The 104,146-nt window shown below is 66.1% G+C and carries 136 protein-coding genes (2 of these 136 running past the window's edge); 63 read left to right on the top strand and 73 right to left on the bottom strand.

The window, feature by feature from the left end:
- From IDT60_RS21590 to IDT60_RS21615, 6 genes are all read left to right on the top strand, one after another.
- Positions 1-980 carry the 3' portion of a TM0106 family RecB-like putative nuclease gene (locus IDT60_RS21590; RefSeq protein WP_191082562.1) on the top strand. Its footprint begins 565 nt before the window's first position, so the window shows 980 of its 1,545 coding nt (coding positions 566-1,545); the start codon falls outside the window, past its left edge; it ends in the stop codon at positions 978-980.
- A gap of 100 nt (positions 981-1,080) precedes the next feature.
- The gene (locus IDT60_RS21595; protein ID WP_223884027.1) at positions 1,081-1,908 is read left to right on the top strand and encodes a TM2 domain-containing protein; all 828 of its coding nucleotides are present in this window, start codon (positions 1,081-1,083) and stop codon (positions 1,906-1,908) included.
- Between the two features lie 31 nt (positions 1,909-1,939).
- Complete coding sequence (locus IDT60_RS21600; protein ID WP_191082049.1) at positions 1,940-2,212, top strand: hypothetical protein; 273 nt, start codon at positions 1,940-1,942, stop codon at positions 2,210-2,212.
- Positions 2,209-2,535, top strand: a complete 327-nt coding sequence (locus tag IDT60_RS21605) for a hypothetical protein (protein WP_191082050.1) — start codon at positions 2,209-2,211, stop codon at positions 2,533-2,535. Before IDT60_RS21600 ends, IDT60_RS21605 begins: the two co-directional genes overlap by 4 nt.
- Complete coding sequence (locus tag IDT60_RS21610) at positions 2,532-2,741, top strand: hypothetical protein (RefSeq protein ID WP_191082051.1); 210 nt, start codon at positions 2,532-2,534, stop codon at positions 2,739-2,741. The genes IDT60_RS21605 and IDT60_RS21610 overlap by 4 nt, the downstream gene beginning before the upstream one ends.
- Positions 2,742-3,006: 265 nt before the next feature.
- Entirely contained in the window at positions 3,007-3,822 is an 816-nt protein-coding gene (locus tag IDT60_RS21615) for a hypothetical protein (RefSeq protein WP_191082052.1), read from the top strand.
- Positions 3,823-3,833: 11 nt separating this feature from the next.
- Here the strand turns inward: IDT60_RS21615 and IDT60_RS21620 are convergent, their stop codons facing one another.
- From IDT60_RS21620 to IDT60_RS21630, 3 genes are read right to left on the bottom strand one after another with little or no spacing between them, the layout of a single operon-like run.
- Complete coding sequence (locus IDT60_RS21620) at positions 3,834-4,220, bottom strand: hypothetical protein (RefSeq protein WP_191082053.1); 387 nt, start codon at positions 4,218-4,220, stop codon at positions 3,834-3,836.
- A complete protein-coding gene (locus IDT60_RS21625; protein WP_191082054.1) occupies positions 4,217-4,510 on the bottom strand; it encodes a hypothetical protein in 294 nt (97 codons plus the stop codon). Before IDT60_RS21625 ends, IDT60_RS21620 begins: the two co-directional genes overlap by 4 nt.
- Positions 4,507-4,701 carry a hypothetical protein gene (locus IDT60_RS21630; protein WP_191082055.1) on the bottom strand — a complete coding sequence of 65 codons (195 nt, stop codon included), beginning with the start codon at positions 4,699-4,701 and terminating at the stop codon, positions 4,507-4,509. Before IDT60_RS21630 ends, IDT60_RS21625 begins: the two co-directional genes overlap by 4 nt.
- 165 nt (positions 4,702-4,866) lie before the next feature.
- On the opposite strand from IDT60_RS21630, the gene IDT60_RS21635 reads away from it, so the two are divergent.
- The 11 genes from IDT60_RS21635 to IDT60_RS21685 all read left to right on the top strand — a co-directional run bounded on the left by IDT60_RS21635 (position 4,867) and on the right by IDT60_RS21685 (position 13,915).
- The gene (locus IDT60_RS21635) at positions 4,867-5,493 is read left to right on the top strand and encodes a hypothetical protein (protein WP_191082056.1); all 627 of its coding nucleotides are present in this window, start codon (positions 4,867-4,869) and stop codon (positions 5,491-5,493) included.
- A gap of 72 nt (positions 5,494-5,565) precedes the next feature.
- Positions 5,566-6,294, top strand: coding sequence for a PspA/IM30 family protein (locus IDT60_RS21640; RefSeq protein WP_191082057.1), 729 nt, complete (start codon positions 5,566-5,568; stop codon positions 6,292-6,294).
- Between the two features lie 81 nt (positions 6,295-6,375).
- Entirely contained in the window at positions 6,376-7,269 is an 894-nt protein-coding gene (locus tag IDT60_RS21645) for a hypothetical protein (RefSeq protein WP_191082058.1), read from the top strand.
- 11 nt (positions 7,270-7,280) lie between these two features.
- Entirely contained in the window at positions 7,281-8,723 is a 1,443-nt protein-coding gene (locus IDT60_RS21650; protein ID WP_191082059.1) for a hypothetical protein, read from the top strand.
- A complete protein-coding gene (locus IDT60_RS21655; protein WP_191082060.1) occupies positions 8,720-9,697 on the top strand; it encodes an endonuclease/exonuclease/phosphatase family protein in 978 nt (325 codons plus the stop codon). The genes IDT60_RS21650 and IDT60_RS21655 overlap by 4 nt, the downstream gene beginning before the upstream one ends.
- Positions 9,698-9,748: 51 nt before the next feature.
- Positions 9,749-10,435, top strand: coding sequence for a hypothetical protein (locus IDT60_RS21660; protein WP_191082061.1), 687 nt, complete (start codon positions 9,749-9,751; stop codon positions 10,433-10,435).
- Positions 10,436-10,450: 15 nt separating this feature from the next.
- Positions 10,451-11,137, top strand: a complete 687-nt coding sequence (locus tag IDT60_RS21665) for a hypothetical protein (protein ID WP_191082062.1) — start codon at positions 10,451-10,453, stop codon at positions 11,135-11,137.
- A gap of 100 nt (positions 11,138-11,237) precedes the next feature.
- On the top strand, positions 11,238-11,867 hold the full coding sequence (locus IDT60_RS21670) for an exonuclease domain-containing protein (RefSeq protein WP_191082063.1): 630 nt from the start codon (positions 11,238-11,240) through the stop codon (positions 11,865-11,867).
- On the top strand, positions 11,864-12,193 hold the full coding sequence (locus IDT60_RS21675; protein ID WP_191082064.1) for a nucleoside triphosphate pyrophosphohydrolase: 330 nt from the start codon (positions 11,864-11,866) through the stop codon (positions 12,191-12,193). Before IDT60_RS21670 ends, IDT60_RS21675 begins: the two co-directional genes overlap by 4 nt.
- 41 nt (positions 12,194-12,234) lie before the next feature.
- A complete protein-coding gene (locus IDT60_RS21680; RefSeq protein ID WP_191082065.1) occupies positions 12,235-12,867 on the top strand; it encodes a hypothetical protein in 633 nt (210 codons plus the stop codon).
- Entirely contained in the window at positions 12,860-13,915 is a 1,056-nt protein-coding gene (locus IDT60_RS21685; RefSeq protein ID WP_191082066.1) for a hypothetical protein, read from the top strand. Before IDT60_RS21680 ends, IDT60_RS21685 begins: the two co-directional genes overlap by 8 nt.
- A gap of 9 nt (positions 13,916-13,924) precedes the next feature.
- Here the strand turns inward: IDT60_RS21685 and IDT60_RS21690 are convergent, their stop codons facing one another.
- The gene (locus tag IDT60_RS21690; protein ID WP_191082067.1) at positions 13,925-14,386 is read right to left on the bottom strand and encodes a hypothetical protein; all 462 of its coding nucleotides are present in this window, start codon (positions 14,384-14,386) and stop codon (positions 13,925-13,927) included.
- 96 nt (positions 14,387-14,482) lie between these two features.
- Between IDT60_RS21690 and IDT60_RS21695 the strand changes: the two genes are divergently transcribed.
- The 5 genes from IDT60_RS21695 to IDT60_RS21715 are packed head-to-tail and all read left to right on the top strand — an operon-like array spanning position 14,483 to position 16,693.
- Positions 14,483-14,776 (top strand): hypothetical protein, encoded by a 294-nt coding sequence (locus tag IDT60_RS21695; RefSeq protein WP_191082068.1) that lies wholly within the window; start codon positions 14,483-14,485, stop codon positions 14,774-14,776.
- Positions 14,773-15,087, top strand: coding sequence for a hypothetical protein (locus IDT60_RS21700; RefSeq protein ID WP_191082069.1), 315 nt, complete (start codon positions 14,773-14,775; stop codon positions 15,085-15,087). Before IDT60_RS21695 ends, IDT60_RS21700 begins: the two co-directional genes overlap by 4 nt.
- Positions 15,088-15,098: 11 nt before the next feature.
- Positions 15,099-15,470 (top strand): DUF3846 domain-containing protein, encoded by a 372-nt coding sequence (locus IDT60_RS21705; RefSeq protein WP_191082070.1) that lies wholly within the window; start codon positions 15,099-15,101, stop codon positions 15,468-15,470.
- 10 nt (positions 15,471-15,480) lie between these two features.
- Complete coding sequence (locus IDT60_RS21710; RefSeq protein ID WP_191082071.1) at positions 15,481-16,056, top strand: hypothetical protein; 576 nt, start codon at positions 15,481-15,483, stop codon at positions 16,054-16,056.
- Between the two features lie 43 nt (positions 16,057-16,099).
- The gene (locus IDT60_RS21715; protein ID WP_191082072.1) at positions 16,100-16,693 is read left to right on the top strand and encodes a GNAT family N-acetyltransferase; all 594 of its coding nucleotides are present in this window, start codon (positions 16,100-16,102) and stop codon (positions 16,691-16,693) included.
- Here the strand turns inward: IDT60_RS21715 and IDT60_RS21720 are convergent.
- The gene (locus tag IDT60_RS21720) at positions 16,678-17,136 is read right to left on the bottom strand and encodes a hypothetical protein (protein ID WP_191082073.1); all 459 of its coding nucleotides are present in this window, start codon (positions 17,134-17,136) and stop codon (positions 16,678-16,680) included. The two genes, IDT60_RS21715 and IDT60_RS21720, sit on opposite strands and share 16 nt — an antisense overlap.
- A 172-nt stretch (positions 17,137-17,308) precedes the next feature.
- Here IDT60_RS21720 and IDT60_RS21725 point away from each other — a divergent pair, with 172 nt between their 5' ends.
- Positions 17,309-17,842, top strand: a complete 534-nt coding sequence (locus IDT60_RS21725; protein WP_191082074.1) for an HAD domain-containing protein — start codon at positions 17,309-17,311, stop codon at positions 17,840-17,842.
- Between the two features lie 37 nt (positions 17,843-17,879).
- Entirely contained in the window at positions 17,880-18,128 is a 249-nt protein-coding gene (locus IDT60_RS21730; protein ID WP_191082075.1) for a helix-turn-helix domain-containing protein, read from the top strand.
- A gap of 104 nt (positions 18,129-18,232) precedes the next feature.
- On the opposite strand, the gene IDT60_RS21735 is transcribed toward IDT60_RS21730, so the two are convergent.
- The 5 genes from IDT60_RS21735 to IDT60_RS21755 all read right to left on the bottom strand — a co-directional run bounded on the left by IDT60_RS21735 (position 18,233) and on the right by IDT60_RS21755 (position 20,894).
- Positions 18,233-18,742, bottom strand: coding sequence for a hypothetical protein (locus IDT60_RS21735; RefSeq protein ID WP_191082076.1), 510 nt, complete (start codon positions 18,740-18,742; stop codon positions 18,233-18,235).
- A 381-nt stretch (positions 18,743-19,123) separates the two neighbouring features.
- Positions 19,124-19,648, bottom strand: coding sequence for a hypothetical protein (locus tag IDT60_RS21740; protein ID WP_191082077.1), 525 nt, complete (start codon positions 19,646-19,648; stop codon positions 19,124-19,126).
- 57 nt (positions 19,649-19,705) lie between these two features.
- On the bottom strand, positions 19,706-20,059 hold the full coding sequence (locus IDT60_RS21745) for a hypothetical protein (protein WP_191082078.1): 354 nt from the start codon (positions 20,057-20,059) through the stop codon (positions 19,706-19,708).
- Positions 20,056-20,727, bottom strand: coding sequence for a helicase associated domain-containing protein (locus IDT60_RS21750; protein ID WP_191082079.1), 672 nt, complete (start codon positions 20,725-20,727; stop codon positions 20,056-20,058). The genes IDT60_RS21745 and IDT60_RS21750 overlap by 4 nt, the downstream gene beginning before the upstream one ends.
- The gene (locus IDT60_RS21755) at positions 20,727-20,894 is read right to left on the bottom strand and encodes a hypothetical protein (RefSeq protein ID WP_191082080.1); all 168 of its coding nucleotides are present in this window, start codon (positions 20,892-20,894) and stop codon (positions 20,727-20,729) included. The genes IDT60_RS21750 and IDT60_RS21755 overlap by 1 nt, the downstream gene beginning before the upstream one ends.
- Before the next feature lie 362 nt (positions 20,895-21,256).
- Here IDT60_RS21755 and IDT60_RS21760 point away from each other — a divergent pair, with 362 nt between their 5' ends.
- The 6 genes from IDT60_RS21760 to IDT60_RS21785 all read left to right on the top strand — a co-directional run bounded on the left by IDT60_RS21760 (position 21,257) and on the right by IDT60_RS21785 (position 24,454).
- Positions 21,257-21,910, top strand: a complete 654-nt coding sequence (locus IDT60_RS21760; protein ID WP_191082081.1) for a recombinase family protein — start codon at positions 21,257-21,259, stop codon at positions 21,908-21,910.
- A gap of 184 nt (positions 21,911-22,094) precedes the next feature.
- On the top strand, positions 22,095-22,700 hold the full coding sequence (locus IDT60_RS21765; RefSeq protein WP_191082082.1) for a hypothetical protein: 606 nt from the start codon (positions 22,095-22,097) through the stop codon (positions 22,698-22,700).
- Positions 22,701-22,827: 127 nt separating this feature from the next.
- Positions 22,828-22,968, top strand: coding sequence for a hypothetical protein (locus tag IDT60_RS21770; RefSeq protein WP_191082083.1), 141 nt, complete (start codon positions 22,828-22,830; stop codon positions 22,966-22,968).
- 127 nt (positions 22,969-23,095) lie between these two features.
- Complete coding sequence (locus IDT60_RS21775; RefSeq protein ID WP_191082084.1) at positions 23,096-23,689, top strand: hypothetical protein; 594 nt, start codon at positions 23,096-23,098, stop codon at positions 23,687-23,689.
- A 70-nt stretch (positions 23,690-23,759) separates the two neighbouring features.
- Complete coding sequence (locus tag IDT60_RS21780) at positions 23,760-24,131, top strand: hypothetical protein (RefSeq protein WP_191082085.1); 372 nt, start codon at positions 23,760-23,762, stop codon at positions 24,129-24,131.
- A complete protein-coding gene (locus tag IDT60_RS21785) occupies positions 24,128-24,454 on the top strand; it encodes a hypothetical protein (protein WP_191082086.1) in 327 nt (108 codons plus the stop codon). Before IDT60_RS21780 ends, IDT60_RS21785 begins: the two co-directional genes overlap by 4 nt.
- Before the next feature lie 11 nt (positions 24,455-24,465).
- Here the strand turns inward: IDT60_RS21785 and IDT60_RS21790 are convergent, their stop codons facing one another.
- The 13 genes from IDT60_RS21790 to IDT60_RS21850 form a co-directional block, all read right to left on the bottom strand.
- Entirely contained in the window at positions 24,466-26,064 is a 1,599-nt protein-coding gene (locus tag IDT60_RS21790) for a competence protein CoiA (protein WP_223884028.1), read from the bottom strand.
- Positions 26,065-26,212: 148 nt separating this feature from the next.
- On the bottom strand, positions 26,213-26,485 hold the full coding sequence (locus IDT60_RS21795; protein WP_191082088.1) for a hypothetical protein: 273 nt from the start codon (positions 26,483-26,485) through the stop codon (positions 26,213-26,215).
- On the bottom strand, positions 26,478-26,831 hold the full coding sequence (locus IDT60_RS21800; RefSeq protein WP_223884029.1) for a hypothetical protein: 354 nt from the start codon (positions 26,829-26,831) through the stop codon (positions 26,478-26,480). Before IDT60_RS21800 ends, IDT60_RS21795 begins: the two co-directional genes overlap by 8 nt.
- Positions 26,832-26,852: 21 nt before the next feature.
- Positions 26,853-27,284 (bottom strand): hypothetical protein, encoded by a 432-nt coding sequence (locus tag IDT60_RS21805; protein ID WP_191082090.1) that lies wholly within the window; start codon positions 27,282-27,284, stop codon positions 26,853-26,855.
- The gene (locus IDT60_RS21810) at positions 27,281-27,586 is read right to left on the bottom strand and encodes a hypothetical protein (RefSeq protein ID WP_191082091.1); all 306 of its coding nucleotides are present in this window, start codon (positions 27,584-27,586) and stop codon (positions 27,281-27,283) included. Before IDT60_RS21810 ends, IDT60_RS21805 begins: the two co-directional genes overlap by 4 nt.
- The gene (locus tag IDT60_RS21815; RefSeq protein WP_191082092.1) at positions 27,583-27,864 is read right to left on the bottom strand and encodes a hypothetical protein; all 282 of its coding nucleotides are present in this window, start codon (positions 27,862-27,864) and stop codon (positions 27,583-27,585) included. Before IDT60_RS21815 ends, IDT60_RS21810 begins: the two co-directional genes overlap by 4 nt.
- 70 nt (positions 27,865-27,934) lie before the next feature.
- Positions 27,935-28,810: a hypothetical protein gene (locus IDT60_RS21820; RefSeq protein WP_191082093.1), complete on the bottom strand. Its 876-nt coding sequence runs from the start codon at positions 28,808-28,810 to the stop codon at positions 27,935-27,937.
- Positions 28,810-29,670, bottom strand: coding sequence for a hypothetical protein (locus IDT60_RS21825; RefSeq protein WP_191082094.1), 861 nt, complete (start codon positions 29,668-29,670; stop codon positions 28,810-28,812). Before IDT60_RS21825 ends, IDT60_RS21820 begins: the two co-directional genes overlap by 1 nt.
- An 81-nt stretch (positions 29,671-29,751) precedes the next feature.
- A complete protein-coding gene (locus IDT60_RS21830) occupies positions 29,752-30,162 on the bottom strand; it encodes a hypothetical protein (RefSeq protein WP_191082095.1) in 411 nt (136 codons plus the stop codon).
- Positions 30,163-30,181: 19 nt separating this feature from the next.
- Complete coding sequence (locus tag IDT60_RS21835; protein ID WP_191082096.1) at positions 30,182-30,502, bottom strand: hypothetical protein; 321 nt, start codon at positions 30,500-30,502, stop codon at positions 30,182-30,184.
- Positions 30,503-30,557: 55 nt separating this feature from the next.
- A complete protein-coding gene (locus IDT60_RS21840; protein ID WP_191082097.1) occupies positions 30,558-30,920 on the bottom strand; it encodes a hypothetical protein in 363 nt (120 codons plus the stop codon).
- Positions 30,921-30,951: 31 nt separating this feature from the next.
- The gene (locus IDT60_RS21845; RefSeq protein ID WP_191082098.1) at positions 30,952-31,479 is read right to left on the bottom strand and encodes a hypothetical protein; all 528 of its coding nucleotides are present in this window, start codon (positions 31,477-31,479) and stop codon (positions 30,952-30,954) included.
- 8 nt (positions 31,480-31,487) lie between these two features.
- Positions 31,488-31,979 carry a hypothetical protein gene (locus IDT60_RS21850; protein WP_191082099.1) on the bottom strand — a complete coding sequence of 164 codons (492 nt, stop codon included), beginning with the start codon at positions 31,977-31,979 and terminating at the stop codon, positions 31,488-31,490.
- Positions 31,980-32,031: 52 nt separating this feature from the next.
- On the opposite strand from IDT60_RS21850, the gene IDT60_RS23460 reads away from it, so the two are divergent.
- Positions 32,032-32,166, top strand: coding sequence for a hypothetical protein (locus IDT60_RS23460; protein ID WP_255527108.1), 135 nt, complete (start codon positions 32,032-32,034; stop codon positions 32,164-32,166).
- Between the two features lie 19 nt (positions 32,167-32,185).
- Here IDT60_RS23460 and IDT60_RS21855 read toward each other — a convergent pair whose 3' ends face one another.
- The 3 genes from IDT60_RS21855 to IDT60_RS21865 are packed head-to-tail and all read right to left on the bottom strand — an operon-like array spanning position 32,186 to position 33,035.
- On the bottom strand, positions 32,186-32,494 hold the full coding sequence (locus IDT60_RS21855; RefSeq protein WP_191082100.1) for a hypothetical protein: 309 nt from the start codon (positions 32,492-32,494) through the stop codon (positions 32,186-32,188).
- A complete protein-coding gene (locus tag IDT60_RS21860) occupies positions 32,494-32,835 on the bottom strand; it encodes a hypothetical protein (protein ID WP_191082101.1) in 342 nt (113 codons plus the stop codon). The genes IDT60_RS21855 and IDT60_RS21860 overlap by 1 nt, the downstream gene beginning before the upstream one ends.
- Positions 32,832-33,035 carry a hypothetical protein gene (locus tag IDT60_RS21865; RefSeq protein WP_191082102.1) on the bottom strand — a complete coding sequence of 68 codons (204 nt, stop codon included), beginning with the start codon at positions 33,033-33,035 and terminating at the stop codon, positions 32,832-32,834. Before IDT60_RS21865 ends, IDT60_RS21860 begins: the two co-directional genes overlap by 4 nt.
- Before the next feature lie 86 nt (positions 33,036-33,121).
- On the opposite strand from IDT60_RS21865, the gene IDT60_RS21870 reads away from it, so the two are divergent.
- Positions 33,122-34,480, top strand: a complete 1,359-nt coding sequence (locus IDT60_RS21870; protein WP_191082103.1) for a right-handed parallel beta-helix repeat-containing protein — start codon at positions 33,122-33,124, stop codon at positions 34,478-34,480.
- Between the two features lie 57 nt (positions 34,481-34,537).
- Here IDT60_RS21870 and IDT60_RS21875 read toward each other — a convergent pair whose 3' ends face one another.
- The 5 genes from IDT60_RS21875 to IDT60_RS21895 all read right to left on the bottom strand — a co-directional run bounded on the left by IDT60_RS21875 (position 34,538) and on the right by IDT60_RS21895 (position 37,575).
- On the bottom strand, positions 34,538-34,924 hold the full coding sequence (locus IDT60_RS21875) for a hypothetical protein (RefSeq protein ID WP_191082104.1): 387 nt from the start codon (positions 34,922-34,924) through the stop codon (positions 34,538-34,540).
- Positions 34,925-34,991: 67 nt separating this feature from the next.
- Positions 34,992-35,756: a hypothetical protein gene (locus IDT60_RS21880; RefSeq protein WP_191082105.1), complete on the bottom strand. Its 765-nt coding sequence runs from the start codon at positions 35,754-35,756 to the stop codon at positions 34,992-34,994.
- A gap of 86 nt (positions 35,757-35,842) precedes the next feature.
- A complete protein-coding gene (locus IDT60_RS21885; protein ID WP_191082106.1) occupies positions 35,843-36,259 on the bottom strand; it encodes a hypothetical protein in 417 nt (138 codons plus the stop codon).
- 39 nt (positions 36,260-36,298) lie between these two features.
- Complete coding sequence (locus IDT60_RS21890) at positions 36,299-36,952, bottom strand: helicase associated domain-containing protein (protein ID WP_191082107.1); 654 nt, start codon at positions 36,950-36,952, stop codon at positions 36,299-36,301.
- 290 nt (positions 36,953-37,242) lie between these two features.
- Positions 37,243-37,575, bottom strand: coding sequence for a hypothetical protein (locus IDT60_RS21895; protein ID WP_191082108.1), 333 nt, complete (start codon positions 37,573-37,575; stop codon positions 37,243-37,245).
- Between the two features lie 97 nt (positions 37,576-37,672).
- On the opposite strand from IDT60_RS21895, the gene IDT60_RS21900 reads away from it, so the two are divergent.
- Positions 37,673-37,852, top strand: coding sequence for a hypothetical protein (locus IDT60_RS21900; protein ID WP_191082109.1), 180 nt, complete (start codon positions 37,673-37,675; stop codon positions 37,850-37,852).
- Between the two features lie 153 nt (positions 37,853-38,005).
- A complete protein-coding gene (locus IDT60_RS21905; protein ID WP_191082110.1) occupies positions 38,006-38,347 on the top strand; it encodes a hypothetical protein in 342 nt (113 codons plus the stop codon).
- A gap of 109 nt (positions 38,348-38,456) precedes the next feature.
- Here IDT60_RS21905 and IDT60_RS21910 read toward each other — a convergent pair whose 3' ends face one another.
- The gene (locus IDT60_RS21910) at positions 38,457-39,743 is read right to left on the bottom strand and encodes an AAA family ATPase (protein ID WP_223884030.1); all 1,287 of its coding nucleotides are present in this window, start codon (positions 39,741-39,743) and stop codon (positions 38,457-38,459) included.
- Between the two features lie 438 nt (positions 39,744-40,181).
- Here IDT60_RS21910 and IDT60_RS21915 point away from each other — a divergent pair, with 438 nt between their 5' ends.
- The 4 genes from IDT60_RS21915 to IDT60_RS21930 all read left to right on the top strand — a co-directional run bounded on the left by IDT60_RS21915 (position 40,182) and on the right by IDT60_RS21930 (position 44,417).
- Entirely contained in the window at positions 40,182-41,288 is a 1,107-nt protein-coding gene (locus IDT60_RS21915; RefSeq protein WP_191082112.1) for a hypothetical protein, read from the top strand.
- Between the two features lie 110 nt (positions 41,289-41,398).
- Entirely contained in the window at positions 41,399-42,739 is a 1,341-nt protein-coding gene (locus IDT60_RS21920) for a VWA-like domain-containing protein (RefSeq protein ID WP_223884031.1), read from the top strand.
- Positions 42,736-43,497: a hypothetical protein gene (locus tag IDT60_RS21925; protein WP_191082114.1), complete on the top strand. Its 762-nt coding sequence runs from the start codon at positions 42,736-42,738 to the stop codon at positions 43,495-43,497. The genes IDT60_RS21920 and IDT60_RS21925 overlap by 4 nt, the downstream gene beginning before the upstream one ends.
- Complete coding sequence (locus IDT60_RS21930; RefSeq protein WP_191082115.1) at positions 43,494-44,417, top strand: RNase H family protein; 924 nt, start codon at positions 43,494-43,496, stop codon at positions 44,415-44,417. Before IDT60_RS21925 ends, IDT60_RS21930 begins: the two co-directional genes overlap by 4 nt.
- Positions 44,418-44,423: 6 nt before the next feature.
- On the opposite strand, the gene IDT60_RS21935 is transcribed toward IDT60_RS21930, so the two are convergent.
- On the bottom strand, positions 44,424-45,071 hold the full coding sequence (locus tag IDT60_RS21935) for a hypothetical protein (RefSeq protein ID WP_191082116.1): 648 nt from the start codon (positions 45,069-45,071) through the stop codon (positions 44,424-44,426).
- 157 nt (positions 45,072-45,228) lie between these two features.
- On the opposite strand from IDT60_RS21935, the gene IDT60_RS21940 reads away from it, so the two are divergent.
- Positions 45,229-46,356: an AAA family ATPase gene (locus IDT60_RS21940; RefSeq protein WP_191082117.1), complete on the top strand. Its 1,128-nt coding sequence runs from the start codon at positions 45,229-45,231 to the stop codon at positions 46,354-46,356.
- A gap of 63 nt (positions 46,357-46,419) precedes the next feature.
- Here the strand turns inward: IDT60_RS21940 and IDT60_RS21945 are convergent, their stop codons facing one another.
- Together IDT60_RS21945 and IDT60_RS21950 are read right to left on the bottom strand one after the other, a co-directional pair.
- The gene (locus tag IDT60_RS21945; protein ID WP_223884032.1) at positions 46,420-46,950 is read right to left on the bottom strand and encodes a hypothetical protein; all 531 of its coding nucleotides are present in this window, start codon (positions 46,948-46,950) and stop codon (positions 46,420-46,422) included.
- 4 nt (positions 46,951-46,954) lie between these two features.
- Positions 46,955-47,416 (bottom strand): hypothetical protein, encoded by a 462-nt coding sequence (locus IDT60_RS21950; RefSeq protein ID WP_191082118.1) that lies wholly within the window; start codon positions 47,414-47,416, stop codon positions 46,955-46,957.
- Between the two features lie 106 nt (positions 47,417-47,522).
- Here IDT60_RS21950 and IDT60_RS21955 point away from each other — a divergent pair, with 106 nt between their 5' ends.
- The 3 genes from IDT60_RS21955 to IDT60_RS21965 all read left to right on the top strand — a co-directional run bounded on the left by IDT60_RS21955 (position 47,523) and on the right by IDT60_RS21965 (position 50,548).
- The gene (locus IDT60_RS21955; protein ID WP_191082119.1) at positions 47,523-49,058 is read left to right on the top strand and encodes a hypothetical protein; all 1,536 of its coding nucleotides are present in this window, start codon (positions 47,523-47,525) and stop codon (positions 49,056-49,058) included.
- Positions 49,059-49,197: 139 nt separating this feature from the next.
- The gene (locus IDT60_RS21960) at positions 49,198-49,977 is read left to right on the top strand and encodes a hypothetical protein (RefSeq protein ID WP_191082120.1); all 780 of its coding nucleotides are present in this window, start codon (positions 49,198-49,200) and stop codon (positions 49,975-49,977) included.
- Between the two features lie 43 nt (positions 49,978-50,020).
- Complete coding sequence (locus IDT60_RS21965) at positions 50,021-50,548, top strand: hypothetical protein (RefSeq protein ID WP_191082121.1); 528 nt, start codon at positions 50,021-50,023, stop codon at positions 50,546-50,548.
- Positions 50,549-50,610: 62 nt separating this feature from the next.
- On the opposite strand, the gene IDT60_RS21970 is transcribed toward IDT60_RS21965, so the two are convergent.
- Both IDT60_RS21970 and IDT60_RS21975 read right to left on the bottom strand, forming a co-directional pair.
- Positions 50,611-51,405, bottom strand: a complete 795-nt coding sequence (locus tag IDT60_RS21970) for a hypothetical protein (protein ID WP_191082122.1) — start codon at positions 51,403-51,405, stop codon at positions 50,611-50,613.
- A gap of 1 nt (position 51,406) precedes the next feature.
- The gene (locus IDT60_RS21975) at positions 51,407-52,312 is read right to left on the bottom strand and encodes a hypothetical protein (protein WP_191082123.1); all 906 of its coding nucleotides are present in this window, start codon (positions 52,310-52,312) and stop codon (positions 51,407-51,409) included.
- A gap of 156 nt (positions 52,313-52,468) precedes the next feature.
- Here IDT60_RS21975 and IDT60_RS21980 point away from each other — a divergent pair, with 156 nt between their 5' ends.
- From IDT60_RS21980 to IDT60_RS21990, 3 genes are all read left to right on the top strand, one after another.
- Positions 52,469-52,684 carry a hypothetical protein gene (locus tag IDT60_RS21980; protein ID WP_191082124.1) on the top strand — a complete coding sequence of 72 codons (216 nt, stop codon included), beginning with the start codon at positions 52,469-52,471 and terminating at the stop codon, positions 52,682-52,684.
- Between the two features lie 36 nt (positions 52,685-52,720).
- On the top strand, positions 52,721-53,224 hold the full coding sequence (locus IDT60_RS21985) for a hypothetical protein (protein WP_191082125.1): 504 nt from the start codon (positions 52,721-52,723) through the stop codon (positions 53,222-53,224).
- Between the two features lie 133 nt (positions 53,225-53,357).
- Positions 53,358-53,546, top strand: a complete 189-nt coding sequence (locus tag IDT60_RS21990) for a hypothetical protein (RefSeq protein WP_191082126.1) — start codon at positions 53,358-53,360, stop codon at positions 53,544-53,546.
- 73 nt (positions 53,547-53,619) lie between these two features.
- Here IDT60_RS21990 and IDT60_RS21995 read toward each other — a convergent pair whose 3' ends face one another.
- Genes IDT60_RS21995 through IDT60_RS22005 form a run of 3 tightly spaced genes read right to left on the bottom strand, consistent with a single transcriptional unit; the run spans position 53,620 to position 57,200 of the window.
- Positions 53,620-54,291, bottom strand: coding sequence for an A24 family peptidase (locus IDT60_RS21995; protein WP_191082127.1), 672 nt, complete (start codon positions 54,289-54,291; stop codon positions 53,620-53,622).
- The gene (locus IDT60_RS22000) at positions 54,288-55,472 is read right to left on the bottom strand and encodes a type IV pilus twitching motility protein PilT (RefSeq protein ID WP_223884033.1); all 1,185 of its coding nucleotides are present in this window, start codon (positions 55,470-55,472) and stop codon (positions 54,288-54,290) included. The genes IDT60_RS21995 and IDT60_RS22000 overlap by 4 nt, the downstream gene beginning before the upstream one ends.
- 12 nt (positions 55,473-55,484) lie before the next feature.
- Entirely contained in the window at positions 55,485-57,200 is a 1,716-nt protein-coding gene (locus IDT60_RS22005; protein WP_223884034.1) for a GspE/PulE family protein, read from the bottom strand.
- A gap of 141 nt (positions 57,201-57,341) precedes the next feature.
- Between IDT60_RS22005 and pilM the strand changes: the two genes are divergently transcribed.
- The 5 genes from pilM to IDT60_RS22030 all read left to right on the top strand — a co-directional run bounded on the left by pilM (position 57,342) and on the right by IDT60_RS22030 (position 61,486).
- Complete coding sequence (pilM, locus tag IDT60_RS22010; protein WP_191082128.1) at positions 57,342-58,400, top strand: pilus assembly protein PilM; 1,059 nt, start codon at positions 57,342-57,344, stop codon at positions 58,398-58,400.
- Complete coding sequence (locus IDT60_RS22015; protein WP_191082129.1) at positions 58,400-59,320, top strand: hypothetical protein; 921 nt, start codon at positions 58,400-58,402, stop codon at positions 59,318-59,320. The genes pilM and IDT60_RS22015 overlap by 1 nt, the downstream gene beginning before the upstream one ends.
- Positions 59,317-59,973, top strand: a complete 657-nt coding sequence (locus IDT60_RS22020) for a hypothetical protein (RefSeq protein ID WP_191082130.1) — start codon at positions 59,317-59,319, stop codon at positions 59,971-59,973. The genes IDT60_RS22015 and IDT60_RS22020 overlap by 4 nt, the downstream gene beginning before the upstream one ends.
- A gap of 141 nt (positions 59,974-60,114) precedes the next feature.
- Complete coding sequence (locus tag IDT60_RS22025; protein ID WP_191082131.1) at positions 60,115-60,705, top strand: hypothetical protein; 591 nt, start codon at positions 60,115-60,117, stop codon at positions 60,703-60,705.
- A 223-nt stretch (positions 60,706-60,928) separates the two neighbouring features.
- Positions 60,929-61,486 (top strand): hypothetical protein, encoded by a 558-nt coding sequence (locus IDT60_RS22030; protein WP_191082132.1) that lies wholly within the window; start codon positions 60,929-60,931, stop codon positions 61,484-61,486.
- On the opposite strand, the gene IDT60_RS22035 is transcribed toward IDT60_RS22030, so the two are convergent.
- Complete coding sequence (locus tag IDT60_RS22035) at positions 61,473-62,219, bottom strand: hypothetical protein (RefSeq protein WP_191082133.1); 747 nt, start codon at positions 62,217-62,219, stop codon at positions 61,473-61,475. The genes IDT60_RS22030 and IDT60_RS22035 overlap by 14 nt on opposite strands.
- 152 nt (positions 62,220-62,371) lie before the next feature.
- Here IDT60_RS22035 and IDT60_RS22040 point away from each other — a divergent pair, with 152 nt between their 5' ends.
- Positions 62,372-63,643, top strand: coding sequence for a type II secretion system F family protein (locus IDT60_RS22040; RefSeq protein WP_191082134.1), 1,272 nt, complete (start codon positions 62,372-62,374; stop codon positions 63,641-63,643).
- 133 nt (positions 63,644-63,776) lie between these two features.
- Here the strand turns inward: IDT60_RS22040 and IDT60_RS22045 are convergent, their stop codons facing one another.
- Positions 63,777-65,522, bottom strand: a complete 1,746-nt coding sequence (locus IDT60_RS22045) for a hypothetical protein (RefSeq protein WP_191082135.1) — start codon at positions 65,520-65,522, stop codon at positions 63,777-63,779.
- A gap of 295 nt (positions 65,523-65,817) precedes the next feature.
- On the opposite strand from IDT60_RS22045, the gene IDT60_RS22050 reads away from it, so the two are divergent.
- The 7 genes from IDT60_RS22050 to IDT60_RS22080 all read left to right on the top strand — a co-directional run bounded on the left by IDT60_RS22050 (position 65,818) and on the right by IDT60_RS22080 (position 74,398).
- On the top strand, positions 65,818-66,264 hold the full coding sequence (locus tag IDT60_RS22050; protein ID WP_223884035.1) for a prepilin-type N-terminal cleavage/methylation domain-containing protein: 447 nt from the start codon (positions 65,818-65,820) through the stop codon (positions 66,262-66,264).
- Between the two features lie 75 nt (positions 66,265-66,339).
- A complete protein-coding gene (locus tag IDT60_RS22055; protein WP_191082136.1) occupies positions 66,340-66,918 on the top strand; it encodes a hypothetical protein in 579 nt (192 codons plus the stop codon).
- Complete coding sequence (locus IDT60_RS22060; protein ID WP_191082137.1) at positions 66,918-68,177, top strand: hypothetical protein; 1,260 nt, start codon at positions 66,918-66,920, stop codon at positions 68,175-68,177. The genes IDT60_RS22055 and IDT60_RS22060 overlap by 1 nt, the downstream gene beginning before the upstream one ends.
- 89 nt (positions 68,178-68,266) lie before the next feature.
- Positions 68,267-71,410 (top strand): hypothetical protein, encoded by a 3,144-nt coding sequence (locus tag IDT60_RS22065; protein ID WP_191082138.1) that lies wholly within the window; start codon positions 68,267-68,269, stop codon positions 71,408-71,410.
- A gap of 19 nt (positions 71,411-71,429) precedes the next feature.
- A complete protein-coding gene (locus IDT60_RS22070; RefSeq protein WP_191082139.1) occupies positions 71,430-72,587 on the top strand; it encodes a hypothetical protein in 1,158 nt (385 codons plus the stop codon).
- A 37-nt stretch (positions 72,588-72,624) separates the two neighbouring features.
- Positions 72,625-73,371 carry a hypothetical protein gene (locus tag IDT60_RS22075; protein WP_191082140.1) on the top strand — a complete coding sequence of 249 codons (747 nt, stop codon included), beginning with the start codon at positions 72,625-72,627 and terminating at the stop codon, positions 73,369-73,371.
- Positions 73,372-73,534: 163 nt separating this feature from the next.
- Positions 73,535-74,398, top strand: coding sequence for a hypothetical protein (locus IDT60_RS22080; RefSeq protein WP_191082141.1), 864 nt, complete (start codon positions 73,535-73,537; stop codon positions 74,396-74,398).
- 102 nt (positions 74,399-74,500) lie between these two features.
- Here IDT60_RS22080 and IDT60_RS22085 read toward each other — a convergent pair whose 3' ends face one another.
- Entirely contained in the window at positions 74,501-76,234 is a 1,734-nt protein-coding gene (locus IDT60_RS22085) for a cell division protein FtsK (RefSeq protein ID WP_191082142.1), read from the bottom strand.
- Between the two features lie 111 nt (positions 76,235-76,345).
- Between IDT60_RS22085 and IDT60_RS22090 the strand changes: the two genes are divergently transcribed.
- Positions 76,346-77,170, top strand: coding sequence for a hypothetical protein (locus tag IDT60_RS22090; protein ID WP_191082595.1), 825 nt, complete (start codon positions 76,346-76,348; stop codon positions 77,168-77,170).
- Positions 77,171-77,224: 54 nt separating this feature from the next.
- On the opposite strand, the gene IDT60_RS22095 is transcribed toward IDT60_RS22090, so the two are convergent.
- On the bottom strand, positions 77,225-77,647 hold the full coding sequence (locus IDT60_RS22095; RefSeq protein ID WP_191082143.1) for a hypothetical protein: 423 nt from the start codon (positions 77,645-77,647) through the stop codon (positions 77,225-77,227).
- A 51-nt stretch (positions 77,648-77,698) separates the two neighbouring features.
- Positions 77,699-77,989, bottom strand: a complete 291-nt coding sequence (locus tag IDT60_RS22100; RefSeq protein WP_191082144.1) for a hypothetical protein — start codon at positions 77,987-77,989, stop codon at positions 77,699-77,701.
- Between the two features lie 98 nt (positions 77,990-78,087).
- On the opposite strand from IDT60_RS22100, the gene IDT60_RS22105 reads away from it, so the two are divergent.
- Positions 78,088-79,053: a DNA cytosine methyltransferase gene (locus IDT60_RS22105; protein ID WP_223884036.1), complete on the top strand. Its 966-nt coding sequence runs from the start codon at positions 78,088-78,090 to the stop codon at positions 79,051-79,053.
- A gap of 62 nt (positions 79,054-79,115) precedes the next feature.
- A complete protein-coding gene (locus IDT60_RS22110) occupies positions 79,116-79,448 on the top strand; it encodes a hypothetical protein (protein WP_223884037.1) in 333 nt (110 codons plus the stop codon).
- A gap of 135 nt (positions 79,449-79,583) precedes the next feature.
- On the opposite strand, the gene IDT60_RS22115 is transcribed toward IDT60_RS22110, so the two are convergent.
- The 4 genes from IDT60_RS22115 to IDT60_RS22130 all read right to left on the bottom strand — a co-directional run bounded on the left by IDT60_RS22115 (position 79,584) and on the right by IDT60_RS22130 (position 83,088).
- Complete coding sequence (locus tag IDT60_RS22115; protein ID WP_191082145.1) at positions 79,584-80,123, bottom strand: hypothetical protein; 540 nt, start codon at positions 80,121-80,123, stop codon at positions 79,584-79,586.
- A 312-nt stretch (positions 80,124-80,435) separates the two neighbouring features.
- Positions 80,436-81,569, bottom strand: a complete 1,134-nt coding sequence (locus IDT60_RS22120) for a LysM peptidoglycan-binding domain-containing protein (RefSeq protein ID WP_191082146.1) — start codon at positions 81,567-81,569, stop codon at positions 80,436-80,438.
- Between the two features lie 131 nt (positions 81,570-81,700).
- Entirely contained in the window at positions 81,701-82,387 is a 687-nt protein-coding gene (locus IDT60_RS22125) for a hypothetical protein (protein WP_223884038.1), read from the bottom strand.
- The gene (locus IDT60_RS22130; protein ID WP_191082147.1) at positions 82,384-83,088 is read right to left on the bottom strand and encodes an SOS response-associated peptidase; all 705 of its coding nucleotides are present in this window, start codon (positions 83,086-83,088) and stop codon (positions 82,384-82,386) included. The genes IDT60_RS22125 and IDT60_RS22130 overlap by 4 nt, the downstream gene beginning before the upstream one ends.
- A gap of 92 nt (positions 83,089-83,180) precedes the next feature.
- On the opposite strand from IDT60_RS22130, the gene IDT60_RS22135 reads away from it, so the two are divergent.
- A complete protein-coding gene (locus IDT60_RS22135) occupies positions 83,181-83,480 on the top strand; it encodes a DUF4193 domain-containing protein (protein ID WP_191082148.1) in 300 nt (99 codons plus the stop codon).
- Entirely contained in the window at positions 83,446-83,859 is a 414-nt protein-coding gene (locus tag IDT60_RS22140) for a hypothetical protein (RefSeq protein ID WP_191082149.1), read from the top strand. Before IDT60_RS22135 ends, IDT60_RS22140 begins: the two co-directional genes overlap by 35 nt.
- Before the next feature lie 31 nt (positions 83,860-83,890).
- Here IDT60_RS22140 and IDT60_RS22145 read toward each other — a convergent pair whose 3' ends face one another.
- The 24 genes from IDT60_RS22145 to fliF all read right to left on the bottom strand — a co-directional run.
- Positions 83,891-84,178 (bottom strand): carbon storage regulator, encoded by a 288-nt coding sequence (locus IDT60_RS22145; protein WP_191082150.1) that lies wholly within the window; start codon positions 84,176-84,178, stop codon positions 83,891-83,893.
- A 30-nt stretch (positions 84,179-84,208) separates the two neighbouring features.
- Positions 84,209-85,069, bottom strand: coding sequence for a hypothetical protein (locus IDT60_RS22150; protein ID WP_191082151.1), 861 nt, complete (start codon positions 85,067-85,069; stop codon positions 84,209-84,211).
- A 10-nt stretch (positions 85,070-85,079) separates the two neighbouring features.
- Positions 85,080-87,128, bottom strand: coding sequence for a flagellar biosynthesis protein FlhA (locus IDT60_RS22155; RefSeq protein ID WP_191082152.1), 2,049 nt, complete (start codon positions 87,126-87,128; stop codon positions 85,080-85,082).
- Positions 87,125-88,222, bottom strand: a complete 1,098-nt coding sequence (locus tag IDT60_RS22160; RefSeq protein WP_191082153.1) for a flagellar biosynthesis protein FlhB — start codon at positions 88,220-88,222, stop codon at positions 87,125-87,127. The genes IDT60_RS22155 and IDT60_RS22160 overlap by 4 nt, the downstream gene beginning before the upstream one ends.
- The gene (locus IDT60_RS22165) at positions 88,222-88,980 is read right to left on the bottom strand and encodes a flagellar biosynthetic protein FliR (RefSeq protein ID WP_191082154.1); all 759 of its coding nucleotides are present in this window, start codon (positions 88,978-88,980) and stop codon (positions 88,222-88,224) included. The genes IDT60_RS22160 and IDT60_RS22165 overlap by 1 nt, the downstream gene beginning before the upstream one ends.
- Positions 88,981-88,983: 3 nt before the next feature.
- On the bottom strand, positions 88,984-89,256 hold the full coding sequence (fliQ, locus tag IDT60_RS22170; protein WP_191082155.1) for a flagellar biosynthesis protein FliQ: 273 nt from the start codon (positions 89,254-89,256) through the stop codon (positions 88,984-88,986).
- Between the two features lie 2 nt (positions 89,257-89,258).
- On the bottom strand, positions 89,259-90,152 hold the full coding sequence (fliP, locus tag IDT60_RS22175) for a flagellar type III secretion system pore protein FliP (RefSeq protein ID WP_223884039.1): 894 nt from the start codon (positions 90,150-90,152) through the stop codon (positions 89,259-89,261).
- Positions 90,149-90,613, bottom strand: a complete 465-nt coding sequence (locus IDT60_RS22180; protein ID WP_191082156.1) for a flagellar biosynthetic protein FliO — start codon at positions 90,611-90,613, stop codon at positions 90,149-90,151. Before IDT60_RS22180 ends, fliP begins: the two co-directional genes overlap by 4 nt.
- Positions 90,614-91,321 carry a FliM/FliN family flagellar motor switch protein gene (locus IDT60_RS22185; RefSeq protein WP_191082157.1) on the bottom strand — a complete coding sequence of 236 codons (708 nt, stop codon included), beginning with the start codon at positions 91,319-91,321 and terminating at the stop codon, positions 90,614-90,616.
- Positions 91,318-92,208: a flagellar motor switch protein FliM gene (locus tag IDT60_RS22190; RefSeq protein WP_191082158.1), complete on the bottom strand. Its 891-nt coding sequence runs from the start codon at positions 92,206-92,208 to the stop codon at positions 91,318-91,320. Before IDT60_RS22190 ends, IDT60_RS22185 begins: the two co-directional genes overlap by 4 nt.
- 103 nt (positions 92,209-92,311) lie before the next feature.
- A complete protein-coding gene (locus tag IDT60_RS22195) occupies positions 92,312-93,109 on the bottom strand; it encodes a flagellar motor protein MotB (RefSeq protein WP_191082159.1) in 798 nt (265 codons plus the stop codon).
- Positions 93,106-93,942, bottom strand: coding sequence for a motility protein A (locus tag IDT60_RS22200; RefSeq protein WP_191082160.1), 837 nt, complete (start codon positions 93,940-93,942; stop codon positions 93,106-93,108). Before IDT60_RS22200 ends, IDT60_RS22195 begins: the two co-directional genes overlap by 4 nt.
- Positions 93,943-93,947: 5 nt before the next feature.
- Positions 93,948-94,250 carry a flagellar FlbD family protein gene (locus tag IDT60_RS22205; RefSeq protein ID WP_191082161.1) on the bottom strand — a complete coding sequence of 101 codons (303 nt, stop codon included), beginning with the start codon at positions 94,248-94,250 and terminating at the stop codon, positions 93,948-93,950.
- A gap of 149 nt (positions 94,251-94,399) precedes the next feature.
- Positions 94,400-95,404, bottom strand: a complete 1,005-nt coding sequence (locus IDT60_RS22210) for a hypothetical protein (RefSeq protein WP_191082162.1) — start codon at positions 95,402-95,404, stop codon at positions 94,400-94,402.
- Positions 95,405-95,676: 272 nt separating this feature from the next.
- Positions 95,677-95,817, bottom strand: a complete 141-nt coding sequence (locus IDT60_RS22215) for a hypothetical protein (protein ID WP_191082163.1) — start codon at positions 95,815-95,817, stop codon at positions 95,677-95,679.
- 111 nt (positions 95,818-95,928) lie between these two features.
- Positions 95,929-97,104: a flagellar hook protein FlgE gene (locus tag IDT60_RS22220; RefSeq protein WP_191082164.1), complete on the bottom strand. Its 1,176-nt coding sequence runs from the start codon at positions 97,102-97,104 to the stop codon at positions 95,929-95,931.
- A gap of 25 nt (positions 97,105-97,129) precedes the next feature.
- Positions 97,130-97,546, bottom strand: a complete 417-nt coding sequence (locus IDT60_RS22225) for a flagellar hook capping FlgD N-terminal domain-containing protein (RefSeq protein WP_191082165.1) — start codon at positions 97,544-97,546, stop codon at positions 97,130-97,132.
- 9 nt (positions 97,547-97,555) lie between these two features.
- Positions 97,556-98,812: a flagellar hook-length control protein FliK gene (locus IDT60_RS22230; RefSeq protein ID WP_191082166.1), complete on the bottom strand. Its 1,257-nt coding sequence runs from the start codon at positions 98,810-98,812 to the stop codon at positions 97,556-97,558.
- Entirely contained in the window at positions 98,809-99,471 is a 663-nt protein-coding gene (locus tag IDT60_RS22235; protein ID WP_191082167.1) for a C40 family peptidase, read from the bottom strand. The genes IDT60_RS22230 and IDT60_RS22235 overlap by 4 nt, the downstream gene beginning before the upstream one ends.
- Positions 99,468-99,905 (bottom strand): hypothetical protein, encoded by a 438-nt coding sequence (locus tag IDT60_RS22240; protein WP_191082168.1) that lies wholly within the window; start codon positions 99,903-99,905, stop codon positions 99,468-99,470. Before IDT60_RS22240 ends, IDT60_RS22235 begins: the two co-directional genes overlap by 4 nt.
- Complete coding sequence (locus IDT60_RS22245; RefSeq protein WP_191082169.1) at positions 99,902-101,233, bottom strand: FliI/YscN family ATPase; 1,332 nt, start codon at positions 101,231-101,233, stop codon at positions 99,902-99,904. The genes IDT60_RS22240 and IDT60_RS22245 overlap by 4 nt, the downstream gene beginning before the upstream one ends.
- On the bottom strand, positions 101,233-101,844 hold the full coding sequence (locus tag IDT60_RS22250) for a FliH/SctL family protein (RefSeq protein ID WP_191082170.1): 612 nt from the start codon (positions 101,842-101,844) through the stop codon (positions 101,233-101,235). Before IDT60_RS22250 ends, IDT60_RS22245 begins: the two co-directional genes overlap by 1 nt.
- Complete coding sequence (gene fliG / locus IDT60_RS22255; protein WP_191082171.1) at positions 101,825-102,844, bottom strand: flagellar motor switch protein FliG; 1,020 nt, start codon at positions 102,842-102,844, stop codon at positions 101,825-101,827. The genes IDT60_RS22250 and fliG overlap by 20 nt, the downstream gene beginning before the upstream one ends.
- Positions 102,844-104,146 carry the 3' portion of a flagellar basal-body MS-ring/collar protein FliF gene (gene fliF, locus IDT60_RS22260; protein ID WP_191082172.1) on the bottom strand. The gene runs 305 nt beyond the window's last position, so 1,303 of the gene's 1,608 nt are visible here — the last part of the coding sequence; its start codon lies off the right edge, out of view; the stop codon is at positions 102,844-102,846. Before fliF ends, fliG begins: the two co-directional genes overlap by 1 nt.

The raw sequence follows: 104,146 nt of genomic DNA on the forward strand, positions 1-104,146 counted from the left end.
CGCGCTACCGGGGCGCACGCTCCCGGCTGGAAGCCATCGCCGACGAACACCTGGACGAGGACGAGCCCGCCGCCTGGGGTGACCGGCGCTGGTCCGTGTGCCTGAAGTGCGACGCCTGCAAGGAAGGCATCGAGGACAATGATGACCTGATGCTGGTCCGCCGGATGAACCCCGCCCGCAGGGCCCGGCTGATCGCCTCCGGGATCACCACCATGCACGGCTTCGCCGAGTCCACCCTGGCCAAGGCCGACAACTTCCTGCGCGACCTGCACGAGCAGGCCCGGATGCAGACCGGTCTGGCGCCCATCGACGGGGAGGTGGCCGGCACCTCGTACAGGATCATGGACGGGCACACCCTGGGCTCGATCCCGGCCCCGTCGCCGGGGGACATCTTCTTCGACTTCGAGGGCGACCCGCTTTACCGCGACCCGGCCGGTAAGGACTGGGGCCTGGAATACCTCTTCGGACTCATCGAGCACGCACCCGGTGGGAAAGGGATCGTCTTCACCGGCTACACCGCGCACGACCGGGACCAGGAACGCCAGGCGCTGATCGACTTCGTCACCCATGTGAACGACCGCCGGCGGACCCACCCGGACCTGCACGTCTACCACTACGCCAACTACGAGGTCACCGCCCTGCGGAAGCTGGCCGCCCGGCACCAGGTCATGATCGCCGAGGTCGAGGAGCTTGTGGAGGCCGGGGTCCTGTTCGACCTGTACGTGACGGTAAAAACCTCGCTGCGGCTCTCGGCCCGTTCCCTGAGCATCAAGAAGCTGGAGCCCCTCTACATGCCGGCGTCCCGGACCGGAACCGCGACGGCGGTCGATTCGATCACCCAGTACAGCCGGTACCGGACGGCCGTGGCCGCCGGGGACGATGAGGAGGCCGCGGCAGTGTTCGAGGACATCCGTGCCTACAACGAGTACGACTGCCTCTCCACCCTGAAGCTGCGGGACTGGCTCCTCAGCCTGCGCTGACCCGCACCGCGGCACCGCCGGTGGTGAGAGGGGGAGCGGGCTCCGCACACATGCGCTCCATGGACTACCCTGCCCAGCCCTTCAGCACCCACGGCCTCCTGTGACGGCCGACAGCATTACCCGCACCGGCAAGACCGTGACGGACGTCCTCGGCGCGCCCGAGCCTGCCCCGGACCTCTTCTTCATCCCCACGGTGAACCGGAACCAGCGGGACATCCCGTTCTGGCTCTTCGAGAACCGGGACGTCACCGTCGCGGAGCAGTACGGCATCACGTTCGAACGCGAGCTGCCGCCCCTGCGGTCCCTGCGCACCGCCTGGCTGCTGGCCCTGTTCCTGGGCTTCACCGGCGCTGACCGGTTCTATCTCCGCAAACCGTTCACGGGGGCGTTGAAGCTGCTCACCCTGGGCGGCGCCGGGATCTGGTGGATCGCCGACCTGTTCCGGCTGACGGGCCCGCGGGCGTCCGACGGCGCCAGGGCACCGCTGACCGGGAGCCTGCGGCTGCGCAGCACCCTCCGGCTGCTGTCCTCCGTCCTCCTGGCCGCGATCATCGGGCTCGCCACCGGTGTGGCCCTGCCGCCGGTGACCGCCGCAGCCACCAGCGCCTACTCCCTGGTACGGGATCGGCTGAACCCACCCCCGCCGGCACCCGTCCCCGAATGGGTCACCGTCGGCGAGATCAAGACCGCCGAACCGGTCCCGGTCACGACCACCACGGGCGAGCTGCGGCTCACCTACTCCTTCACCGGACCCGCCATCGTCTTCCTGCAGCCCGAGACCGGCCCAGCCGTCACAGCCATGTCGCTGTCGAAAGGCGGCTCCGGGACCGGCGGTGTCACCGTCCCGGCCGGCACCTACACCGTCACGGTCAGCGCCACCGGCACCGGCTGGACGCTGAAGGCCGAGGAATTCCGGCTCCCCGGGTAGAACTGCGCCCGCCGCCGCACACATACCGTCCATGAAGAAACGCGAAGACCTGGACCTCACGACCATTGTCGACCAGGCGTTCAACTCCTGGCTGGAAGCCAACTCTCTGCCCGGTCTGATGGCCAAGCTGCCCCCGGCCAAGCTGGAGGCCATGAAGCGGAACATGATCGGCCCGATCTACCACGCGATCCCGCATATCATCGCCGCCCTGGAGGAGAACCCGGCGGAGACCGTGGAGGATGAGCACGAGCAGATCCTCGCCTCGTTCAAGGTCCCCGACAACCTGGATGGCCTGCTGCCGTGACCCGACGAATCCTCTCCGAGGCCACAGCCGAGTCGGAGGACAACTACACGATCACGGTCCGGGGCCTCTCCGAAGACTCCGCCCTCGGGGCGCCCCGGCTGGCTAACCGCGGCGCCGTGGACATCGCAGTCACCGGCCCGGACGGCACGTACCTGAAGTTCCGGCTCAACGGCGACGAGGCAGCCCACATCGTGGCACCCATCGCCGTCGGTGCCGTGGAGCATGAATCCGAAGGTGACGTCGCCCGCCGCTACCTCCGTGAGATGGGTCCGTTCAGCCCGGAGCACCAGGCTGACCTGGAGCGCAGGGCGGCCCTGGATTGAGCTCCGCTCAGGAGGACCTGCTTGCGCCTCTGGTCACCGGACTGCGGCGCTCATCGCTCATCGGGACGCTGATCAACGTGGGAATGGCCCTGGCCACCGGCAGCGAGACATCGGTGATGTTCGCCTGTATCTGGCTCGGCGCCGCTATCCTGGCCTCCCAGTGGCGGCACCGGATGTCCGACCGGCAGGGCCTCGCCGCCGCGTGATCGGCCGCCACCGCGGTGTCTACGCATGACCATTGCCGTACGGCGCCCCAGCCACTGCGGGCAAAGAAAAAGCCGGACCTGACGCGACTGGCCTCTCGTCAGGTCCGGCTTCTTGTCCACCCACTGAACAAAAACACGCACCAGTAGAAGTGTAACCCACAACCACTGGTACGTCTCCTGTGTCGATAGCCGGTAATGTGCTGCCAAATCCGCGCCCGTAAATGTCCTCGGCTCTACTCTTGACCCAAAGCGGCGAGAGGAAGCCATGTCAGAGCAGGTCATGAGCCAGGTCAAGCCGGTTCAACTTCGGTACAGAATGCAGACGGACGGCGGTCTTTCGGCCGAAGAGGCAGAGTTGTACCTGCTTGCTGCCGTAGACGAGGTCAGCCTGGCATGCCTTTTGGTCCAGGTCGCCAACGCTCACTACGACAATCCCCTTGACGACGCGCCTCAGACTCCTGAGGACTTTGCGCGCTACCGGCGCTTTATCCGAGTCATATCAATCTCCTATCGGAATCCGTGGGAGATCGTCTTTGAAGTCCTAGGTACTGCAGGAGCGGTAGCTGCTGCCATCACTGCCATGTACACCCTGCGCAGCACGCGACGAAAAACCGAAGCGGAGACGGAAAAGCTGCTGGCCGAGACTAAGAGGACTGAAGCTGAAACCCGCAAGCTGGAGATGGACTTGGCGACCGCCGAAGACCTCCGCAAGAAACGGGCGGATTACGAGCAGACCAAGCATGAGATAGACCTTGCCAGCACAATCATCTCAAAGGAGCGGCAGGACCGACCGATACGCGAACTTCTTGCCGAGGTCGTCTTGGACGGAAAGGACGAATTCCGTATCGGATATATCGACACGGGCCTGTCATTTCTCAGGGAAACGCTTGCACTTTCCCTGGACGAAGTCATGGACAAGGCCAAAGGGCCTGATGCCATCATAAACACCGATGAACAACGGGCACTCGCTCGATATATCGCCAACAACACCCGATTAATCGCATCAATCAGGCGTCTCGATGACATCGAGAGGTCCGCCACGGCCCTCGATGGGGATGGCCAGGAACCGTCAAGCGCATAAGCTGGCTCCAGCTATCGCGTGGCTGCTCCACGCCCCGGGGCCGGCAGCGGCGTGCGGGTGAAGTCGTCCGGGTCCACCCTCATCAGCGCCTCGGCGTCGAACGGGGCGACCCCGTACAGCCGGTCATTGGCGAACAGCACCATGACCTTCTCCGAGTAGACGACGGTGAGCTGGAACCAGGTCATTGCCGCCCCGCCGACACCCTTGAACGGGCCGGAGGTGGAACCGAACCACCGCGGCACCGAGTGGACACAGTTCAGGTCATCCAAGTCGAAACCGGACAGACGGCCGTTGGCCTCCATCTCCAGGCAGGCGTCGGAGACCCGCTGCGCAACGGGCGGCGTCACCAGGTCATCGATCAGGACGGTCACCAGGTTGGGTCGTTGTCCGGGCTTCATGCGGCTTCTCTCGTAAAAATAGTGGCGTCCCGGGCCTCGATGGCTGCGGGATCGTAGGGTGCTGCCCCGACCAGGCGGGCGCTGGCGCGCCGGTCCTCGGCGATCAGCAGCATGGCAGCGGGGGAGTGGAGGACCGTGGCGGTCCCGGCCTTGGTCGGCCAGGTGACGAACCCGGTGAATGCCGCGGGGTCACAGGACCCAAGGCCCCGGGCGTCCAGCGCGGCGGTGGCGCTGGCCTGCATGGACGGGGTCAGCAGCATGTCGATGACGGCCCGGGCCAGGGTGGTCATGCAAGCGCCAGCTGGGACTTGTTGACCGCGATCGGTTCGTCCAGCGGGAACGTGGAGCCGACGATCTGGGTGACGAGCAGGTGCGCGGAATTGGTGGCCGGTTCAGCCTCGACCAGTGCGCCGATGGTCAGTCCTTCCTGCTGGTCGTAGTGGTCGGCTTCGACAACGGTGTAGGTGCGGCTCTGGGCCATTGGTGCTCCTTCGGTAGCGGGTACACCTCATGTGTGCGGCCCGGCACCCACGACTCCCCGCCGGGCCCTCCGGTTGCCCCTTCGGGTTCAACACGTTGCAGGTAGGCTGCAGCGGACGAGCAAGAACAAGACAACGCCCGCAAGCTCAAGGAACACGACAGCCCCATGCCTCACCAGGTGCAACCCACCCATCCCCTCAGTTACTGGCTTTCACCGGAACTGGCGAAGGTCAGCCCGCCCAACGCGCCGTCACGGCTCCGGGAGCTGGCTGACACGCAGGGCACCCTCGCCGCAGCGTGGAGCAGCGCAATCGGCGCAGGTCCCGTCGCTGCCCTCACGGGTTTCTTCATTGCGGCGTTGACGGGAAGTGCCGCCTGGGCGGTAGTCATGCTCCTGGTGGGCGCAGCCCTGACCTGGGTCGGCTTGGTGATGTGGCGGCGCGTCCGCCGCACCCTGCCCGGCACAAACCGCGTTCTCATCAGCCGCGGACCTGGCAGTGCACGGGGCGGCATCGTCATGGTCGCCGGCCTGGCTGTCTTTGTGGGGGCCGCCATGGCCACAGCGCTCCCTACAGCCGCGGCCAACGGCACCCTTGCCGCAGTAGTCGGCTCCTACCTGCTCATTATTGCCCTCCTGGTCGCCTGGATCGTGGTCCCGTCTACAGTGCAGGGTCGTGCCCGTGAATCATTCCGCCGACGGGTCAATACGGACGCCGGCCTGCGGAACGCCGTGGAGCGGGACCTTGCAACGTGGCGTGCCCCTTACGGCAACTCGTCCTACGGCCCGCTCTGAGGCTTCCGGTGCTGGCTGCCTCCGGTGCCGCACACATAGGATGCGGAAATCATCACCGACAGAAAGACCCCCGTGAAGCAGAGTATTTTCGCCCGCGTGGCCCAGCTCGCCAAGGCCAACATCAACGCCCTCCTGGATCAGGCGGAAGACCCGCAGAAGATGCTGGACCAGATGGTCCGGGACTACTCGGCCAACATCCGTGAAGCCGAGGCCGCCGTCGCGCAGACCATCGGCAACGTTCGCATGGCCGAGGAGGACTACCGGCGGGCCGTCAACGACGCCAGCTCCTGGGGCAACAAGGCCATCGCTGCCTCCCGCAAGGCAGATGAGTTCCGCTCCGCCGGGAACAGCGTGGACGCCGACAAGTTTGATGCCCTCGCCAGGCTCGCTCTGCAGCGGCAGATGACCGCCGAATCCACCGCCAAGGGTCAGGAGCCCGGCCTGGCGGCGCAGAACGAGGTCGTCGACAAGCTCAAGGGCGGGCTCGACCAGATGAAGGGCAAGCTGCATGAGCTGACCGCCAAACGCAATGAGCTGGTGGCCCGGTCCCGGACGGCCGCCGCGCAGTCCCAGGTCCATGATGCGCTCAAAGCACTGGACGCCGGGGACCCCACCTCTGCGATCGGCCGGTACGAGGAGAACATCCGCCGCCAGGAAGCCACGGTCCGCGGGCAGCAGGAACTCGCCGCCTCGTCCCTGGACGCCCAGTTCGCCTCTCTCGAAGACCTCGGAGAGCAGACCGAAATCGAGGCACGGCTGGCCGCCCTGAAGTCCATGGACCGAAAAGCCATCGACTACTAGGACGCTCCTCCTCAGAGGCCCTGGACCCCGCAGGTCCGGGGCCTCTGGCGTTTCTGACACCCGGCCGCACACAACCCAGGCATGACCGACGTATCCCTCCGCCCCCGCAAGTCCGCCGGCGTTCCCGGCGGCGGTGAATTCACCGCCTACGCCCACCAGGACCCGACCGTCTCCCTGGGCCGGCACACCGCCCCCACCTCGAACCTGACAGTTCCCGAGTCGCTGCGCATGGCGCATTTCCAGGACCCTGATCTGCAGTACAACCTCGAGTGGGCAGTGAAAGGCAGCTTCGAATCCGGCGGCCTGGCCGACTACCACGCCGAGAACTTTAGCGACCACCTCCGCAACCTGCATTACGAGGAGTCCGCGAACTACTACTCCAAGGCATGCCAGGCCTACGCCGACGGCGGCGACTGGGAGGCCGTCATCGCCGAGGCCGCGGCGGCCGACACCGCCCTGCACCCCGGCGGGAAGCTCGCCGAGGGCTACACCCCTCCCGTCGCCGAACACCTCCCCGGCTACCTGGACAGCACCATGGAGATCGGTTCCAAGTACGACGGCTTCCGGGACGGCGCCCAGATTGCCAAGGACATCCGCAAGGACCTCGCCGAGGCCCAGAAAGCCAACTACCTCCCGGCCTCGGTGGCCTTCTCGGTGAAGACCGACAAGTTCTCCGGCGGCCAGGCCATCCGCGTCGTCGTCCAGAACGTCACCGACGCCGACCGGACCATGGGCTCCACCGATCTGGACCGGCACGGCGACATCGACACGCTGCCCGAATTCAAAGAACTCGGCAAGCGCGTCGAAGCGATCACAAATGCCTACAACCGGCAGGACGTAAACATGGGCCGGGACTACTCCAACGTCTCCTACTACAGCTCCGTCGACATCGAAACCGACCGCGGGCGCCAGTTCCGCGAAGCCGAAGCAGCCCAGCGCAAAGCCAACGCCGCAGCCCGCGCAGCAAAGAAGTAAGGACCAGCCCCATGACCACGATCAGCCGCCCCCGTGTCGACGCCGGTGTCCCCGCCGGAGGGGAGTTCAAGGCTTACGGCCACTCCGACGCCGTGCTGTCACTGCCCGCCCCGGCACCCTCCGACGCCATCCACGGCGAAGGGACCCTCTACCCGGAGGACGTGTTCGCGCATGCCGCAGCCTACAGCGGGCCCGGCGTGGTGCCGGCCGTGGAGCGCCAGTACGCGATGACCACGACCGAGACCGGCCGTCAGCTGCTCCTGCAGAAGCTGGACGCCTACTACAACCGCGAATCGGAGTACGCCGGATCCCGCCCGTCTAACGACCTCACCCCGCAGCGCTGCGACCAGCTCGCCGAGCTCGGCTACACCGACATCCGGCAGGTCAGTGGTGGGAAGGTGAAGAACCTCTACGGCATCAACTCCATCACGGAGAACGGGATCACCCCGGACCGGCTGGAGATCATCGGCCGCTTCAAGCGGCACGAGAGCCAGTGGTCGGCGTGGGAGAAGGAGGCCTACCTGACCGCCCCCGTCGAGGACCTCGATGCCCTGACGAGCACGGATCTTCCGACGCCGAAGGATGAGTACCTGGCCACCATGGCGCTCCTGGGCACTGAGAAGTACACCAGGGCACGGGACGCCATGGCCGTCGGGATCAAGTTCCGCGGCCTGATCGAGGCAGACCACCACTCCCCGGAACTGCTGCACGGGCTCTACCAGGCACTGCCGACCACGAAGAGCAACGCCTGGAACATCGTGCAGCTGGCCGACAAGGGCATTACGCCCGACCACCTGAAGAAGTACGGCACCAAAGCCTGCGAGACGTTCTCCGGCAAGGACCTGGACGCTTCCGGCCTAAAGCCCGCGGTCATCAAGGGCCTGGTAGCTTCCGGTGTCCGGGGCGATCTGGCCTACTACCGACAGCTCCACACCGCCGGCTACACCAAGGGCAGCGACCTGAAAGACGCCAGCCGCGCCCTGGAAACCACCGACGTCACCACCCTCACCCGCGCCCGCCGGCACGCCAGCGGCGAGCAGATGGCACTCTTCAAAGGCGCCACGAAGAAGAAGATCACCCTCGATGACGCCCGCGCCATCGGCCGGCTGGCCAAGGCCGGAATCGACGAACCGGACCAGCTCCGGACGTGGACGACATCCATCCACGCCGAAGCCAACCGGTACATCGACCGGGACCAGAGCCTCCTGGCCATCCACGCCGACTTCATCGAAGCCGGCGTCACCCCGGAGCGGCTCGGCGAAATCACCCGGGCCGGCATTCCCGTCACCGAAGCGGCAGCGCACGCCAAGACCCAGGACCTCTGGGCTGCGGGCAAGACCTTCCGCGATGAGTACGCCGCCACCGAGCAGCGCCGGTTCGAGCAGCGCTGGATCAGGGAACCGAAGCCCTGGGCGTTCACCGAGGCGACCTACCGTGACGGAGCCGGCCAGTGACCGACCTGCTCTCCCGTATCCCCGCCGAGCACCTGCTGCGGCTGACCACCCTGAACCTCAACCACGACCCGGCAGAGATCGAACGCCGCACCGGAATGGCCTGCGACGAACTCAGTGTCCTGGCCTCGGAAATCCTCTGCCTGCAGGAGGTGAGCTTCGAGCATGACGGCTCCGCGCAGCTGGCAGCCGTCACCGCCGAAACCGGGCTGGCCGTCGTGGCCGCGACCGCCCAGGCCCGGTCCAAGCACGGCATCCTGACAGGCAACGCCGTGCTCTCGTCCCTGCCGGTGCTGGAGGCCGGCAGGATCGAATTCGGCACCCCGCAGGCGCCCCTGCAGGTGGCCGAGTACGCCGTGCTGCAGGCCCGGACCGGGCAGAGCCTCATCATCGTCTCCGCGCACCTGTGCTGGGGCGGGGACAGGGAAGGTGTGCGCCTGGCCCAGATGACCGCCATCGACGGCCGCGTCCGGGACCTGGTGGAGCGGTACCGTGACCGGCATCCGGTAGCCATCCTGGCCGGTGACTTCAACACCGAACCGGACAGCGACACCCACCGTTTCCTCACCGGCCGCGGCGCCGGGACCAACGGCGGCTACACCTATTGGACCGACACGTTCACAGTCGCGGGTGACCCGGATGACGCTGTCACCGTGGCCGCCGGCAACCACTGGGCCCAGGTGACCGCCCGCGGGGTGGGCATCGACTTTCCCGAGATGCTCCCGGACCGGCGCATCGACTTCGTCTACACCTACGGCTGGGCTTACGGGCGCACCGGCAGCCCGGTCGCGGTCAGGCGCTGCTTCACGGACACGACCAGGTACGGGTTCCCCGCCTCGGACCATTACGGGCTGACCGCGGATCTGTGGACCCCGCCGGTTCCCGGTGCCAACATCACTATCGAGGCCGGCCACGAGACGGCACCGACCGGGCAGCTCGCCGTCATCACCCCCGACCAGGACCCTGTCCTCGTCTAAGGCATCCGGCGGCCGGGGAGGGCAACCCCGGCCGCCACACACATGAGGCACATGACTGCCTCCGTTGCGCACCCCTACCGCCCCTACATCGACGTCGTCCGTATCAGCACCGGAGGCGTGATGAACACCGTCGAAACTGTGCGGCGGCTCGACACCGGGCTCGATCAGGCTTCCGTCGACGAACTGACCACCCTGGGACGCAGCATCCTCCTCTCCGTGTACGGACTCTTGAACCGCCTGATCCCGCTGGGACTGGCCGCTCTGCTGATCTCCGTCGTCGGCTGGGGCCGCTTCTGGTCACCTGCCGCCGCGGGAGCAGGAGCCGCAGCCCTGCTCGTCGGGGTCCTCGCTGAAGCGAAGCTCCGGAAGGCCGCGAAGCGCATCAACCAGCTGTTCGGATCGCTTCACGCCTCCGGCGCCCTGCTGGCTCCCTGGGAGAACACCGTCACAGAAGACATCGACCGCATCGACAAGGTCTTGCAGGCCCTGCACGCCCGCGGCGACTTCTCCCTGGACGACCGGGCCCGGGAGGCCGTCGTCAAGGCCGCATCCCAGCACGATCGGGAACCGCGGCCGAAGCATTCCCGGATTGCCGCCTCCGACGCCACAGACGAGGCCACCACGGCCATCCGGGCCCTCGTGAAAGAGCAGACCGCGTTGAGCGCAGCCGATGTCGCCGCCGCCGAGCTGGCCATCACAGCGTTTGAAGCCGCCGCCGCAGAAGCACTCAGGAAGTAAGGAAGACTGGCACCCGTGAAAAAGAACGCCGCACCATCCCGCAGCACTGCCAGGCCTTACCGGGTGTTCCTGGACGCGCTCGAGATCAAGGGGCCCTCCTGGAACCCCGTGGTGGCCCCCGTCCGCGTGGTCGACGTCGGCCTCACTGACCAGCGCGTCGAGGAACTGTGCGGGGGAGACGACGGGGAACGGCTGCTGCGCGCGAGCCGGCTCCTTCCGTTCCGGCACCCGTTGGAGCTGGCCGCCACCCTGCTGGTGGCCCTGGTGATGATCCTGACCGCCCCTGTTCTTCCGTGGTTGGCGATGCTCGCAATCGTCCTGCTGATGCTTGTGGTCCTGGCCCAGCTGCTGCTGTGCCGGTACATCGGCGCCCGCGCCCAAGCCGTGAACCGCGCCCACACCAACTCGCTCATTGACGGGACCCTGGCGGTCGTCTCAGCGAATGACGTCTCCGGGATGGACCTGCGCCGCATTGACCGCGCCCTGTCCACCCTGCAGGCAACAGAAGGCACCGAACACAACGCCGCAGCCCTCGCCGCGGTGAGGGCCGTCCTGGAACGGGATCACGGGGACGCCGTGGAGCCCGGACCGGAACCGGAAGACCTGGTGAAGTCCCTGTTCGACTCGATCGTCACCGCCCTGACGGTCAAGACGCCGGCGCAGCTGATCGCCGAACTGGAGGACCGCGCCGCCAGGCGATGACACCTTTTCAAAACGCCGCACACATACGCATCAACGGCCCCCCGGAGTGACCACCCACCCTCCCGGGGGCCGCACCCAATTCTTCGTCAGGAGCAATCCCATGACCGATACGGCACTCCCGTCCGCCGCCCTTGCCGGCCTGGACTTCGTCGCCATCGACTTTGAAACCGCCAACCCCAAGCGCGCGTCCGTCTGCCAGATCGGCATCGCGATGGTCCGCAGCGGCGTCGTCACCAAGCAGGCCACCTCCTACGTCCTGCCGCCGCCCGGGCACGAACACTTCGCCGACCGGAACATCGCCATCCACGGCATCACCCGCCGGACCCTCAACAACGCCGCCCCGGACAAGATCACTGACTGGCCGAACACCCTGGAGCGGATCATCAAGTTCTCCAAGGGCCTTCCGCTGGTCGGCCACAACGTCTCGGTGGAGCGGTCGATCATTGTCCAGGCCTCCGAAGCACACGGCATCGAGTACCCCGAATTCGAGTACCTGTGCTCCCAGAAACTTGCCAAACACCATCTTCCGGATGCCCCGTCCTACCGGCTAAACAACCTGGTCGAGGCACTGGAGCTGGCCACCTTCACCCACCACGACGCCGGGGAGGACGCCGTCGCCTGCGCCAACCTGGTCATCCACCTGGCCACGACCAGCGGCATCGCGGACCTGACCGAGCTCTGGCCTGCCCCCAAGCCGGCCCGACCCTTCTACCGCCGGAGCGCCGCATGACCGACGTCGTCTATAACAAGCTCGTCCGCGACAAGATCCCGTCGATCATCGAGGCCAACGGCGACATTCCCATCACCCGCACCCTCAAGCAGGACGAATTCCGTTCCGCACTGCTGGCCAAGCTAGGCGAGGAGGCCGAGGAACTGCGGAGCGCCGCGCCCGATGCCCGGATCGACGAACTCGCCGATCTGCAGGAAGTCCTGGACGCCCTGGGTCGGTCCTACGGGCACTCCCGCGCCGAAGTGGACTTCGTGGCCAGCATCAAGCGCCATAAGAAGGGCGCCTTCAAGGACCAGGTCTTCCTCGAATCCACCAGCCCGCAGTAACGGCGGTCAGGGCGGTGGCCTTTGCCGTACACATGGGTGCCATGCCCCTAGCCTCTGAAGACACCGTAGACATCAAGATCGCCACCCCGCTGCCCTCCAGCGTGCTCATGACCCTGTCCTCCCTCGTGGATGCCGCCTACCCGGGCTCCGTGTGGGTCGGCAACGAGGACCGGTTCACGAACCAGGTCATCTTCCGGGTCAACAACGCCACGCGGCGGGATGTCAGCACCGAGGACGCCGCGGCCCTCCGCGTCGAACCGGGCGACGAAGACGTGGACGTCCTTGCCCTCGGCCCGGACGGCTTCGTCTCAGTGCTGACCCCTCTCGAGGTCGCCGCGAACCTGCTGCCGGCCATCAAGGCAGAGTTCGAGAAATTCCCGGATGCCGAGAACTACCTCGAAATGCCGATCCATGACCCGTCCGACGGGAACCGTTACCTCCTGACCTTCTGCCGGTCCAAACAGCAGACTCCGCACGAGCTGCGGATGAAGGCCGAGAAGGATCTGGCTGACGCGAGGGGACGGATCCACCGCGAGTACGCCGCGGCTGCCTGGGGCGTCCGCACCGCTCCACGTCCCGAGAACGCCCCGGACACCTTCACCGCAGGCGTCAACGCCGTCCTCGATGTCCTGCGCGGCCTCAGCCGCCCTGTTGTGGGAGATGACAATGACTGACCCGCACGCCCAGGAGGACCTTTACGCCCTCATCACCGCACCCGAACCCCAGCCAGCGAGGCACCGCGCCGCCAAGTCGTGGCCGGCGCGGGCAGCACTTGCCGCCATCTTCCTGCCCCTGGCCGCGCTGGTCTTCGGCAGCTTCATGTACGCGAAGGGCAGTCTGAGCCTTCCTGTCCTCCAGACCGGGGCCACCACCCCGACACCACCGGTCTGGACGGTTGCACCAGCATCGACAGCGCCCGCCGCCCCGGCAGTACCTGCGCCTGCGCCAACAGCGCCGCCGGCAGAACCGGCGCCTGCCGCAGCACCCTCAACCCCGACAGCTCCGGCAACGCCGACAGCGACCACCACCCGGTCCGCCACCGGCCGGCCCACCCCGGGACGGGAAGTACAGGGCGGCCCGCTCGGCAAGCCTGCACCGATCACCGTCGGCAGCAACTCCTACGCCTTCACGAACCTCCGCGCCGACGGCACTCCCGTGACGTATGACCCGTGCCGCCCCATTCACTACGTCACCCGCGCCGCCAACGCTCCGGCCGGCGGGGACCAGCTCATCAAGGAGGCCGTCACCGCGGTGTCCCGCGCGACCGGGCTGGTCTTTGTCGACGACGGCGCCACCACCGAGGCTCCTGCGGCCAAGCGCGTGTCCTACCAGCCGGACCGCTACGGGGACCGCTGGGCACCGCTCCTGATCGCCTGGGAAACCCATGTCGAAGAGCCCCGCTTCACCGACCCCGAGTACGGCACCACCGTCCTGGGCTTGGGCGGCAGCGAAGCAATCAGCGTCGGCGACATTCCTTTCACCTACGTCAGTGGCCAGCTGGAGCTCAACGGCCCGGCCCTCACCCGCATGATTGCTCGCGACGGCGCCGCAGCCGCACGCGGGGTCATTGAGCACGAGCTCGCCCATGTCGTCGGCCTGGGCCACGTCAACGATCCCACCCAGCTGATGAACGAATCCGCCACCGCCGTCACCACCTACGCAGCCGGAGACCTCTCCGGGCTGGCACTGCTCGGCCAGGGCCAGTGCACGCCGGGCCTCTGAGGAGCGGGGCTAATCGAGCAGCTTTTTGCTGTTCAGGAAGTCTTCCAACTCTCTGACAGCGGCCCGGGCGATCTGCAGGACGTCATACTCGTTTCCTTTGGACTGGACATGGTAGTTGTGCGCGACGGTGCCCTCTCCGACGTGCACGGTCACACCGGCCCGGGCGATCGACGTTGACGTGTCACCCGTCCGAGTTCTCGTGAGCGCGAGATGCTTGGATCCGTTGGCGAGATCGGCACACAGCTGGAGCATGGGACTCCCGTCGATCAGGTCGTCCACGTCGGATTTGGTGACGCCGCTCTCCGGATCGTTGCCCAGCCAGTCCTTGAGATGGTGTGCCGCCTGGAAGAACAAGCAGACAGCGTCCAGCGCCTCCTCGCTGCCTCCGTCACGCCCGGCGTAGACAGTCTCCACCTCCTGGAGGCCCTTCTTGACGCGCCTCCACTGCGACTTCCATCCTTGGCCGAGCATGGTCCCATGTTCGCAGACGACCCTTTTCGAAGCCATCCTGAAGGCCGGGGTGCCGGCCGGGGGAGCGGGAATGGTGCCGCCGCACACATGTAAGGCATGACGAACCCGACAATCACTGTCCGCCCCGGAGGCACCACCATCATCGCCGGACACCCGGACGGTTTCCCCGTCGACGGCGACGCCCTGCACGGCAGCTCCCTCGCCGACCGTGCCCGGAAACTGATCGGCACCGACCCGGTGCTGCTCGACGCCGCGGTCACCTGGCTGGGCGGCCCGCTGGATCCCAACGATCCGCCCCTGACCCCGGTCCACGTCACCCGGCTGGTGGACCGTCTCTACACCGGCGGAGCAGCCCGCTTCGTCACCGACCAGGCCCTGGTCGCCGCATGAAAACCCTCGCCAAGTTCCGCCGCTACCAGCAGGCCATTGCCGCCGACGGCGTCGCGCCCATCACCTTCAAGGAGTGGTACCTCGGCCTGGTCGCCGGCAGGATTGTCACCGCGACCGCCAAGATGGCCCTGAACCGCGGCGACCACGCCTCCCTGAACCACACCCTGCTGGCCACCTGGGCCGGAAACCAGAGCAGCGGCGGCCACCTGATCGGCGCCCTCAAACCGTGGGAGCTGAGCCGGGCCATCCGGGAGAACCGGGTCCGCCTCATCGTCGACGAACCCGCCCCGACCACCACTCCGGCCCGCTGAAAGGCACCGCCATGCAGATAGCACTCATACCCGCCGACCCGTCGCTGGACATCACCTTCCACGACGTCGAGAGGGGCCAGGGATACCTCGGGGCCCTCCAGGAGCTGGTCTCCGGTGACATTCAGGCGGTGACCCTGCAGCGGTACGCGATGACCATGTACCTCAACGAAAACGGCAAGCTCGAAGGTCTTCCGGCCAACCACCGCGCCACCGTGCTGGCCCACTGGGCCGAAGCCGTCCGGTCCGATGACATCATCGCCGGCGACGTCGTCCTGACCGGCCCGATCGACAGTGCCGGGGAAGACACCCCGATCGTGGACAACCACAAGTGGTGGCTGCTCCGCTTCGACGACGAGCAGACCGAATCCTCCGCCACCTCCTGAAAGACCGCCCGTGACACGTCACCACCGCAACATCCACCCATCCCACACGGCAGTCGTTGCCCGGCTGGAAGAGAAATACGCCCACCTCGGCGTCCGCTTCTACCAGGGCTTCGCCGGGTCCGTCCCCGTCCAGGCCTACGGCCGGATCGGGCGCCGGTTCTTCTACTTCCGCTTCCGCGGCGACTGCGCCTCGCTGACCATCGGGTCCCCTGACCGGCGCGGCGACGCCGCCCGGTACAAGGCCCAGCGCGTGAAAGCACTGCGGACCCTGCGCCGCAAGGACGATTCCGGGTTCTTTGGGCTCTACGGCGCCCTTCGGGATCTCCGCCGGGGCACCGGGCAGGAGTGGTACCCGTCGATTCCGGTCCGCTACGCCGTCATCAATGACGTCACCGGGGAGCGGTACGCAGGATGTCTGGAACAGGATGAGGCCGAAGCGCTGTTCGTCCGGCTGATGGAGGACCTCGGCCCGGCCCGGAAGCAGACCAGGGTCGGCCGCCACTACCGCCTCATCGCCAGAGGTCAGCGGTCTTGGCCAATGAACTCCAGCGGCGTCATCCAGAAGCCCTCCAAACGTCGGCCCTGACCGGTACTCTGCGCAGACAGGCGCAGAGACCCAGGGGGAGCCGATGGACGTCACAACACAGGCGGTGCTGTACGCAGGACCGCCCACACTGGCCGAGGCGATTGACGCGGCAGCGCTGCTGAACACCGCCCTCGGGGACGGGTTCACCGCCGACGTGCTGCGGACCATGCGCTCCGAAGACTCCATCCTGGTCCGCGCCGAATCCGACGGCGTCCTCCTGGGCGCGGCGACGGCTCACATCCTGGACGACGCCGCCAAGGCCCGGCTCGCTGCCCGGCTGCGGACCGCGAACTACCCCGAGACGGACCTTGCCGGGCTCCGGGTCGGTGAGCTGAAGGCCTCCGCTGTCGCACCCGGCGCAAGGCGGCGCGGCATCGGCACAGCGCTGGTCGAGGCCCGGATGGACTTCCTGCGCGGTGCCGGCTGCAGCATCGTCACCGTCGCCTCCTGGATCTCCACCGACCCGCGCAGCTCATCGCTGGGACTGTTGGCACGGCACGGGTTCGAGCCGATCGTGCGGATCCGGGGCTACTGGTCCAAAGGCTCCTTCACCGAATACCCCTGCCCGGACTGCGGTCTGGCGTGCCTGTGCTCGGCAATGATCATGGTCAAGGACCTGCGTCAGCAGCAGGGCTGAGGCCACGGCACGTAGCTGGCCCGGCCGGTGATGGCGACCTGGGACTCGGGGAGCCAGCCGCTCCACGCTCCGCTTGCGGGGACGTGAACGAGGCCCAGCCGGCGCAGCATCTCCTGGGCAATGTCGTCATCCGTGTCCTGCGCGGACACCGCCCAGGACCGGTCGAAACGCTGGGCGAGCACGTCGACAAAGACCCCGTCCACCGTGCCCTGGACGATAGTGCTGTGGATGTCTGTGACCTCGGCTCGGGAAACGGTGAGCGACCACCGCATCGACTCACCGTAGAACTCGTCAGGAATCCGGTGTATCCAGTCCGGACCAGGTGAATCTTCGGCGCTCAGCAACAGCGTCAGGCTTTCAGCCTCCAGGTCGGTCAGCTCATAGCTGCGCTCAGACCACGTGCCATAGACACCTGTCAGCTCATGGCCGTCAAGATCCCACATCCGGCGTCCTTCCCCCCAAAAGGGGTGCGGTCATATTCCTAGCGGCGTCAGGAAGATCAGGACCATCACCCCACGTACGTGATCCCGATAACTGAATACTAGGGCCTGTGGCCGTTCGCGGCTGCGTCCGCAGGGCTAGAATGCCAAAGAGCTTATGGGGGGCGGGGGGAACATGACGAAGAACGAACCGTTGTCCGACGCCCGGAACGGTGGGGGCCCAATGAAGCCGGTCATCCTGCTCGACATCGACGGGGTCCTCAACCCGTCGGTATGTCCGGGCAGTGGCGGCGACCGGCCGGTGCTGCTGCTCTCGCACGCGAAACGGGCCCTGGTCCGGCGTCTGGCCCGCAGCGGGAAGATCGCCTGGGTATCGACCTGGCCGGCAGACATGGTTGCCGGACTGGAGGCCCAGCTGGGTCTCGATACGGAGCCTCTCCGGGTGACCATGGTGTTCCGTCCGGCCGACGCGGACGTCCCAACCCCGAAACTGACATCGGTGAAGCGGTGGCTCTACCGGATGGGCGCCACCGATGAATCCGACTGGGACTCCGTCGTCTGGGTTGACGACGTCCTCGGACCTGACGCCAGGACGTGGGCCGGGGAGCATGACCAGCCGGTCCACATGGAACAGCCCGACCCCGCCAGCGGTCTCACTGAAGGGCACGTGGCGGGAGTCGAGGCGTTCGTCGCCGGCAAGGGGAGATAACCGGGGAGCCGGAAGGGCTGGCACATAGGATGGCCGGGTGACCGACGAACCGAAGAAACTGCGCTTCCTGACCATTGCGCAGACGGCCGAAGAGCTGAACGTGAACCAGAACCAGATCCGGGCCCTGATCCGGACTGGGGAGCTTCGTGGAATCCAGGTCGGGGGTCGGGGTGTCTGGCGCATCGGGGCCAACGACATCGAGGACTACATCGCCGAGGCCTATCGGCTCACTGCCGAACGCATCGCGGCCGGAGACCTGAGGGACCAGGGCGGGGAACCAGAGTAGCTAGTCGGGCGCGATGCGGGCCCTGCTCGGTGAGCCTGAGCTGCTTGCGGCCCGGGCCGGCCTGGTCGTGTGTTGCCCAGGAACTGACCCGCGCAGCGCTTCCCTTACTGAAAGTCGTCCTTATAGCCATAGTCTGGGAGGTAGTAGCAGTCAGACATGGAGTGTATTTCCAGTGTGTTCGATGAGCTGGCGTCAAAGGACAGGAAGATATACCCGCCGTCTGGGTGTGCCAGTTCGAGCCGATCAGTGCCGTTGGTGAAGTGGTTATCACCGGGTGTCCATCCGTCGGATGCCATGTCTTTCTTGATGTCATCAAGAAGTTGAGCCTGGTTCCGCCCGCTGCCGATGTCGATCCACGTCCATTCACTAACCAGCCACTCCCCGTCGTGACTATCGTCCTTGGGCCGCGCACAGCTTGATAGCTCATCGAGGTTATCTGAGGTACGGACCGATGCTTCCGGAAACATTGCCTCGATGTCATCCACCGCGGAGCGGATCATTGGCTTAAGCTCCCTCAGCGTTTCGGTCTGGTCGGTACGCTGTACTGGCACACAGGAGATCAACGTGGGCGCCAAGACCAGTGCGCAGAAGGCTGCAACAAGGCCGCTTTTCATGTGTCCCTTTCGGTGGCCAAACCGGCCTGATCGCTTCGACCGTATGGATGGCCTTTTCTTAGCGTGTGCCAGACCGGGAGTTGCGCAGAAACCAAGATCGCGCACGGCGAAGCGCCAGGTACAGTCTTCGGACAGCCCGTGATGACGCTTCCGTGCCGACGTCTTGGAACGATCCCATCCCGCCTCGGTAAAGGCTGCTCAGGGCATCTGAGGCGGCCTCACGAAGAGCCCTCCGGTCGGCGATTCCGGTGAACTGTCCGTCGAGCCAGTCGGCGGCGTGGGCCCGTGGCTTGTCCTGTTCTAATTGGGCGACGGCGCGCACCTCTGCTGTTGCAGCTAAAATCTCGTCCCGGACAGCTCCGACGGTACGTTGCGGGCCGCTCATGGTTGAATCCTGCGTTCGAGCCATCGGGAGTACAGCTCGCCGCTGTTCTTGAGAAGCCAGCCCGAGTAGGCCACGCCGCCGGCAATGGCCAGTTGCGCTGCCGCGATGACGCCAATGATGGGGATCGTCTCTGGAGACCGGCTGCTGGGTGCGAGCAGGAGCAGGCCGGCGGCGATGACGAATGAACCGACCACGGCGAATTTCACCACGCGTGGATTGATACGGATGGCTTGCTCTACCCGCGGGATGTCGGAGGCAGGCTTCGGGGGCCTTCGCGTGAACCGCACACCCAGCGTCACGAGCCATCCCAGGGCGGAAATGGCTGCGCCCAGGGCCATCGTGACGATACCCCGCTCGGGGTCCTGGCCGAGCAGCCCGGACAGCCCCGCATCGGTCGCCCCGGGGATCGCGATCACGGCCCCGTACCACCAGGCAAAGAAGACCCACGTCCGGCGCTGCGCATAGCCGAAGGCTGGTGCCCGCGGATCCGTTGCCGCAACGGCGGCATCCCCCAATGTCATGGACCGCACTCTACCGGCATTCGACCTCGTAGCACGCCGGGATAGACCTCGTCGGCATCAGCTGACGCGCTCTTCCAGCTTGCGTGCCAGGACCTGCTTCCTTGACTCCGCATCCCCTTCGCTGCGGGGGCTCATAAGGTCGTCCACATTGTCCCACCGGCGCAGCTGCTCGACGACGAAGTGCCATGACTCGGCCGTCAGATCGAGGCTCAGTTCCTCGTCCTCCGGCGGCCAGCCAACGGGTCCCTGCCCAGCCTTGGCATGGCTGCGGGACGCCTCCCAGCCGCTCTCCCTGATCGCATTTCCGTGTGCGGCTGTGGCTGCTTCGCCGTTCTGGGCAGCGATGGCGACGGTGTTGTCGATGGTCGCGTCGATGAGAAGCCAGTCCTTGACCGGCATGGTGATCCTCACTCTGGGTGCCTTTCGCTCCGCCGGCTGTTCGCTCCCCGCCCCATCCTGCCCTGACGCCAGCCGGGGATGACCTCGTTGAGCCGGGCTTCCTTGGCTGCGGTCAGCTTCCCGGCCCGGTAGTCCATGCGCTGGGTATGCAGCCAGACACCCAGCGTGCGCTCGTCCCGGTCCTCGGTCTTGTTGACCCGCGGCCAGTCGTTGCCGGAGGCCAGGTAGGCGGCGACCGCCGCCAGGCGCTGCTTCCACCGGGCTGCGTCGGCGTCGCGTTTGGTCGGCTGGTCACGCCAGTTCGGGATCGTATCGAGGGCGGCATAGGCGGGGGAGAGGGTGCCGGCGGCAGCCTCTGCACGGCGCCTGACCAGCCAGCCGGCCAGGACAGTTTCCCGGACGGATCGGCTGGCGACGGGCAGCCTGCCCTCGGCCTCGTAGAACGCCAGGATCTCTTCCATGTTGCGCCGGCCGGACCCCATCACCCGCGGCGCAGCCGGCGGCAGGGCCGCCTGGTGGTCCGCCCGAAGACCCGGGTCCTGTTTGGCGGCAATCGCCAGATGGTAGCGGACCGTGGTCTCGGCGACGCCGGCGCCAGCGGCGATCTTCGGGGTCGGGATGCCCTTGCGGTACATCAGGACCCACTCCGGATTCGGTGCCGGCCGCTTGACCTGCTTCATCAGATCTGCGGGTTCCTCGGCGGGGCTGCCCGCTTCAGCTCGGCGATCCGGAGCCGGAGGAAGACGCTGACCAGCACAAGGGCGTAGACCGCCAACCCGGCCAGCACGATCGTGAAGATCGCGTACAGGACGCCGATGATGCCAAAGGCCGGGCTCAGATTTGCCATTGCTACCCCCAGTAGTCGTTGGACCCTAGGCTACGCGACCCGCGGTTGTCCGGGCACGAAAAAGGTGCGCCCCGTTCGCTGAGCGCACCCTTCTCGATTCCCCTTCACACCCCGGATCCCCATCCGATTACACCCATAATAAGCATGCTTAGGATTAGGTTCGCAAGCACATCGATCTGATCTATCTGACGATGCGCCAGCGCAAGGCTCCTGCCGTCTCACGAACTATAGGTAAGGGCACCTCTGCCCCTAACCCGGAAATCCCTGCATTCCGGGGGCAGAAATGTCTCACCTACCCTGTATCACTTGACTGTCTTGAGACCTCTTAAGAGTTTGTGAGACGAGACAGACAGGAGAAAAGGATGAAACTCGGGTACGCACGCGTCAGCACCACAGACCAAAAGGCACGCATGCAGGTCGAGGCGCTACTGGACGCCGGGGTCGAGGAGAAGCGCATCTTCATCGACGAGATGTCTGGCCTTGTGGCGGCAAAGGATCGGCCGCAGATGGCCAAGCTCCTCGACTACGCCCGCGACGGAGACGAGATCTTCGTCTGGCGAATTGATCGCCTGGGGCGCTCCCTCGTGGATGTGATCAACACCGTCCAGACCATCACGGACCGTGGAATCAGTCTGCATTCCATCATGGACGGAGTTGATCCTTCGTCATCGCACGGCCGGCTCCAATTGGCCCTCTTCGCCAGCCTGGCCCAGTACGAACGCGAATTGATTACTGAGCGGGTGCGTTCCGGGGTGATGGCGGCCCAAGCCCGGGGAGTGAAGTTCGGACGGCAGGCACCCAAACAGGAAACCATCGAAACGAAGCTGCGGGCAGTCCGGCAGCTCCTGGCCGACGGCACACCCGCCGCCGAAGCCGCCGAAGCCGTCGGCTGGTCCCGCCCGACCATGTACCGGTACTTGAAGAAGTTCGGTACTGAGATCCCGGCGGACGCCGTGGTTCATGGCCGGGGGCGGTCCCAGTACGCGATGAAGAAGGTGCTGCCTGCCCGGGACTAACACTGCGGCGGGCAATCGAGCCGTGGCGGCCGTCCACGGGGGCCGCGGCCCCGGTAAACAGCCCCTCTTTGACCATCATTTTCCCGAGATGTGGTTTTCCCATCTATCAAGTAACGTCACGCGCAAATGGGGCCCAAACCTGTGGCCCCATGCCTGATTACGTTGTTTCTGGGAGGACCAACACATGGCTAAAATCGCCACCCTTCTCGGTGCCCTGGGCACCACCGGCAAAGCCGTCGTCGTCGCAACCGTCGTCGTTGGTGCAGGTGCCGGTGCCGCGATGGCAAACACCGACACCACATCTCCTGACTCGGGCACGACGGTGACCGCCCCGGCCACCGATACGACCGAACCTGCCCCGGTTGAACCGACCGCTCCGGCAACTACTGATCCGGCAGAGCCCGTCACCACCGAGCCCACCGAGCCGGCACCGACAGAGCCCGCTCCAACGGAACCGTCCGACCCGGTCACCACCGAGCCGACCGAACCTGCCCCGGTTGAACCGGCTCCGACCGAGCCTTCAGCTCCGGTGGTCACTGACCCGGTCGTCACCGAACCGGCACCCGTGGAGCCTGCACCGGTCAAGCCCATCAAGGTCAAGCCGGCTGAGCCCGGCAACAGCGCCTGGGCACACGCCAACGCTGCTGAGAAGCGCGCGGCAGGCCAGGCCAAGGCTGCCGAGCACCGCCAGGGCCCGAAGCAGACCCCTGCTGTCACGGATCCCGCCTCGACCGTAGCTGTCCAGGCAGTTCCTGCCACCGCAGCGCCGAAGGGACCGAAGGCCAAGTAGTCCCCGGCCCAATTGTCCAGACGGTGTCTGGACAATTGATGCGACTATGAAGCCCCGTCCGGTTCGTCCAAGCGGGGCTTCTGCGTGTCAGCCGGGCACGCAGGGTGTTCAGGCCTAGGTTGGTGCCGTGGACACCGCGGCCAAACAGCTGGAAGGGCAGACGTCGATCAACGACCTGCTCGACGAGCCGGTGGGCACAGAGCCGCTCCAGATGGTCCTGCCTATCCATATTCAGCTCCCGACCGGGCAGATCCGCCGCGTCGTTTGAACATGTCCAAGAGCCGTAGAATTAGTAGCGGCAAAGCCACCCACCAGCCATAACTCATCCTTGGCGTTGGCGCAGCCCTGCCGGGAAGCCCCCGATCACACCAACGACCAAAGAGAACAGTAGAAGCATGACGTCTGCCCCACCCAGGAGCGCCGGTCGGTACCGGCGGGGTGTCGCCTCGTTCATCGCGGCCCTGACGCTGGCCGCGTTCCTTACCGGCTGCGGGCCTGCCGAGACCGGCCTGCAGGCCGACACGGCACGTCAGCTGCAGGCGCGGGTTCTGCGAGTGAGTGAGGCAGTGGCAGCCAATGACCGGGACGGTGCGCTGAAGGCCCTGGACGTCTTGGCGGTGGACCTGGCACGAAGTGCCGGTGCGGGTGAAGTTTCAGCAGACCGCCAACGGCGGATAGCCACCGTCATCGCCGCCGTCAGGGCTGACCTCACGGGAACCCAGTTCGTCGCCCAGTCGGCGGCGGTCAGCCCAGCCGAAGCTAAGCCGGCAGACTCCGGGGCGGAGGCAGCTCCCGTTGTGCCCGAGCCGGCGCCAGCCATCCCTGCGCCCGTCGATCCGGCACCTGCCCCTGTCATTCCTGCCCCGGCCGCCCTTGCGCCTGCTCCGCTGGACCCGGCGCCGGTGCCCCTTGACAGCAGCAACGGCAACAGCGGGAACGGCAATGGAAACAGGGGCAATGAAGGAAAGGGCAAGGGCCGGGACAACTGACCTGGACCTGGCACGGTCTGGTGGCCCCCGACCGTCGCCGGCAGGGAGCTGCTCCGCACACATAGGACCCATGGCCACTTCACCTGTCACCGCATTCAACCTCAAGCAACCCTGCGGCGCATGTCCGTTCCGCACCGACCAGCCAGCCTTCCTGGACCCTGGCCGTGCCCAGGAGATCGCCGACCACCTGCTGGCAGGGGACTCCTTCCATTGCCATAAGACGCTCGATTATTCTGCCGAGGACGGCAGCGGAGAGACCACTGACAAGTCCATGCACTGTGCCGGGGCGATGATCGTCCTGGAGCACGAGGAGCGGCCCAACCAGATCATGCGGATCGCCGAACGCCTGGGCTTCTACGACCACAAGGCCCTGAACATGGACGCGCCGGTGCCACAGTCGATGGCCGAGTGGGTCAGCCGGCACGAGGGAGCGCGGGGATGAGCGAAGTCATTGCCCACATCACCGTCCGTACCCCGTCGGCGGCCGTGGACGTCTGGAAGGACGACGCCGGCGAGCTGACCATCCGCATCAACGGTCTGGCCCGGAAATGGCACGGCGTGATCGACCTCGGCCGGGAGCCTTCCATCGAACCGGGCAGCGAGCACGCCTGGATCCGCACCCAGGTCTGCGAGGCGCTCTACGCCGCGATGGGCCGGTACGGCCTCGACGACTACACCAAGACGCTCGTCAGCACCTCACGCGGCTGGTACGACGTGTGCCAGCTGGCCAACAACGAGCTCGGCGCCGGACGGGTCTTAGAGTAGGGCAGCACGGATTAGATCCTCTCCATCCGTTCCCAGTAGCTATCCGATTGGGCGATAAGCTCAGCGACTGAACCGATATTGCCGTAGGCCAATTTGTTTGCCGAGACGCGCTCGTACATCCGCCGCAACAGCTCTGTTCCCTCTACCTCATCAAGGACCCCATCCATGATCCTGGCATGCAGATCATCGGAAAAATGGTGCCTACCGACCGGAACTCTTGTGAGACTGCGATAGCGCCGCCATAGGCAGGTGTGTTCCGGGTGATTGCCCAAGCCGCAGAGGTCGCAATCGCCCGGAGCAATATCGCGGGCGACGTCATGTTTCTTGCCGGTAATCTGTGCCACCCCAGCGTCAGATGTGGAAGATTCACTGCCAGTCGGTTTCACACGGAGCGCAGTGGGAGACGGGTGCCAAAGACCAGCAAGCCTGAGCGCGGCTTCCCTTATTGACATGTCCTGTCCCACTATCTGCAGGCTGAAGTCGCCGCCCTCCCCGGTGTCCTTGTCGGCATCCGGGCGACTGCTGATGTATCCCGAGAAGACGGGGCCGGAATGTTTGCGTGGCTGCTGCGAGCATAGGCCGAACCCCTGGTCCTCACAGATGTGGGCATCCTGCAACAAGCGCTCCGAAAGTGGTATGCGGCGCCGCACAGGAAGAGCTACTTCCTCCCAGTCGTGGCGGCCCATGATGAAAAAGTCACCGAAAAAGCCCCTCTCGCAGTGGCCACAGCCGTAGGCGAGGTAGGAGGACTTCGTGGTTTTCGAGTAGTGCATGCGTAGTGGTGAGAGAGGGGCGGTGCCCTGAAACGCATTGATCATGTCCTCGTAAATGCCTGTTTCGAGCCGCTCCAAGGGCCACGCCGCGCCGTAGGAATCTGTTTCGAAGTGGGCAACTTGCTGACAGCGTGTGCGCACATCCAGGGACGCGATCCTCCAGACCGTTGAATCCCTCTTGCAGGCGAAGCACTCCATTTTTAGATACTCCAGGGTCACCGCGGTAGCCTTGGTTTCCGCTCGCTTTTGGAATCCGCCCGTAAGGATGAGTGCGGTGACATCGGCCAGCGAGGTGGTTTTGTCGTCCTGAAATGCCCTATGGGCAAGGACGTCAAGAGGAAGCTGGTCTCCTTCAAAGACAAGGTGCGGGACATCCGCTTCCGCTGCCGATGCCTTGTTGCGGCGGTGCACAAGCCAAAAGCACTCCACACCGGCTCGCTCGTAGCGCCCTTGGCGGGCGGCGAATTCAGGAGATCCCTGCTTCGACCACTGGATTTCAAGGGCGATTCGCCGGCCGTCCTTCTCGGCCAGGACATCCGCGGTCCAGGATTTGTCGTCAGCCTGGTGCTCAATGGTGGCCACCCATCCGGCATCACCGACAGAGCGCGCAACAATCGCCTTTCCAGCACGGTGTTGAGGCGTTTCTGACCAGCACTCAGCGACGGAGCACTTGGCGTCTGCCTTGTGGACGAAGTGTCGAAGCCCGTGGCTGGAAGTCCTGGGAAATGCCGGCAGTCCACAGGAGGTGAGAAGGCTTCGCACCTTGTATGTCTTCTTGAGCTCAAACCACTCGTCATCGCTCGAAAGGACCGCGTCAACGCGCTGCCCATCGAGCATGGCTGTTAATGGCATCATGACCTCCCCAGAGCATCCCCGGCACTGCAGCGCCAGGATACGGCTAGAACAGCGCTTTCCCGTGAGCATGCGTAGACAACGAAGCCCCGGCCAGTCGCGGTCGGGGCTTCGTTGCCTGGAAAGGGATTGGCTACCGTTCGGCGAGCTGCTTGCGGGCCTCGGCCAATTCGGCGGCCAGCTTCGGCAGCAGGCGGTGGGCCGCGGCGATGAATGCTGCGTTGGCCCGCCCGTAGTCGGCCGGTGCCGTGGAGACCTCGGCGATCAGACCAAAGGTGCCCCGGCCTTCAAGGACGACCTTGGTGTCCTGGTGGATCTGCGGCATGACGACCCAGGTGCCCTGCGTGGACTCGGCGTGCAGCGCCATGAGCCCGTCCAGGTCGGTCGGGTCTTGGGGGTTAGGCATCGGTCAGGCCGTCACCGGACTTGGCGTGCTCCTGCTTCGGTACCTCGACGCCCTTGATCTTCCAGAGGATGCTGGGCTCAATCCAGACGCCGACCGGGTTCCGCTCCATAATCGCGGCGACATGGGCGCGGGTGTGGAAGCCGCAAAGCATGATCTCCGATTCGGTCACCGTGCCGTCGTTCTGCGGGAGGAGGAAGGTGAATTCGGCCTGCGCGTGCTGGCTGCAGGAATCGCAGCGGTCCAGGAGTCCGAGGGTTCGCTCTCCCTGGTTCTGCAGCACGGCGTTCAGGCGGTCGGCGAGGGAAAGTGTGGGGACGGGGGCTTCCGTCAGGGTTGCTGTACTCATGGGCTGCATGTGTGCGGACTCCTAATCTGAGCTCACCGGGCGGGTCGGGTCGATGAAGAACCGGGCCACCATGGCGATCAGTAGCGCGACGCACCCGTATCCGAGAAGGTGTCCGGTGATCATGCCGGCAGCCAGGGAGACGACCGCGAGGGATGCCAGTGCCGGGCCGGCAATGTTCTGCCGTGCCGTGATCGCTGCGATGAACGTGGAGGCCAGGTAGCGGACGGCGGCGAAAACGCCGAAGGCGGTCGCCAGGACGATCCCGAACCAGGTGCCGACCTGGCTTTCAGTCGCCCGGGTGACCAGGGTCGTGAGGAAACCGGGATCCAGGGCGATGATCGTCCAGATGTCGCCCAGGACCAGGACGGTGCCGAACAGTGTCAGGATCATGGCCCAGACCCGCGGGTTCTGGAAGGCCGTCTCAGAACGGGCTGTTGCCGGTGTCGCGGTCATTGCTGCAGGGCCTTCCGTTGTTCGGCTGGGGTCTCATTCCGGACCATACTGGCCAGGGCCGACACTGCGGCCGCGGCGTCTGCCGCGGGCAGCTCAGCGTTCAGCGCCGCGGCCGCGGCGCGCAGAACCTTGACGACGACGTAGGGTGCCAGGTGAACGGCGTGCAGAACCGCCGGCGGATGCCCGCTTCCTTCCGGGAACTGTTCGCCGCAACTGCAGCCGGGAACGCCGGCCTTGAAGCGGAACTGGTGGCCGGTGATGGCTTCAGCGGACGCGGTCAGGACATGCTGCGGCTGGGTCATGCAGCCGCCCGGAATCCCGGCTCATGGAGCATTACGTCGTAGCCGAGCCGGGTGAAGGCGGCGAAGGCCGCATCGGCATCTTTGGCCAGGGTGTCGACGGCACGGTCGAAGAGCTTGTGGTCAACGACCTGCCGTGGCCCCGGGCGGGGTCCGGAGAAGAACGCCAGGACGCGGGCAAGTCGGCTGCGGGCGGGCTGGGGTGTGGGTCCGCGCCAGTGCAGTTCCACGATCGAATCGGCATCGGTCAGGTAGAACCGGTGGTGGGTGGAGGGAGGCATGCCACTCATCATGCGTTGATCCTGGGCGAACCGGCACCAACGAAACTGATGACGGGATGTGATGTTGATTTCATCGTGCCAGGGCGTCCTTTTCTGCCTCGAACAGGCCGGCGCAGGCTGCGTCCAGGGCTGTAATAATCTCCGGATCGGAGGTGCGTTCCCCGCCGCCTTCCACCAGCAGCTCCCGGTCGATGTCCCACAGGCCCCGCTCAATGAGGGCGCCGATGGTGCCCAGTTCCTCTTTGATCCTTGCGGTGAGGCTGTGCCTGAAGGCGGCCAGCGTCTCGACGCCGTACGTGTTTACAAGGAGTCGGACGTAGCGGGTCCTGGCGATGTTGATGGCACGCTCTGTCCGGCCGGGGATTTTCGTCAGGACCGGGTCGTGGGCGCCACCGCGCAGGGCGCACAGCATCATGGTGCCCGGGTTGCTTTCGCCGCGCAGGGTGAAGGTCAGCATGGACTCTGCCGGGGCAGTGTAGTCGGGCATGACCCGGTCCCAGGCGGCCTGGCGTTCGCCCCATTGGTCCGGGGTGGTGCCCTGCGGTTCGTCGGCGTTGTTCCAGTAGGAGTAGGGCTCCACGTCATCCATAGACTCGAAGGCGCCGGCCATGACGGCCTGATCCGTGTAGAGACGGACGAGGACGCGGCCCGTGTCGGAGTCCTCCCCGAGGCACATCTCGAAGCGGTTCGGGTCCTTCTGCCGGTCTTCGTCCTTCAGCTTCGTCTGCTCCTCCTCCCAGCGGCTGAAGGCGGTGAAGGAGAGCATCTGCGGGACAACGTCGCCCTTGAGCCAACAGGTGTCCACAGCACCGGTGAAGAGCCGTGCCAGCAGGTCCGCGTCGAGCTCGTCACGGATCGGGTCGATCAGGGTGCGGACCCGCCGGGTGAACTCGAACGGGTTGGTGCCGGCGGCAAGACGGTAGCCGTTGTGAATCTTGGTTGACATCAGTGGTCCTCTGCTAGGGCGTCTTTGTCCTGCTCATAGAGGGCGGCACAGGCGGCGGCGACGGCATCCTTGTAACCAGGGTTCAGAGTGGCGCCGCCGGAGCCCTCGGTGAGCAGCTCGGCTGTGAGGGCCGGCAGGTAGGAGGCCACGGTGTCGATGACGGGACGGACGCTCACGCCCCGTGCGAACACGACGAAGCGGACGGCCTTCATGACCTCGACGCCCTGCTCCTGGAAGAGGTAGTTGCCGTATGCGTCCAGCCCGGCGCTGCGGGCACGGTCCGCCGCCTCGGGGATGTGGGGCAGGATGGCATGAACGTCGCGCAGCTCCTCACGGATCTCCAGGGTGTCCCGCAGGAACCAGCTGGCCATCGTGTCGGAGACCTTGACGCCTGGAAGGGTGCGTGTCCAGGCTTCTTTGCGCTCCTTCCAGTCAGCTTCGGTGACGCCCTCGGGGTAGGAGTTGGTGTGGTCCCAGTAGCCGTACTCCTCCACTCCGCCCAGATCCTCGAAAGCATCCATCAGGACGTGGTTTTCGGCCCGGGCAATGACCATGGTCCGGCCGGTGCCGGGGTCGGTGCCGATGCTGAGCTCGAAGCGGTTCAGGTCGCGGTCGTGGTCGTAGACGCTCATCTTGGCCTGTGCTTCGGCCCACTGGGCGTAGGCGGCGGCCGCAGCGCCGGGAAGGATGGGGTCGCCGGCGAGCCACTGGGAGTCGATGTACTTGGCGGTCTCGATGGCGACCAGTTTCAGGTCTTCCTGGTCGCGGAGCGGGTCGATGACGTCCCGGACAGTCTGTGTAAACGAGTCAAGGTCTGTGCCTTCGGCGAGGCGGAAGCCGTGATTGATGATGGTGCTCATGAGGTTCTCCAGGTAAGAGTGTCGGGGTCTATGGGCCTCATGTGTACGGAGGGGGCGACAAGCATCCCCGCCGGAGCGGGATCAGCCGCGCAGGCGGGCGGTGATTTCCTCGGCCTTCTGCAGGGCCTTCCATTCCGCGGCCACCCGCTGCTTCACCTTCTGCTCGATCTCGTGCTCGAGCGCGATGAGCCTGCGGGTGCGGTTCGCCTTCGTCTCGCGGACCGGCACAGTGCGGGTGGGGTGGCGGTCGTTGGACGCGACCTCCCACTCACCGTCGCGGTAGCCGCCGCTCCATTCGAGCCAGCCCTCTTTCTCGCCCTGTTCCGACAGGGCTGTCCACTGGGCCTGCAAGGCGGTGACCCTGGCCAGTTCCTCGGGCGTGTACGTGTCCGGCTCGTCGCGGTACTGCCATTCCTGGGCTTCAGCCCACTTCAGCTCCACCCGGACGTCGGCACGGACTGCCTTGGTGAGCTGTTCCTTAGTGATAGTCATGATGCCCTTCGCTGCCGGCCTATGCGGCGTTCAGGTGGGCGATGGGGTGCTGCTGGAGCTCGGTCAGGTGGGTGCGGACGAGCGCGTCGATAGCCTGGAAGCGGGCCGTCCCGTGCTGGTTCACGCCGTCACCGATACGGCTCGGCGTCCATTGCCGGACGGTCTTGATCAGGGCGCTGCCCCGGACGTAGCCGATGCGTTCACCGTCCAGGTAGACGTCGGCGGTGACGGAGCCGTCCTCGTTCTTGGTCTCGGGTCCGGTTTCGGCGGTGCGGGTACGGAACCAGGCGGGCTTGTTCAGGCGGCCCGGGCTGACGGGCTTCAGGATCTGTTCAGGCATGCGCCTTATGTGTACGGCGCCGCCGGCGTCACTCCCCGGTCAAGAAGTGCGGCAGTCAGGCCTGTGTGCGCCGGAACAGGTAGATGCCGATGGTTTGCCCTGCTCCCCAATTCCAGCCGTATCCCGAACCTGCCGAACTCCTGCTGGCCTTCTCCAGGAAGGTGTACCCGACGTGCTCCAGGTGCCAGCCGATGGACTCGATGTGGCCAAGAAGGCTGGCCACGCCCTCGAATTCATTCATCCTGTTATCAATTCTGGCGAGACTCGGGATGAAAGCTACCAGCTCGTTCACGGCGATCTGGGTCTGGAAGAACTGGTCCCCGTTCTCGAACGCCGCCCTCGCTAGAGCAATAGGGTCGTATGTCGGCGCCAGTGGCTGTGAGTCCGACGGCTTCTTTTCAGACTTCCCCCAAGCCATGTCATGCCCCTTCTGCGGTCGCTGCGGCAGGTCAGCCGTGACCCGATTCTGCCACGCCGGAGCGCCAGGGCAGTTCGTCCAGGGACGTTTCCGGTGGCATGAAGACGGCGGAGTAGAAATCGATGCGGTTCTTGTCCGGGCGGGTGTAGATCAGCAGGTTCCCGGTGGATGGGTGCCCGGCGACCAGGGACTCGATCTCTGCGTGGGCCTCGGCTAGGGTGGCGTGCGTGACCCATTCGGTATCGCGGTCGCCCAGCTGGGCCCGGGTCAGAAAGTCGGGGGACCCGGGGCCGCGGGGCGGCCTGACGGGTTTGGGAGCCGCGGTGTCGATCAGGACCCAGACTTCCCGGTCCTCGTCGAGGATGATCGTCTCGTAGGCGCCGGTGAGCAGCTCCCAGACGGCGGCGGTCGGGATGGCTTCGTCGCAGCCGGGTTCCACCCAGCTGTTGCGGCCTGACTTTTCGTAAATGTAGTCCAGGTCGTAGGCGGCTGAGACGAGAGAGTCTGTGGCGACTGCTTCGAGCTCGGCTTCGGAACGGACGATACGGGATGGCTGCATGGGTTTCCTTACCAGGGCAGGTTGGTCTTGGCGGTCCCTTGCGGGATGGTGAACAGGTCCTCGAACGTGCCGGTGGCAGGGTTAAGCTGCTGCAGGACCATGTCTTCACGGGCGGTGCCGTTGTACATCTGGTGCGTGATCGCAGCCTTGGCGTAGCCAAGGGACGTGTGCGCCTTCCGGGCCGGGCGGCGGGACGGGATGACCGTCGTCCACGAACTGGGCTTCACGGGCGCCGGAGCCTCCGCGGCGGAATCCCAGAGGACCCAGGCGGAGGGCTGCCCTTCGGGGCAGTGCATGGTCAGAACCGCCCAGACCTCGTTGATGTCTGCTTCGCGGGTGGACTCGAAGGTGGTGAAGAGGTCGCCCTTGCCGTCCCTGGTGGTGAACGCGGCCCAGGCCTTGCGGTAGGCGGACGAGGGCAGCCGCGGCGGGCAGACGATCGAGTCAATGCGCAGGGCAGCCAGCTCGTCGATGGTGGTGATGGTGCGGAACGGTTCCATGGCCCCTATGTGTGGGGCACGGGCCGGAAAGCTCCCCGACTAAGCTCAGACCATGAGTGAAGAAACCCGCCAGTGGAGCAGCAACGGCTACTTCGTCTGTTCCCACAGTGGCTGCAGCAAGAAGATCGACGATCGCATCACCGACCACGACTGCTGCGACAAGCCCAAGCACTGGGGAGAGCACTAAGCGCCCACCCAGACCGACGCTACGAGGCCGGGCCCTGGGCGCGGTATTCATCGGCGGCCGCGGCGACCCTTGCGGCGCGTTCGGCCACCGGGACGTCCGGCCGGCCCGACATCTCAACCGCCCTCCAGACACCACGAAGCCGCGCGAGGCGTTGTTCAGTCAGGGCCTCGAACCGTCGTGCCTCCTCGAGGAATTCCGCTGTCTCGGCGGCCGCGTCGCCGTGGCCGGCAAAGGCCAGGGTCATCGACATGCGCTCCAGGGCTTCCAAACGGGGGAAGACCTCGGCGGGGCTGCTGACGCCGGCGACCAGGTCGTAGGCGCGGGGCATTACTTCACGATCCTTCCGGTGGCGGTGTCAATGCGCAGGGTGTCCATGAACGGTGGTGCGGCATCAAGGGTGCGGACATCCTCGGCGAGGTCGTCTTCGCTCCAGTCTCCGGATACGACCCATTCGGCTGCCTTCCAGACGTCCCGGAGTCGTTCGACTCGGGCCAGAACGTACGCCTCCATGGCTGCCAGCTCGCTCAGGATCGCCTCGGTTTCGGCAGCTGCCGCCTCGTGTCCCCGGTCGCGGAGGACTGCTGCCGTGCCGGTGATCCCGTCTTTGTTCTCCAGTAGCTCTTTGAGGCTGGCGACCTCACACAGGTAGTCGAACGATCCGCCGCTCATTCCTTCGGCCCGGCAGGTTCCGTGAGTGGCCGGAACACGAGCCCAAGGCGTGACCGGGCAGTGTTGGCGACCGTGATGTTCTGGTCATCGATGAGCTGCCAGAGCGTCTGCGAATCGGTGTCCTCGGCCTGGGCCAGCGAGAGGCGGGCGATGGTGTCACCACTGACGGTGGCGGCGGCTGCAGGGTAGGTCGTCTCCATGGGCCTCATGTGTGTGGCACAAGACGAATCGCTCTCCGGCAGCTGCGTCAGCGCCACATCAGGGAAGCAGCCGCACACACCAAGGCATGACTGAAAATCCTACGCAGCCGTTCATCGCCAGCAACAGTGCGGGGCGAGTGGCTGACGCCAAACCCGCCGGCTCCCAACTTAAGCGCCGGAAGCTCCTCGGGTTTGGAGCCTTTGCTACGCTCGTCGCCGGGTTCTCCGCCGCAGCCAGCCTTGGATCCGCCGCTCCAGCTGCAGCGACAACGGGCCTGACACCGGACGCCCGGGACTACGGCGCGGTGGGGGACGGCTCCTCCGATGACACCGAGCCGCTGAAGAAATGGCTGGCAGCAGGAGGATCAGAACTCACAGACGGGGTTTTCCGGATCACCTCCGGCCTCACACTGCTTGGCGACAACAGGACTTTTTGCACACGCAACGCCAGGATTGTGGCTGACCAAGCGGACATCACGGCCCTCACAGTGCAGGGCGCCAACACCAAAATCAGTGCCCACATCGATGGGAACAACAAGGCCAACATCGGCCTCAAAATCTCCGGGCCTGGCGCCACTGTGGAGTCCAGCACCATTGAGAATTTCTACTCGAAGACCACAGCAGCCCGCGGGGTTGAGGTAACAACGGGTGGCGGGTGCACGGTCAGGGACAACCTGATCCGCAACGTAGGCTCTCTGGGTGACACCACGCTTGGCAACGGCAATGGCTCCGCGCGCGCGATACTCCTGAGCAACTCGGGTGCTGCAAGCCAGAAGTCGGTGATCGCCGGCAACACCATCGACAACGTCTTCGGCGAAGAAGGCGATGCGATTCAGATCCTGTTCTACGATGCGGCGGCATCCATCAACGCTTCGGCCGACGTCACCATCTCAGGAAACGACATTTCGAACGTCTCCCGCCGCTTCATCAAGGTGCAGGCCAGCAACGTCCGGATCGTCGGCAACACGCTGGGCCATGCAGGCGTCACGCCCGCCAACCCGTCGAACTCGATCGACGTCATCCGTGGTGATGACGTGACCATCTCCGACAACAGGATCGCTCCGAACCCCCTCGGCGTAGTGATCAACGTCGTAGGCTCCGCCGGGTTCCTGTGCAGGAGGGTGGTGATCAGGGACAACGTGATTCGTCAGGATGATGAAAAGAAGTACACCTCCATGTTCCTGAACTACCTGTCCCAGGCTGTGGTCAGGGACAACACGATCTTTGGCGGCGGAACTGCAATTGCCATCGGCAACAGCACGGTTGTTTCGGTCCAGGGCAACATCCACCATGGCGGAGACAGCGCGGCGACGTCGTTCTCGGCAAATTCAACCAACACGGGCGTGGTGATGCTGTCCAACGTCAACATGAACAGCGCCCGTAAGGCCTGCACCGCCAACACAAGTGTCGGCGCGCTGACCGAGATGAACGTCAGCAGGACCTGACCCTGCGCGCTGGCCGGCGCAAGGAATACCTGCGGGCACCAGGAACCCCGTCTGGTCTTAGCGGATGATCCGTCCGGTTTTCGGGTCGACCACCGGGATGTGCACGGCGCGGGCGATGGCGTTCAGGCGCGGCTTCGGTGCCAGGCCCAGCCGTTCCCTGGCAGCATCGGCGGTCAGGTCGTCCCTGTCCTCGATCATCAGCCAGAGCGTTGCCTTATCCAGCATGGGGTTCTTGGCGGCATTCCGGCGGGCCATACAGTCGTTCATGTCCGCTGCCAGCTCCTGCAGGGTGGCCAGAGGCGTATTGATGTTGGCCGCCACGTACTCCCGGCACCAGCCGGCATCCGAGTCGATGTCGCCGCGGTCCCCTTCCAGGTGGGCGAGTTCGGTCAGCCGTTCAGGGGCGGTGTTGGGGGCCCGTGCTTCATCTCTCAATGCGCTCATGGGACCCCATGTGTGCGGCGGGGCCGGATCAGCTCACCCCGCCGCAGCTGTCGGCAGACAGTACCTGTCAGTGGTTGCCGCGGCCCAGCAGGCCCAGGATCGCGTTGCGGATGCCGGGAACGAACCATATGACGGCTCCTGCGATGGCCAGTCCGCCCAGGACGGCCAGCAGCGGCACGGGGCTGAACGGTTCGGACTCGGAGGCCCGGGTGGCGTCAGCGGTCGTCGGGGCGGTCACGGCATCAGCGGCGGCCCGCGAGGTGCGGGGAGTGCCCTGGGTCATCTCGGTCATCGTTGGGGCGGGGGTGGCCTCCCCTGATGGTGTCGCCGAGGGGTCGGCACCGGGCGCAGCAGAGGGAGTGGCGGTTGAACCGGTGTCCCGTGCGGCGTCAGCTGCTGACTCCGCGACAGCCCCGGGCGGCAGCTCCTTCGTGGTCCCGTCTGCCGGTGCTGCGGCAGGCGGCGGGGTCAGGGTGCTGTTCACACCGGCAGGCGGAACATTGGACAGGCCTGCCGGGTTCGGAGCTGGCTGCGCGGCCGCCGGGACAGGCGGCGGGGTCCAGTCGGGGGATTCCCACGCCGGCGGCTTGGCCGCGGTCATGGGCCGGCCGTCGGGGCCGATGTCACCGGGCGTGCCGTCCTGGACGCCGTTGAAGCCGGTGTAAGAGCCGGGTCCGCTGGTGGGGCCGGTGCCCGAGGCGCCGCACACCCAGTTTCCGTTGTAGTCCCTCATGCAGGTCTCAGAAGCGTGCCCTGTGGCAGGCAGCAGGAACATGCTTCCTGCGGCAAGCAGGATTGTTGCCGCGGCACGGCGGGCCCGGACGCTGGTCACGGTGTCTCCTCATCAAGCGGGTCGACGCTGTCGAAAGATCGGTTCGTCCTTGAACATGCGTAGACCGGAGGAAAACAGTCGCCGGATCAAGCCTGGACCGGCTCCCACCTGCTCCCGGCACCGGCCAAGCGCTGCACTAGCCGGTAGTACCCGGAGTCCTTCAGGACGGGCAGGTCATCCAGTGCCCGCTCTGCGGTGTCCAGGCTCTCGTGCTTCACGACCTGGTCCTGGCGTTCGTAGGCCTGGATGCCGTATTCGGTGTCAGCGGGACTGGCTTTGCTGTACTCGTCCACGAACTGGTCAGCGGTCAGGAGGGCGCCGGGGGAGGGTGCCATGACCGCGCCGGTCACCGGCTGCACCCAGTAGCGGCCGAACAGCTGACCGTCTTCGGGGGTGCGGCCGCCGCTGGCCTGGTATTCACGGACCGCTTCAGGGCTGTCGAGGATGATCACCCGGCACCGCTCGGGCTGGGTTGCTGTGTAGAGGTCGCGAAGCATCGTCATGTCCGGCATGTGTGCGGACGACCGCCCCGGCCTGCCCGGTCAGGGCAGCCAGCCGGGCAGGTGCTCGTCCAGGACAAGCCGCACTCGCTCCGGGAGCCGCTCTTCCCGTGCCGCCTGGCGCAGTGTGTACAGCCAGGTTCCGAGGGACTGCTCCTCCGGATCGGTCCGGTTCATGTAGGTCGGCCACCGCCTGTGCCGGGCGCGGAACGCCGCCAGGGCGCGAAGCCGTTCCGGAAAGCGTGCCATCTCCCTGTTCTCCCGGCGGTCGGAGTCCCACACGCCGACGGCGTCAAGCGCCGCCCGCTGCCGGGCGGTGAGTGATCCCTTGCTGACTTTGGCGCGCTGGGCATGCAGCCACCGGCCCAGGGAGGTCTCTGTGGCGTCTCCGCCGACCTGCCTCGGCATCCGGCCGTTGTTGCGGACGTACTCCTTGAGCTCGTTGAGGCGCCGCCGCCACGGTGGTGAGAAAGAGTCGTCGAGGGCTACCTGCTGCCGGCGTTCGCGGGCCTTGCGGCCCAGGCTGTACCGGTGCCTAGATTCAAGGTCCGGGTCACTGTTCTTGGCCCTGGCAAGGGTGCCCAGGATCTGCAGTGGATCGGTGTCCCTGCAGGCCTGCACAATCTCGGCGCCGGTCATGCCTTCCTGGTACAGCCGGATCCAGTTTGAGGGACTAGATTCCACATCGACGCACATGGTGATCCTCCTCGCTGACGCTGATGCTGCTAACAGGCTGGGGACGCTGCGGGTGCGGCTGTGACAGCATTGCCGCGGCTGCGCCCTCCCGGCTGGTATGTCTGCGGAACACACATGGCCGGGAAGAGAGCGGGCCGGCGCCCGATCCTTTCAACTCCTCCTGAAGTATGTTTCAAATCCTGTCACACGCTTCATAATAAGTGACTTCCCCGCAGCTGCCCCATCTAAACGCATTCCCGGCGCGTAACCGTCAGGCATTTCACCTGATATGGGCCCACTCTGATGACAAGCTACGCGGGATGCTCGACACTTCCGTCATCGTCCGGCTCCGGAGTCCGGCTACAGACCACACGGCCGCCTTCCGGGGATGCGGCGATCTCGAACGTCTCCAGCCCCGTGCCGCCGTCTTCCCTCCGGGCCTGCAACCGCCAGATCTCCACGTCGATCCGGGCGCCGCCGCCCAATGCAGGCATCCGCAGATCCGTCTCCCACCAGGACCGCCGTTCAAACCATCGGACAGCGTCCGGCGCCACCAGCCAGGTCCGGCCGTCCAGGACGAAGGACACCGGAGCGCCGTCGTCGTCCAGGGTGAACGATTCGACCTTCATCCCGGGCTGCTCCATGGTGTCCGATGCTACCCCGGGCTTCGAGCGAACCGGTGGTAGAAGAAATTCCCTCCAACAGTGCACCTTTTGTGGTGGCGCCGCACACATTGGTGCCATGAGCACCCGACAAATCCTCCAGCTGACCATCCTCGCCGCAGCCCTTGTCCTGGGTTTCGTTCCCGACACCTTCAACGGACTGTCCGTCCTGGCCATCCTGCTGGCCGGCTCCGCGCTCCTGCTGCAGCCCGGCGTGTTCGCCAACCGCCGGCGCCACGTCCTCTACCTCGTCAAGTAGCGCGCGGCCCCGGGTTAAACACCGCGGGGACCAACCATCGTCCACAGCAAAGGCCCCGCCACGGCGGGGCCTTTCGTGTCCATGCCGCCGTCCGGGTTCCCGTGAGTACGATTTGACCACCAGAATCATCACAGGGGGACAACCATGGGGTTTATGCGCAAGACGCTCAGCATCACCTTCGCCGGCGGGCTGGTCGGATACAGGTCAAAGGCCGAAAAGGCCCAGCGGGACGTCCGGCGGGCAGCAACAGCGGCCGAGCAGCAGAATGAACTGATCGCTGAGCAGAACGGGCTGATCCAGGACCAGACGGCTGCCATCATTCAGCAGCAGCAGACACTGATCGAGCAGCAGGCAGAGGCCTTGCGCCTCCAGGATGAACAGCTGCGGACCCAGCACGGGGGCAATGCCGCACCGGCGCCGCTCAGCCCCCAGGCCCAGCTGGTGGAAAGGGCACGGCAGGCGGCAAACCGGTCGCACGGCGATTTTATGCGGTAGCAGGACAATCAGTAACGGGCGCAGCCGACAGCGGTCCGGACCTGACCGGCACGACAAAGGCCCCGCCATCGGGCAGGGCCTGTCGTGTCCCGGGTTGCCCCGGGACGGATTACTGGGCGGTCAGCGCGTAGCGGACCTTACGCCCCAGCGCGGCTTCCTCCGGGTCGATGTCCGGGTCCAGCAGCGCCAGTTCCCAGCCGCCGTCCGTGATCCATGTGAGGTGGCTCATGTGACGGCTCGCCATCACGCACAGCCGGCCCGGGGAGAGCTGGTGGGCGGTCGCTGACGTGACGCCGGTGAACGGGTCAAGGGCTACAACCGCATGCCACTGTCCGCCCTGCAGGGAGTCGGCAGTGCCGACCGTGATAGTTTCGGCCTTCAGTGACTTCAGGACAGCGCGGACTCCCGATGCCTGGGCGTTGTGGGCAACGACGACACAGATGTCGGCGGTGCCCAGCGTCCGGCGCTTCAGGGTGCCGTCCCGGTCAGTTTCGACCAGGCCCACGCCGATCAGGCTGTGGGCGTAGTTGGCAACGGTTTCCAGGGTCTCCAGCGCGTCCGGCTTGGCCTGCGCCGGGATGGTCATGGGGACGATTTCGGAGACACGGTCGCCGTTCTCGTCGGTCAGGTAACGGTCAGGGCGTGAGGACGTGAACGGGAACTTGTACAGCGGGCCGATCGCGTCCACCGTTTCCTGGCCGAGCCGGTACGTGGTGCCCATGGAGTGGATCTCCGCGTCCTCGAACCGGGCGAAGCCTTCGGGTGCGCGCATCTGTGGGGTCATTTCCTTGCCCTTGAACAGGGACACGTCGTGGGTGACGACCGGGCCGATCTGGCCGGGGTCACCGACCATCAGCACCTGCTGGGCCTGGTCCGCGGCGGAGGCTGCGGCGGCGAAGGTGACCTGGTAGGCCTCGTCGATGATCATCAGGTCGCATTCTTTGACCTTGGCCAGCTCGAGCGACTTGACCGTGCGGACCACCGGCAGGTTCTTGTCGGCGTTCCATGAGTCGTGCGCGGCGACCCCGGCCGGGGGATCGGTCTTGCTGATCGCGAGGATGATCTGCGGGCGGCCGTCCTTGTCCGGGCCCATTTCCTGGGCGATGCGGGAGGCGAGGTCGATGGCGCCGTTCTTCGTCGGGCAGGCGATGTAGATCTTCAGGTCCGAGCGCTCGTGCAGGATCGCGACGATCTCGGTCACCAGCGTGGACTTGCCCGCGCCGGGAGGGGAATCAACGATGGTCACCGGCGCACCGGACCACACGCTGTGCAGTGCCTTGGCGAGCACGGAACCGATGACAAGGTTCCGGCCCTCGGGCACCACCACCTCGGGGGCGGGGATGCTGGAAGTGACGGGTTCAATGCCCAGGTCGGCGAGGTCTAGTCCGAAGCTCATGGCCCTCATGTGTACGGCCATCCGGGCAGCCCTCACCGGCCTTGCACTGCCCAAAACAGGGTTTTTCGGCCCGTTGAGGGCGTATTCAGGGGTTTATGACCAACCTGACCGACCAGTGACCGACCCAATGACCACCCCTGCTTCCCAGTGCTGGCGCGGAATTTGGGCAATGGGCGACCAAACCGACCAGCGGGAGGTATGCCTATAGGAGAGAAGGTGAGTAACGGGGAAGAACGAGGGTCCCTATATGTAGTAGTAGTTAACTGATCGGTTTGATCGGTCATATATATATAAAGGGCCCTCCTTCCCAGTGCTGGCGCGGATTTTTATGGGCGACCAGGTGGTCGCCATCTGGTCGCCATGGTCGCCATTTGATCGGTCACAGGGAATCCGCCGGCCATGGTGAGCCTGCGCCCCGGCGCCGTACACATAGTGGGTATGACAGCCATCGCCATTGCCCCCGCCTCTTCGAAGGAAATGCTCACCGCGTACCGCCGCGAACAACGGATGACATCCACCGACAACGGATCGCCCTGCGACCGCTCCGGCTTCCCCGGCCTTTCCCTCACCCCTGACGGGATGATCTACCGGCGCGGCACGAGCCTCCTCTACCAGCCGCTGAACGACAAGGCCCGCGACCTGGACCACGTCCTGCTGACCGAGCTGCTGACCCACGACGAAAAGATCACCGCCATCGCCGACAAGGGCACGTTCGAGGCTCTGCAGACCGTCGCCGCAACCGAGCCCGAGGACCAGTACGGCTCCATCGCCAAGCGCCTCAAAGTCCTCAACAGCCTCCCGGCGTCCGTGCGCATGCCCATCCTCACCGATGCCCTGGCCTACCGGTACTGGCTGCCCGACGGAAAGGACGAGGCAAGCTTCGCGGACTGGGCTGCCGCCTTCAACGCCACCGGCCCCACCGCGTCCCTCTCGATGCGCCGCCTCATCGATCTCGCCGTCGACGGCGTGAAGTACAGCGGGCTGAAGTTCGACAACACGGTGTCGGCACTCCGCAGGGCCGAAGCCCGGCTGATGGAGCAGTGCGTCTGGAGCAACATTTCCTCCGACGTCCAGGTGTTCGGCATGCTGGAGAGCTACTCGAACAAGATCAACGCCCTGCGCACCATCGACCCGGGCCTGCTGGAGCTGCACGTTCTGGACGGCCGGGTCTGCAAGGTGAAGCCGATGAACAACACCCACCGCGACTTCTCCGCTTCCGTGTCCCAGCCGTTCAAGCTCAAGGAAAACAAGCCCCTGCGCATGACGGACGGGTACGGCCTGGCCGAGACGACCATGACCGAGCTGCGCTTCGGTGCCGGTGAAATGCACGCGGTGTTCGACCAGCCTTCCGGCACCGGTCAGGGCCAGGCCATGGTCATGAGCGCCAAGCAGGGCACCCGGGCCCTCTATGTGGCTGAGGGCACCTTCGATATGCCCGCATCCCGCCCCGTGAACCGGCGCTGGCTCTCCGGCACCAAGGTTGAACGGGTCGCTGACCGCACCGTTCCGCTGGACGTGATCCTCGCGGGCGCCCCGGTCGAATAGAAGCCTCTCCGCCCTCCCGCCACGGCTGTCACCAGGTGGGAGGGCGGAGCTGTGTCCGGGCCCTGTCCGGTGCGGTGACGGTTCCCCGGCGGGCCGTACACATGAGGACCATGACGACCACGAAGCCCACCGCTGAACAGAACCTGCACTTCATGGCCTGGCGTGCCACGGCCCTGCAGATGATGCCGTACATGTCCGACGTGATCTTCGCCTTCCGTCCCGTCGCGTGTGACGACGTGGACACCTTCGCGGTGGACCCCGGACTCCGGCTCTACATCAACTTCGAGAACACCATCCCCAAGGGTGCCCGCTTCAACGGCGAGGCCATCCTGCACGAATGCGGCCACGTCTTCGGTGAACACAGCAAGCTGGCCGAACTCGCCGGGGTCAAGGACGAAGAACGTGACGCCTGGAACCTCGCGGGCGACTTTGCGATCAACGACGACCTGCGCGACGCCGGATGCAGCCTGCTCGCCGCCCACGGCGTCTTTGCCGCCCAGATCGGCCAGCCCGACTACCAGACCCCGATGCACTACATGGACGTCCTGCGGAAGCTGATGAAGAACGCCAAGCCCAAGCCCCAGCAGGGCCAGGGCCAGCCCTCCGACAAGCCGGGGCAGCCCGGCGACGGCAGCGGCGGCAAGCCGACCCCGGAGAAGGGCTGCGGTTCCGGCGCCGGTGGCAAGAAGGGCGGCTATGAGCTGCCCGAACACGCCATGGGCGGGGATGCCAGCGCAGCGTCCCAGGCCGAGAAAGAACTGATCCGCATTTCCACCGCCTCCAACATCCGGAAGCACCAGGAACAGCACGGCATCGGCTCGGTGCCGGGCGGTCTGGCGCAGATCGTCGCCGAGATTGAGGAAGAGTCCACCACCCCGTGGGAGCGCCAGCTCGGCTCCTTCCTGCGCCGCGCCGTGGCGATCACCGCCGGGAACTTCGACCTGTCCTACCTGCGCCGGAACCGCCGCCGCCTCAACGAGGAGCTGTGCGACCGCAGCGGCCGGATCGTCGGCCGTGTGGTGGCTCCCGGCTACATCAAGCCGATCCCCTCGGTCCACTTCTACCGCGACACGTCCGGGTCAGTCAGCGACCACGACCTCGCCGTTGCCACCAACGAAGTCGAGGGCATTTCCAAGCGCCTGGGCATCAAGGGCACCGACCTGATGGTCACCGACGTGGACGTGACCGTGTACGAGTCCAAGAAGTTCACCGGCAAGGCCTCCGTAAAGGAAATCTCGGGCCGTGGCGGTACGGACATGCGCAACGCCATCACCAACTCCTGCGAGGCAAAGAAGCGCCCGTCGGTGATCGTGATCGCCACGGACGGCGAAACGCCCTGGCCTGACGAGCGCCCGCTCGTCCCGGTCGTGGTCCTGCTGATCAACGGCTCCAAGTGGGCCAAGGACGCCATCCCCGAATGGGCACACGTGGTCGAGGTGAACACCAAGTGAGCGACAAACTCGCCATCTTCCACGGCTACCGACTGCCCGAAGGGACGGACCTGATCGGCCTGGCCGAAACCCTGCGGACGGTGTTCCTGCCCATCCGGGACACCTTGGAAATCAAGGACATCGCCACCCAGGCCTCGCGCATCCTGAGCGCCGCGGACGTGGCCGGAACCGACCGGCCCGCCGCGGTGATCTTCGACGCCGTCCAGGCCCATTCCGAGCACGTCGCCCAGATTCTCGCCGGCCAGCACGACTGCGCCCTGCCGGTGGCCAGCGCCGCCGTTTCCGACGACCCGGCGACCGGCCGGCTGTACCTGCTGCTGCACGCCCGGCACGCCGAGTACAGCCGCGCCATGGATGACCACGGCATCGCCGAATACTTCCCGTACTGGGACGAGGACGAGGACCTTCCGGCCCGGCCGCTCGGCATCAGCGAAGCGGACTGGACCGAACGCCGCGCCGCCTGGGAACGAGTCCTGCGCGGTGCGCACCCCGCCCACCCGTCCGGAATGTTCCAGATCGCCTTCGGCAGCCCCATGCCGGACATGGACGTGGTCACCCGCACGGAGGAAGTCCTGGCAGCCCTGCCCACCCTCGACGACCGGGTCCGCGCAGCCTTCGAGCGGCTCGCCTCCGAGCAGGAGTTCGAGTCACTGGAGGAGCACTTTGCTTTCGCCGCCTCCGTGCCGGACCACCTGGACCGCTTCCGCGCGGCGATGAAACCGATCGGCATCGAAGACCTGGCCGGGGGAGCGTCATGAGCGCCGTTCCGGTCCCGATGGCCCCTGCCCACCGGTTCATCCCGGCCGTGCAGTCCGTCACCGAGCGCCTTGGCGTTACCGTGGCCGTGGACCGCCAGCCGAACCTGTGCCGCTGGGCGGTGCACACCACCGACACCGCAGGACGGGACATCATGGTCACCGGCCCGAGCCGGGGCGACGCCGCCAACCCCTCCAACCGGGAGCTGGCAGCCCAGATCACCACCGCCGTCGATTCCCTCGGTGTCGAGGTCGGCCAGGTCTTCACCTCCGACTGGCCCACGGCGACCCTGCTGCGCGCAAAGACCGCACTCCCGGTCACCGACCTGTCCGCCCCGCCGGCGTCCCTGGTCAAGGCACGCAACGGCATCGCAGCCGTCGAACGCCGGGCCGTCTCCGGACTGGTCCTAGCCTGTGACGCCTCCCGCGGCAAGGGCCGCTCCATCAACGGGTGCGGCTGGGTCTTGGCCTATGCCAACGGGGCAGACCCTGTCGTGGGCGCGTACACCACGGTGTCCGAGCACGGCGGCATCCGGGCCGGGGAGCTGGCAGCCATCCGCCGTGGCCTTCAGGCAACCCTGAACCTGCACCCGGTCCTGCGCGACGGCACCGGCTCCCTGACGGTCCTGTCGGACTCCAAGTCCGCCCTGGACCTGCTGGCCCGCGTCACGGCCGACGAGGACGTCTCCGGCGAGGATGGCGACTCGGTGCAGGAATGCCGGCGCATCCTGGGTTCGGCACGCGGCGCGGACATCCGCTTCGAGTGGGTCCGCGGCCACGACGGGCACCCGCTGAACGAGATCGCCGACCGGCTGGCCGTCCTGGCCCGACGGAACCGCGAAATGGGAGTCGATGACATCACCGGCCACCGGATGCTCGCCGGCGTCCGGGAGGACGCAAAGGTCATCTGCGCGGCACTCTAAGCGCCATCAGTACGGGTGGACCCGCCCGCCGAATCCGAACAGGTTCCTCGGCTTCTTGTACCCGTAAAGCGCGGGGAGGTCGACGACTATGCCCGGCCCGGCGGTTCTGGGTTTGTGCGTTTTGACTTTGACGTCCACGTCCCGAAGTGGGCTGTGGACAGATACACGGGGAGTGGCGCCCTGGACAAATAGCGCACAACCCCATTCGGCCTTGCTCGGGATCCGGGCCGGTCCAATGTCGATACTTGATACGCCCGGTTCGGGTGGCGGAATGAAGGGGACCCCGAAGAAAGAAACCGCTCCTGTGGCTTTCGTCTTCTTCCCACCCAGGTTCAATATCAGCGGCCGGCCTCCGTAGGCTTCATCGGAAATGTCGCGCAGGCCACGGTTGCGGATGCGCACCTGAACTACAAAGGACGCTGGTCCGTCGTGATTGCTCTCCACCTCGGTCACATATTCGGGATGTTCATCGTCGCCGGAGTCAATCCGTACCAACCGCGCCCTTCCCACTATCTGGACGTTCCGCACGTCGATCTCTAGGCGTCCTCGGTGTGAGCCGTACCGTCGCGCTGCCCATATGCCAGCGGCACTTCCGCCCGCGGTCAAAGCTGCGCCAACGACGATGCCAATGACGGTGAGAATTTCCGCGTCCATGCGCCTATCTTGGATGCCGAGCCGGCAATTGTCTTCACATCCTTCCGAAATCAGGGGCACAAGTTTCTGTGCCGGTGGTGAGAGGGTTCCGGCGCTCCGCACACATGAGGTTCAGACAGGGGCAACCGCCCCACCGAACCTCGTAGGAGAAAACACCATGACCGATTCACTGAACACCCCGTTTATGCGAGCACTTGCCGCCGGTATCGCCGCGAACGTCCCCGTCCTGCTCTGGGGCGGCCCGGGTGAGACCAAGACTGCCTTCATCGAAAACTCCGCTGCAGCCTGGGGCCGCGAATGCCGGACCATCGTCGGTTCCACCCGCGAGGCCCCCGACTTCCTGGGTGTCATGGTCCAGGAGGACTCCGGCGACATTGCCTACTCCTCGTTCAAGTGGGTCCGCGAATTGAACGAAGCGGCCTCCGGCCTGCTGTTCCTGGACGAGTTCAACACTGCCTCCCCGTCCACGATGAAGGGCATGCTCCGCGTCATGCAGGAGCGCTACGTCGGTGACGTGAAGATCAAGGACTCCGTCTCCATCGTCGCTGCGGCCAACCCCACCGAAATCGCGGTGGACGCCTACGACCTTCCGGCTCCGATGGCCAACCGCATCATGCACCTCGACTGGGTGTTCCCCGAGGATTTCTGGCTGGAAAACGTCGCCACCGACTTCAAGCACGCTGTCTACCCGCGCCTGTCCGCCCTGCTGACCGGCGACGCTGTGGACCGTCGCGCAAACATCGCCGGTGCCGTGGTGGCTTACCTGAAGCACGCCGTCGGCCAGCTCAAGCCGGGCGCACCGAAGGACGCCACCAAGGCTGGCGCAGCATGGGCCTCACCGCGTGCCTGGACCAACGTGATCGCCGTCCTGTCCCAGCTCCGCGCTGACGACACGGAAGCCGCCCTGCTGGTCGTCAAGGGCCTCGTAGGCGACTCCGCCGCCGTCAAGTTCATCACCTGGCTCCAGGCCGCTGACCTCTACAACCCCGCCGAGGTCATTGCCGACCCGACCATCGTCGAATGGGACACCATCCGCCCGGACCGCCTGTTCGCCCTCGTCCAGTCCCTCGGCACGCTGGGCACCAGCAACCCCGACCTGTGGTCGGGCGCGGCGATGGCCCTGACCTACTGCGCCGAAGCAGGTCGCCCCGACTTCGCCACCCCGAGCGCTCAGAAGCTGATGAACGCCATCCCGGCCAAGAAGAAGATGCCGCGCGAGTTCCAGCTGGCCTTCGCTGAACTGTTCGAAAACACCCACCACTCCATTTCCGCAGCCGCCGCGTAGCGGAACCGACAGGGCCCGGCCCGTCCCCGTAGAGGGGGCGTGCCGGGCCTTTTCTGTCTCTTCTCACGCCATCGGTCTGCCGACCCAGGCCAGGTGCGTCTCTGCCGTGGTGAGCCCGTCACGGCGGCGTCCACGCAGGATCCCGACCCGGGTCCTGCCCTCCACCACCTGCAGGCCCTCACCGGGCGGGTCGAGCAGGGACCGGTGAATCAGCACCGGCGGCACCGACCAGGTACCCCGGGTCTCCCAGTCGGCGGCCACGGCCGGCTTGTACCGGGACTTGGCGGCCAGCCAGTGCCGGTGCTGGCCGGCGAACTCGTCGATGAGCCCGGCCTCGCTGGCCCCGGTGGGCATGGTGTCGAAATCAGGGCACAGCACGTCCTCCAGATCCCAGGTGACCCGGTCGAGCGAAACGCTGCCGTAGTCGTCCCGGAGTTCGTCACGGTCCCCGAACTCCCACAGCCACTGCCGGAGAACCTCTGCCGGCCATCCGAGGACTGCGATCTCCGGGCGTGCCAGGAACGCGGTGAACTCACGCTCATCCCTGACGTGGCGGTCAGGGTCCAGCACCAGGTCGCCCAGGCGGGTGACCACGGGCCTACTTGGCGGCAACCGGCCCGTCGCCTTCCACGAGCCGCAGCTTGGGTTTCAGGCCCGGCCACGGGTACAGGGACTGTGCCCGCTTGAAGGAGACACCGCCGTCGGGCAATTCGATGAACTCCGAGCCCTCATGGGTGCCGGCGGCGTGGGCCACCGCCGCCAGCACAAGGTTCACCAGGTCCCGGTCCAGGCCGGACACGACGTCCCCGAGGGTGACAAGGCTGTCCCCGGAGAGAGACGCCACCAGGAGCAGGAACCGCTTCTCCCCGCCGGACAGGCCGCCGATGTGGGACGGGATGGACTCGAAATCGATCCAGGGGTCGCCATCCTCGTTGGTCTGCATCCATTCGTACCCGGTGCCGGCGAACCGGCCGTTGAAAGCCCGGATCAGCAGCTCGGTGGCCGCCTCCTGCGGGTAGGAGCCTTTCGCCCAGGCGCGCAGCGCGTCGAACCGGTCCATGCTCTGTCCTTCCAGCGGCGGGTGCTTGTGGACAGTGTATGTGCCCGCTCTGACTCTGGCACCAGTTCCGCTGTCACACTTTGGGCTGCGCCGCACACAAGGGGGCATGAGCACCTCTACCCAGCCCCGTCAGCCCCAGGGTATCCCCACCGGCGGCGAGTACGCCGCGTTCGCGCATGGAGAGCCTGGCTTCCAACTCAAGTTCGCCAAGGACCGCCAGTCCATGGCCGAGCGCCGTGAACTGCTCCGCAGTGCAGGGTTCATCCCTGCCACCACGCTGCAGGCTTCGGCGCACCCGTCCACCACGGAGCACCGCGAAGACTGGTGGGACCGGAACCTGGTCGCGGCCGAATACCGCTCCACCGGCACGAAGACCTACCCGCAGATGCCGGACGACTACACGCCGGCGAAGACGTTCGGCCAGGCCATGTCCGGGCTGCGCCGCACGCACCGGATGAAGTACGAGAACGGCGACATCAGCGTCCGCATGCCCTCGGCGACGGCCGTCAAGCGCTACTCGGCCGAGAACGGGAACCCGACCTTCGACGTGCCGGTGTCCGTCTCCATCAAGGGCGCCGCCCCGGTCCAGGGCTGGGTGCGGGTCACCAAGACCGGACCGTCCTCCTGGGAGGCCACCGCACAGGGCGGCTCCGGCGCCAACGCGGACATGCTCTCCGAAGCGGTCGCGGCCACCCTGGAATCCCGCCGGCCCTCCATCGCCCTGAAGCGGATCCCGGACCTGCTCGAGGCCCACCGCCAGCGCGAGGAAGCCAAGGGCGATCCGCTGGAGCCGATCCGGTCCTCTTTCATCGACGCCATCGGCTACGACGAGTCCACCGGCACCATGGCCACCAAGATCGGTGAGAAGGTCTACGGCCACCGGGTCTCCAAGGACTTCTTCGAGCTGGTGAAGAACGCCGAGCGCCCCGGGTCGATCTTCAACAAGTTCATCAAGGGCAACCCCGGCGCCGGCGTGCAGAAATGCCCGCGCTGCGCCCGGTTCTTCACCCCGGACAAGGCCCACACGTGCCCCACCGCCCACAAGGAAGAGTCCGGGCTGAACCAGGACTACACCGAACGGGCCCGCAAGCGCGCCGAAAGGGTCGCCGCCTCCCGCTCCCACGGGGTGGATCCTGCGCTGGCTAAGAACGCCGTCCAGCCGCCTGCCCCGATCAACACCGCACCCGGTGCCGGCGCCCAGCCGGTCCCTACGAAGAAGACGGGCCTGCCCGGACGCCAGGCCGCCGTCGCCTTCAGCGGCCTCGGTGCCACCCCGGCCACGCCACGGCACCTGGCCACCCCGATCCGTGACCGCGCCAGCTTCTACCAGGAGCTCCAGTCGCTGAAGGCCAGCGGGCGCGCCCAGGGCTTCGACGTCCTGAGCAACGGGGTCGAGTCCCGGGCCGAGGCCAGCTGCTCCACCGCCGCCTACAACGCGCACGTGGCAGTGAAAACCGATGGAACCCTGCAGCGGTTCCTGAACGGCCAGCCGGTGCCGGAGTACACCGCCGAGCAGCGCAAGGCCCAGGAGATGGAAGCTTGGGCGGCCCGCAACGCACTCGGGATGGCACGGATCACTGACGCCGAGGAGTTCCTGCGCTCCCGGCGCGCAGCGGCAGCCGCGGCAGCGCCCACCAAGTAACCGGACGGAAGGGGAGGGGCTTCGGCCGCCTCCCCTTTCCTGTCCCATCATGCGCCGAAACTGCCCGCCGTCGGGTCCGCGGACGCATAGAAAACACCGACAGACACCACCGTCAGCCACCCCCTGAACAAAGGCACCCATGACACACATCATCGGCCTGAACGGCGTCGCCCGTTCCGGAAAAGACACCGCCGCCCTGCACCTGGTCGCCTCCCACGGCTACACCCGCTACGCCCTCGCCGACCCGCTTAAGGAGCAGACCTACGAGCTCGACGCCCGCGTCAACGGCACACTGTCGCTGAGCATGCTCCTCGGTGACCTTGGCGGGGACTGGGACAGCGTCCTCAGCCACCGCGTCTACGGACCCGAAGTGGCCCGCCTGCTGCGCCTCTACCGCGACTACATCGCCACCGAGGAGTTCCGCCGGCCCGGCCTGACCGACGAGGAAATCCGCCGCGACGTCGCCACCCTGGACCCGATGCTGGACGGTGACGTGACCTTCCGGACCCTGCTCGACCACCTGGACGGCGACTGGGACAAAGCCAAGGACCACCGCCTGTACGGCTTCGAGGTCCGCCGCTACCTGCAGATCTACGGCACCGAAGTCTGCCGCCGTCGCTTCGGCGACAACGCCTGGGTCGACCACCTGGCACGCCGCATCCAGGAGGACGGCACCGAGCTCGTCGCCGTCTCCGATGTGCGGTTCAACAACGAAGCCGCATGGGTCACCTCCCAGGGCGGTATCGTGGTCTCGATCGACCGCCCCGGGGTCGGCGCCGTCAACGGCCACGTCTCCGAAATGGGCATCGATAAGAAGTATGTGAGCGCCACCGTCCGCAACGACGGAACCCGCGCCCAGCTCGCCGAACGCATCACCGACGTGCTGAAAGTGACACCCGTGCTGCTCCAGGCGGCATAGAAACCCCTGACAGTACGACTTTTTCGAAGAAAGAAGATTCACCATGGCCACGCTCACCATCAACGGCGACCTGCCCCAGACCATCGAAGAACTTCCCGCTGAAGTAGCGGACTTCCCGTTCGCCATCTCCTTCAACGACTCGACGGTCTTCGCCAGCACCCGCACGGAGCTCACCGCACAGCTCATCGAGGGCTACGCGGAGATCCCCGAGGGCGAGGCCGGGAACGAGAAAGCCCTCCTGGTGCGCTACCGGTCAGCGGTGGACATCGCCAACACCACCCAGGGTCTGGTCGCCGGCCAGGCGTCCGAGTCCGGCCAGTTCGACCCGGCCACCGAGACCGAAGACACCCTGACGGCCCTGTTCACCGACAAGGACCAGAAGATCGATGAGATCGCCGAGTGGACCCACAAGGTTCCGCTGGTCCTGGTGGCCTCCGGCTACGCCCCGTACAACTCCACGCCGCGCCCCACGGGCAACGTGCTGTGGCTGGATCCGTACACGGAGACGACCTACCTGGAGTCCCTGGCCGAGATTGGCCTGATCGAGCTGCTGGTCCGCGAGGACGTCTAAGCACCTCACGCAAAAGCCCCGGCTGGACGGCTCGTCCGGCCGGGGCTTTTTGCTGCCCTGCCTTAGCTGCGGCCGGCCATCAGGCCGCGGCGGACGAGCCGTTTGCGGACCGTCTCCCAGTCCTGGCCTACGGCGGCCGCCAGCGCTTCCCGGCTGGCGCCGCGCAGGTACCAGCGGCCCAGCAGGACCCCGTCCTCGTCGTTGCCGCGCATCAGGGCAGCGTCGGATGCCGCGATCTCCACCGCGGGCACGGCGGGGCGCTTCGCGCGGTGCAGGACTTCACGCGGGTCCTCCCTGGCCGCCGGGTAGGCAGGGCGGGGCCGCGCAATGTCCTCGTGCCGGGCAGCGAACCGGGACACGGCACGAGGATGCAGACCGATGGCCGGGCCGATCGTGTAGTTGTCCCAGCCGACCTCGCGTGCGGCCTGCAGGCCGGCGAAGAAGTCGGCGACTTCGGGTCGAAGACCTGCCTCGGTGCGCTCTCCGGTGTCCGGGCCGTCGGTGGCCTCCAGCCTGGCTTTCAGGTCCCTGGCGACCTTGGCCGGCAGGGCCGCGGTGGGGATCACATCCAGCGCACGTTTCGACTGAGGGCGGGGAATCCGGAACCCTGCTGTTTTGGCACCTTTGACCGGTTCCCTGGCTGCCCGCTTCCGGACGGCCTCATGGGTGATGTCCAGCGCGTCCCCGAGCTGACGCCAGCTCCAGCCGGCGGCGTTGAAGGCGCGCAGGGCGTTCTCGTACCGCCCGGCCGCTTTCTCGCTGATGGCGGCGGCAGCCTGCAGCTCGGCAAGGCGCCGGGCGGCGTCATCAGGCAGCTGCTCGCGGACCATGGTGTCTCCTGTGCTGGTGACCGCCATCCTAGGCCCCGCCCTGCACTGCTGCCAGCTTCTGCTGCACGGAGCCGTCCAGCTGGGTGGGTGTGTAGACGGGCAGCGACGACCAGCCCTGGCCGTAGCCATGCCGCACGGCACGCACCTGGGCGCTTCCCCGGGCGTACCCGCAGGCGTCATCCAGGTCGGTCCAGGGCACGCCGCGGTTTCTGGCGGCGATGATCAGGTCACTGAGTTCCTCCGAGGCCTCACGGGCGGCCAGGGCATCCTGCAGTTCCTTGACCTCTTCAGCCGACGGTGCAGGACCCAGGCGCCGGCCGACACGCTTGGTGGCCTTCTTCGCGGCCTCGGCCAGCCGGAGCATCTCCGCCTTCTCCTCCGCGGACAGTGACGGCCGCTCCCGCCGCTTGCTTGGCTTGGGTTTTGGCGATTTGGCGTACGGGGTGAAGCAGGGGATGGACACCCCGTCGGAGGACAGGTGCATCTCGGCGATCTGGCGCATCCGTTCCCCGGTGAGCCCGACGATCGCGCCCAGGCGCGGGTTGGACCAGCCGGCGGCATTCGCGGCCCGCACGGCGCCGGCGAAGGTACGCTCGGTGAGGATCCGGCGCAGGTTCACTTCGTCCTCGTAGCGCCGGTACGCGGCCACGGCCTTGGCCGGGAACTCTGTTCCCGTGGCGAACGGGTCGACCTTGATCCGGGGCACGTCCTGCAGCAGGGCAAGCCGGGCGACCTTCTCGCGGTTGATGCCCAGCCCCTCGGCAATGGACCGTCGGGACCATCCCGCATCCAGGGCGGAAACGACGACCACGGCCAGCTTCCGGAGGGTGCGCTCATCCTGGGGGTCGGTGGCGGAGCGGAAGGCCGCGTAGGCAGCCTTGAATGCTGCCTGTTCCCTGGCGGGCATGGTGTCGGTCGCGGGTATCTCGGCCATGGTGTCCCTCTGTGTCACTCCCGGGCACAGTTGCCCATCCATTTACCGTACGTGCGGGGTGTCAATTGCAGCAAGCGGACCCGTCCACTGATAGCGTAGGGAATCATCTCATTGGAGCAAGTGAGATTTTCCAATCTTGCAGCTAGTGTCGAAGGTATGCCCCAGAAATCCACCCCTCCGGCTATGCCCGCCGGCCTGCCTTCGGCAATGACCGCCGTCGAGCTTGGTCTGATGAGCATCCCCGGCTTCGCCCGTCTGCGCGGGGACCGGCGCGAGACTGCTGCCCGCGACATCCTGCAGCGCCTGGCAGACGCGGGCTATCTTGCCGGCGTCCCCGAGCTGGCAGCGACCGAAGCCGCCGCAGCGGCCTGACCCGGAACGAGACCCATGATCCCGCAATCTGTACCGATGGCCCCTCTGGTCATTGCCATGACCGCACTCTTCGGCGTGTTCGCCTGGGTCGCCGTGATGGTCGCCCTGGGCGCCGCCAAGGGCAAGCTGAACGGCGAATGGGTGCTGTGGACGTTCGGCACGCCGCGCACCGTCGCCATTCCTGTCACGGATCCTGCGGCTGAACCCGGCGACTTTGAAGGCAGCACGATCCAGGATTCGCGGCAGCTGAAGGTCACCTGGAAGGCGCTGGGCTTCACCCTCGCAGGCTTCTCCGCCGCCCTGGCCGCCGTCTGTGCCCTGATCGCCGGAGGCGCGCTCACCACCTACCCGAACAACTACGAACGCAGCGTCTGGTCCGCCCTGTCCAGCCAGTACGGAGTATCTCCGGTCATCACCGACCAGGGGTTCGAGCCGGGCATTTCGTTCCCCGCCATGGTCGACGGCAAGCAGGTCGCCTGCTCCGCCACACCGCCCTCCACCGTGATTTGCGACGGCGAACTGCTGCAGTCACAGAAATAGGCCGCAACAGATCCAAAAATGGCCGGTTTCACTTGTTGTATTTTTCTCTATCACGCTACGCTAAGTAGGAAGGTTGACCCGGCCGGGTCTCCTCTCTGCGTCACCGTTCACCCACCTACCCCTGGAGCACCACATGCTGAGCAACCTGCAGTACCGTCTCGCCCGTGAAATCGACGAAATGCCCACCTGGAAGCGGATCGCTTACTCCGTCGGACTCGTCGGCGCTATCGTCATCGCCGTGCTGCTGCTGAGCGGCACCTGGGAGCCCTTCGCCGTATCGACCGGCGTTGTGGATGTCGAAGCAGCCAAGACCGACAAGTAGCCACCAGGCCGCCTGCCAGACAGCAAGACCCCGCACCCTTGCCGGTGCGGGGTCTTTTGCGTTGCTGCGGCAGTCAGCCCATCCAGGCTGTGGTGATGCCCGGGAACGCCAGGATGATGATCGTCCCGGCGGCCAGGAACGGCCCGAACGGGACAGCGGTCTTGGTCCCGGCGCCCAGCAGCATGAGGGGCAGCGCCACGATGGCGCCCAGGACCATCGGCAGGATCAGCGCACCCAGGGCAGCCGCGGGCCAGCCGTAGAGGCCCAGCATGAACCCGAGGACCGGGATGAGCTTGACGTCCCCGTCGCCGAATCCGCCGGTGACGAAGGTAATCACCCAGAGGAGCACGAAGCATCCCGCACCGCACGCCAGGGCGGTGCCTGCCTGGCCCCAGCTGAATTCCCCGCCGGCGGCGCCCAGGAAGCCCACGACCGGGATCAGGCCGAGCAGCGGCAGGACAATGACGTCGGGCAGCAGCATGGTCTTCAGGTCGATCACGGAGAGGACGACGAGCACCGCGGCGAGCAGGCCCGAGGACACGGCCGTAACCGGCCCGACGGAGGCACCGGAGACACCGACGAACACCGCCGCCGCCAGGGCCAGGACGGCCGTGACAGCCGCAACGGCAGGGCGGCGCAGCCAGGCTACCCAGTCGTCGTCAGCTTCGGCGTAGATGCCGGCGACGCCGGCCTCGGCCAGGGCGTTGGCGTCCTCGGCGGACAGTTCAGGTGCGGGGTAGCTCATCGACGGCCTGCTTCCAGTTGTTCTTTCAGGGATCCGGACCGGATCTCGACCTTTTCAGCGACCGACCTCATGACCTTGCCGTCCAGGACCAGGTTGGCCAGGGACACCTCGAACGGGATCGAGCCGGTGTCCTTGGAGTTGAGCTGGCCGGCGATGCCTTCGAGCTCGTTCATTCGGATCATGTTGGCGATGGCGGAGTTCATGATGAGGACCTCGGTGGCGGCGACACGGCCCTGGCCGCCCACAGCGGGCAGCAGACGCTGGTAGACGACGGCGCGCAGGGTGCGGGAGAGCTGGGCCCGGACCTCGTTGACACGGCCGACCGGGGTTCCGTCCAGGATGCGGGTGGGGGCGTCCGCGGTGGATTCGGCGTGCAGGGTGGAGAAGACCAGGTGGCCCGAGGATGCGGCGGACAGCGCCGCGGAGACGGTCTCAGGGTCGCGCATTTCACCGACCAGGATCATGTCGGGAGCTTCACGCATCGCGTCCTGGACACCGATGGCGAAGGATTCGACGTCCCGGCCGGGGCCGACCTCGCGCTGGGTGATCAGGCACTTGTCGTCGGTGTGCCGGTATTCGATGGGCTCTTCGATCGTGACGATCTTGTGCGAGTCCTCGCCGTTCTTCTTCTTCACCAGCCCTGCCTGGAGGGAGGACTTGCCCGAGCCGGTGACGCCGACGAAGAGGACCAGCCCGGAGGTGAACTGGGAGAAGGATCCGATGATGTCCGGAACCTTGAGGTCTTCCAGGTCCGGGACCCTGTTGTTGATCGTACGGAAGACCCCATAGGGAACCCCGTGGGAGACGCCGAAGTGGGCACGGAACCGGGACTTGGGGTTCTGGTAGCCGAAGTCGAGCCGGCGGGTGCGGACGAACTTGTCCCACTCCGCGTCACTGACCATGTCCCGCAGCAGGTTCGCCACAGTCTTCCAGTCCAGGATCTTCGCGGACATCGGCAGCGTCTGGCCAAACAGCGATGACCACGGGGCCTTGTCGGCGTACAGGTGCAGGTCGGATGCGCCGGTGTCCACAACCCGGTCCAGCAGGACGTCGATCGCCTTGGGAGTGTAGTTCTCCAGGCTCTCCGGCGGAGCAAACAGGGCAATCTCTTCAGCCCGGCGGATCACCGCTTGCTGCTCTGGTGACAGGGACTCCAGGGTCTCGGGCATGGTCATGGTCATGGTGGTGTTCTCCTAGTCGATGACGATGTGTCGGCGCAGTTCGGTAAGGCTGGTCAGCCCGGCTTTGACTTTCAGGACGCCGTCTTCCTGCAGCGTGGACATCCCTGCCTCGCGGGCTGCGGCGGTGATCCTGGGCAGCGTGGCGCCTTCGAGGATCAGGTTCCGGACGTCGCGGTTGAAAACCATCAGCTCGTGGATCGGCAGACGCCCGGAGTAGCTGAGCCCGCCGCACTGCCGGCACCCGTTCTGCGAGGGGCCAAACCAGACGCTGCGCCCTGTCTCCGGATCGGTGGCGGCCAGGTCCTCACTGGTAAGCCGGAAGTCCATGATCTGGTCGCTGGTCGGCGGGGCCTGGACTTTGCAGTGCTGGCACAGCATGCGGGGCAGACGCTGGGCGCAGACGGCCCGCATGGTGTCGGCCAGGATCGAGTTCTTGATCCCGAGCTCCTGAAGACGGATCAGGGATCCGGGGGCGTCGTTGGTGTGCAGCGTGGTCAGCACCAGGTGGCCGGTCTGGGCGGCCTTCATGGTTTCCTGGGCCACAGCTTCCTGGTTGATTTCACCCATCATCAGAACCTTGCCGGCCGAACGCAGCACCGTCGGCATGGCCGCGTCCCATTCCAGTCCACGGCCGGGCCGGACCGGGACCTGGGTCATGCCCCATGGCAGCCGGACTTCCACCGGGTCTTCCAGGGAGATCATCTTCTTGCCCATGGCCCGCAGCTCCAGCACAGAGCCCATCAGCAGCGAGGTCTTGCCGGAGCCCATCGGCCCGACGCACATGACCACCCCGTTGGGCTGGTGGATGGCCCGCTGCCAGGCTTCGCCGATGCCGGGGGAGAAGTGGACGGTGGAGAGCTCGCGGATCTTGTCGGAGGCGACACGCATCGTGATCGATTCGCCCCAGATTGAGGGCAGCACGGCGACGCGGAGGTCGTAGTAGCGGTTCTGGCTCTCAAAGAAGTGCCGGATCGCGCCGTTCTGCGGGAACAGGGTGCTCGACTGCATCTCGGCGCGTGTCTTGATGAGCGCGGCAATTCTGGCGGCCAGTTCGAGCTTGGGCTTCTGCCGCTGCCGGTGCTCGACGCCGTCGATCTCATACCGGATGTCCAGGCCTGTGGAGCCCGGCTCGAGGTGGATGTCGGAGGCTCCGGCGGCGATCCCGCCTTCGATAATGGTGTTGAGCAGGTCAACGATCTCGCCTTCGTCGGCGCCGACGGTGGTGCTGATGGCCAGCCGGCGCTGCTCGGACGCGAGGGCCTCGGTGGCCTTGGCGCCCTTCTTCGCCATCTCCACATCGATCGAGTAGTAGTGGGTGACCGCCTTCTGAAGCTCGTCCTTGGGCGTGTAGACGAAATTAACCGTGTGGCCGGTGATCCCGTGGAGTTTCGCGCGGGCGGTGATGTCACTGGGATTGACGGTGGCGACGGTGAGCACGTTGTCTTCGAGCCGGAGCGGCAGGACGAGCATGTCGCGGCCGGTGGGCGGATCGATCAGGTCGATGAGTTCCGGGGCGATTCCGTGGACGTCGTCCAAGGGAGCGAAGGTCCAGCCGCGGCCGTAGGCCAGTGCCTCGTGGCCCTGCCGGACGCTGATTGCGCCCTTGGCAACGAGCACACTCAGGACCGGCTTGCCCTCCCGCACAGCGATCTCCTCAAACTGGAGGTATTCCTCCATGGAGATGGCACCCTGGGCGGTCAGATGGCCGGCGAGGCGGGAGCTGGACACGTACAAGTTCCTGACGGTTGGCGGGGGTCATACAGGTTCTGACATGCGTAGATCTTTCTGTGACGGCCGCCGCGGCGAGGTCTACGCATGTTCGACGCCGAGCCTCCCCTTCACCGTCCAAAAGGAAGCAGGAACACCGCAGTGGCAGAAAAAGTCCTCGGCATCGACTTCGGTGCCACCGGCATCAAGATCGCCGAAGTGCAGACCGTCAAAGACACCGTGACGGTCCTGCGGCAGTTGTTCATGCCTCTTGAGACCGGGCTGGTGCACCGGGGCCTGATCGAGCCCGAAGATGTGGCCCGGATCGCCAACGAGCTGAAGATGTTCCTGTCATCCCGGAAGGTCGCCACCCGCGACGTCATCATGGGCGTCGGCGCAGTCGACGAGGTGTACGTGAACCGGACGGTGACCAACTGGCATGACCAGAAGGACTTCCACACGGCCATGGGCTTCGAGCTCACCGTCAACCCCGATCTGCTGCCGGGCGCCCGGGAAGGGGTTCTGCTCGACGCCGTCGTGTTCGGCGAGCTGGAGGATGACGAGGGCCGCCGGAAACTGGACACCCTCCTGATCGGGGTGGCCCCGGACGTCGTCAACACCCAGCTCCAGGTCATCCAGAAAGCGGGCCTGCGGATTGCAGGGTCGGACCTGACTGCCTTCGGTCTGCTGCGCGCCATCGCCCTGCCGGCCCGTCCCGCCGGACAGCTGGACCTGCTGGTGGACATCGGCCACGAGGTCGTCACCGCCATCATCCACGAGGGCGGGCGACCCTACGCCGTGGCCCTGCAAAAAGGCGCCGGCGGATCGGACGCGGACGCTGTCGTCGAGATGGCCATCCAGTACGACGACCCGGAGAAGATCCACGAGGCCAAGACCACCCCGTCCGGGGACCCGGTCATCCACAAGGCACTTCAGGACTACGCCTTCAAGGTCTTTACCGCGATCCAGGAAGCCATCATCAGCTACGAGGTGGCCCGGCCCGACAGCGGAGCGAAGATCCAGGGCATCACCCTCACCGGAGGCGGAGCGCTGCTGCGGACCCTGCCCAAAACCCTGCAGAACTCTTTCCGGGTCCCGGTCGAAATCGGCGTCCTGGATGAGTCGATCGCGGGCGAAGACCTTCAGCGGTACACCCCGAACGGAAAATCAAACGCCTGCTGCGCTGCGGCGGTAGGACTGGCAATGGGAGCAACTGTCTAATGACACTCACAACCGAACGCCCCGGCAAGGAACCCCGGCCGCGCAAGGAGCCGAAAGCGCCCAGGGAACCTAAAGTGAAGGCACCCCGGCCGCCGAAGGAGCCCAAGCCCGCCAAGGAGAAGGCACCCAAGCAGCCGAAGGCCCCGCGGGAACACGGGCCGAAGGAAGTCGCCTGGCCGTCACCGGTCCGGCCCTCGGCCATGCTGCTGCCGCCCAAGGTCGCCGGCCGCCGGCTGCACCAGCGCGCGGTAAAGAACTCACTGATCGCCGGTGTGGCCGCCCTGGCAGTGATGGGCCTCATCTACATTCCGGTCAACGCGACCGCCACGGTGGCCCAGGACAAGCTGGACGCCCAGCATGCCGAGGTGGCCGAGCACAAGGAGTACCTCGCCTCCACGGAGTCGGTGCAGAAGTACTTCGACGGCTTCATCATCCGCCGGCAGGCCGTTGCTGACGCCCTGGTCAAGGACGTGGCGTACTCCTCCGTACTGAAGGCCATGAACGACGCCAACAAGTTCGGCATCACCCTCACCGAGGTCCACGCGACGAAGTCGGTCAAGCCTGCTTCCGGCCAGCCGTTCGCGGCCTCAAAGGCGGTCGGATACCTGGAGGTGGGAGGCTCGGCCCGCGACGAACAGGCAGTCTCCCAGTACATCGGTGCACTGGCCGAGGACACCACAGTTCTGACCGACCCGTACCTGACCCAGTCCGGTGATGCGCGCGGCGGAACGACCTTCAAGATGACCATCGGTTACACCGACAAGGCGATGTCCTTCAAGGGTGAGTCGTTCCGGCCCAGCGACGAGGAGATTGCGACCCTCGACCCCGCCACGCTGAACGCCGGGGCTGCAGCCGGCACCGCGGCAGCCGCCGCGGGAAGCACCCAGTCCGACACCAACGTCAAGGATGTCCTCAAGTGAAAGCCTCCAAACTCCCCTACATCCTGACCACCATCGGGATCATCCTCGCGGCCCTGCTGGTGTACTCCTTCGTCTATACGCCGAGGATCAACGCCGCCAAGGCGCTGGACCTGGAACGCCAGACGGTCGCAGAGGAAGACGCCGCCCTGGAGCGGCGTGCCGACCTCGTTGCGGCGAAGCTCAAGGACCTTCCCGCTCTCGGGGAGAGGGTGGCCGAATTCAACCAGGCCGTCCCCACCGCCCCGGAACAAAGGGAGCTGCTGGCAGCCGTTCTTGAGGCAGGCGCGTCCTCGGGGGTGCAAGTCACAGGCATCAACCCGGCCGCCCCGACACCGGCGGAGGACCCCGGCGCGACAGCAGCACCGGCAACGGAACCGGTCGACCCGGCGAAGGCCGGACCGCTCTACCAGGCGGGCCTGACCATCAATGCCACCGGCGATCCGCAGAACCTCCTGGTCTTCATGCAGAAGGTGGAGTCGCTCAAGCGGCCCTTCACAGCCACGGAAGTGTCCATCGCCAAGGCTGACAAGGAGGGCAGCAACCTGACCCTGACCGGCAACTCGTTCATGGCCTCCCCGCTGCCTGACCCCCAGGCGCCGTCGGAAGCTGCCGCCGGTGACGCCGAGGCAGGTTCGGAGGGAAACAAGGGATAAAGCCGGTCGATCTGTCAAGACCCTGCGCGTAACAAAACGTCATAAAGCGCACCGGCGTTACACGTAGACTTGCGTGGTGTCAACTCTGTCGCGTACTTTGACGATCAGGAACCACTACCACAAAGATCGAAGGATTGACACATGAACACCAAGATTTTCCGCTCCCTGGGCGCCGCTGCACTGATCGCCTCCATCCTGCTTGGCTCCTCGGCCTGCAGCTCGAGCCAGAACACGCCGGCGGCTGAGCCGACGGCTACAGCGACGGTGGCATCCGAAGATGCCAGCAACGCTGCGGTGGCCACGGCCATCAAGGATTTCTTCGCCACGGCAACATCGGAGGAGATCGGTGCTGCCTTCCCGGACAAGGCCTCGGAGGAGACCTTCAAGCCGGTCCTGGACAAGATCGACATTGACGCCCCGGCCGCACCGCTGAAGAAGGCAGTGACCGACCTGGCCCTGCTGAAGGTGTCCGACCCCAAGGCTGAGCTGGCGGTCACGGTGGATGATTCTGCTGTCTCGATCGACGGCACGAGCGCGTCTGTTCCGGCTTCGGCTGTTTCCATCACCTCCGGCGGTACCAAGGTGGCCAACAGTGATGAGCTTGCTGCTGAGATCAACCAGCTCGTCTACCGTGACGGATCCTGGCTGATTACGTTCCCGCAGGCTCCGGCTGCATCCCCGTCGGCTTCCGATACTGCATCCGCGACTCCGTCGCCGTCTGCTTCAAACTAGCCATCGGGGGTTCCTCTCTCCTGCTGTTCGGGACAGTCCTTATGTGTGCGGACGGGGTCAAAACCTGCACCGCTCTGGGCGGCTGGGGGAGTACCTCCCAGCGGTCCCGGTGACCCTTCCTATGTGTGCGGAGCCGCGGCAATTTCTCCCCGTCCAGGCCCTGTCCGGGCAGCCGTGACCGGAGAATCTGCGCATGCCCCTTTGCTGAGAGGAAAGGACCACCATGACGACGACGAGAACCACGACAACTGCACGTAAACCCAGCCGACGGGCCCGCCTGGCCGCAGTCGCGGCAGGCACCGTTGCCCTTGCTGTGCTTGCCTCCTCGGTACTGGCCAGCGCCGCCAGCATCACGACCGCGCAGCCCGCCGCGCCGGTGACAACGGCGTCCGATCCCTTTGGCCCCAAGGCTGTGGAGCAGCCGGCTCCGCCGACGCCGGCCATCGGCAAGCCCTACCTGGCAGATGTCGCCAACGGAGGCGTCGCCAAGATCACCGTCACCAGCGCCACCATGACGAGCCCCACCGTGCTGACCCTGGACGTCGGCTGGGATTCCTGGGCCGGAGCCACAACACCGGACCCGGCTGCAATCCAGGTGCTCGACGCCAACGATGCCCCCGCCACGCGGCTCCCGGTCACCGAGGACGCGCTGCCGACGGATCCGGTCCAGCCGGGTAAGCCTGTCCGGGGCAAGGTCGCCTTCGACATTCCCGCCGGCCCGGCCACCCTGGTCCTCAAGCCGTCAGGCGCCGCGGAGGCTACCCGGATTACTCTGAAGTAGCAGCAGGTGCCTTACCGAACTTGCGGACCAGCAGGAGGCTCACCAGCGTCCCCAAGCCCAGGCTGGCCCAGCTAGGGCTAACCGGCCACGAGTCCACGAGCTCGTGCTCGGGTGGGAGGATATTTCCTGCAGCGGCGAGGGCTGTTCCCGGCACCAGCTGAACCAGCGTCAGAAGGTGGTCGCTGCGGTGCAGGCGGTACGGCAACCAGCCATCTCTGATCTTCCAGAACAGGTAGCCACCCAGAACCGCCATGCTGACGCCCGGGAGGGCCAGGAAGAGCCAGATTTCTGCCCGGACTCCCGTTTCGGTTGGGTTCGTGGGCGGCGTGATCTGGTGGAGGTGCCACATGAAGGCGGTCACCGCGGCGACCAGAAGAGTGCCGCCCCAGAAATAGATCCAAGGGCTGGTGCGGTCGACTTCCCTGGGGTCGGCGGCCTGAAGTTGCTTGGCTTTGTCCCGGCCGCCTTCGCCGGCACCGTCACCCTTTCCGGGCTCGCCACGGTTCCCGTCTGCTACGTCTGGCATCTCGGCTTCCGCACCGGCCTCTCCTGCTGGCTCTTCAGGCTCTTCAGGCGCGATGGGTCCAGGAGTCGATGCCGCATTTCGGCCGATGAGCATCAGCGCCATCCACAGCGCCCCCGCAAGCGACAGTGGCACGAGTACCACGTCGCGCAGCCGGAAGCCTCCACTTCTGACAATGCCGCCGGCGCGCCGTGCTGTCCTGGTCCCCATAATGCTTCCCCCAATTCCGCCGCACTCTGCGGCGTCTCCTAGAGAGAGTAGCGGGATTCGCCTAACACCCATGGACGAGGTGTCTACGCATGTTAGGCGGCAGAACCTCCGGGCCTGCCTGGCCTGGTCCTGCTGAAGCACCGGGAGCATCTTTGAGCACCGCCACCCTGCCCGCCGCCGCGAGGGCCGCCACTGACAAGACGAATGCGTCCTTCTCCTACGTGGTCACCACCGTGGACGGCAAACCCAACCGGGGGACCGTCATTGCCCAGGACCGCCGGGCCGCGATCGCCCGGCTCTCCGCCAACCCCGAATTCCGGTCCGTGCTGGCCGTCTCCGAGGCCGGCGGCATCTCGATCTCCAAGAAGGCCAGCGCCAAGCCGCGGTCCCTGGTCGCGTTCTCCCGCCAGCTGGCCCTCTGCATCGAGGTCGGCATGGAGGAACGGGAGGCCATCACCACCATCCTCAAGGGCGGTGACATGGAGGATGCCGTCCTCTCGCATGGCCTGGCCGAGGTGAACAAGGAGATGGGCAACGGCGTACGGATGCACGACGCCATGTCCCACTACCCGTACATCTTCCCGGAAACCATGTCCGCGACCCTGCGGGCAGGCTTCGAGGCCGGTGACCTGAAGACGGCCGCGGAACAGGTGGCCGACGACATCGAGGCCGATGACGACCAGCGCGCCCGCATCAAGAAAGCCCTGACCTACCCGACCGTCGTGCTGGCGCTGTCAATGCTGATCTTCATCTTCCTGATGGTCGGAGTGGTCCCGCGCTTCGCGACCCTCTACGACAGCCTCTCCAACGGCCGCGCGTCCCTGCCGCCCATCACCCTGCTCGTGCTCGGCATCTCCAACCAGATGTTCTGGATGATCCCGCTGTTCACCGTACTCACCGGCGCGACCCTGATCTGGTACAAACGCAACTACCGCGAAGAGAAGGTGCGCGCCTTCGTGGACCCGCTGAAGCTCAAGCTGCCGATCTTCGGGCCCATGTTCCTGAAGGTCTCCCTCACCAGGTTCTGCCGCACCTACGCCTCTCTCTCCACGAACCTGCACCCGGTGAAGGCCCTGGAGATCACGGCCGCATCGGTGGGCAACCTCGTCATGGAGCGGGCCATCCTGAATGCCCGCAACGGCAAGCTCAACGGCAAGGAAATCTCCGAGTCCCTCGCCTCGGAACCCATCTTCCCTCGTCTGCTGCTGACCTTCGTTGCCATCGGTGACAGCACCGGCAAGTCCTCCAAGGCGCTGCGCGCCATCGGCCGGCTCTACAAGCGCGACGTGGACGACATCACCAACCGGATGGAAGCTCTCATCCAGCCGTTCTTCCTGGTCCTGATCGCCGGCATGGTCCTCATCATCGCCCTCGCAATCTACCTTCCATATTTTTCGTTGGGCGACATCATCAGCCCCTTCTGATCGTTGTTTTTGGGGGTCCAGCGCGGCCGCAGATTAGCAATTCCGGACCTAGATTTCCTGACCTTAACAATTGCTAATTTGCGGCCGTAGCGCGGCACTTCCCGTGCCCCGAGGATCTCGGGCCTTTCCCGAACTATTGGGTCCGGTACATCGGGGGCGAATCCAGGTACGTGGGTGCCTGTTGATGGTTGGGACGAACGATGAGCCTTGGTTCCGAGGGGTCGTGCGCTGAAGTGTAGTCGGGCTCGCAGGAAGGCAATGGAGTACCGCTGGCAGCCAGCCACCTCGCACAGTTCCACGGTGTTCCCGCAGGAAAATATCGCAGGTAAATCGAGCTGGCCGTCGTGCAGTGGTCTCCCAGGTCCATCTGCACGCACAGCGTGTAGTCCATAGCCCCTGGAACACGGTCGGAAGGGCCGGCAGTTTCCACTTGCACAGTCGGCGTCCTCTTTTTGAGTTCAGCGCCGTCGAAGCAGGTTGTCGGGGTGGCCCGGGTGCACCATTTTCCGCTGAGCGCGTCGGGAAGCCCGGGGATGGCGGCAGCTGCGGGGGAGGGGGAGCGAGATGGGGTGGTGGCTGCTGGATAGGTGAGGGCTATGGTGTAGCCCTTGTAATTCAGGGCCGTGTCTGCGGCTGCCGCGAAGCCGCTGGCAGCTGTCTTGAGGCCCGACCATAGCCAGCTCATCACCTGGGCGAGCCTGACAGCGACAAAATTCTTGAGTATTTCTTCCGGAGCGTCGGCTAAGGCCACGCGTTCCATTACCTTGCCCATGCACGACATGACTGTGCCGAGTGCGCCGTCCAGATAGCTGCCTGCGGCCTTAGCGTTTGTGACGTCGACCGTGGCCATCCCCTGAAATCCTGCCACGCAGTCGGCGGCGTCAACAGCTGTCTGGATCTTCTCGACTGGCACCTTGCCTAGGAGATTTGTTGTCTCGAACGCCATGGCTGCTGTCTGGATGCCAAACCAGAGCGCCGTTGCAAGGTAGGCCGGGGGAGAGGGCTGGAGGTTCACACCTTTCAAACCGCTGGATTCATCCACCTTGTACTCCACGGTCTCACCAGGTCCGATGATGTCGATGACGTTGGCACGCTTCGAGGGCGCGGTGATGTACTTGGCGAGCCGTGGCACCATTTGCCCGAAATCCAGGCTGCGGCTCCCCATTGTCAGGCCCGGGGTGCGCTCCGCGGACACTGCGTAACCGCGGGAGTTGTTCACCTTCAGAACAGTTGTGCCGTCCGGCGCTCTGCCGAGGCACCATTGCACCCTGCCGCCGCTGTCGCTGGTAACCGACACACCTCCTGTCCTGGCCTCCGCCTGGAGCTCACACTGTGGCTGTTCCCCGGTGCCGGAATCCCGATAGATGCGGTCCAGCTGGCCGCGCGCCTTATCCATCAGCCAGTCCCACTTTTCGGTGATCCAGTTGGAGAAGTGGGTCGTGCGCACCACTAGGTCCCGGCCGGACACCTCGGTGTCCAGGACGTATTGGATCGGGTCACCGGGGTTCTCGTTGAACCCAACGAGTGGGGCAGGTTCACCGTCGACGACGACGTCCTTGAACACCAGCGTCGCCTGGCCGGTCAGTTGCGCCCCGTCCAGGCTGATTGCCCAGCCGGAACGGTTCTCAGGCAGCGCGACCGGTTTGACGTTCAATCGTCCCTCACCAGTAAACGAGGCCGCCGGAATCCGCACCTCCGGTGAACCGCCGCTGCTGGGCAGCACCACATCTTTGGCTTGGCTGACGGTGACCTCGCCATCGGCGTCCGGCTTCGCCACTGCGGTCCATGGAGGGGACCACACGCCTGTCAGCACCAGCACGACCGCCAGCGCGCAAACGACCGCGATCACCGACAGGGCTACCCCCAGAAGCCTTTTCATACCGACATTCTCAGGGGTGCGACGGCATTTTCGGCGTAACCCGCCCATTGTTACGCGGCGGTGAGCAACCGCGGGAAATCTACGCATGTACAGAGCCGAGTGGGCTCAGCCTGCTCGCAACAGGCGACGAGCGATGGAAGGGCATGGATTGTTCGGCCAATTCCTGGAGGCAGGGCACGTGTCCGGCCCGCCCTGACACCACCCCGTACACCCGTCCCGCGAAATCTACGCATGTTCAGCGGCAGCACTGCCTTACCGCTTCACCCACCTGAAAGTCCCATAGAAAGAGACACCCGTGAAGACAGCACTTCGTTTCCTGAACCCCAGCGCTGCCCGCGCCCGGCTTCTGAAGGCCAAGCCGGAAGACCGGCGGGAACGCGGCTTCTCGCTCATCGAAACCATGGCCGCCATGGCGATCGTCGCCATCCTCGCCCTGGCGATCGTCCCGCAGTTCGGCCGGTACATGGAGCGCGCCGCCGTGCAGAACGTCATCTCCGACATCTCCTCCGCGCAACTGCTCGTCGCCTCTGACTACGCGCTGTCCGGCAAGACCGCCTATGCGGCAGCCGACGTCACCGCATCCGTCGCTGCGACGACCAAGAACACGGAGACGACCCTCACCTCGGCGGTCAACACCACCACCAACTCCTACACGATCACCGGCACGTCCCTGGCTGTGAAGAACTACACCATGGTCTTCGACAGCAACCTCGGCAAGCTCGCCGTCAAGCGCGTCTCCTAAGTGGTCGCCGCCCCGGGCCTTCGCGGTCCGGGGCGGCCCCCTTCCCCCGGCAGGCAACGACAGAAAGAGGACACGATGGATGCAGCAGCGGGCAACGCAGCATCATCCTCTGTGGACCTCGCTGCCGCCGCTCCTCAAGTCCTCGTCGTCCGCGGCCGGAAGCACAAGGAACGCGGGAATTCTCTCGTGGAGGTAATCATCTCCATGGGGCTGCTGTTCACCATCCTCACCGGATTCAGCGCGGCATACTTCAAGTCCAACGACGTCATGAAGGTTTCCGTCAACGAGACGGTGGCCGACCAGGCAGCAGCCGCGTACATCGAAAAGGCCCGCGCAGCCCAGTGGTCAACCGTCGGGACCGACACTGAGAACACCGCGCAACTGCCGGACCCGACCCTGGTGGTCAAAGGCGGCTCGCTGCCGGCTCTCTCCACCGTCACCATCCGCGGTCTCACCATCACTTTGAAGACGTCGATCGGCTGGACCAAGGCACCCATCAAGGGCGCCACCTACGGCAGCAAAACCCTTTACATCGATGCTTCCTGGCAGGAACGGGCAGGCGTCCCCGGCAGCATCCGCACTGTCCGCCAGGAGACCACCCTGACACCAGGGGTTGACCAGGCAGTGCCGTCCGGCATTCGGGGAGGTTCCTGATGAGCGTCGCCCGCCTCTCCCGGCCCACCGCCGCCCTCAAGTCGCGGTCCCGCAAGGAAAAAGGCTTCGCCATGGCCTTCGTCCTGATAATGCTGATCCTGCTCTCCGGGCTGACCTACATGTCCGCCGCCACGACGGGACGCACCATCAAGACCGCGGTCATGTCGCGGGACTTCGTCGAATCCGGGCAGCTCGCCGACGCCGCTGTCCAGGATGCCCTGTACCACCTCAATGAGGGCAACCCCGCTGCGCTGCCGGTGGCCGGGTCCCCGAAGACGGGGTCCAACTCGACCGGCACCTGGTCCTGGTACGCCGATCCGGTCAAACCGGGCCTGGGCGGCGGCCGCGCAACCGTCATTCACGCCAGCGGCACCTTCCGCGACGTCACCCGCTCCGTCACTGCCGGCGCGAACTCCCTGAACGTCGGCGGGTTCAAGGTCTTGGCCGACAAGCAGATCCAGTACGAGGCCGGCCCCGCTGGTGCCTTCAGCCACACTGTCCTGGGGCGGACCGTGAGAGTCCAGAACGGCGCCGGCGTCGGATCAGCGACACCTTTCCTGTCTGGCGTCGTCGGCATCAACGGCCCCGGCCCGCTGGATCTGGCCACCTACCCGGGCCTGACCTCGCCGCTGAACGTTTCGTCCTACCTGCTCTACGGCGGCCAGGCCGCAAACCTGAACGTCAACGGTGCCATCAAGATCCCCGCCGGCATCGGCCTGGACCCCGCGTTCGTCAACGACAACCTGAGCAGGTGCGGCGGCACGGCCCCCGCCGACTGGGTGTCCTCGCGCACCGGCGGCATCCTGGTCGCCAACGACAACGTGGCCTGCTACGCCTCCATGCTCTTCGACGTCCCCACCACCGTTGTCGGCACCGGCGCGTTCAACGCCTTCGTCACCGGCGCCGTCACCTTCAACGAAAGCGCCAAGGCAGCCGCCTCGGGCACCGCCCTGAACATCTACACCAACGGCAACGTCACCTTCAACACCACCCAGGTGACGGGCACCCCAATGGAAGTCCGGAACACCTTCATCTTCGCTCCCAAGGGCGCCTGCACGACGGCCCCGTTCCGCGCCAGCACCAAGGGCCTGACCTTCAGCGGATCCCTGGCCTGCGACAGCGTCACGGTGGCTGGACAGTTCACCGGAACCCCTGCAGTGAACCCGCTGGGCAATGACCCGGCCAAGGAAGGTGCCCTGTATTCGAGGGAGATCTGGACCCTTGTCGACTACAAGCAGCCGTCGGGAAGCCGCAGCTGATCAGGCGACGGTGAGCCGTCCCGCGTTTACCTACGCATGTTAGGTGCTGAGCCCGCCACATCGTGCCACCGGCCGCACACAGGAGAGGTATGGCATTGAAATTCAAGATCCTCGGCAAGCAGTTTGGTTTCGGCATCGCCGAAGCCATGCTGTCCATGGCGGTGGGTGCTGCCGTCATTGGCGGTGGCGTCTCCTACTTCGGTGAGGTCAGCCAGACGGCTGCCACATCCACAGTGCTTCAGGAAAAGACCAGCCGCGTCACCGACGCCCTGAACCGGACAGCGCAGAACGTCCAGGTCTCCGACCCGGTGCTCTACGCGACCCCGGACCAGCTGATGACCGCGTCCGTCGACGGTGACGGCAACAAGGTCATGACCCGGTTCCTGAAGTCCGGCGCGGCCTACTACCAGCAGACCTGGACCGGCTACACCGGCTCCTACATGCCCGATCCCGGCCTGTGGATTGACCCGTCCGTGCAGGCAGCTGCCGCCCCCAACGGGGACGGCAAGCAGAGCACGATGACGCTGATCTCCAACGTCGCCCCCACGGCATCCTCGGCGTTCTCCTACGTCGGTGCCACCGGCAACACCATCGATGCCTCCGTCGCGCCCCTGACAACCACGGCCGGGAACACCAACCAGATCAAGCTGGTCAACATCAACCTGGCCGCAAACACCGTTGTCTCCTCTGACGGTGCTCAGCAGTTCTACGCCAACTCGACCGCCGCGGCTCCGAGGAACACCGCTGCCGGCGTCTCCGACGGCACCGTCGTGGCCCCGATCTGCCCCGCGACGTCCTTCACCGCGGCCAGCACCCCGACCCAGCCGGAGCTGACCTGGACCGAGGTTCCGGGCGCGGCGTCCTACATCATCTACCGCAACTCGGCCGTGGTGGCGACACCGAACGCGACCACCACCACCTGGAAGGACGTTTCCAACCCGGCCGGTGTCTCCGACTCCACCACCTACCGCGTGCTGGCCCAGTCCAGCAGCGGAGCGATCTCCGACTCCTGCCGGCCCGCCGTATGGCGGCCCCAGATCGGTCAGCCTGTGCTGATCAACTCCACGGTCCAGCCTGCCGGTGCCGACCCGAGCGCCTGGAACAGCACCACGCTGACCGCTCCGCGCATGGTGTTCAACTGGAACGCCGTCACGGGTGCCTCCGGCTACCAGCTGCTGTACCGCGAGGTCGACCCGGTCACCGGCAGCCCGCTGGGCACCGGCGCCTACACGAACATCGTGCTGGATGTCTCCACCCTGTCCTACACCTGGGACGGGGCCGGCTGGGGCAAGCGCTACGAGTGGTACCTGAAGGCCGACGCCCGCTCGGGCCAGTCCTCTGAGTCCCGCCACACCCAGATCCTGGCCCACCCGACTGCCCCGAAGGGCACGACCGTGAAGGCGTCCTACCTGGATGACACCAAGGGCACGAACGACCTGACCTGGACCGCTGTGAGCACGGCGACCCGGTACGACGTGTGGCGCTACACCGCCGGAACCTCGGGAGCTGCGACCCTCGTCGGCTCCACCACGGGCCTGTCCATCAAGGACACGGTTCCGTACGGTTCCAACTACACGTACTACATCGCATCCCGGAACTCCGGCCCCCGCGGCACGGACGCTGCCGGCAACGACGTCACCGCAGACCGCTCCAGCCCCTCCCCGGAGTCTGCTGCGGCTGCTGCCAACAAGTCCGCCAAGGTGACCCAGCTGCAGTACCCGCCGATCCCGACGGTTGCCCCGATGGGCACGGCTGCGACCAACACCCGTGACTACGACGGCACCAACCGGATCATCTGGAACCCGGCCACCTCGGCCACCGGATACAAGGTGGGCCGCTTCGCGGTCAGCAACGCGGCCCTGACCTGCCTGACCGGAACCGACTGCAACGTCAACTCCGGCGGCACCACGGCCACCCAGCTCGACGACGTCGCGGCGCCTGGCACCCAGTTCGATTACGCCGTCCTGGCCTACAACCCGACCGGCATGTCACGGGCGTTCTCGGCCAAGGCCCGGCTCACCCAGCGGCCGCCGGCCCAGACGCTCACGGTCACCCGCACCCCGGACCTGACCAACGACTCGTCCTCGTTCACCGCGGTCCAGAACGCCGACGCGGGCAACACGGGTGCAAACCTGTACTGCACGAGCGCGACATGCTCCTACGACCTGCTCCGGGACGGTGCCGTGGTGACCACCACGAACCACTCCCAGAGCGGTGCGACGCTGGCCTACAACAACGTGTACAACCCGCCCGGAGCCACCATGGACTACCGGGTCCGGGCAAAGAACGCTGCCATCACCAACGGCGGGTACTCGGACACGGTCTCGACCAAGGTCGACACCTACCCGGGCAACTTCGCCACCGGCCAGTCCCTGGGTGACTACTGGGGCAACATGCGCAGCCGCTTCCGGGTGAACATGGTCAACAGCGACATCAACGGCTCCAGCACCGGCATCCAGAACGGCTACACGACCCTCTGGTACGGCGCCTCAGCCGGCGCCACCTGGTTCGAGTTCGCCCGTTCGGTCGACAGCACCCGCGAGGCCCGCTCCAGCGACCCGAACCTCGGCCTGCCCGACCGCATGTGGTACTACGGCACCTACCAGGGCGGCGGAGCGAACAACTGGACGATCATCGCCGCCCCCGGCACGCTCTACCACTGGGACATCCGCGCCCACGCCGCGAACGGGCTGTCGCGGAACATCACCACCTCCAGCTTCTGGACCCCGCCGGATGTTCCCAACACAGGCACCACGATCGTGACCTGCTCGGGCAACCAGTACACCGACCAAAACAGCGCGACGTGGGACTGGCCGAACCACCACATCGGGGCACGGATGATCGCCAACAACCACCGAACCATCTACGGTGACTACTCCGGCACAAGCTACATCGGCTTTGCGCAGTACAAGGGCGGCAGCCGGGCTGACACCAGCTGGCTGTACTTGAGCTGGGCTGACGGTGACTCCGACGTCAACAGCGGTCCCGGCCAGGGCTACTACTACGGCGTCACCAACGGCTTCCACGTCTGGACCGACATCGGCGGGTCGCTGACCTCGACGATCATCGAGCAGTCCATGACCTCGCTGGCCACCTTCGGCCGGGGCTGTGGGCCGGCGGGCGGCTGGTGGTGGGATCTGTGGGAGCCCACGGACGCCTGCTACGGCTACCAGCCCGGGCAGCCCTGTGAGGCCAACAACCCCTGGAACCGCCCGCAGTGGCACTCCTTCTAACAAAGGCTTTACCCGAACAATGAAAAACACCACCCACCGCACACGGTTGCTGCTCCTCACCCTCGGGGTGGCAGCCGTGTTCGTGGCCGTCACCGTTTTCGCTGTCTCCTCATCACACCGCCAGGCCCCGGCTGCCGCCGGAATCAACCCTGCGGCACTGTCCCTGGCGCCTACAGTCCCGGGCCTGGCCGCGGCTGATTCAGACACCGTTGTGCTTGCCCCGCACACGGGGGAGTGGTGGAAGAAGATCACGGCGATGGCACCGGCATCGATGGGGCTGCTGCCGCTGGACCCGGCAGGAGCTGGCGCGCCGGTGCTTCGGCTGGGTTACTCGCGGGGTCCTGACCATGCCGTACACGAGATCCCGAACACCGGTCCGCTGCGGCTCGTTTACCTGGAGGCAGCAAGCGCCGGGGACGCCGACATCATTGCGACCTGGCTCAAGAACCAGCCCCGGTACGACAACCGCCGCGTCCACGTCCAGGACCGCACCGTCATCGTGGGCCAGTCCTGGGACAGCACCTACGCGGTGCCGGAGCAGGCGATTCAGACGGTCGCGGCCTACCGGCCCGGGAACGCCACGGCCCAGGGTTCCATGTGGCTGAACGTCGACCAGGAGATCGTGGCGCTGACCGGGGGAGCGGACACCAAGAGCGGAAAGGTCTACTCCGCCATCCTGTCGAAGGGGCTCGGCTTCAAGCCCGGCACCACCTGGATCGGATTCAGTGACAACGGCGACGACTGGTCCGGTGACTTCGCCGCCGGCGGCGTGGACAAGGCCCAGATCAGCTTCGACGATGCCAGGGCTGTCCTGGACGCCGATAAGAAGGTCCTTGCTGAGGGCAAGGACGGCAACGTGACCACCAGGCTCATCGACGCCGGCACGGGAACCTTGATGAACGGCACGGCCATCACCGCCAACGGTGAAACGCTGGGTGGCGCGTCGACCAAGCACTTCCCGATGGTGGACGGCCAGATCGTCTCCCTCGTCAACAACGTTACGACCTGGACTTCTGCAGCGACGGGGGCCTACTCGGGACCGGAGTCCATCATCCAGCGCACGCTTTCCGCCAACGAGAAGTCCATGGTCATTGGCTACAGCTACGGAAGCGGTGACCCGGCAGCGGCCACCGGCCAGTCCCCGTTCGGTGCGGGAATCGGAAATCCGACGAAATAAGTTGACAGCATGCATTTCTACGTGTAACTTCCGGAACATGGAGAATTCTATGAAGCGCGGACTCAGCGCACTTGCAAGCGTCGCCGTCCTCGGCGGGTCCCTCTTCCTGGGCGCCGGGCCCGCCTACGCCTGCCCGGCAGGCCATCACGCCATCACCATGGGCGGCGTGAGCTCCTGCGTGCCCGATGCCAGCGGCGGCGGCAACGGAGGCAACGTCAGTGTTGACCTCGGCGGTGGCGCCGCACCGTCGGCTCCGAGCCCGATCCAGATGCCCGCCGCACCCGCCCCGGCTCCCGCTCCTGCCTACACGCCGCCGAAGTACGTCCCTCCTGCCTACACGCCGCCTCCCGTCCAGGCTGCGCCCCAGACGCCGTACATTCCCCAGGCACCTGCCGCGGCTACTCCTTACGTCCCCGCCGCGCAGGCTCCAGCCGCCGGCAGCTACGCAGGAGGCAGCAGCTACCGCGCACCCGCGGCCGGCCAGGCCCCGGCCTTCACGGCACCGAGCGGTGTCGCCGTGCAGCGCAACGCTGCCGGCGTCTGGGTGGATCCGTCCACCGGCGTCGCCGCTGACCCGCAGGTCGCTGCACAGGCCGAAGAGGCCGCCGCTGCGGCACCTGCTGAAGCCGCAAAGTCGCCCGAGGCCATCGCCCAGGAGGTCGCTGCCCAGCTGCAGGCCGCCAAGGAAGCCTCGGTGCAGAAGGCCGCCGACAGCGCCCTGACACGCCGCCAGGTGGAGGCAGCGGTGGCCAAGGCCCTCGACAGCGCGTTGGCCCGCCGCTAGAAGTCCATCGAAGAAGCCCCGCCGGGCGAGCAATCCCCGGCGGGGCTTTTGCGTTCCCGGACTTACGGGGAAGCCATCGGCTGGTGGCTGGTGTTATTTGCTGCATGCACGCTAAAATGCTACGGTAACTGACTTTTCAAAACCGCACACCGCCGGAGCACCGATGACACCCACCAACACCACCGCCAAGAACGCTGACGCAGCCAAGGACGGGGGCGCGTCCCTGGCCGCCCTGACCGAGGCCGTCGCCGGCTTCGAGGCATCCCAGTCCGAAGCCCTCGCCGCCATCACCAGGCAAGCCCAGGCCGTAGGGGAGGAGCTTGCCCTCCTGTCCCAGCGGCCCACCCACGAAGAGCTCGCCGGAGTCCAGTCGACCCTGGAGAAGGTTCGGGCCGACCACAGCCAGGAAGTGGGGGAGCTGAAGGCGACCATCGCTGACCGCGACGTCGAACTGGAAGATTTGCGCAGGGCCCGCGCGACGGATGCCGCGACCATCGCCTCCCTCCAGGACCGCTTCCGCTCCTTTGAGGCCGCCGCGCAGAGCATCATGGCCGGTCTTGCCGGGGATTCCTTCACGCCGCCCCCGGTCGCCGTAAAGGAGGCTGCAGCTACTCCTGCGCCCGAGGCTGCGGCTGAGCCTGCCCCCGAGCCCGTGCACGTGGAATCGAAGGCCGAGGCGGCCGCCCCGACAGTTTCCGACGACCCGTTCGGTCTCGACACCCCAGCCGCAGCGCCGGCTCCTGAGGAAGCGGCCCCGGTCGCTGTTGTCATCCCCGATCTGGATGAGGGCGACCCGTTTGACGCCAACCCGGCCCGCGCCGCCCTGCTCGCCCAGGCAGTCGGGACGGACGATCCGTTTGATCTCCCCGAAGCCCCCTCCCAGGAGGAGCCTCCGGCACCGAAGGAAGCTCCTGCGGGCCAGAAGGCAGGGGCCATCGTGGACGACCCGTTCGCGTTCATGGACCTTGACACACCGGCCGCCCCCGCCGTCCAGGAGGCACCCAAGGTCGTCCCGGTTTACATCTAGGCCAGGCACAGCAAAACACCCCCGCAGGAGCTTCCTGCGGGGGTGTTCTTGTAAACCGGACCGTCCGGCGCCATTGACGGCCGGCCCGGGGCTTTCAGCGGGTCAGGCCCGCGACGCCATGTTGGACAGAGCCCTCGACTGGGACGCCGCCAGGGCAGCACCCTTCAGCGGACGGCCGCTCTCGTCCAGTCCGGCGTCACCCATCAGCTCAGCCATCGGGTCCTTCATGGCGGACCTGCGCGCGGCGATGGCATCCTGGTCTTCGGCCGGTTCAAAGGCATCCTCCAGCTGGGCCATCTGCGCTTTGGTCGGCTCCGGCTGGGTTGTCTTCGGGACACCGAGCTTCTCCAGCCAGGCCCGGTAGTCGGTGACGGTGGCGAAGTAGGACTTGAAGACCGCCGGCTCGTCGCCTTCAGGCTCGGAGGAGCCCACACCGCGGGACGCAGCGCCGTCGGAACGGATGTTGTCCGGCACCAGGGGCACCCGGTCCGGGTCCGAGAAGACCAGGCGCCGGTTGCCTTCGGTGGGCTTGGCGCCCATCAGCAGCTTGTGGTGCAGGTTGGTGCGCAGCGCCGGTTCGATACCGGTGTTCGCCGAGGCGACCTGGGTGGCGAGCATCAGGAAGACGCCGGTGAAGCGCAGCTCGGCCGCGACACGCTTGATGCCGTTCTTTAGGATCTCCTTGAACAGGTTGGTCCGGTTGGCCTCCTCAGCCATGTCTTTGAGCAGCTGGGGCGCGTCCTTGCCGGCCTTCGGAACGGCTTCCAGCGCGAACAGGCCGGTCAGCTCGTCGACGATCACGATGAGCGGCTTCAGCGCAGCCGACTTGGGCAGCAGCTTCCAGTCGTTGACCCCATGGCTCTTGATCAGCTTGGACCGGCGCTCACCCTCCTCCATGATCAGCCGGATGGCCACCGCGGACTGGGCGGGGGACGCGCAGCCCCAGCCGCCGGGCCGGACGAAGTCCTTGCACCACTCAAAGTCGGCGCTCTTGGTCGGCAGGTCGATGATGGCGAGTTCGGCACCCTTGGCGAGCCAGGTGGCCAGGTAGCAGTTCAGCAGCACTGTTTTGCCGCCGCCGGAGATGCCGCCGAGCTGGGCGTGGGCGCCGGCGTTCATGTCCAGGTAGAAGGTGTCGCCAGTGCTTTCACCGGCCGCCGGCAGCTTCATGCCCAGCGGGATCTTGAACGTCTCCTTGTCCGTGTGGTCGAACTTCACCACCTTGTTCATGGGTGTCGGGATCATCCCGGGGAAGGTCGGGGGAGCGGATGGGATGATGGACGCCGTGAGCTTCTGGGCGTTCACCTTCACGTACCAGCCGTCGCGGCCCACAACGCTGGTGGCAACCTCCTCCAGCTTGGCGTCGTGCTTGGACGGCATGTAGGTCCGCGGCAGCTCCAGGTCGAACCCGCCGTCCCGGCGCGGGGCCACCTGGACCTCCCAGGGCTTCACGCCCAGGGCGAGGGCTGCGGCCCCGCGGCAGCGTGCAGTCTCGGGGCTCAGCTGTGTCAGCACGGCCTTGCCGAGGAACGGCTCGAACTTCGTCATCTCCCAGCCCTCACCATGCTGGTCAGCCAGCTTCACGGACATCTTCTCGCCGTCGGTCGGCTTCACGGACCGGGGGAGCCGGACTTCCTTGGTCTTGGACTTGTCGTTGTGGCTGACCTCGGTGATGGCAACCTGGCGTGTGGCGACCGCGACGCCGTCCTCAATGGAGTCCACCTCGAAGCCTTCACCGTGGTTGTCGGTGATCTTCTTCATCAGCTGGCTCATGTGCCGGGCGGTGTCGAAGTTCGGGGGAAGCTTCACCCGGATGCGTTCGGTGCTGGAGGCCACGCGTGTTCAGTCCTTCGGTCTGCAGAATGATCTGCCTCCGAACATGCGTAGACACCGACCCGGCAGCCCACATGTCGTGCCCCGGACGCCCTGCCGGATAGGCTCCTTGGCATGGACGACTTCGAGGAATTGGTGGGGGACCTCAAGGCGGGGGCGGAGCGGCGAGGGCTGCGGTTCCTGGAGGCCACGTTCCCTGGGGATCCAGCCGTCATCTTCCACCACGGCACCATCGGTATTGACGACGTCCTGGACATCGCCCAGCACAGCTTCGCGCCGTTCCTCTCGCTGGGCGTCACCCGCTTGGACCCCGCCGAGCTGCTCGACAGCTGGGACCCGGACGAGGACGATGCAGAGCAGGCCCCTCCGGCCGAACTCCTGCAGCGCTGGGAGGAGCGGGCCGGGCAGATCGACGGGGTAGTCCTGCAGTGGATCGCCAGCGGCGCCGTCTACCTCTACCTGGCGGTGCCGGCGTGGAAGCAGGAGCTGGAAGACCTGCGCGAAAACTGGTCCGAGGAGCTGGACGCCCAGCGCACCGACCTCAGCAGGGCACAGCAAATCCGTGTCACCCACCTGGCCGAACAGATCGAGCGGGCACCGGAGTATCGTGCCGGGAACAATCAGACCCGGCCAGCCATCGGCAGGGTGCTCATGGAGCCCATGCTCCAGTCCAACGAGGGAAGGATAGTGTCCTTCTTCGTCCTCAAGGAGGCGGGCCGAATGGTGCGGGACAACGCCCAGGCGGAATTCTCCAAGCTGCTCGGTCAAATGGACCAGCTCGCAGCCGAACTGCGAATGTCACGTCACTGGCTGATGGCCAGGCGTGCCAGCGACAGGACAGCTGTCGCCCGTGACTTCCTGATCGAGCGGCTGGATGGTTATGCCCCTACCGGGGCCATGGTCAACGAACTCCGGCGGCTGGCGGAGAAGCTCCAATAGACAAGGCCCATCGACGGGCGGGCAGGTGTGCCGGAAGCGCTGCGTCAGCCTAATTCAGGGAACACTGACGTTTTCGTCGACCCTCTCATTGAACTGCGGCTCATCCGGGCAGGGAACTGATGCCATCGCGGGCCCGCCGGGCTTCGCCATATAGCGGACGCAGGCGCTGACAGTCCTCTGTTTACCCCACCACCCTCCGCTGGTAGTCAGGTGGTCGCGGTAGTACCGGTCAGCGTAGAAGACGCCGTCGGGATCCCAGCCGAACGAATGTGGAACATCCGCGCCCTGGAATCGGGACCTCACGCGGTCGCGGTCGGAGGTATCAACTTCCGCTGTGAACTGCCTGAACCATTCCATGCCCTCGGCAGCCTGCTGCCTGATGGCACCCCGGCCCATCTCTTCAATACTGGGAGTGGCGCACGAGGACAGCACAAGCACTATGGCCAGCGCGCAGCCCAGCTGTCTGGCACGTCTCATCCATTCCCCCAAATGTCGATGCTTAGCCTGAAATCTCCCCCGGCAGCTCAGTCACGGGGCCTTTCCCTGTATCTCGACATCAGGGTCACCGGCCATATCGGCCCCATCCACAACAACGACCGAGTTGTTTCCGGCTGCGGCAGCAGCTGCCTTCTCGCGCCGCCTTTCACGGATCTGATCCCTCGTGCTCTTGATCTCGCTGCTCACCCATAAGGCGCCAACCGCTGCGCCCCCGATAAGGATGCCCTGCTTCACCCCGGCAAGCTTCAGTCCCTCCTTGAGAGCCGTTGGCCCGCCGTTCCGGGCCGCCTCCTGCAGCAACCTGGTCCAGTCATTCCCCATTGCGGTCTCCTCATCGTTCAAGCCTGCTCCGGTCAACTGTAGCGACGTGTCGCGCTTGCCGGGGGAGCGAACCAGGGGTCTCCGTACACATGCGGGCCATGAGCACCGTGATGCAGACCCCCGCCATCGAACCCGACATCCTTGACCTTTTCGCCGGACCCGGCGGCTGGGACAGGGGAGCCGAGCTGGCGGGGATCGACCCGCGGCGAATCAAGGGGATCGAGCTGGACGCCGCAGCGGTGCAGACGGCCCGCGCCGCCGGGTACAACCGGGTCCACGGCAACGTGCTGGACATGAACCCCGCCGACTACCCGAACGTGAAAGGCCTGATTGCCAGTGCCCCGTGCCCGACGTTCTCCGCTTCCGGCAAGCGCACCGGGCTCTCCGACGACTATCAGCACGTCCTGGACGTCATCACCCACATCGGTGCCGAACCGGGCTGTGACTGCACCTGGGAGGAGATGTTCGGCGACGCCACCGGCATCGTCCAGGACCAGCGCACCCCGCTGGTCCTGCAGGCTGTCCGCCTGGCCTTCGCCCTGCCCAGCCTCGAGTGGTTCATCCTCGAACAGGTCCCGGCCCTGGAGTACATGTGGGAGGACATTGCCGCCGAGCTTTACTCGGCAGGGTGGGAATTTGTCGACGTCGGGATGCTGGACGCCATGGACTTCGGCGTCCCGTCCCGCCGCCGCCGCGCCTTCCTGATCGCCCACAAGACCAAGCCGGTCCACATCCCGCAGCCGACACCCGGCACCGCCCGCACCAGCGCCGCAGCAGCCCTCGGCTGGGGACCCGGGGAGCAGGTCCGGACCCGCGCCAACCGCAAGCCCGGCGGCGGCAACCTGTTCAGCACCGACAACCCGGCCTGGTGCCTGACGGAGAAGGCGAGGACCTGGACACGCGAGTCCGACGGTGCACGCCTGACCAGCTCAGAGGCCGGAGTGCTCAACGGCTTCCCGGCAGGGTTTCCGTGGTCCGGCAGCCGGTCCCGCCAGTTCCTGCAGGCAGCCAATGTCGTGGCCCCGCAGGTAGCGGCTGCGCTGCTGGCAGAGGTCGCCGGCTGATCCGCCACCCCAACGTTCCCTATAGAGTTATCGGGCAAACTACTGCCGACCACGGGGGAATCATGGCTATCGACTGGACAGGGCTGCTGAAGCAAGGACTGAAGGTCGCCGCTGCGCGCCAGCGCCCAGACGCCAATGCCAGTGGTCCGATGGTAGAGCAGGTCAAGGCCGACATGAGAACGATCGTTGACCACCACCACCGCAAACATCACAACGACTGGCTTACCGTCGTCGACGACTCCGGCCCGATGATCGCCTGTATCTGCCGGGGTGGGTACGGAGTCAACGTTCAACACGAGAACGTGATGCAACGCCGGCAGGCGGCGAAGCCCAAGTCCAGGCCCCGAGCAGAGGGTGGGACGTGCGGCGACGAGAACCTGTTCGGGCTCAAGTAGCGCCAGGCAACAAGGCGTGGTTGATGCATCAGATGCAATATCAACCTCTTTAGGTTGACATAACCTACATTATCGGCTAAGTAAAAACGCCCGGGGGAGAGGCTGAACCTGGTCCTTCAGGTCCGCAAAAACCTGCTATTCCCTGCTGTTCTTTTTGCTGCCGAACCGCGCCCGCACCAGGTCGTAAACGGTGAGGGCCAGGATCTTCGAGACCCGAACCGGATTGAAGAGTTTTGCCCTGTGGACCTTGGCAGGATCGTCCTTCGCCAGTGAACGAAGGATCAGCCAGGTAACTGTGAGCCCGGCCAGGCCGGCCAGCAACGTCAGGACAATGATTCGGACAGCGACTTCGATAACCGGACCCAGGGCCGGAAGGACGAAGACGAACACGATGAAGATGACCGCCGCCACGACGAATGCCGGATGCAGTCCTTCGGTGCTTTTGGGGGCGGGCTCCAGGCCCTCGTCAGTCCTCGGCATGTCAGGGACTTCCACGGGGCTGGCGTACAGTGGCGGGCGGCCTTCACGGTGGGCCGTCCGCTGTTCCGCCTCGAAGGTCAGCTTCTTGTGCTGCCAGTTCTGGCTTTGGTAGGCCGACTCCTGGCTGCGCTGGTAGTTGATGTCGTCGCGTTCGCGGGCCGCCTCGTGCATTCGCTTTGAGTTCTCGCCCTGCATGCGAGCTGTCTGCTGACCGGCAGACTCTCCGTCCCACCAACCCATGGTTTACCTGTCCCCCTGGCCTTACGGCCCGTCAATGAATGCAGGGGGCAGTCCGGCATCGCCCCCAATGATGCCAACGTGAGCACGATCCGGCGCACACTAAGTCCAGCGTATGGACAATTACTCGGGCACACAACGTGCGTCAGGGTGAGGTTTGCGCAGGATTGGATCAAGATTCACAGGCAGAAGAGCTGGCCTGGAAACCCCTGATTAGGGGTCGGGAGTGTCAGCGGCCCGGCAGCGTTACCCGCCGGGCCGCTTCAACGATTAGCTGAACTTGGCGACGCGGGCCTTGACCTGGTTCACGTAGACCTTGGTGTCGTCGTACATGCCACGGCTCATCACGGAGTACTGCCCCTGGTAGTACGAGGCAATGGCGATGTCCATGCTCGGGCTGGTCTTCACCAGCTGGAGGATGATGGTCACGCCCGCGGTGATGTTGTCCTGCGTGTTGCGCAGGTTCAACTGGCGGCCGCCGAGGATCTCAGACGCCCAGACACCGGAGCTCGGGATGACCTGCATGACTCCGATAGCTCCGGCCGAGGACGTGACGTTCTGGCGGAAGCTGGATTCCTGCTCACCGAAGGCCAGGGCCAGTGCCGGGTCAACACCCATGGACTGTGCGGTGGCAACGATCATGGACTTGATCTGCGCGACTGACTCGGTGCCCGAGGTGGATGGCGCTGCGGGTGCAGGAGCAGCCGGAGCGGGAGCCGGGGCGGCCGGCACTGCGGCACCGCTGAGCTTGATGACCTGGCCCGGGTGGATGATCGAGCTGGCCGAGAGGTTGTTCAGCGAGTACAGCGTACCCAGGGCGACGCCGGTTCGTGAGGAGATGGCCCACAGGCTGTCCCCGGACTTCACGGTGTAGGTCTGGGCCGCCGGCGCTGCCGGCGCGGGAGCAGGTGCCGGCGCAGCAGCGGGCTGCGGGGCGGGAGCAGGAGCAGCGGGGGCAGCGGGGGCCGGAGTGTTCGCTGAGGTCTTGATGACCTGGCCGGGGTAGATGATCGTGTTCCAGCCCAGGTTGTTCAGCGAGAACAGCGTCTGGAGCGACACCCCGGTGCGTCCGGCGATGGCGGAGAGTGTGTCCCCTGCCTTGACGGTGTAGGTGCTGCCGCCGCTGGCGGGCGCTGCAGGGGCCGCGGGCGCGGCGGCCGGGGCTGCACCGCCCAGGTTGATGGTCTGGCCGGGGTAGATGATCGTGTTCCAGCCCAGGCCGTTGGCGCTGAACAGGGTGCTCAGCGGGACGCCGGTGCTGCCCGAGATCGCGGAGAGCGTGTCCCCTGGTTTGACCTTGTAGGTGTCCGCGGCGTTGGCCGGCGCGGCAAGAAGGGTGGCGAGTACTGCTGCCGAGGCGGCCGCGGTCACCGCGGCGGAGAGTCGGCGGGTGTGCTTATTCATGTAGTGCTTGTTCCTCAGGGGTTGAGCGCAGATGCCGCAGACGAAATTGCGGCCCGCGCCGGGCAAAAGTTGCCCGCCCACATGTGTGCGGAACACGAAGAAAGTCTCCCCCTCACCGGGAGAGCCAGGGGCTACCTGCCGATCAGGGTCCGGTCCCGTGGAGGCGGAACGGCCTGCCGGTCGTCATCGATCCGGTAGATGGTCCTGAAGTTGGCGGTGAGCAGGGTGATGTCTTCAGTGGTGATGTTGATGAACGCAGACCGTTTCTTCAGGTGCAGGAAGAGTTCCGTCGAGGGCCACAGCACCTCGTCGACGTAGGTGTTGAAGGACCGGCCGCTGGCCCTGGTGTAGGCCCTGAGCACCGCCATGTCACTGATCCGGCGGCCGTAGGCGAGTTCGATGTCCACGTCACCGACAGGGTCAATCTCTGCGTCCAGGTAGCTCCCGAAGACCCGGAGCGTATCGATGAACATCGGCTTTGACGGGTCGGCGTTGTAGGCCCGCGCCCGGCCCAGCAGCTCGATGACGAGGCGGTCTGCGGTCTTCCGGCTGATGGGCCTGCCGAAGCTGGCCATCGCCAGGGAGTTGCCGAGGATGGTGGTATCCCACCAGACATCACCGTGGTTGTCGGTCCGGATCTTCTCCAGGTACCCGGCTGCCTCCAGATCACCGAAGACGGTGTCCAGCTCAAAACCGGTGCCTTTCAGGAGGTCTTCGACTATCCCAGCGACCATTTGCCGGCCGCGGAACTTCCGGACGACGGCGCGCGCCAGCTCGGCCGGCAGGCCCGCGATGACGTCGGTTTTAGATACCCTCACTCGGCCGGTTCGATCAGCTCGGGGCCGTTGTTCCGGACGCTGTTCACCCGGGTGCTGACGATCCGCGGGACCAGGGTTGGTTCCGGCAGGGAGTCGATCAGGTGCTGCACGTCGGCTTTGTCCGTGAGGTCTGGATCCAGCCATTCGGCGAACCGGTCCCGGGGCACAATAACCGGGCTGCGGTCATGCACGTGCCCCAAAGCGTCCTGCGTCGTTGTGGTCAGCACCGTGCAGCTGAGCAGCCACCGGCCCGGGTCATCCTCCGGCAGGGACGGGTCGGCCCAGAACTCGTACAGGCCGGCGAAGCCTAGCAGCGGCTCTTTCTCGGAGTACAGGTAGTTCGGGATCTTCTTGCCGTCCTCGGTCTTCTGCCACTCGAAGTACCCTTCGGCTGGGACCAGGGCCCTCCTCTTCACGGCGGCCTTCCGGAATGACGGCTTCTCCAGCACCGATTCGCTGCGCGCGTTGATCAGCTTGGAGCCGATCTTGGCGTCCTTGGCCCAGGACGGAACCAGGCCCCACTTGGCCACCAGCAAATGCCGCTCGATGCTGCCCTCATCCAGCCGCTCGGCCACGATCGGCACAGCCTGGGTAGGCGCCACGTTCCAGCTCGGCGGCGGCGGTGTGCCCTCCACCTCCTTGGCGTCAAAGTAGGACAGGAGGTCCCCGGTGGCTCTGGACATCACGTATCTGCCGCACATGGGCCCATTCTGCCCCACGGCTAGGGAATTCTTCCGGCATCCGGTATGTTGCAGTCGCCGACAATCCATCGACAGAGAAGAGATGCACTTCCGTGGCAACTGATTACGACGAACTGCGCACCGACGTCAAGGAATCCCAGGACAGCTCACTGGAGGCCCTCCAGTCCGCAAAAGCCCCGGATGCCAAGTCCGTTGTCCAGGAACTCGACGAGGCCGACGTTTTCGACGGCCTCACACCCGGTGGCGAGTTCATCGCCGAAGAGCTCGTCGTCGAGGTCATCCCCCAGGCCAGCGATGAGTTCACCTGCTACTCCTGTTTCCTGGTCCGCCACCGCTCCCAGATGGTGCGGGAAAAGGATGGCCACGGGTACTGCGTTGAGTACGAAGGCTGAGCCGCGGTACTGGCCGGCCATAGACCGGAAGTGGTGGGATTCGCTCGAGGACTTCAGGCTCATGACCCTCGACGAATGCGAAGCGCACTTCGAGACGCTGTTCGGGGACCCCGAGCCGTACATGCGCCAGCTCATCCGCGTCTTCGTCGACGATGAGACGCTGGCCCCGAGCTACCAGCTCGGCGAGGACGGACTGCTGCATCCTGTCGTCCAGGCCCTGTTCAAGCGCGCCTTGGAACTCAGGGTCCCCCACAACTCCTTCACGCACTGGATGCTCACTCCCCTGCCGGGGAAGAACTACCCGCGCCCCGTCGCCGCACTGGAGTACCCCGAGCGGCTCATGGAGTACCTGGAGGACTACGCCCGCAACCGGCCCTGACAATCATGGGCTGAGGGCGTCCAGACGGCCCTCAGGAGCCCTGACGTGCCGCTCCCCCGGCCGCCGGGCCTGGCGGCTTTACGGGGCCGCCCAGCGCCCCCAGGGCGGCGACCAGGCTGCCCTCGGCCACGACGGAGGCACTGGCGGCGGCACGGTTTTCCGCGCCAATGGCTGCCAGCACTTCGCTGCGGGTGATCTTCACGCTGCGGGGCGCATCGATGCCGATGCGGATCTCTCCCCCGGGCCCTTCCATGACGGTGAGGACGATGTCGTCACCGATGTTGATCTGTTCGCCGAACTTCCTTGTCAAAACCAGCATGGCTTCCTGCCTTTCGTGGTGCCGGGAGGCTTAGGTTGTGGACCGTTTGGCCCTGCGGCCGTCAATCCATCCGATGGGCAGGTCAAGGTCGTGCACGGTCTCCGGCGTCCGTGTGTCCTGGTAGTTCACGACGGCCAGTGCCTGCACCGGCGCCGACCAGCCTACTTTCTTCACCCAGGCCTCGGTGTCGGTGTGCTTCCTGGTGGCGTCCACGACGACCCACACCTGGTCCGCCTTCAGTTCGGTCAAGGCGTTGGTGCGCAGTGAACCGTCAGTGCCGAGACCGAAGGCAACGAAGAGCGGCTCCCGGGCGATTACGGCTGCGGCCTGGGCCGTGACCAGGCCCTGCCGGCTGACGATGTGGTCGGTGCCGTACGCCCTGAAGGACCCTGCGGTGAGAATGGAGGAAGACCTGACTACGGCGGCCATGGACCGGACCGTGGCCAGGGCGTCAGCGCCCAGACCGGCGACAAGGATGACGTCCCCTGCTCCTGTCAGGAGGTCCTCCGGGCCCTTGGCCGACTCAGGGCCATCACTGAGGGTGGACTTCTCCAGGGACTCCATCAGTTCGCCGAACGAGCGGGTCGTGGTCGACAATTCCGGGGTTGAGGGCCCCTTGGGGATTGCACCGTGCATGGCGGCGTCGGCCTTGTCAGCATCGGCGAGCAGGGCTGCCACGCCGGCACGCGGGGGCACCGGGTGGGAGGAAGACTTTTGCCGGGGCATCGTGGGAAACCTGGCAGTTGGCGCGGCGTCAGGAACCTCGACGACAACCTCGAAATGGGTCTTGGCCAGGAAGCCGCCAATGCCGCCTGTACGGACCTTCTCTGCGGAGATGATGGCTGAGCCAGGCGGGTACTCGTTCAGGACCCGGGCCTCAAGGCCCTCCATGGTGTCGCCTTTAAGCGGCAATTGCGTGGGCACTGCTCACGACTCCTACGGTTTCGATGTTGACGTTGGCGGAGGTTGCTTCCTGGTAGGAGAGCACCGGGACGCCGTTGGCTTGGGCCGAGACGAGCCGGCGGATCGCCGGGCGCAGGGCGGGCGCGCAGACCAGAACGGCGCTGCGGCCGGTGTCCCCCGCCGCCTCCACAGCCTTCTTGAGGGAATCGAGCACTGCTTCGACCTCGGTGCCGGGGATCATGATCTGGGTCCCCATTTCGCCGGGCCGCAGTCCTTCGAGCATTCGCTGCTCCAGTGCAGGGTCGATCATGACGATGCTCAGGGTGCCGTCCTGGACGTGCCCGTGGGCGATGACCGGGCCGAGGGCCGACCGGGCGGCCTCAATGAGTCCTTCGGTGTCGGTGGAGACCTTCCCGCGGACGGACAGGGCTTCGTAGATGCGCGGCAGGTCGTTGATCGGCACCTCTTCGGCGAGCAGCCCCTGCAGGACCGACTGGACTCCTGCCAGGGTCAGCACTCCGGGGACGAGCTCCTCCACCGCGGACGGGGAGACCTGCTTGACGCCCTCGGTGAGAACCCGGACGTCTTCGCGGCTGAGCAGGCGGGCAGCATTCTGCCGGATCACCGAGGACAGGTGGGTGATCAGGGCCGAGGCCCTGTCGATCACGGTGGCACCTGTGATTTCAGCGCTGTGCCGCATCTCGTTCGGGATCCACTTGCCGACCAGCCCGAAGACCGGCTCGATAGTGGGGATGCCCGGCAGTCCGTCCAAGGTGCCGCCAAGGGCCAGAACCTTCCCGGACGGGGCCATGCCGCGGCCGACCTCAACGCCGCCGATGCGGATGGCGTAGGTGCCGGCGGGCAGATCCAGGGCGTCCCGGGTGCGGACCGGAGGAATGACCACGCCAAGGTCCATGGCGACCTTGTGCCGAAGGCTTTTCACCCGTCCCAGCAGGTCGTCGGAGGCCACGTTGGCGATGTCCAGCAGGTCCGGGGCGAGCTGGATTTCCAGCGGGTGGACGCGCATCTGCTCCATCAGCTCTTCGGCCGGGTCCTTCTCCGGAGCATCGGTTTCCAGTGCTGCGGCAGCGGCGGCTGCCTCGGCCTTCTCGTCGCTGGCCTTGATCTTGCGGGACAGGACGATCAGGGTGACGCCAATGAGGATGAATGGAACGGGTGGCATGCCGGGGATGAAGGCCATCGCGATGGCGGCGACCCCGCCGATCAGCAGGGACGTGTTGGACTGTGACAGCTGCTTGGATGCGGTGCTGCCCAGGTCCGAGGAGGCGTTGGACCGGGTGACGATCATGCCGGTTGAGACGGCCATGAGCAGGGCGGGGATCTGCGTGACGAGGCCGTCGCCGATGGCCAGGATGGAGTAGGTGGACAGTGCGTCTGCGATGGGCATTCCGCGTTGGAGCATGCCGATGCCGAGTCCGCCGACCATGTTGATGATGATAATGATGATGCCCGCGATGGCATCACCCTTGACGAACTTGGAGGACCCGTCCATGGCGCCGTAGAAGTCGGCTTCGGCGGAGACGTCCGCGCGCCGCTTTGTAGCTTCCTCGTCGGTGATTGCGCCGGCGCCCAGCTCGGCGTCGATTGCCATCTGCTTGCCGGGCATGGCATCCAGGGTGAACCGGGCCCCGACTTCGGCGACACGCTCGGCGCCCTTGGTGACGACAACGAATTGGATGACGACCAGGATCAGGAAGATCACCACGCCGATGATCATGTTTCCGTTGACGGCGACGTTGCCCATGGCGTTGATGACCTCACCTGCGTGGGCCTCCCCCAGCACCAGGCGGGTGGAGGCGACGTTCAGGCCGAGCCTGAAGAGGGTGGCGACCAGCAGCAGGGACGGGAAGACCGAGAAGTCCAGCGGCTTAGACACGAACATGGTGGTCAGCAGGGTCACCAGTGCCAGCAGGATGTTGACGATGATGAGGACGTCCAGGAGCGGGGCCGGGACCGGGACGATGAGCAGCATGATGATGCCCACCACCCCGAGGGGCACAGCGAGTTTGGACAGGTTGGATTTCATGCGGCCTCATCGGTCAGGAAAGATTTGGATACGGTTTCTATGCGGCCTGTGCCCCCACGGGCGGCCAACTGCATGACGAGGGCCAGGACTTGGGCGACAGCGCCGTACAGCTCGGCGGGTATTTCCTCACCGATCTCGCAGGCGGCGTGCAGCGCCCGGGCCAGCGGGATGTCCCTGACCATCGGGACGCCGTGTTTCTCTGCCTCTTCGCGGATCCTCGCTGCGACGTTCCCGGCGCCCTTGGCGACCACCCTGGGCGCTGACTTTCCGGGCTCGTATTTGAGGGCCACGGCGATGTGGGTCGGGTTCAACATGACCACGTCGGCGCCTTCGATGGAGGAGAACATCCTGTTGCGGGACATGGCGATTTGCCGGGAGCGGCGCTGGGACTTGATGAGCGGGTCGCCTTCTGAATTCTTGTTCTCGTCCTTGACCTCTTTGAGGGTCATCCGGGTCTTCTTCCGGTTCCGGCGCATGACCACGAAGATGTCCACGGCGGCCAATCCCAGGCCCGCGAACACCGCGAACTGGATCAGGGTGGACACTCCCCCGACGGCTTCGCCCAGCAGCGCGGAAAGGGGCATCGACCCGGCTCCGAGGAGGACGGGCATGAGCCCCTGGATGACGTAGTAGAGGACCAGGGCGACGACCACGGTTTTCAGCAGCGTCTTCAAGCCCTCCCAGAGCGCCTGCGTGCCGAAGACCCGCTTGAAGCCGGTCACGGGGTTGAACTGCTCGTAATGGCCCTTGAACTTTTTGAAGTGGACCCCACCCTGGGCCGCGGATCCGGCGACGACGGTGATCAGCACGGCAGCCAGCAGCGGGGCCATCGTGCCGGCCAGGGAAGCCAGTCCCTCTTCGAGGGCTGCCAGCGCCCGCCCGGGGTCGGGGTCGGCGATGACCGAGCGGACGGCCATCAGCTGGGACCCGGCGGCTTTGGACCCGGCCGCGATCAGGTTGGGCAACATGAATGCCGCGGCGGCAACGCCCAGCCAGGCGGTGACGTCCTGTGACTTGGCCAGCTCGCCCTTGGAGCGGACCTCGCGCATCCGCTTGTCAGTGGCCTTCTCTGTTCTCTCCTGGCCGTCGGACATTAGCGTGCTCCTGTCAGGATGTCCCCGACCTGGCTGGTGAGAACGGATACGAAGCGCGGGAGCATGGTGAAGACCGCTGCGCCGAGCGTGAGGGAGATCAGGATTTTCAGCGGGTAGCCCATCTGGAAGGCGTTCAGGGCCGGCGCGACCCGGGTGACCAGGCCAAGGCCGACGTCGGCGAGGAACAGCACCACCAGCAGCGGCCCGGCGATCTGCAGGGCCGCGATAAACATGCCGGTGAGCGCCTGCACCATCGCATCAGCCGGGGCGCTTAGGTCAAGACCCTGCCCGAGCGGGAGTGCCCTGAAGGTGCCGGTCAGGCCGGTGAGAACCAGCTGGTAGCCGTCGGAGGCGAACAGCAGAGCCAGGGTGGTCATCTGGAACAGGCGGGTGAACTGCGCACCGTTGACCATTCCCTGCGGGTCATAGCCGGCGGCCATCTGGAAGCCGCCAAAGAGGTCGATCAGGGACCCGGCGGAGACGGCCGCGGAGTAGACGATCATGACAAGGAAGCCCAGTGCGGCGCCCGCGACGAGCTCCAGGATGAGGGCCAGAATGAACCCGCCGATGTCCGGGGAAGTGTAGTCCTTGGTCACGACCGGGGAAACGGCGACGGCAATACCGAGGGCGAGAATGCCTTTGATCCGCAGCGGGATCGAGTTGTGCGAGAACGGCGGGGCGATCACTAGGAACGCCACGATCCGGACTCCGGCAAGCATGACCGCCTCCAGCCAGGCCTGGTCGAGAGGAATGTTCACCGATCAGCCGTCAATCAGGCCGGGGATCTTCTCGAACAGGGCGTTCGTGAAGTCCACCATGTCGGAGATCATCCAGTGCCCAGTGAAGATCAGCACCACGGCCACGGCGACGGCCTTGGGCACGAAGGCCAGGGTCGGCTCCTGGATCTGGGTGATGGACTGGAACAGGGAGATCGCGAAGCCGACCACCAGGGCCGTGATCAGGACCGGGGCGGACAGCTTGGCGGCGGTCATCATGGCCAGGCTGCCGATGTCCATCAGGGCGGAGGTGTTCATGGTCAGCCTCCTTGGTAGGACTTGATGAGCGACGTGATGACCAGTCCCCAGCCGTCGACGAGCACGAACAGCAGGATCTTGAACGGCAGCGATACCATCACCGGCGGGAGCATCATCATGCCCATCGACATCAGGACCGAGGAGGCGACGATGTCGATAATCAGGAACGGGATGAAGATGACGAAGCCAATGATGAACGCGGCCCGCAGCTCCGAAATCATGAACGCCGGAATCAGCGTGGTCAGCGGTACCGAGGCGAGGTCTTTCGGGTTCTCCTGCCCGGCTGCACGGGTCATCAGGGCGATGTCTTCCTGCCGGGTGTGGGCGCCCATGAACGTCTGCAGCGGCTTGGACCCGGCTTCCATGGCGCCGGTGAAGTCCAGTTCGCCGTTCAGGTAGGGCTGGACGCCGATGTTGTTTATCTCGGTCAGGACCGGACCCATGATGAAGAACGTCAGGAACAGTGCCAGGCCGGCGAGGACCTGGTTCGGCGGGACGTTCGGCAGGCCGATGGCGTTTCGGGCCATGGCCAGCACGACGAAGATCTTCGTGAACGAGGTCATCATCAGCAACAGCGCCGGGGCGACCGAGAGCAGGGTGATCCCGACCAGCGTGGTCACCGCGGTGGAGGGCCTGCCGTCGGCGCCGTTGATGGTGATGGCGGCGCCCGGCGGCCCGTCGGTGGCTGGAGGGACGGGCTCGTCCGGGGCCGTGGGCTGGGTCGGGCCGAAGTTCGGGTTGTTCTGCTCCTGCGTGGTGGTCACACCGGGGTCAGGAGGAATCGGCTGGGCATTGGCTGTGCCCGCGATGCCGAGCATCAGGGCGGCCGCGGCCGTTACGGCCAGCAGCACCATCAGCAGGGCGCGGATGCCACGGCCGGAGCGCAGGGCGGTCATCGCGCCAGCCCCTTCTTCAGTGCCGCCCCGGCCTGCTTCCAGGTGGCGGGCGACAGGATGGAACCGGACAGCATCGAGGGTGCCAGCGGGGTGCCCAGCTCGACGCGGCGCAGAGGGGACAGTGCCGGTGCGGTGTCGGGGGTTGCGGCACCGGCCTGGGCGAGGGCTGCCGCAAAGGGGTCCGCCGCTGCTGCCGGGCCGGTGACGGCCGCGGGGGCGTCATCGGTGTGCAGGACGTTGACGGAGTGTTCCGTGACCCCGAGCAGGAATCGCTTGCCGCCGGTGTCCAGGACAACGACGGCGGCTTTGGAGCCGACGCCGCGCCGTGCAATGACGGTCAGCGGGTCCGCTGTCCCGCCGCGTGACTGGTGGTCGTTGACGCGCTTCTGGACGTACCAGAGCACGACGACGACCGCCCCGAGCGCGAGGATCACGCGCAGGGCGAGCATGAGGGTGTCCATTTAGCCGACGCTCTCCGCCAAGTCGAGGATCTTGGTGATGCGTACGGCGTAATCGGAGTCGACCACGACGATCTCACCGTGGGCGATGAGCCGGCCGTTGAGCAGCACGTCAGCGGGTGCCCCGGCGGAACGGTCGAGCTCCATGACGTTGCCGGGTTCGAGATCCAGGACATCGCGGACAGAGACTCGCTTGTGGCCGATGGCGACCGTGAGGCCCAGTTCCACGTTGTGGATGCGGCCGAGCTTGGCGTTGGACTCGGTGGCGGCGGTAGCCGGTGCGGAGGTCTTGACGGTGGCGCCCTGTTCCCGGACACGGATGGCGAACCAGCCGGCAGGGTTGCCGGCCGAGATCAGCTCGTAGACGGTCGCTTCGGCGTCCTTGAACAGCGCGGAGGCGTCCTCAATGCGGGACTCCCCCAGCACGCCGGCGCCGAGGACGGCCGTTGCTGATTCCAGGGCGGGGCGGAACACGTCGGCGGCGGAGACCAGCGGCGAGGCGTCGCCTCCGGCTTCCATCATGGAGGAGGTGTCCAGTAGGACGAGGGCGACGTCGGCGGAGACAGCCCCGACGAAGGTGGCGGTGACCGCTTCGCTGACCTTCCCGGCGACCGTGGAGCGGTCAGTAAGAATGTCACTGCCGTAGGGCAGCGGCGTGGGCAGCGCGTCGGTGAGTGCGGAAACGGCGGAAGCGTTCAGGGTGGCGGTCATCGGGTCTTCTCCTCGGTGGTGACGATGTGGGCGGCCAGGCGGGAGCCGTTGGTGGCGCCGCTGGCTGTGGCGAGGCGGGTGCCGTCCACGGTGATGTTGAAGGGGCGGTGCTTAGGGTGCGGCAGTGGGATCACGTCGCCGACAGCGAGGTTGAGGACGTCGGCCGGGCGGACCTGGGCGGTTTCCAGCTGCATCGTCACGGTCACCGGGGTGTCCATGAGCTGTTCACGGATGAGGTCCTTGACGTTCTCGGGGCTTCCGGCCTGCATCGCGGCACCCATCTGCGGGAGCAGTGACTCGGCGGGGAATGCCATTGACGCCGGGACGTTCAGGTCGCCGATCTGGAGGGTCAGCTCTGCGACGACCATCAGGGACGCGGGCGCTGCTGCCTGGGCGAACTGGGAGTTGTACTGGATGGATTCCAGGGTCACGGGCCCTGCCAGCAGTGTCCCGAAGGAGTACGGCAGGTCCGCGAGAGCGTCTTCCATCAGGTGCTTCACGAGCCCCTGCTCGATAAGGGTGAAGGGCCGGTCGGGTGTCGGCTGCCCGCCGTGGCCGCCCATCATGTGGGAGACCCAGCTCAGAGCCGCGGGGATCGGGAACTGCAGAACGGCGCGGGCTTCGGAGTCTTCCAGGGCACACAGGACCATCGCGGTGGTGGCCGGCAGCGCCGCGGTGTACTCCGCGTAGGTCTTGATGAGGACCGATTCGGACGTGATCCCGGTTTTCACCCGGACTTTGGCGGTGAGCTGGGTGCCCCACTGCCGGGCAAAGGTTTCGAACGCCATCTCCAGCACGCGGGAATGTTCACGCGCCAGTGTGGACGGCCTGCTGAAGTCGTAGGGCTCCACCTGAGGCGCCCGTTTTTCGTCAATAATTACCGGCATCAGGCACTTTCATTCCAGGGGGCAGTACGTTGGGCAGGGGTCATAAACCCCATGTGTACGGTGCGGGCAAGATCCCTCACCGGTTAGTCCGGAGACGTCCGGATTACACCCGGGCCGAGAGGACCTGCGGGATCAGTGCCCGGATCTGCTCGGGCTGGTCGGAAAGGACCACGACGTCCACGCGCCGGTTTTCCTGCATGTCCGCCTCGGTGAGGTTGTCATTGACCGAGCGGGCCGATCCGAAGCCGACAGCCATGATGCGCTCCGGCGCCACTCCCCCGGGCTCCACCAGGCGCCGCAGTACTGCGGTGGCCCGTGCGCTGGACAGCTCCCAGGTCGACGAGTACCCGGTGTAGGCGTCGGCGCAGTGGCCCTCCACGCTGATCTCCTCCTGAATGGGGGCGATCACGGGTGCGATGGTTTGCAGGATCCGGATGGTCTGATCCTGCAAGACCGGGCTGTCGGGGAGGAAGTAGGACTGGGAACCGACCAGTTTCGCGGTCAGGCCGCGCTGGTCGATCACGAATGACACCGTGCCGCCCAGGCCCTGGGCCTCCAGGTTGGCGTTCATCTGCTCTTTCAGGGCGGTCAGCTTGTCAACGGCCTGTTCGGCCAGCTGCAGGTCGGTGAAACCCTCGGCTTCCATGCCTACCTGCTCCGGCGGCACGACGACTCCCGTCGCGGTATCGACGTTGCCGGCCTCGACCACCCCGAAGCCTGTCGCCAGTGAGTTCTTGAGCTGCTCGTACTTGTTTTGGTCCACGGAGGACATGGCGAACAGAACGATAAAGAGACACATCAGCACGGTGACCATGTCCATGTAGGAGGCCATCCACCGTTCGTCGACGTGGTGCTCCTCCATTCCTCCGCCGCCGCGGCCGCGCCTGCGGCCCCGGCTCATGCTGCCGCCTTCAGCTTCGGCTCAGACTTGCCGGAGCCCTTGCTGGAGCCTTTGCCGGAGGCCGAGCCGCCCTTGCCCTCCTTGAGCTTGTGCGGCGGGACCATGGACTTGAGGCGCTCCCGGAGCAGCAGGGGCTGCGAGCCGGCCTGGATGGCCAGCAGGCCTTCCATGACCAGGTTCATCCGGTCCTGCTCCAGGTCGGAAATCTTGGCGATGCGGTCACCGATCGGCAGCCACATGAAGTTCGCCGACAGCAGGCCCCAGAGGGTGGCCACGAAGGCGGCGGCGATCATGTGTCCCAGTTCGGCAGGCTCGGAAAGGTTTTCCAGGACGTGTGTCAGGGACACGACGGTGCCGACAATGCCGATGGTGGGGGCGTAGCCGCCGAGGGTCTTGAAGAACTTGCTGGCGGTGTGGTCGGAGACCTTCTTGGCGTGGATTTCGTCTTCGAGCATCACGCGGAGGTCTTCACCGTCGGTGCCGTCGGCAATGTTTTGCAGTGCCAGCCGTGTGAACGAGTCCTTGCTGTCCTGTGCTTCGCCTTCGAGGGACAGGAGCCCCTCGCTGCGGGCCTTTTCGGCCAGGGAGACGAGCTCTTCAACGGTGTCCATCGGGTTCGCCGACTTGCCTTTGATGGCCGCCGGCACCGATTTGAAGGCGTGGAGTGTGTCTTTGAGCGTCGAACCGGCCAGGCCTACGGCCAGTGTCGCTCCGAAGACGAGGATCATCGGTGCCGGCAGCAGCAGGCTACTGACAGAGGCGCCCTCCATGTTGACCATGGCGTAGACGGCTCCGAAGGCGAGCAGGATACCGATGATTGTTGCTGGATCCATGGTGGTTACTTTCTGGAGTTCGTGTGGCCGGGCGCGCCGCGGCGGTCATCGGCGGGGCGGACAACCGAGAGCGCCGGGGCGCCGGGGGTGGGTGCGGCGTACATCTCGCGCGCGAGGGAAATGACATAGGCCCGGTATCGGGCGATCCGGTCGTTAATCTCGGCTCTGGACTCGGCGACGATGTGGGTGGCGCCGTCGGCCATGTGGAGGGTCGTATCGGGGTTCTCGTCGATGCGCTCAATGAGGTCCGGGTTGATCGAGTAGGTGGGCGAGACGGCTCTGCGGTCCAACCGGGTCACATCGATCATTCGGGTTCATCCTTGGTCATCGCGGGCGGAAATACCCGTCTCAATAACCGTCGTCGCCCGGGCAGGAGGCGTTAGCAGCCCGGCCCGGGCACGCAAAAGGCCCCGGTCCGCCGTGGCGGGGAATCCGGGGCCTTGGTGAGCTGTGGTTTCTATCCGATCTTCGTCCAGGTGCCGCAGCGCTGTGACTCGAACCCTTCTCCCGGGTACACGGTCACCGTGACGCCGTCGGGCGCGAAGCCAACGAAGTCGTTGGCGATGGTGCCGCCGCCGCCTGTGTTCCTGGACCAGTAGCAATCCTTGACCCCGGGCTTTGTCCGGTAGGTGCCTGGTTCCATGTCCTTACCGACGACCTTGGTCCCGTCGAACACCTTCACAGCGGTCAGTGCCTCCCGCAGCACACCCGCATGCGGTGCGTCAGGACAGACTGACAGCGCACCCTCAATGTCCGCCCTGCGCCAATCCATCCTGGCCACGAACTGGTCGGGGAAATCAGGTGAGATTTTCGCGCACATCAGCATGATCTTGCCGACGGTGGCGGTCGGCAGGCTCACATCGCCGCCCTTGGAGGCGATGAGGTCGATCAGCGCCTGCTCGGAGGCGAAAAGCGGCTGCTTGGTGGAGGGATGCTTACGGTCGATTTCCACCGAGCAGGTGGCGGACCCGGCGTAATACTTGCTGGTCCATACCTCCTGGTGGGAGCGGAGCGTCGGCGCGCTGGCGTCGTAGCTGCCGCACTTGTATGTGTACCGGGATTTCAGCATGGCGGCCTCATTGGCTGCAATGTTCATTGAACGCTGGTCCTCTTCGCTGCGGTTCACGTTGATACGTGCGGATTCCTCCGTGGTGGAAACCCCCGCGCCGGGATCCGAAGAGACAGCCAGGACATCATTTCCTGGATTCAGGGTGACCCATTTCTTCCCGTCCGGACCGATGGGAACGGTCGTGCGAAAGCCCATGCTGGTGAGCGCTTTGCTTGCGTCCGGGTAGGGTTTGCCGGCAACGTCGGGAACAACCTTCGGCGGCTTGGCAGTCGGTGTTGCGCTGGTGGCTTCCGAGGCGCCGGATGTCGGTGAATCGGCAGACCCTCCGGACCCGCAGGCGGTTAGAGCGGCTAAGAGTGTTGCTGCCAGTACGGCAGGGATGTAGAGCTTCATGTCCCCCAACTTCAAAAACTCATCGTTATCGAACGCCCGCAGGCGGTGGAGAGGCTCATTGTCAGCGTGAGTGGCATGGAGTCTCCTGAGATGCAGACTACCTACGTTTTCTTCGGCGGACCGCTTCATAGCCAGCAAAAGACCCTCGAAGAATCAGAATTGCCGTTGCGAGTCTCCGGCGGCGTGTATCGAACCACAGGCGGAGGGCACAACGTGGCCAGTGTTCCGACCGCCTACACACTGCTGTTCTGGCCGGACAGGGAAGTCCTGGCTCAGCCTGGTGACCCGATCTCGGCCGGTGAGGCCTTCCGCTGGACGAGGACCATGTCGGTGATTGCAGCAGCACCCACGCCGATGACAGTGGGGCTTTCATTGCGTTCTGTGTCCTCGATGACGGCCACGCCGGCAAACACGTAGCTTCCAATGGCGAGGAAATTGTCGCTATCTGGGACTGATCCCGCCATTGACGATGAAGGAGGCCCCGGACAAGTTCTGTCCAGGGCCTCCCGGCTGGCTTAGTGGTTCTAGCGCTTCAGGTCCACCAGTTCCTGCAGGACCTGGTCCGAGGTGGTGATGATGCGGGCGTTGGCCTGGAAGCCGCGCTGGGCGACGATTAGGTTGGTGAACTCCTGGGACAGGTCCACGTTCGACATTTCCAGGGAGCCGGAGCTGATGTCTCCGAAGCCGGCCGCCCCGGCAGCACCGAGGACTGCGTCGCCGGAGTTGGCAGAGACCCGGTACCCGGAGTTGCCGGCCTTTTCCAGGCCGCCGGGGTTGGTGAACTTGGCCAGGGCAACCTGGCCGACCGGCTGCTTCGTGCCGTTGCTGAACGAGCCCATGATGGTGCCGTCGCTGCCGATGGAGAACGATTCGAGGGTGCCTGCAGCGGTTCCGTCCTGGCCGTCGATGGTCACCGAAGTCATGCCGGTGTAACCGGTGACCCTGGACAGGTCCACGTTGACGCCGCCGACGTTCAGGGCGGCGGGGCCGGCGAGGGTGCCGTTGTTGAAGGCCAGGGTGGCCGTTCCGGTGTTGCCTGCCGCGTCGGTGCCGCTGACGTCCCAGCCGCCGCCGGCGTTGCGGGTGAACGCCAGGTTCAGCGGGGCTGCGTTGCCGGTGGCGTCGTAGACGCTGATCTGGCGGTTCAGGGTCGCCCCTGCCGCGCTCTCACCCGGGAGGTTGCCCGAAACGGTCGCCGTGGTGGTGGCCCGCGCCGGCGCCAGTGCCGTTGAAGAGACGGTGATGTCCCCGGTCGCGCCTCCTGCGTTGACGACACCATTGGCCGCCGACCAGCCCTGCAGGGTGGCACCGCTCGGCGTGACCAGGCGGCCGGACGCGTCCAGGCTGAAGGAGCCCTCGCGGGTGTAGAGCTGCTCACCGCCGGCGTTGACGGCGAAGAACCCGTCACCGGCGATCATCATGTCGGTGGACTTGCCGGTCGCCTGCGCGGAGCCCTGGTTGAAGTTCGTGGAGATGCCAGCGACCTGCACGCCGAGGCCGACCTGGGCGGGGTTGCTGCCGCCTGCGGCGCCGCCCGGCGCGCTGGCTCCCTTGGTCAGCTGGGAGAGGGTGTCCTCGAACTGGACGGAGGAGGACTTGAACCCGGCGGTGTTGACGTTGGCGATGTTGTTGCCGGTGACGTCAAGCATGGTCTGGTGGGAGCGGAGGCCGGAAATACCGGAGTACAGGGAGCGAAGCATGGGCGGAGCCTTTCGGTGGGGTGGGTTAGGCAGCGACGCCGGCGACGGCGTCCAAGGCGACGGTGCGGCCGTTGACGGTTACCTGCGGAACGGAACCTGAGTAGGAAACGGAGGTGGCAGTGCCGGTGACCTCAGCTCCGTCAGGTCCGGTGTAGGTGACCGATTTGCCGATGAGGGCGGCAGCGGCCGAGCGCATCTGCAGCGAGAAGTCCTGGCTGGAGGTCCCGGCCATTTCGGTGAGCTTCTCCATCTGGGCGAGCTGATTGGTCTGGGCCATCATGGCGTTGGTGTCCATGGGCGCGGACGGGTCCTGGTTCTTGAGCTGGATGATCATCAGCTGCATGAACATCTCCCCGTCCATGGACTGCTTCGGCGCACGGGTCGGAGCAGCAGCATTGATCCCTCCCGCGGCTGCGGCGGGGGTTACGGCGGTGATGGGCATGGGGTCCTTTCAGGCCAGCACGTCGAGTGTCGTCTCGGGGCCGTACAGTCCCGGACGCGTCGGGGTGTTCTGGGCCTTCACTTCAAGAAGTCGGCCACCGGCAGGGGTCTGGTTAGACGTCTGGACCCGGCGGGTGAAAGATTCCCGGTCCTGGCCGCCCTGCGGGGTGCCCTGTCCGCTGGAGGAGAGGTCGAGGCTGGCGTTGATCCCGGCCCCGGCAAGGTCCTTCTTGAGCTCGGGCAGCGCCTGGCGCAGCGCGTCCCGGCCATCGGAGGTGGCGGCGAACATTTCGATCCTGATGCCGTCGGCGCCGGAGTGGGCCTGGACGGTCACCGGGCCGAGGTTCTGCGGGTTCACCTCGACCGTAATGGTGTGCTGGCCGGGGCCGGCGGCTGCGATCGTGAACAGCGGCCGTGCCAGCTGGGCGGTGTATCCCCGGGGAACCGGAAGATCCGTGGTTGCGGGCGCAGCTGACGGCACTTGGGCAGGCCGGGACGGAGCAGCGGTGGCCGCCGCCTGTTCGAAGGCCGTTGCGCCGTCCGCTGCGGGTGCGACTGGAGTATCAGGAGAAGCGGCGGGATGCGTGCCGGGTGACGGAGCTGCGGGTGCTGCCAGGGCAGGAGTGGCGACCAGCGGAGCGGCCGGGACGGCCGGGGTTGCGGCGGCACCGGGTCCGAGGGCGGTGAAAGGGATTCCTTGGCCCGGTGCGGCTGGGGCAGCCGGCGTCCCGTGCTGCACAGGAGCGTACTGGGCCGGGGTGGCGGGAGTGGAGGCGTGTCCGCCTGCATGGTCCTGCTCGTCCTTTGCTGCTGCGGGCTGGGCGGGATCTGACGCCTGTGCCGTCGGGGCTGTGGGCACCACGCCGGACAAGACGGCAGCCACTGGCTGGTCCTGCGCTATGGCGGCTGGCGCCGGCTGCTGGGCGGCTGTCAGTACGTCCGGGCGGGGCGCGGGCAGTACCGGGGCCGGAACGGCTGCGGCAGGAGCTGCGGCGGCGGTCTGGGCCTGCGGGGCAGCGACTGCCGGGAGGGTGAACTGCGGCAGGGCGGCAGGGGCTTCCGTCAGTACGGACGGCTGTTCGTCGCCGGGAGCGGCGGCCTCTCCGTCGGTGCCGGGCTGCTGCTGGCCGGGTCCCGCCTGGGTGTCCACGGCCAGAAGGGCCAGGAGTGCGTCGGCAAACCCTGCTCCGGCGTCGGTTGCGGCCTTGCCGGAGGCTGGGGCCGTAGAGGTGCTCAGAGCGGGTGCGGCCAGGGTGACAGCTGTCATGCGGCCGCTCCCGTGAGCAGGGAGGCCTGGAGGGATGACAGCAGATCCGTCATGCCGGGCGCGGCGGGGGCAGCCGCTGCCGGGGCGTCCGGGATGATGCGGGTGATCTTATCGAACTGGAAGCCGGCGGGGATGTCGTCGATCCGGACCTTGTCACCGGGCTGTGGGGCATGGATGTACTGGTTGTTGCCCATGAAGATGCCGATGTGTCCGCCGTTGTTCATGACCAGCAGGTCACCGGGTTTGGCTGATGCGAGGTTCGGCACGGTGGTGCCGGCGTTGCCCTGGTCAATGGCGACCCGGGGCAGGTCGATGCCGAGGTCTTTGTAGACCCGCTGGACGAGCCCGGAGCAGTCCAGCCCGGTGGCGGGGTTGGTGCCGCCCCAGACGTAGGGAACACCGAGGTACTTTTTGGCGCCCGCCACGACGGCGTCACCGGTTGCCGTTCCGGGGACGGCAGTGGCCGGCGCTGCCGGGGCTGTTGCGGCGGCTGCGCCGTTGGCCGGGGTGGTGGCGGCGGCGGTGAGGGCCTGGGCGAACGCGGTGGAGTTCGCTGCGCTGGGTGCTGCGGCGGCAGGCGCGGGCGGGCGTCCGGTGGAAAGCTGGGTGATGGTGGCCTGGATCTGGTTGATCTGGCTGATGGCGTCGGTCATCGTCATAGGGCTGCTGCTGCTTCGTTCAGGCGGTGTCGGGCACCGGCGGAGATTTCATCCAGGGCGGTCTGCTCGGCCGAAAGGTCGGCGGCGGCCACCCGGGCGTTGTGCTTGGTTTCGAGTTTTTCCAGGCCTGCGGTGCGGGTCCGGGCTTCGGTGAAGGCTGCCTGCGCCGCTGCGGTCTCTTCGTTCTGGATGGCTTCCAGGGCGAGCAGGTCGTTGAGCATGCTGCGGGAGGATGCCCGGGCGATGGCGGCCATGTGCAGGGCTTTGGCGCTGGAGACGTCGCTGGGGCTGTCCTGCAGCTCCAGCCGCGCCGCTGATTTGCGGGCGTGGATCGCCTGGGACCGGGCATTAGCCCTCGACAGGTTTGACGCTGCCTGGTCCTGTTCGATGCCGCGCAGCCGCAGCAGGCCGGCGAGGGAGAAGGTGCGGGTCATGGGTGTGCTCCGAGCATCATGGTCAACTGGTTCAACATGTTCCATGCGTCGATTTCCGAGGAACGGTCATCCATCCGCTGCTGAAGGAACGCGTTGATGGACGCCTCGTGGTCCATGGCGGCATCCACCAGGGGGTTGGTGCCCCGCTGGTAGGCGCCGACGTCGATCAGGTCCTGGGCTGACCGGCGCGCGGAGAGGACCCTGCGCAAGGCAGCGGCGGCATCGCTGCGTTCCCGCGGGTTGACCTTGGAGGCGACACGGGAGATGGACCCCAGGGCGTCCACGGAGGGGAAGTGCCCGGTGACGGCAAGCTTGCGGTCCAGGACCACGTGCCCGTCCAGGATGGACCGGGCGGCGTCTGCGATGGGCTCGTTGTGGTCATCCCCGTCAACCAGGACGGTGTACAGCCCGGTGACCGACCCTGTCTCCGCGGTTCCGGCCCGTTCCAGAAGCTGGGCCAGGACGGCGAAGGTGGACGGCGGGTAGCCGCGGGTTGCGGGCGGCTCGCCCACGGACAGTCCGATCTCGCGCTGGGCCATGGCCACACGGGTCAGGGAGTCCATCATCAGCACCACGTCCTGCCCGCGTTCCCGGAACGATTCGGCGATGCGGGTGGCGGTGAAGGCGGCGCGCATGCGCATCATGGCCGGTTCGTCGGAGGTGGCGACCACGACGATGGACCGGGCCAGACCTTCGGGGCCGAGGTCGTCTTCGAGGAACTCGCGGACCTCACGGCCCCGCTCCCCCACTAGGGCGATCACGGAGACTTCCGCGTCGGTGCCGCGGGCGATCATCGACAGCAGGGAGGACTTGCCGACACCGGAGCCGGCGAACAGGCCCATGCGCTGGCCCCGCCCGAGGGTGGTGAGGGTGTCCAGGACCCTGACGCCGGTGTGCAGCGGGGTGTCGATCCGGGTCCGGTGCATCGCCGAGGGCGTTTCGTTGTGCACCGGGACGAACCCGTCGCTTACCAGCGGGCCCTTGCCGTCAATGGGGCGTCCGAGTCCATCGAGCACCCGGCCGAAGAGGCCCCGCCCGGTGGGCACCTGGACGGGCGTGCCTTTAGTGCGGACCTGGGCTCCGGCGGAGATGCCGTTCATGGGCCCCAGGGGCATGCAGCGGGCGCCTGTCCGGGTGCTTGCCACCACTTCGGCGTCGATCCCGGGGGCGGCACCGAGCGTGACCAGGTCCCCGATCGAGACCTCCAGCCCGGCAAGCTCCGCGGCGAGACCCACCACGGAGGAGACGGAACCAACCCGTTCCGGGCGTCCTGCGGACAGGGCGGCGGCGAACAGTTCCGGATGCGGGCGGGTGAGGACGGCAGCCATCAGCGCACCACCCCGAACAGGGCCTGCCGGGTCCGTGCCAGGGCGTCGGTGACGGTGGCATCGACGTACCCGTGCTCGTAGTCGGCGAAGGCGTCCCCGCGTTCGACGGAGGGATCGGCGGTGAAGGTCACCCCGGCCCGGGCGGTGTCCGGGAGCACCGACAGATCGGAGGGGTTCATCCGTACCGTCACGGTCCCGGTGGCGGGGGCGCCGGCGAGGGCGCGGCTGAGTGCCGCCCGGGCCGAGAACTCACCGTCGCCCAGTTCGACACCGATGATGTTCTCTGCCAGCTCCAGGGCACTGCTGAGCAGAATGTCCTGGGCCTCCAGGGCTGACGGCAGGGCGGCCTTGTGCAGGGCCTGCACGGCGGCGGCCAGCTGGTCGAGGGCACGGTCGGTGCGGACGCTGGCCTGCCGCAGGACGGCGGCGTGTTCTGCCTCCATCTGCACCCGGCGGGTCTCGGCTTCTGCGGACGCCTTGCGAAGACCTGCCGTGTAGCCGGCAGTGTGCCCGGCGGCGTAGGCGGCGGCGTCCGCCTTGTCCTTCCCGCCGGTGTTCAGCGACGGGAAGGTGACGGCCTTGTAGGAGGGCTCAGTTGATAACGGCGTCATCGTCATCATTCCTGCGGACCTCGATGTGGCCCTGTGCTTCCATTTCGCGGATCTGGCGGACGATCTCGGCGCGGGCCTCCTCGACGGCGGAGGTACGGACGGCGCCGAGGGCCTGGATCTCGGATTCGAGGATCTCGCGGTTGCGTTCGGAGACGTTCGCGCGGACGACCTCAACGACCTCCGACTTGGCGCCCTTCATGGCCAGTGCCAGGACAGAGGCATCCACGCCGCGCAGCACCAGCTGGACGGCGCGGGCTTCGAGCTTGACCAGGTCGGCGAAGGTGAGCATGCGGGAGCGGATTTCTTCGGCCAGCTCCGGGTCACGTTCTTCCAGGGCGTCCATCAGGGCCCGTTCCATGGCGGCGTCGGCCCGGTTGATGATTTCCACCAGCGGCTGGACCCCGCCGACCACTTCTGCCTGCTCACGGCCTCCGGTGCCGCCACCGGTGCGCGCCTTGAGGATGTCGGCGGAGATGGTGATGGCTTCCGGGGTGGCCGATCCCATGACGGCGATCGCCTGGGCGATGTCGGTCCGGGCCGTGTCAGCCATCATGGCCATCACGGAGGATGACTTTTTAGGCTTCAGGTGGGCCAGGACCAGGGCGATGGTCTGCGGCAGTTCCCCGTCCAGCAGGGCCACGATCTGTCCCGGCTCGGCGTCGTCGAGGAACTCGAAGGACTTGCCGGCCATGGTGGTGGCGAGCTTGTCCATAACCCCGGCTGCCCTTTCGCTGCCGAAGGCGTCTTCAAGCAGGCTGGTGGCGAAGTCTGCGCCGCCGATCGGTGACTTCTTCCCGGCCACGACCATGTCGTAGAACTCGGTCATGACCTCGTCTGCCACGTCCGGGTCGACGCGCCGGATCCGGACGATCTCGGCGGTGATCATCTCGGTTTCCTTGTCGGTGAACCGCTGCATGACGGCCGACGCGGACTCCTTGGTCATCTGCATGAGCGCGACGGCAACCTTCTGGTTGCCGGTGAGGGTCTGGGTGAGAGTCATCAGACTGCCTGCCTTTCATCCATCATGCCGCGCATAAACGTGGCGACCTTGTCCGGGTCGGTACCGGCGATCTGCTCGATCTGGGCGCGCTTCTGCTTGACGTCGGTGTGCTCTTCTTCCAGCGGCGGGATGGCCAGGACCGGGGCAGGCGCCACAATGGCTCCCGGGACGGTCTGCGGCTCGATCTCCAGTGCCGGGTCAACACGCTCACCGAGGTCCACCAGCTCGCGCTGCTGGCGGCGGTTGCGGCGGGCGTAGAGGACCAGGGCCAGGATGAGGATCAGCAGCGCAGCGGCGGCAACACCGATGCCCGTCCACATGGCAGCGGCGGCCTTGGCGTCTTCTTCCGCCTTGGCTGCGGCGAGGGCGTCCTGGGCAGCCTGGGCGGCGGACTGGTCGAAGGCGACGTTTTCGACGGTGATGACGTCACCGCGGTCGGCGTTGATGCCTGCAGCGGCGGCGACCAGGGCGTTGATCCGGGCCATGTCCACGTTCGGGACCGCAGAGTTGACCGCGACGGATACGGTCTGGCGCTTCAGGATTCCGGAGGGGATGTTCGTGGTCTGGGTTGTCTTGTTGACCGCGTTGTTCTTGGTGGTCTTGTCCGAGGAGAAGGTGCCGGCGCCGCCTGCCCCTTCGCCGCCTTCGACCGTGCCGCCGGGGACGGCGATGTTGTCCGGGCCGAGGACTCCTGCGGAGTTGCCGCCGGTGCCGGTGTAGTCCTGCGTCTCGGAGGATTCCGACAGTGCAGGGGCCTGGTCGGGCTGGGTGAAGGACTCGTCGACCTTGGTCCCGGACTGGGTGTCCATGTCCGCGGCGACAGCGACGGTGGAGTTGCCGGGGCCGACGATTCGGTCCAGGATCGTCTGCACGTTGGTGCTGACCTGCTTCTCGTAGTCGGCGGACTGCTTGCTGGCCGAACCGGTAGCTCCGGAACCGACGGCCGAGAGGGTGTTGCCGCTGGCGTCAATGACGGCGACGTTGGTCGGCTTCAGCCCGTCGATGGACGCGGAGGTCAGGTGCACGATCGACTGCACCTGGTCCGGGGTGATGGTGACGCCGGGGTTCGTTTCAACGAACACGGACGCCGTGGGGTCGGCCTTCTCGGAGGAGAACACTGTCGGCTTGGGGATGGCCAGCTTCACGGTGGCCAGCTTGACCCCGTTCATGGCACCGATGGTGCTGCCCAGCTCGCCCTCCATCGCCCGCTGGTAGGTGATGTTCTGCTGGAACTCCGAGGAGGTGACGCCCATGTTGTCCAGCAGGGAGTACCCGGTGGTGGACTTGTTGGACGGCAGCCCG

The sequence above is a fragment of the Pseudarthrobacter sp. BIM B-2242 genome (assembly GCF_014764445.1).
GTDB classification, from domain to species: Bacteria; Actinomycetota; Actinomycetes; order Actinomycetales; family Micrococcaceae; genus Arthrobacter; species Arthrobacter luteus_A.

What these genes read in the sequence shown, in the direction of transcription:
- IDT60_RS21600 (WP_191082049.1), top strand. Translation starts at nt 1,940, where the DNA reads ATGAAGAAACGCGAAGACCTGGACCTCACGACCATTGTCGACCAGGCG.
- IDT60_RS21615 (WP_191082052.1), top strand. Translation starts at nt 3,007, where the DNA reads ATGTCAGAGCAGGTCATGAGCCAGGTCAAGCCGGTTCAACTTCGGTAC.
- IDT60_RS21620 (WP_191082053.1), bottom strand. Translation starts at nt 4,220, where the DNA reads ATGAAGCCCGGACAACGACCCAACCTGGTGACCGTCCTGATCGATGAC.
- IDT60_RS21625 (WP_191082054.1), bottom strand. Translation starts at nt 4,510, where the DNA reads ATGACCACCCTGGCCCGGGCCGTCATCGACATGCTGCTGACCCCGTCC.
- IDT60_RS21630 (WP_191082055.1), bottom strand. Translation starts at nt 4,701, where the DNA reads ATGGCCCAGAGCCGCACCTACACCGTTGTCGAAGCCGACCACTACGAC.
- IDT60_RS21635 (WP_191082056.1), top strand. Translation starts at nt 4,867, where the DNA reads ATGCCTCACCAGGTGCAACCCACCCATCCCCTCAGTTACTGGCTTTCA.
- IDT60_RS21645 (WP_191082058.1), top strand. Translation starts at nt 6,376, where the DNA reads ATGACCGACGTATCCCTCCGCCCCCGCAAGTCCGCCGGCGTTCCCGGC.
- IDT60_RS21650 (WP_191082059.1), top strand. Translation starts at nt 7,281, where the DNA reads ATGACCACGATCAGCCGCCCCCGTGTCGACGCCGGTGTCCCCGCCGGA.
- IDT60_RS21660 (WP_191082061.1), top strand. Translation starts at nt 9,749, where the DNA reads ATGACTGCCTCCGTTGCGCACCCCTACCGCCCCTACATCGACGTCGTC.
- IDT60_RS21670 (WP_191082063.1), top strand. Translation starts at nt 11,238, where the DNA reads ATGACCGATACGGCACTCCCGTCCGCCGCCCTTGCCGGCCTGGACTTC.
- IDT60_RS21675 (WP_191082064.1), top strand. Translation starts at nt 11,864, where the DNA reads ATGACCGACGTCGTCTATAACAAGCTCGTCCGCGACAAGATCCCGTCG.
- IDT60_RS21680 (WP_191082065.1), top strand. Translation starts at nt 12,235, where the DNA reads ATGCCCCTAGCCTCTGAAGACACCGTAGACATCAAGATCGCCACCCCG.
- IDT60_RS21685 (WP_191082066.1), top strand. Translation starts at nt 12,860, where the DNA reads ATGACTGACCCGCACGCCCAGGAGGACCTTTACGCCCTCATCACCGCA.
- IDT60_RS21690 (WP_191082067.1), bottom strand. Translation starts at nt 14,386, where the DNA reads ATGCTCGGCCAAGGATGGAAGTCGCAGTGGAGGCGCGTCAAGAAGGGC.
- IDT60_RS21695 (WP_191082068.1), top strand. Translation starts at nt 14,483, where the DNA reads ATGACGAACCCGACAATCACTGTCCGCCCCGGAGGCACCACCATCATC.
- IDT60_RS21700 (WP_191082069.1), top strand. Translation starts at nt 14,773, where the DNA reads ATGAAAACCCTCGCCAAGTTCCGCCGCTACCAGCAGGCCATTGCCGCC.
- IDT60_RS21705 (WP_191082070.1), top strand. Translation starts at nt 15,099, where the DNA reads ATGCAGATAGCACTCATACCCGCCGACCCGTCGCTGGACATCACCTTC.
- IDT60_RS21715 (WP_191082072.1), top strand. Translation starts at nt 16,100, where the DNA reads ATGGACGTCACAACACAGGCGGTGCTGTACGCAGGACCGCCCACACTG.
- IDT60_RS21720 (WP_191082073.1), bottom strand. Translation starts at nt 17,136, where the DNA reads ATGTGGGATCTTGACGGCCATGAGCTGACAGGTGTCTATGGCACGTGG.
- IDT60_RS21725 (WP_191082074.1), top strand. Translation starts at nt 17,309, where the DNA reads ATGACGAAGAACGAACCGTTGTCCGACGCCCGGAACGGTGGGGGCCCA.
- IDT60_RS21735 (WP_191082076.1), bottom strand. Translation starts at nt 18,742, where the DNA reads ATGAAAAGCGGCCTTGTTGCAGCCTTCTGCGCACTGGTCTTGGCGCCC.
- IDT60_RS21740 (WP_191082077.1), bottom strand. Translation starts at nt 19,648, where the DNA reads ATGACATTGGGGGATGCCGCCGTTGCGGCAACGGATCCGCGGGCACCA.
- IDT60_RS21750 (WP_191082079.1), bottom strand. Translation starts at nt 20,727, where the DNA reads ATGAAGCAGGTCAAGCGGCCGGCACCGAATCCGGAGTGGGTCCTGATG.
- IDT60_RS21755 (WP_191082080.1), bottom strand. Translation starts at nt 20,894, where the DNA reads ATGGCAAATCTGAGCCCGGCCTTTGGCATCATCGGCGTCCTGTACGCG.
- IDT60_RS21760 (WP_191082081.1), top strand. Translation starts at nt 21,257, where the DNA reads ATGAAACTCGGGTACGCACGCGTCAGCACCACAGACCAAAAGGCACGC.
- IDT60_RS21765 (WP_191082082.1), top strand. Translation starts at nt 22,095, where the DNA reads ATGGCTAAAATCGCCACCCTTCTCGGTGCCCTGGGCACCACCGGCAAA.
- IDT60_RS21775 (WP_191082084.1), top strand. Translation starts at nt 23,096, where the DNA reads ATGACGTCTGCCCCACCCAGGAGCGCCGGTCGGTACCGGCGGGGTGTC.
- IDT60_RS21780 (WP_191082085.1), top strand. Translation starts at nt 23,760, where the DNA reads ATGGCCACTTCACCTGTCACCGCATTCAACCTCAAGCAACCCTGCGGC.
- IDT60_RS21785 (WP_191082086.1), top strand. Translation starts at nt 24,128, where the DNA reads ATGAGCGAAGTCATTGCCCACATCACCGTCCGTACCCCGTCGGCGGCC.
- IDT60_RS21790 (WP_223884028.1), bottom strand. Translation starts at nt 26,064, where the DNA reads ATGCTCGATGGGCAGCGCGTTGACGCGGTCCTTTCGAGCGATGACGAG.
- IDT60_RS21795 (WP_191082088.1), bottom strand. Translation starts at nt 26,485, where the DNA reads ATGCCTAACCCCCAAGACCCGACCGACCTGGACGGGCTCATGGCGCTG.
- IDT60_RS21800 (WP_223884029.1), bottom strand. Translation starts at nt 26,831, where the DNA reads ATGAGTACAGCAACCCTGACGGAAGCCCCCGTCCCCACACTTTCCCTC.
- IDT60_RS21805 (WP_191082090.1), bottom strand. Translation starts at nt 27,284, where the DNA reads ATGACCGCGACACCGGCAACAGCCCGTTCTGAGACGGCCTTCCAGAAC.
- IDT60_RS21810 (WP_191082091.1), bottom strand. Translation starts at nt 27,586, where the DNA reads ATGACCCAGCCGCAGCATGTCCTGACCGCGTCCGCTGAAGCCATCACC.
- IDT60_RS21815 (WP_191082092.1), bottom strand. Translation starts at nt 27,864, where the DNA reads ATGCCTCCCTCCACCCACCACCGGTTCTACCTGACCGATGCCGATTCG.
- IDT60_RS21820 (WP_191082093.1), bottom strand. Translation starts at nt 28,810, where the DNA reads ATGTCAACCAAGATTCACAACGGCTACCGTCTTGCCGCCGGCACCAAC.
- IDT60_RS21825 (WP_191082094.1), bottom strand. Translation starts at nt 29,670, where the DNA reads ATGAGCACCATCATCAATCACGGCTTCCGCCTCGCCGAAGGCACAGAC.
- IDT60_RS21830 (WP_191082095.1), bottom strand. Translation starts at nt 30,162, where the DNA reads ATGACTATCACTAAGGAACAGCTCACCAAGGCAGTCCGTGCCGACGTC.
- IDT60_RS21835 (WP_191082096.1), bottom strand. Translation starts at nt 30,502, where the DNA reads ATGCCTGAACAGATCCTGAAGCCCGTCAGCCCGGGCCGCCTGAACAAG.
- IDT60_RS21840 (WP_191082097.1), bottom strand. Translation starts at nt 30,920, where the DNA reads ATGGCTTGGGGGAAGTCTGAAAAGAAGCCGTCGGACTCACAGCCACTG.
- IDT60_RS21845 (WP_191082098.1), bottom strand. Translation starts at nt 31,479, where the DNA reads ATGCAGCCATCCCGTATCGTCCGTTCCGAAGCCGAGCTCGAAGCAGTC.
- IDT60_RS21850 (WP_191082099.1), bottom strand. Translation starts at nt 31,979, where the DNA reads ATGGAACCGTTCCGCACCATCACCACCATCGACGAGCTGGCTGCCCTG.
- IDT60_RS23460 (WP_255527108.1), top strand. Translation starts at nt 32,032, where the DNA reads ATGAGTGAAGAAACCCGCCAGTGGAGCAGCAACGGCTACTTCGTCTGT.
- IDT60_RS21855 (WP_191082100.1), bottom strand. Translation starts at nt 32,494, where the DNA reads ATGCCCCGCGCCTACGACCTGGTCGCCGGCGTCAGCAGCCCCGCCGAG.
- IDT60_RS21860 (WP_191082101.1), bottom strand. Translation starts at nt 32,835, where the DNA reads ATGAGCGGCGGATCGTTCGACTACCTGTGTGAGGTCGCCAGCCTCAAA.
- IDT60_RS21865 (WP_191082102.1), bottom strand. Translation starts at nt 33,035, where the DNA reads ATGGAGACGACCTACCCTGCAGCCGCCGCCACCGTCAGTGGTGACACC.
- IDT60_RS21870 (WP_191082103.1), top strand. Translation starts at nt 33,122, where the DNA reads ATGACTGAAAATCCTACGCAGCCGTTCATCGCCAGCAACAGTGCGGGG.
- IDT60_RS21875 (WP_191082104.1), bottom strand. Translation starts at nt 34,924, where the DNA reads ATGAGCGCATTGAGAGATGAAGCACGGGCCCCCAACACCGCCCCTGAA.
- IDT60_RS21885 (WP_191082106.1), bottom strand. Translation starts at nt 36,259, where the DNA reads ATGACGATGCTTCGCGACCTCTACACAGCAACCCAGCCCGAGCGGTGC.
- IDT60_RS21890 (WP_191082107.1), bottom strand. Translation starts at nt 36,952, where the DNA reads ATGTGCGTCGATGTGGAATCTAGTCCCTCAAACTGGATCCGGCTGTAC.
- IDT60_RS21895 (WP_191082108.1), bottom strand. Translation starts at nt 37,575, where the DNA reads ATGGAGCAGCCCGGGATGAAGGTCGAATCGTTCACCCTGGACGACGAC.
- IDT60_RS21900 (WP_191082109.1), top strand. Translation starts at nt 37,673, where the DNA reads ATGAGCACCCGACAAATCCTCCAGCTGACCATCCTCGCCGCAGCCCTT.
- IDT60_RS21905 (WP_191082110.1), top strand. Translation starts at nt 38,006, where the DNA reads ATGCGCAAGACGCTCAGCATCACCTTCGCCGGCGGGCTGGTCGGATAC.
- IDT60_RS21910 (WP_223884030.1), bottom strand. Translation starts at nt 39,743, where the DNA reads ATGAGCTTCGGACTAGACCTCGCCGACCTGGGCATTGAACCCGTCACT.
- IDT60_RS21915 (WP_191082112.1), top strand. Translation starts at nt 40,182, where the DNA reads ATGACAGCCATCGCCATTGCCCCCGCCTCTTCGAAGGAAATGCTCACC.
- IDT60_RS21920 (WP_223884031.1), top strand. Translation starts at nt 41,399, where the DNA reads ATGACGACCACGAAGCCCACCGCTGAACAGAACCTGCACTTCATGGCC.
- IDT60_RS21930 (WP_191082115.1), top strand. Translation starts at nt 43,494, where the DNA reads ATGAGCGCCGTTCCGGTCCCGATGGCCCCTGCCCACCGGTTCATCCCG.
- IDT60_RS21935 (WP_191082116.1), bottom strand. Translation starts at nt 45,071, where the DNA reads ATGGACGCGGAAATTCTCACCGTCATTGGCATCGTCGTTGGCGCAGCT.
- IDT60_RS21940 (WP_191082117.1), top strand. Translation starts at nt 45,229, where the DNA reads ATGACCGATTCACTGAACACCCCGTTTATGCGAGCACTTGCCGCCGGT.
- IDT60_RS21950 (WP_191082118.1), bottom strand. Translation starts at nt 47,416, where the DNA reads ATGGACCGGTTCGACGCGCTGCGCGCCTGGGCGAAAGGCTCCTACCCG.
- IDT60_RS21955 (WP_191082119.1), top strand. Translation starts at nt 47,523, where the DNA reads ATGAGCACCTCTACCCAGCCCCGTCAGCCCCAGGGTATCCCCACCGGC.
- IDT60_RS21960 (WP_191082120.1), top strand. Translation starts at nt 49,198, where the DNA reads ATGACACACATCATCGGCCTGAACGGCGTCGCCCGTTCCGGAAAAGAC.
- IDT60_RS21965 (WP_191082121.1), top strand. Translation starts at nt 50,021, where the DNA reads ATGGCCACGCTCACCATCAACGGCGACCTGCCCCAGACCATCGAAGAA.
- IDT60_RS21970 (WP_191082122.1), bottom strand. Translation starts at nt 51,405, where the DNA reads ATGGCGGTCACCAGCACAGGAGACACCATGGTCCGCGAGCAGCTGCCT.
- IDT60_RS21975 (WP_191082123.1), bottom strand. Translation starts at nt 52,312, where the DNA reads ATGGCCGAGATACCCGCGACCGACACCATGCCCGCCAGGGAACAGGCA.
- IDT60_RS21980 (WP_191082124.1), top strand. Translation starts at nt 52,469, where the DNA reads ATGCCCCAGAAATCCACCCCTCCGGCTATGCCCGCCGGCCTGCCTTCG.
- IDT60_RS21985 (WP_191082125.1), top strand. Translation starts at nt 52,721, where the DNA reads ATGGCCCCTCTGGTCATTGCCATGACCGCACTCTTCGGCGTGTTCGCC.
- IDT60_RS21990 (WP_191082126.1), top strand. Translation starts at nt 53,358, where the DNA reads ATGCTGAGCAACCTGCAGTACCGTCTCGCCCGTGAAATCGACGAAATG.
- IDT60_RS21995 (WP_191082127.1), bottom strand. Translation starts at nt 54,291, where the DNA reads ATGAGCTACCCCGCACCTGAACTGTCCGCCGAGGACGCCAACGCCCTG.
- IDT60_RS22000 (WP_223884033.1), bottom strand. Translation starts at nt 55,472, where the DNA reads ATGACCATGACCATGCCCGAGACCCTGGAGTCCCTGTCACCAGAGCAG.
- IDT60_RS22015 (WP_191082129.1), top strand. Translation starts at nt 58,400, where the DNA reads ATGACACTCACAACCGAACGCCCCGGCAAGGAACCCCGGCCGCGCAAG.
- IDT60_RS22025 (WP_191082131.1), top strand. Translation starts at nt 60,115, where the DNA reads ATGAACACCAAGATTTTCCGCTCCCTGGGCGCCGCTGCACTGATCGCC.
- IDT60_RS22030 (WP_191082132.1), top strand. Translation starts at nt 60,929, where the DNA reads ATGACGACGACGAGAACCACGACAACTGCACGTAAACCCAGCCGACGG.
- IDT60_RS22035 (WP_191082133.1), bottom strand. Translation starts at nt 62,219, where the DNA reads ATGGGGACCAGGACAGCACGGCGCGCCGGCGGCATTGTCAGAAGTGGA.
- IDT60_RS22045 (WP_191082135.1), bottom strand. Translation starts at nt 65,522, where the DNA reads ATGAAAAGGCTTCTGGGGGTAGCCCTGTCGGTGATCGCGGTCGTTTGC.
- IDT60_RS22055 (WP_191082136.1), top strand. Translation starts at nt 66,340, where the DNA reads ATGGATGCAGCAGCGGGCAACGCAGCATCATCCTCTGTGGACCTCGCT.
- IDT60_RS22060 (WP_191082137.1), top strand. Translation starts at nt 66,918, where the DNA reads ATGAGCGTCGCCCGCCTCTCCCGGCCCACCGCCGCCCTCAAGTCGCGG.
- IDT60_RS22065 (WP_191082138.1), top strand. Translation starts at nt 68,267, where the DNA reads ATGGCATTGAAATTCAAGATCCTCGGCAAGCAGTTTGGTTTCGGCATC.
- IDT60_RS22070 (WP_191082139.1), top strand. Translation starts at nt 71,430, where the DNA reads ATGAAAAACACCACCCACCGCACACGGTTGCTGCTCCTCACCCTCGGG.
- IDT60_RS22075 (WP_191082140.1), top strand. Translation starts at nt 72,625, where the DNA reads ATGGAGAATTCTATGAAGCGCGGACTCAGCGCACTTGCAAGCGTCGCC.
- IDT60_RS22080 (WP_191082141.1), top strand. Translation starts at nt 73,535, where the DNA reads ATGACACCCACCAACACCACCGCCAAGAACGCTGACGCAGCCAAGGAC.
- IDT60_RS22090 (WP_191082595.1), top strand. Translation starts at nt 76,346, where the DNA reads ATGGACGACTTCGAGGAATTGGTGGGGGACCTCAAGGCGGGGGCGGAG.
- IDT60_RS22095 (WP_191082143.1), bottom strand. Translation starts at nt 77,647, where the DNA reads ATGAGACGTGCCAGACAGCTGGGCTGCGCGCTGGCCATAGTGCTTGTG.
- IDT60_RS22100 (WP_191082144.1), bottom strand. Translation starts at nt 77,989, where the DNA reads ATGGGGAATGACTGGACCAGGTTGCTGCAGGAGGCGGCCCGGAACGGC.
- IDT60_RS22105 (WP_223884036.1), top strand. Translation starts at nt 78,088, where the DNA reads ATGAGCACCGTGATGCAGACCCCCGCCATCGAACCCGACATCCTTGAC.
- IDT60_RS22110 (WP_223884037.1), top strand. Translation starts at nt 79,116, where the DNA reads ATGGCTATCGACTGGACAGGGCTGCTGAAGCAAGGACTGAAGGTCGCC.
- IDT60_RS22115 (WP_191082145.1), bottom strand. Translation starts at nt 80,123, where the DNA reads ATGCAGGGCGAGAACTCAAAGCGAATGCACGAGGCGGCCCGCGAACGC.
- IDT60_RS22120 (WP_191082146.1), bottom strand. Translation starts at nt 81,569, where the DNA reads ATGAATAAGCACACCCGCCGACTCTCCGCCGCGGTGACCGCGGCCGCC.
- IDT60_RS22130 (WP_191082147.1), bottom strand. Translation starts at nt 83,088, where the DNA reads ATGTGCGGCAGATACGTGATGTCCAGAGCCACCGGGGACCTCCTGTCC.
- IDT60_RS22140 (WP_191082149.1), top strand. Translation starts at nt 83,446, where the DNA reads ATGGCCACGGGTACTGCGTTGAGTACGAAGGCTGAGCCGCGGTACTGG.
- IDT60_RS22145 (WP_191082150.1), bottom strand. Translation starts at nt 84,178, where the DNA reads ATGCTGGTTTTGACAAGGAAGTTCGGCGAACAGATCAACATCGGTGAC.
- IDT60_RS22150 (WP_191082151.1), bottom strand. Translation starts at nt 85,069, where the DNA reads ATGGAGGGCCTTGAGGCCCGGGTCCTGAACGAGTACCCGCCTGGCTCA.
- IDT60_RS22155 (WP_191082152.1), bottom strand. Translation starts at nt 87,128, where the DNA reads ATGAAATCCAACCTGTCCAAACTCGCTGTGCCCCTCGGGGTGGTGGGC.
- IDT60_RS22160 (WP_191082153.1), bottom strand. Translation starts at nt 88,222, where the DNA reads ATGTCCGACGGCCAGGAGAGAACAGAGAAGGCCACTGACAAGCGGATG.
- fliQ (WP_191082155.1), bottom strand. Translation starts at nt 89,256, where the DNA reads ATGAACACCTCCGCCCTGATGGACATCGGCAGCCTGGCCATGATGACC.
- fliP (WP_223884039.1), bottom strand. Translation starts at nt 90,152, where the DNA reads ATGACCGCCCTGCGCTCCGGCCGTGGCATCCGCGCCCTGCTGATGGTG.
- IDT60_RS22180 (WP_191082156.1), bottom strand. Translation starts at nt 90,613, where the DNA reads ATGGACACCCTCATGCTCGCCCTGCGCGTGATCCTCGCGCTCGGGGCG.
- IDT60_RS22185 (WP_191082157.1), bottom strand. Translation starts at nt 91,321, where the DNA reads ATGACCGCCACCCTGAACGCTTCCGCCGTTTCCGCACTCACCGACGCG.
- IDT60_RS22190 (WP_191082158.1), bottom strand. Translation starts at nt 92,208, where the DNA reads ATGCCGGTAATTATTGACGAAAAACGGGCGCCTCAGGTGGAGCCCTAC.
- IDT60_RS22195 (WP_191082159.1), bottom strand. Translation starts at nt 93,109, where the DNA reads ATGAGCCGGGGCCGCAGGCGCGGCCGCGGCGGCGGAGGAATGGAGGAG.
- IDT60_RS22200 (WP_191082160.1), bottom strand. Translation starts at nt 93,942, where the DNA reads ATGGATCCAGCAACAATCATCGGTATCCTGCTCGCCTTCGGAGCCGTC.
- IDT60_RS22205 (WP_191082161.1), bottom strand. Translation starts at nt 94,250, where the DNA reads ATGATCGATGTGACCCGGTTGGACCGCAGAGCCGTCTCGCCCACCTAC.
- IDT60_RS22210 (WP_191082162.1), bottom strand. Translation starts at nt 95,404, where the DNA reads ATGAAGCTCTACATCCCTGCCGTACTGGCAGCAACACTCTTAGCCGCT.
- IDT60_RS22220 (WP_191082164.1), bottom strand. Translation starts at nt 97,104, where the DNA reads ATGCTTCGCTCCCTGTACTCCGGTATTTCCGGCCTCCGCTCCCACCAG.
- IDT60_RS22225 (WP_191082165.1), bottom strand. Translation starts at nt 97,546, where the DNA reads ATGCCCATCACCGCCGTAACCCCCGCCGCAGCCGCGGGAGGGATCAAT.
- IDT60_RS22230 (WP_191082166.1), bottom strand. Translation starts at nt 98,812, where the DNA reads ATGACAGCTGTCACCCTGGCCGCACCCGCTCTGAGCACCTCTACGGCC.
- IDT60_RS22235 (WP_191082167.1), bottom strand. Translation starts at nt 99,471, where the DNA reads ATGACGATGACCGACGCCATCAGCCAGATCAACCAGATCCAGGCCACC.
- IDT60_RS22240 (WP_191082168.1), bottom strand. Translation starts at nt 99,905, where the DNA reads ATGACCCGCACCTTCTCCCTCGCCGGCCTGCTGCGGCTGCGCGGCATC.
- IDT60_RS22245 (WP_191082169.1), bottom strand. Translation starts at nt 101,233, where the DNA reads ATGGCTGCCGTCCTCACCCGCCCGCATCCGGAACTGTTCGCCGCCGCC.
- IDT60_RS22250 (WP_191082170.1), bottom strand. Translation starts at nt 101,844, where the DNA reads ATGACGCCGTTATCAACTGAGCCCTCCTACAAGGCCGTCACCTTCCCG.
- fliG (WP_191082171.1), bottom strand. Translation starts at nt 102,844, where the DNA reads ATGACTCTCACCCAGACCCTCACCGGCAACCAGAAGGTTGCCGTCGCG.